At 42.9% G+C, this 107,523-nt stretch carries 94 protein-coding genes, 3 tRNA genes and 2 pseudogenes (1 of these 99 cut by a window edge); 58 read left to right on the forward strand and 41 right to left on the reverse strand.

Annotation, left to right across the window (positions count from 1 at the left end):
• Window positions 1-874: the 5' portion of a CCA tRNA nucleotidyltransferase gene (cca, locus tag EO92_RS15095; protein ID WP_048172836.1), read on the reverse strand. It extends 491 nt beyond the left edge of the window; the window shows 874 of its 1,365 coding nt (coding positions 1-874); it begins with the start codon at window positions 872-874; the stop codon falls past the left edge of the window.
• A 540-nt stretch (window positions 875-1,414) separates the two neighbouring features.
• Between cca and EO92_RS15100 the strand changes: the two genes are divergently transcribed.
• The 7 genes from EO92_RS15100 (at window position 1,415) to EO92_RS15130 (ending at window position 9,991) form a co-directional block, all read left to right on the forward strand.
• The gene (locus EO92_RS15100) at window positions 1,415-2,134 is read left to right on the forward strand and encodes a queuosine precursor transporter (protein ID WP_048172838.1); all 720 of its coding nucleotides are present in this window, start codon (window positions 1,415-1,417) and stop codon (window positions 2,132-2,134) included.
• Window positions 2,135-2,472: 338 nt separating this feature from the next.
• On the forward strand, window positions 2,473-5,079 hold the full coding sequence (locus EO92_RS15105) for an S-layer protein domain-containing protein (protein WP_048172840.1): 2,607 nt from the start codon (window positions 2,473-2,475) through the stop codon (window positions 5,077-5,079).
• 230 nt (window positions 5,080-5,309) lie between these two features.
• Entirely contained in the window at window positions 5,310-5,771 is a 462-nt protein-coding gene (locus tag EO92_RS15110) for a YqaA family protein (RefSeq protein WP_048172842.1), read from the forward strand.
• A 902-nt stretch (window positions 5,772-6,673) separates the two neighbouring features.
• The gene (locus tag EO92_RS15115; RefSeq protein ID WP_048172844.1) at window positions 6,674-7,381 is read left to right on the forward strand and encodes an energy-coupling factor ABC transporter permease; all 708 of its coding nucleotides are present in this window, start codon (window positions 6,674-6,676) and stop codon (window positions 7,379-7,381) included.
• A complete protein-coding gene (locus EO92_RS15120; protein ID WP_048132893.1) occupies window positions 7,378-7,719 on the forward strand; it encodes an energy-coupling factor ABC transporter substrate-binding protein in 342 nt (113 codons plus the stop codon). The genes EO92_RS15115 and EO92_RS15120 overlap by 4 nt, the downstream gene beginning before the upstream one ends.
• A 116-nt stretch (window positions 7,720-7,835) precedes the next feature.
• The gene (cbiQ, locus tag EO92_RS15125; protein ID WP_048172846.1) at window positions 7,836-8,618 is read left to right on the forward strand and encodes a cobalt ECF transporter T component CbiQ; all 783 of its coding nucleotides are present in this window, start codon (window positions 7,836-7,838) and stop codon (window positions 8,616-8,618) included.
• A gap of 11 nt (window positions 8,619-8,629) precedes the next feature.
• Window positions 8,630-9,991 carry an energy-coupling factor ABC transporter ATP-binding protein gene (locus EO92_RS15130; protein ID WP_048172849.1) on the forward strand — a complete coding sequence of 454 codons (1,362 nt, stop codon included), beginning with the start codon at window positions 8,630-8,632 and terminating at the stop codon, window positions 9,989-9,991.
• A 78-nt stretch (window positions 9,992-10,069) separates the two neighbouring features.
• Here the strand turns inward: EO92_RS15130 and EO92_RS15135 are convergent, their stop codons facing one another.
• The 4 genes from EO92_RS15135 to EO92_RS15150 form a co-directional block, all read right to left on the reverse strand.
• Window positions 10,070-10,903 carry a TIM barrel protein gene (locus tag EO92_RS15135; protein WP_048172850.1) on the reverse strand — a complete coding sequence of 278 codons (834 nt, stop codon included), beginning with the start codon at window positions 10,901-10,903 and terminating at the stop codon, window positions 10,070-10,072.
• Window positions 10,893-11,075: a hypothetical protein gene (locus EO92_RS15140; RefSeq protein ID WP_048172853.1), complete on the reverse strand. Its 183-nt coding sequence runs from the start codon at window positions 11,073-11,075 to the stop codon at window positions 10,893-10,895. Before EO92_RS15140 ends, EO92_RS15135 begins: the two co-directional genes overlap by 11 nt.
• Window positions 11,059-11,391, reverse strand: coding sequence for a hypothetical protein (locus EO92_RS15145; RefSeq protein ID WP_048172855.1), 333 nt, complete (start codon window positions 11,389-11,391; stop codon window positions 11,059-11,061). The genes EO92_RS15140 and EO92_RS15145 overlap by 17 nt, the downstream gene beginning before the upstream one ends.
• 75 nt (window positions 11,392-11,466) lie before the next feature.
• Window positions 11,467-11,931: a phosphopantetheine adenylyltransferase gene (locus EO92_RS15150; protein WP_048172858.1), complete on the reverse strand. Its 465-nt coding sequence runs from the start codon at window positions 11,929-11,931 to the stop codon at window positions 11,467-11,469.
• Between the two features lie 275 nt (window positions 11,932-12,206).
• On the opposite strand from EO92_RS15150, the gene radA reads away from it, so the two are divergent.
• A complete protein-coding gene (gene radA, locus EO92_RS15155) occupies window positions 12,207-13,184 on the forward strand; it encodes a DNA repair and recombination protein RadA (RefSeq protein WP_048132914.1) in 978 nt (325 codons plus the stop codon).
• 109 nt (window positions 13,185-13,293) lie between these two features.
• Window positions 13,294-13,974 carry a phosphoglycolate phosphatase gene (locus EO92_RS15160; protein ID WP_048172860.1) on the forward strand — a complete coding sequence of 227 codons (681 nt, stop codon included), beginning with the start codon at window positions 13,294-13,296 and terminating at the stop codon, window positions 13,972-13,974.
• Window positions 13,975-14,155: 181 nt separating this feature from the next.
• Here the strand turns inward: EO92_RS15160 and EO92_RS19015 are convergent.
• Window positions 14,156-14,577: pseudogene (locus EO92_RS19015) on the reverse strand (GNAT family N-acetyltransferase).
• A gap of 744 nt (window positions 14,578-15,321) precedes the next feature.
• On the opposite strand from EO92_RS19015, the gene EO92_RS15170 reads away from it, so the two are divergent.
• A complete protein-coding gene (locus EO92_RS15170; protein ID WP_048172863.1) occupies window positions 15,322-16,521 on the forward strand; it encodes a C39 family peptidase in 1,200 nt (399 codons plus the stop codon).
• Window positions 16,522-16,549: 28 nt separating this feature from the next.
• Complete coding sequence (locus tag EO92_RS17300; RefSeq protein ID WP_048172865.1) at window positions 16,550-17,578, forward strand: UPF0228 family protein; 1,029 nt, start codon at window positions 16,550-16,552, stop codon at window positions 17,576-17,578.
• Window positions 17,579-17,686: 108 nt separating this feature from the next.
• On the opposite strand, the gene EO92_RS15180 is transcribed toward EO92_RS17300, so the two are convergent.
• The 3 genes from EO92_RS15180 to EO92_RS16845 all read right to left on the reverse strand — a co-directional run bounded on the left by EO92_RS15180 (window position 17,687) and on the right by EO92_RS16845 (window position 20,530).
• Complete coding sequence (locus EO92_RS15180; RefSeq protein ID WP_048172867.1) at window positions 17,687-17,881, reverse strand: GrpB family protein; 195 nt, start codon at window positions 17,879-17,881, stop codon at window positions 17,687-17,689.
• A gap of 816 nt (window positions 17,882-18,697) precedes the next feature.
• Window positions 18,698-19,450 carry a cyclopropane-fatty-acyl-phospholipid synthase family protein gene (locus EO92_RS15185; protein ID WP_200896787.1) on the reverse strand — a complete coding sequence of 251 codons (753 nt, stop codon included), beginning with the start codon at window positions 19,448-19,450 and terminating at the stop codon, window positions 18,698-18,700.
• Between the two features lie 126 nt (window positions 19,451-19,576).
• Window positions 19,577-20,530, reverse strand: coding sequence for an HNH endonuclease (locus EO92_RS16845; protein WP_052734383.1), 954 nt, complete (start codon window positions 20,528-20,530; stop codon window positions 19,577-19,579).
• Between the two features lie 96 nt (window positions 20,531-20,626).
• Here EO92_RS16845 and EO92_RS17975 point away from each other — a divergent pair, with 96 nt between their 5' ends.
• Window positions 20,627-20,863 (forward strand): hypothetical protein, encoded by a 237-nt coding sequence (locus tag EO92_RS17975; RefSeq protein ID WP_156165856.1) that lies wholly within the window; start codon window positions 20,627-20,629, stop codon window positions 20,861-20,863.
• A gap of 352 nt (window positions 20,864-21,215) precedes the next feature.
• Here EO92_RS17975 and EO92_RS15195 read toward each other — a convergent pair whose 3' ends face one another.
• Together EO92_RS15195 and EO92_RS15200 are read right to left on the reverse strand one after the other, a co-directional pair.
• Window positions 21,216-21,470, reverse strand: coding sequence for a PRC-barrel domain-containing protein (locus EO92_RS15195; RefSeq protein WP_048172870.1), 255 nt, complete (start codon window positions 21,468-21,470; stop codon window positions 21,216-21,218).
• 260 nt (window positions 21,471-21,730) lie between these two features.
• Window positions 21,731-24,154 (reverse strand): CDC48 family AAA ATPase, encoded by a 2,424-nt coding sequence (locus tag EO92_RS15200; RefSeq protein ID WP_048172872.1) that lies wholly within the window; start codon window positions 24,152-24,154, stop codon window positions 21,731-21,733.
• Between the two features lie 633 nt (window positions 24,155-24,787).
• On the opposite strand from EO92_RS15200, the gene EO92_RS15205 reads away from it, so the two are divergent.
• On the forward strand, window positions 24,788-25,558 hold the full coding sequence (locus EO92_RS15205; protein WP_048172874.1) for an NAD+ synthase: 771 nt from the start codon (window positions 24,788-24,790) through the stop codon (window positions 25,556-25,558).
• Window positions 25,559-25,674: 116 nt separating this feature from the next.
• Here the strand turns inward: EO92_RS15205 and EO92_RS15210 are convergent, their stop codons facing one another.
• Window positions 25,675-26,961 carry a tRNA(Ile)(2)-agmatinylcytidine synthase gene (locus EO92_RS15210; protein ID WP_048172876.1) on the reverse strand — a complete coding sequence of 429 codons (1,287 nt, stop codon included), beginning with the start codon at window positions 26,959-26,961 and terminating at the stop codon, window positions 25,675-25,677.
• Between the two features lie 156 nt (window positions 26,962-27,117).
• On the opposite strand from EO92_RS15210, the gene EO92_RS15215 reads away from it, so the two are divergent.
• The 12 genes from EO92_RS15215 to EO92_RS15265 all read left to right on the forward strand — a co-directional run bounded on the left by EO92_RS15215 (window position 27,118) and on the right by EO92_RS15265 (window position 39,290).
• Window positions 27,118-28,104, forward strand: a complete 987-nt coding sequence (locus EO92_RS15215) for a transcriptional regulator (RefSeq protein ID WP_048132941.1) — start codon at window positions 27,118-27,120, stop codon at window positions 28,102-28,104.
• Between the two features lie 219 nt (window positions 28,105-28,323).
• Window positions 28,324-28,932 carry a phosphoribosylglycinamide formyltransferase gene (gene purN / locus EO92_RS15220; protein ID WP_048172880.1) on the forward strand — a complete coding sequence of 203 codons (609 nt, stop codon included), beginning with the start codon at window positions 28,324-28,326 and terminating at the stop codon, window positions 28,930-28,932.
• Between the two features lie 674 nt (window positions 28,933-29,606).
• Window positions 29,607-30,845, forward strand: coding sequence for a bifunctional serine hydroxymethyltransferase/L-allo-threonine aldolase (gene glyA / locus EO92_RS15225; protein ID WP_048172883.1), 1,239 nt, complete (start codon window positions 29,607-29,609; stop codon window positions 30,843-30,845).
• Window positions 30,846-30,870: 25 nt separating this feature from the next.
• Window positions 30,871-31,734, forward strand: coding sequence for a bifunctional methylenetetrahydrofolate dehydrogenase/methenyltetrahydrofolate cyclohydrolase (locus EO92_RS15230; RefSeq protein ID WP_048172885.1), 864 nt, complete (start codon window positions 30,871-30,873; stop codon window positions 31,732-31,734).
• Window positions 31,735-32,452: 718 nt separating this feature from the next.
• Window positions 32,453-32,662, forward strand: a complete 210-nt coding sequence (locus tag EO92_RS17980; RefSeq protein WP_156165857.1) for a hypothetical protein — start codon at window positions 32,453-32,455, stop codon at window positions 32,660-32,662.
• A gap of 79 nt (window positions 32,663-32,741) precedes the next feature.
• Complete coding sequence (gene folP, locus EO92_RS15235) at window positions 32,742-33,968, forward strand: dihydropteroate synthase (RefSeq protein WP_048172887.1); 1,227 nt, start codon at window positions 32,742-32,744, stop codon at window positions 33,966-33,968.
• A 2-nt stretch (window positions 33,969-33,970) separates the two neighbouring features.
• Window positions 33,971-34,585, forward strand: coding sequence for a methylenetetrahydrofolate reductase C-terminal domain-containing protein (locus tag EO92_RS15240; protein WP_048172888.1), 615 nt, complete (start codon window positions 33,971-33,973; stop codon window positions 34,583-34,585).
• Between the two features lie 24 nt (window positions 34,586-34,609).
• The gene (locus tag EO92_RS15245; RefSeq protein WP_048161975.1) at window positions 34,610-35,488 is read left to right on the forward strand and encodes a methylenetetrahydrofolate reductase; all 879 of its coding nucleotides are present in this window, start codon (window positions 34,610-34,612) and stop codon (window positions 35,486-35,488) included.
• A gap of 339 nt (window positions 35,489-35,827) precedes the next feature.
• Window positions 35,828-36,640 carry a DUF1638 domain-containing protein gene (locus tag EO92_RS15250; RefSeq protein WP_052733513.1) on the forward strand — a complete coding sequence of 271 codons (813 nt, stop codon included), beginning with the start codon at window positions 35,828-35,830 and terminating at the stop codon, window positions 36,638-36,640.
• A gap of 249 nt (window positions 36,641-36,889) precedes the next feature.
• Window positions 36,890-37,696 carry a coenzyme F420-0:L-glutamate ligase gene (gene cofE, locus EO92_RS15255; protein WP_200896788.1) on the forward strand — a complete coding sequence of 269 codons (807 nt, stop codon included), beginning with the start codon at window positions 36,890-36,892 and terminating at the stop codon, window positions 37,694-37,696.
• Window positions 37,697-37,969: 273 nt separating this feature from the next.
• Window positions 37,970-38,236, forward strand: a complete 267-nt coding sequence (gene trxA, locus EO92_RS15260; RefSeq protein ID WP_048132958.1) for a thioredoxin — start codon at window positions 37,970-37,972, stop codon at window positions 38,234-38,236.
• A 646-nt stretch (window positions 38,237-38,882) separates the two neighbouring features.
• Entirely contained in the window at window positions 38,883-39,290 is a 408-nt protein-coding gene (locus tag EO92_RS15265; RefSeq protein ID WP_048172891.1) for a DUF1699 family protein, read from the forward strand.
• Between the two features lie 105 nt (window positions 39,291-39,395).
• On the opposite strand, the gene EO92_RS15270 is transcribed toward EO92_RS15265, so the two are convergent.
• Window positions 39,396-40,307, reverse strand: coding sequence for a DUF1638 domain-containing protein (locus EO92_RS15270; protein WP_369793163.1), 912 nt, complete (start codon window positions 40,305-40,307; stop codon window positions 39,396-39,398).
• Between the two features lie 332 nt (window positions 40,308-40,639).
• Between EO92_RS15270 and EO92_RS15275 the strand changes: the two genes are divergently transcribed.
• From EO92_RS15275 to EO92_RS15300, 6 genes are all read left to right on the forward strand, one after another.
• On the forward strand, window positions 40,640-41,659 hold the full coding sequence (locus EO92_RS15275; protein WP_048172894.1) for an MBL fold metallo-hydrolase: 1,020 nt from the start codon (window positions 40,640-40,642) through the stop codon (window positions 41,657-41,659).
• A gap of 396 nt (window positions 41,660-42,055) precedes the next feature.
• Entirely contained in the window at window positions 42,056-42,469 is a 414-nt protein-coding gene (locus tag EO92_RS15280) for a hypothetical protein (protein ID WP_048172896.1), read from the forward strand.
• Window positions 42,470-42,837: 368 nt separating this feature from the next.
• Window positions 42,838-44,604 carry a ribosome biogenesis/translation initiation ATPase RLI gene (locus tag EO92_RS15285; RefSeq protein WP_048172898.1) on the forward strand — a complete coding sequence of 589 codons (1,767 nt, stop codon included), beginning with the start codon at window positions 42,838-42,840 and terminating at the stop codon, window positions 44,602-44,604.
• Between the two features lie 178 nt (window positions 44,605-44,782).
• Window positions 44,783-46,975, forward strand: a complete 2,193-nt coding sequence (locus EO92_RS15290; protein WP_048172900.1) for an ATP-dependent DNA helicase — start codon at window positions 44,783-44,785, stop codon at window positions 46,973-46,975.
• 655 nt (window positions 46,976-47,630) lie between these two features.
• Window positions 47,631-48,932, forward strand: a complete 1,302-nt coding sequence (hisD, locus tag EO92_RS15295; protein WP_048172902.1) for a histidinol dehydrogenase — start codon at window positions 47,631-47,633, stop codon at window positions 48,930-48,932.
• 103 nt (window positions 48,933-49,035) lie between these two features.
• Complete coding sequence (locus EO92_RS15300; RefSeq protein ID WP_048136335.1) at window positions 49,036-49,449, forward strand: DUF1699 family protein; 414 nt, start codon at window positions 49,036-49,038, stop codon at window positions 49,447-49,449.
• Here the strand turns inward: EO92_RS15300 and EO92_RS17985 are convergent.
• Window positions 49,413-49,550 (reverse strand): hypothetical protein, encoded by a 138-nt coding sequence (locus EO92_RS17985; RefSeq protein WP_156165858.1) that lies wholly within the window; start codon window positions 49,548-49,550, stop codon window positions 49,413-49,415. The two genes, EO92_RS15300 and EO92_RS17985, sit on opposite strands and share 37 nt — an antisense overlap.
• A gap of 917 nt (window positions 49,551-50,467) precedes the next feature.
• On the opposite strand from EO92_RS17985, the gene EO92_RS15310 reads away from it, so the two are divergent.
• The gene (locus tag EO92_RS15310) at window positions 50,468-50,875 is read left to right on the forward strand and encodes a DUF1699 family protein (protein ID WP_048172904.1); all 408 of its coding nucleotides are present in this window, start codon (window positions 50,468-50,470) and stop codon (window positions 50,873-50,875) included.
• 285 nt (window positions 50,876-51,160) lie between these two features.
• Here the strand turns inward: EO92_RS15310 and EO92_RS15315 are convergent, their stop codons facing one another.
• Together EO92_RS15315 and thiD are read right to left on the reverse strand one after the other, a co-directional pair.
• Window positions 51,161-52,459, reverse strand: coding sequence for a TrpB-like pyridoxal phosphate-dependent enzyme (locus EO92_RS15315; protein WP_048172906.1), 1,299 nt, complete (start codon window positions 52,457-52,459; stop codon window positions 51,161-51,163).
• Between the two features lie 200 nt (window positions 52,460-52,659).
• Complete coding sequence (gene thiD / locus EO92_RS15320; RefSeq protein WP_048172909.1) at window positions 52,660-54,003, reverse strand: bifunctional hydroxymethylpyrimidine kinase/phosphomethylpyrimidine kinase; 1,344 nt, start codon at window positions 54,001-54,003, stop codon at window positions 52,660-52,662.
• Between the two features lie 552 nt (window positions 54,004-54,555).
• On the opposite strand from thiD, the gene EO92_RS15330 reads away from it, so the two are divergent.
• From EO92_RS15330 to purF, 3 genes are all read left to right on the forward strand, one after another.
• Complete coding sequence (locus EO92_RS15330) at window positions 54,556-54,774, forward strand: LSm family protein (protein WP_011023130.1); 219 nt, start codon at window positions 54,556-54,558, stop codon at window positions 54,772-54,774.
• A gap of 146 nt (window positions 54,775-54,920) precedes the next feature.
• Window positions 54,921-55,091, forward strand: a complete 171-nt coding sequence (locus tag EO92_RS17305) for a 50S ribosomal protein L37e (RefSeq protein ID WP_082098527.1) — start codon at window positions 54,921-54,923, stop codon at window positions 55,089-55,091.
• 49 nt (window positions 55,092-55,140) lie between these two features.
• Window positions 55,141-56,598, forward strand: coding sequence for an amidophosphoribosyltransferase (gene purF, locus EO92_RS15335; protein WP_048172919.1), 1,458 nt, complete (start codon window positions 55,141-55,143; stop codon window positions 56,596-56,598).
• A 110-nt stretch (window positions 56,599-56,708) separates the two neighbouring features.
• On the opposite strand, the gene EO92_RS17310 is transcribed toward purF, so the two are convergent.
• Window positions 56,709-56,906 carry a secondary thiamine-phosphate synthase enzyme YjbQ gene (locus EO92_RS17310; RefSeq protein ID WP_255350354.1) on the reverse strand — a complete coding sequence of 66 codons (198 nt, stop codon included), beginning with the start codon at window positions 56,904-56,906 and terminating at the stop codon, window positions 56,709-56,711.
• A gap of 830 nt (window positions 56,907-57,736) precedes the next feature.
• The gene (locus EO92_RS18860) at window positions 57,737-57,871 is read right to left on the reverse strand and encodes a hypothetical protein (protein ID WP_255350210.1); all 135 of its coding nucleotides are present in this window, start codon (window positions 57,869-57,871) and stop codon (window positions 57,737-57,739) included.
• 175 nt (window positions 57,872-58,046) lie between these two features.
• Between EO92_RS18860 and EO92_RS17990 the strand changes: the two genes are divergently transcribed.
• Window positions 58,047-58,136, forward strand: coding sequence for a DUF2080 family transposase-associated protein (locus EO92_RS17990; protein WP_200896789.1), 90 nt, complete (start codon window positions 58,047-58,049; stop codon window positions 58,134-58,136).
• A gap of 274 nt (window positions 58,137-58,410) precedes the next feature.
• Here the strand turns inward: EO92_RS17990 and EO92_RS15340 are convergent, their stop codons facing one another.
• The 5 genes from EO92_RS15340 to EO92_RS15360 all read right to left on the reverse strand — a co-directional run bounded on the left by EO92_RS15340 (window position 58,411) and on the right by EO92_RS15360 (window position 64,668).
• Window positions 58,411-59,688: a PEGA domain-containing protein gene (locus EO92_RS15340; RefSeq protein WP_048172922.1), complete on the reverse strand. Its 1,278-nt coding sequence runs from the start codon at window positions 59,686-59,688 to the stop codon at window positions 58,411-58,413.
• Window positions 59,689-60,430: 742 nt separating this feature from the next.
• On the reverse strand, window positions 60,431-61,867 hold the full coding sequence (locus EO92_RS15345; RefSeq protein ID WP_048172924.1) for an MATE family efflux transporter: 1,437 nt from the start codon (window positions 61,865-61,867) through the stop codon (window positions 60,431-60,433).
• A gap of 110 nt (window positions 61,868-61,977) precedes the next feature.
• Window positions 61,978-62,307, reverse strand: coding sequence for a TrmB family transcriptional regulator (locus EO92_RS15350; protein ID WP_048161236.1), 330 nt, complete (start codon window positions 62,305-62,307; stop codon window positions 61,978-61,980).
• A 51-nt stretch (window positions 62,308-62,358) separates the two neighbouring features.
• Window positions 62,359-62,817, reverse strand: coding sequence for a MarR family winged helix-turn-helix transcriptional regulator (locus EO92_RS15355; protein WP_048161235.1), 459 nt, complete (start codon window positions 62,815-62,817; stop codon window positions 62,359-62,361).
• 378 nt (window positions 62,818-63,195) lie between these two features.
• Window positions 63,196-64,668, reverse strand: coding sequence for an MATE family efflux transporter (locus tag EO92_RS15360; protein WP_048173010.1), 1,473 nt, complete (start codon window positions 64,666-64,668; stop codon window positions 63,196-63,198).
• Window positions 64,669-65,237: 569 nt separating this feature from the next.
• Here EO92_RS15360 and EO92_RS15365 point away from each other — a divergent pair.
• Window positions 65,238-67,049, forward strand: a complete 1,812-nt coding sequence (locus EO92_RS15365; protein WP_048172926.1) for a KUP/HAK/KT family potassium transporter — start codon at window positions 65,238-65,240, stop codon at window positions 67,047-67,049.
• A 329-nt stretch (window positions 67,050-67,378) separates the two neighbouring features.
• Here EO92_RS15365 and EO92_RS15370 read toward each other — a convergent pair whose 3' ends face one another.
• Window positions 67,379-68,647: an ATP-grasp domain-containing protein gene (locus EO92_RS15370; protein WP_048172928.1), complete on the reverse strand. Its 1,269-nt coding sequence runs from the start codon at window positions 68,645-68,647 to the stop codon at window positions 67,379-67,381.
• A 294-nt stretch (window positions 68,648-68,941) separates the two neighbouring features.
• Here EO92_RS15370 and EO92_RS15375 point away from each other — a divergent pair, with 294 nt between their 5' ends.
• Entirely contained in the window at window positions 68,942-69,934 is a 993-nt protein-coding gene (locus EO92_RS15375; RefSeq protein WP_048172931.1) for a hypothetical protein, read from the forward strand.
• 110 nt (window positions 69,935-70,044) lie between these two features.
• Here EO92_RS15375 and EO92_RS15380 read toward each other — a convergent pair whose 3' ends face one another.
• Together EO92_RS15380 and EO92_RS15385 are read right to left on the reverse strand one after the other, a co-directional pair.
• On the reverse strand, window positions 70,045-70,749 hold the full coding sequence (locus tag EO92_RS15380) for an SRPBCC family protein (RefSeq protein ID WP_048172934.1): 705 nt from the start codon (window positions 70,747-70,749) through the stop codon (window positions 70,045-70,047).
• Window positions 70,750-70,996: 247 nt separating this feature from the next.
• On the reverse strand, window positions 70,997-71,947 hold the full coding sequence (locus tag EO92_RS15385) for a PGF-pre-PGF domain-containing protein (RefSeq protein WP_048172935.1): 951 nt from the start codon (window positions 71,945-71,947) through the stop codon (window positions 70,997-70,999).
• A gap of 948 nt (window positions 71,948-72,895) precedes the next feature.
• On the opposite strand from EO92_RS15385, the gene EO92_RS15390 reads away from it, so the two are divergent.
• Entirely contained in the window at window positions 72,896-74,011 is a 1,116-nt protein-coding gene (locus tag EO92_RS15390; protein WP_235283369.1) for a hypothetical protein, read from the forward strand.
• Window positions 74,012-74,290: 279 nt separating this feature from the next.
• Window positions 74,291-74,695: a DUF356 domain-containing protein gene (locus tag EO92_RS15395; protein ID WP_048135570.1), complete on the forward strand. Its 405-nt coding sequence runs from the start codon at window positions 74,291-74,293 to the stop codon at window positions 74,693-74,695.
• Between the two features lie 276 nt (window positions 74,696-74,971).
• On the opposite strand, the gene EO92_RS15400 is transcribed toward EO92_RS15395, so the two are convergent.
• Together EO92_RS15400 and EO92_RS15405 are read right to left on the reverse strand one after the other, a co-directional pair.
• On the reverse strand, window positions 74,972-75,700 hold the full coding sequence (locus EO92_RS15400) for a class I SAM-dependent methyltransferase (RefSeq protein ID WP_048172939.1): 729 nt from the start codon (window positions 75,698-75,700) through the stop codon (window positions 74,972-74,974).
• A 223-nt stretch (window positions 75,701-75,923) separates the two neighbouring features.
• Window positions 75,924-76,133, reverse strand: coding sequence for a hypothetical protein (locus EO92_RS15405; protein ID WP_156165859.1), 210 nt, complete (start codon window positions 76,131-76,133; stop codon window positions 75,924-75,926).
• 155 nt (window positions 76,134-76,288) lie between these two features.
• Between EO92_RS15405 and EO92_RS15410 the strand changes: the two genes are divergently transcribed.
• Window positions 76,289-77,422, forward strand: coding sequence for a Glu/Leu/Phe/Val dehydrogenase (locus tag EO92_RS15410; RefSeq protein WP_235283370.1), 1,134 nt, complete (start codon window positions 76,289-76,291; stop codon window positions 77,420-77,422).
• A 90-nt stretch (window positions 77,423-77,512) separates the two neighbouring features.
• Here the strand turns inward: EO92_RS15410 and EO92_RS15415 are convergent, their stop codons facing one another.
• Together EO92_RS15415 and EO92_RS15420 are read right to left on the reverse strand one after the other, a co-directional pair.
• On the reverse strand, window positions 77,513-78,880 hold the full coding sequence (locus EO92_RS15415) for an acetate--CoA ligase family protein (RefSeq protein ID WP_048172943.1): 1,368 nt from the start codon (window positions 78,878-78,880) through the stop codon (window positions 77,513-77,515).
• Between the two features lie 188 nt (window positions 78,881-79,068).
• Window positions 79,069-79,425: a helix-turn-helix domain-containing protein gene (locus EO92_RS15420; protein WP_048135565.1), complete on the reverse strand. Its 357-nt coding sequence runs from the start codon at window positions 79,423-79,425 to the stop codon at window positions 79,069-79,071.
• Window positions 79,426-79,657: 232 nt separating this feature from the next.
• Between EO92_RS15420 and EO92_RS15425 the strand changes: the two genes are divergently transcribed.
• The 13 genes from EO92_RS15425 (at window position 79,658) to EO92_RS15485 (ending at window position 93,089) form a co-directional block, all read left to right on the forward strand.
• Window positions 79,658-80,317, forward strand: a complete 660-nt coding sequence (locus tag EO92_RS15425) for an NAD(P)/FAD-dependent oxidoreductase (RefSeq protein ID WP_048135563.1) — start codon at window positions 79,658-79,660, stop codon at window positions 80,315-80,317.
• 149 nt (window positions 80,318-80,466) lie between these two features.
• Window positions 80,467-80,805 carry a cupin domain-containing protein gene (locus EO92_RS15430; RefSeq protein ID WP_048138216.1) on the forward strand — a complete coding sequence of 113 codons (339 nt, stop codon included), beginning with the start codon at window positions 80,467-80,469 and terminating at the stop codon, window positions 80,803-80,805.
• A 69-nt stretch (window positions 80,806-80,874) separates the two neighbouring features.
• Complete coding sequence (locus tag EO92_RS15435) at window positions 80,875-81,219, forward strand: CGGC domain-containing protein (RefSeq protein ID WP_048172945.1); 345 nt, start codon at window positions 80,875-80,877, stop codon at window positions 81,217-81,219.
• 199 nt (window positions 81,220-81,418) lie between these two features.
• Window positions 81,419-81,874, forward strand: a complete 456-nt coding sequence (locus EO92_RS15440) for a hypothetical protein (protein WP_048172948.1) — start codon at window positions 81,419-81,421, stop codon at window positions 81,872-81,874.
• Window positions 81,875-82,046: 172 nt separating this feature from the next.
• Window positions 82,047-82,415, forward strand: coding sequence for an ATP-binding protein (locus tag EO92_RS15445; RefSeq protein WP_048172950.1), 369 nt, complete (start codon window positions 82,047-82,049; stop codon window positions 82,413-82,415).
• Window positions 82,416-82,711: 296 nt separating this feature from the next.
• Window positions 82,712-83,059 carry a carboxymuconolactone decarboxylase family protein gene (locus tag EO92_RS15450; protein WP_048172951.1) on the forward strand — a complete coding sequence of 116 codons (348 nt, stop codon included), beginning with the start codon at window positions 82,712-82,714 and terminating at the stop codon, window positions 83,057-83,059.
• Window positions 83,060-83,213: 154 nt separating this feature from the next.
• Entirely contained in the window at window positions 83,214-84,068 is an 855-nt protein-coding gene (locus EO92_RS15455) for a TrmB family transcriptional regulator (protein ID WP_048172953.1), read from the forward strand.
• 287 nt (window positions 84,069-84,355) lie between these two features.
• Window positions 84,356-85,336, forward strand: coding sequence for a prephenate dehydratase (locus EO92_RS15460; protein ID WP_048172955.1), 981 nt, complete (start codon window positions 84,356-84,358; stop codon window positions 85,334-85,336).
• Between the two features lie 242 nt (window positions 85,337-85,578).
• Entirely contained in the window at window positions 85,579-86,475 is an 897-nt protein-coding gene (locus tag EO92_RS15465; protein WP_048172957.1) for a hypothetical protein, read from the forward strand.
• A gap of 245 nt (window positions 86,476-86,720) precedes the next feature.
• Window positions 86,721-87,695, forward strand: a complete 975-nt coding sequence (locus EO92_RS15470; RefSeq protein ID WP_048172959.1) for a MoxR family ATPase — start codon at window positions 86,721-86,723, stop codon at window positions 87,693-87,695.
• 148 nt (window positions 87,696-87,843) lie between these two features.
• Window positions 87,844-88,725, forward strand: a complete 882-nt coding sequence (locus tag EO92_RS15475; protein ID WP_048172961.1) for a DUF58 domain-containing protein — start codon at window positions 87,844-87,846, stop codon at window positions 88,723-88,725.
• 3 nt (window positions 88,726-88,728) lie between these two features.
• On the forward strand, window positions 88,729-90,606 hold the full coding sequence (locus tag EO92_RS15480; protein ID WP_048172963.1) for a VWA domain-containing protein: 1,878 nt from the start codon (window positions 88,729-88,731) through the stop codon (window positions 90,604-90,606).
• Window positions 90,603-93,089 carry a vWA domain-containing protein gene (locus tag EO92_RS15485; protein ID WP_048172965.1) on the forward strand — a complete coding sequence of 829 codons (2,487 nt, stop codon included), beginning with the start codon at window positions 90,603-90,605 and terminating at the stop codon, window positions 93,087-93,089. The genes EO92_RS15480 and EO92_RS15485 overlap by 4 nt, the downstream gene beginning before the upstream one ends.
• Before the next feature lie 162 nt (window positions 93,090-93,251).
• On the opposite strand, the gene EO92_RS15490 is transcribed toward EO92_RS15485, so the two are convergent.
• The 9 genes from EO92_RS15490 to EO92_RS15540 all read right to left on the reverse strand — a co-directional run bounded on the left by EO92_RS15490 (window position 93,252) and on the right by EO92_RS15540 (window position 101,123).
• The gene (locus EO92_RS15490; RefSeq protein ID WP_048135542.1) at window positions 93,252-93,848 is read right to left on the reverse strand and encodes a diacylglycerol/polyprenol kinase family protein; all 597 of its coding nucleotides are present in this window, start codon (window positions 93,846-93,848) and stop codon (window positions 93,252-93,254) included.
• Window positions 93,849-94,156: 308 nt separating this feature from the next.
• Window positions 94,157-95,212, reverse strand: a complete 1,056-nt coding sequence (locus EO92_RS15500; RefSeq protein ID WP_048163255.1) for a flippase-like domain-containing protein — start codon at window positions 95,210-95,212, stop codon at window positions 94,157-94,159.
• Between the two features lie 819 nt (window positions 95,213-96,031).
• The gene (locus EO92_RS15510) at window positions 96,032-97,210 is read right to left on the reverse strand and encodes a sugar phosphate nucleotidyltransferase (protein WP_048138184.1); all 1,179 of its coding nucleotides are present in this window, start codon (window positions 97,208-97,210) and stop codon (window positions 96,032-96,034) included.
• A gap of 74 nt (window positions 97,211-97,284) precedes the next feature.
• Window positions 97,285-97,683 carry a tRNA synthetase gene (locus EO92_RS15515; protein ID WP_048172972.1) on the reverse strand — a complete coding sequence of 133 codons (399 nt, stop codon included), beginning with the start codon at window positions 97,681-97,683 and terminating at the stop codon, window positions 97,285-97,287.
• A gap of 172 nt (window positions 97,684-97,855) precedes the next feature.
• The gene (locus EO92_RS15520) at window positions 97,856-98,350 is read right to left on the reverse strand and encodes a peptidylprolyl isomerase (RefSeq protein ID WP_048163252.1); all 495 of its coding nucleotides are present in this window, start codon (window positions 98,348-98,350) and stop codon (window positions 97,856-97,858) included.
• A gap of 133 nt (window positions 98,351-98,483) precedes the next feature.
• Complete coding sequence (locus tag EO92_RS15525; RefSeq protein ID WP_048172974.1) at window positions 98,484-99,032, reverse strand: peptidylprolyl isomerase; 549 nt, start codon at window positions 99,030-99,032, stop codon at window positions 98,484-98,486.
• Window positions 99,033-99,035: 3 nt separating this feature from the next.
• Window positions 99,036-99,518 carry a peptidylprolyl isomerase gene (locus EO92_RS15530; RefSeq protein WP_048135531.1) on the reverse strand — a complete coding sequence of 161 codons (483 nt, stop codon included), beginning with the start codon at window positions 99,516-99,518 and terminating at the stop codon, window positions 99,036-99,038.
• A 236-nt stretch (window positions 99,519-99,754) separates the two neighbouring features.
• Window positions 99,755-100,405: an SdpI family protein gene (locus EO92_RS15535; RefSeq protein WP_048172977.1), complete on the reverse strand. Its 651-nt coding sequence runs from the start codon at window positions 100,403-100,405 to the stop codon at window positions 99,755-99,757.
• A 148-nt stretch (window positions 100,406-100,553) separates the two neighbouring features.
• A complete protein-coding gene (locus EO92_RS15540; protein WP_048172979.1) occupies window positions 100,554-101,123 on the reverse strand; it encodes an HdeD family acid-resistance protein in 570 nt (189 codons plus the stop codon).
• Between the two features lie 638 nt (window positions 101,124-101,761).
• Here EO92_RS15540 and EO92_RS15545 point away from each other — a divergent pair.
• The gene (locus tag EO92_RS15545; protein WP_052734384.1) at window positions 101,762-104,146 is read left to right on the forward strand and encodes a PGF-pre-PGF domain-containing protein; all 2,385 of its coding nucleotides are present in this window, start codon (window positions 101,762-101,764) and stop codon (window positions 104,144-104,146) included.
• A 201-nt stretch (window positions 104,147-104,347) separates the two neighbouring features.
• Here EO92_RS15545 and EO92_RS15550 read toward each other — a convergent pair.
• A tRNA-Ala gene (locus EO92_RS15550) sits at window positions 104,348-104,419 on the reverse strand.
• 227 nt (window positions 104,420-104,646) lie between these two features.
• Between EO92_RS15550 and EO92_RS15555 the strand changes: the two genes are divergently transcribed.
• Window positions 104,647-104,723, forward strand: a tRNA-Ile gene (locus tag EO92_RS15555).
• A 76-nt stretch (window positions 104,724-104,799) separates the two neighbouring features.
• Window positions 104,800-104,876, forward strand: a tRNA-Ile gene (locus EO92_RS15560).
• 759 nt (window positions 104,877-105,635) lie between these two features.
• Here EO92_RS15560 and EO92_RS15565 read toward each other — a convergent pair.
• Window positions 105,636-106,049: a transcriptional regulator gene (locus tag EO92_RS15565; RefSeq protein WP_082098654.1), complete on the reverse strand. Its 414-nt coding sequence runs from the start codon at window positions 106,047-106,049 to the stop codon at window positions 105,636-105,638.
• 552 nt (window positions 106,050-106,601) lie between these two features.
• Between EO92_RS15565 and EO92_RS15570 the strand changes: the two are divergent.
• A pseudogene (locus tag EO92_RS15570) lies at window positions 106,602-107,413 on the forward strand (RNA-guided endonuclease TnpB family protein).
• Window positions 107,414-107,523: the final 110 nt, after the last annotated feature.

Below are 107,523 nucleotides of genomic sequence, written 5' to 3' on the forward strand. Positions count from 1 at the left end.
TTTTCCGGCTTTCCAGTTTCTCAAGAAGTTCTTTATCTTCAAGCGGCAGGAGAGGGGCAGGGAAAAATAATTCGAGTTCAGGGTTTGCCAGAAACTCCCTGCAGTGGTCTATAAACATGCAGAATTTGTCAAGGGAGAGGGCTGCTGCAACATTCCGCTTCGGGTCGGTCGGGTCTACTATAACAAGAGGTTCGTTATGTCCCATTTCCGAGTGTTGCATAATGTCTATTTTCTGTCCGGGTTTCCAGGTACAGGCTGCTTTTACAGCATTTTCGAAAGAGCCGTAGTGAATGATCAGGAGTTCGGTCAGGTAGCCTGAAAAGCCCTGCGTCCTCAACTCCGAGCCGTAGACGCCGCCTCCGCGCATGAACTGCTTCATGAGCAGAACCTCGTCTTCCCGCCCTTTTATGTGGGTTTTTACGAATTCATTGTGAAAAGGCGTCCTGTCAACTGCGGATTTGAGCTGGCATGCCGAAGCAACCCGGAAGCAGGGGACAAGGTCCACGTCAAAGCCTTTGAAAATAATGTTCAGGTAAGGATGTTCGGCATGGCGGTCTTCGGCATGTTCTGCGTGTTTTGCCACTTCCCTTGCAATTTCCATGCCACTGATTTCCAGTTCTTTTCTCTGTGTTTCTTCAGGAAAGCTGATAAAAACATCAATATCATGGGTGCCTGAGAGCCAGGTGCCTCTTGCAGCAGAACCGACCATTTTTACTAAAATATCCGATACACAAAGTTTCTCTGCTGCCGCTATTACCTCTGCGGCAAGTTCCTCCTGAACTGCTGTTAGTTTTTTTCTTTCGGCTTCCGTGGGTTTAACCTTTTCAAGTACGGCAAGCTTCAGGTCTTCTGGAATGCTGGTGTACGTTTCCATGCCCGGGACGGCTCCATATATTATTTCTTGATTTTGAAGGTAAGTTCTTGATTTCAGATTGATTCTTGATTTCAGATTGATTCTTGATTTCAGATTGATTCTTGATTTCAGATTGATTCTTGATTTCAGATTGATTCTTGATTCTGATATTAGTGATGATTCTGATATTAGTGATGATTCTGAGATTAGTGATGATTCTGCAGTTAATTTGTGATTCTACAGGTCAGAAATCTTCTCTTTTAACTTATAATTTATGGATCTCCGGGTAGAATTTTAAAAAGGATGGCTATTTCCCAGATTGGAGGGCTGAGGAACCTCTCGAGCGGGATGAATTCTCGGGTATAAAGGTATTCTCCGGAGACTCCGGGGGTACGAATATATACACACTTTAAATAAAATGGGCAGTATTTCTATTTCCCGAATCTTGCAGGTTTGCAGATTTACCTTCTCTTAATTTTTAGCTCATTTCATGTCCTTATCATTCTATTTCAAGTCTTATCGGTTCATTCCAAGCTCTATAAAACCCGGTTGTGTTAAAAAATGTTCGTCTGGCTGTACTGGATTATCACTCTAACAATTGCTACCTATGCGTCTGTTTATGTTATCAAAAAAATGCCTGAAAACGGTTTTACCGTGCTGACGGCTTTCTATGTGGTTTATCTGGCGGCTTCCCAGGTCCTTGCCACTCGCATTATTGTATTTGACCTTGGTTTTTACTCTTTCTATGCTCCCGCGGCAGTTTTCATCTATCCTTTTATTGCTCAGGTAGTGGATATGATCAATGAGGTCTATGGGGAGCGGAGAACACATATCTCTATTTTCATAGCTTTTGCGACTCAGGTATTATTCGTGCTCTTCATAGGCATGGTCTCAAATCTCAGCCCGGCTCCTTTCTTTGAGCTGGAAGATGCCTGGAAGAGCCTCTTTGGGCTGAGCATCAGGATTACAATTGCAAGCTGGGTCTCTTTTATGGTCTGTTCGAACCTTGACGCCTGGGTCTTTGCATCCCTTAAAAAACGTTTTTTTGAAAAAGAAAAGAACTTCAAGCACGATACCCTGATAAATCCTTACATCTGGCTCCGTTCAAGTGCAAGTGACATTGTAAATCTCACTCTGGATTCTCTGATCTTTGTTTTTATTGCTTTTTATGGAGTTATGCCAGTTCTCCCTCTGTTTATAGGGCAGCTTATCAGTAAGAATATAATCGGTTTTCTGGATAATCCCTGGTTTGTGCTCTACAAAAAAATGCTTGAAAAGTAAAATATACTGCTTAACGGGAAAAAATGTAATATACATTTTATATCCCTCACAATTTTACTTTTTTAATCTCTTTTAGCTCACAAATTCTCCTGCCTTTTCCATTATTTCTTATTTCGTTTTTCATTTAATGCTTACAATTACCCAAAAATCTTTATCTTATCCATACAATATCTTTAACTGTATCTAGTTAAACGTTTTAATATTTCTAAAAGTAAACGGGGGCATCCGGATCCAGGAAAACTTCCAGGGAGTGTTCAGGAAACTTTTTTGTTTCTATTTTTCTCTCGGGCTTCCGGACAGTAGCACCCTTGCTCCATTATATCAAAAGGAGGGCTAACTTGGGGATTAAAAATTATCTAAAAATGTTATGTCTACTTATAGTGCTCGGATTGCTATGCGAAACTGCAGCCGCACAGGTTTCAAGTTCAGAAGGCAACCGTATATGGGACGAAAACTCAAACCAGAACTTTACTTATACCTGGACGCCCCAGACGTACTCGGGTTTTTACTATGACCTGGATACCGGAGTAGGCTCCGAGAATATGACGATCCAGCTTACTGCAGGCAGCCGGAATGTCCCGAAAAATGAATTGCAATATGAGACAAGACCCATTAAAACGGAATTCGAATTTGGGGACTGGGACTCTTATCAGGTTATAGGGTTCATGGCTGAGAAGTATTTTGCGGGGTACACAGAAAATTCCAGCTTTATAAAGGACGATATAAGTGTTATTTCGGAAGGACAGCTTTCGAAGATCCTGACTGATAGTGATGACAGGAAATCCCTGTATACGGGCTCTTCTCTCATACTCGAAGAAGGTTATTCCCTGAACATTGTGGAAGTGGACATTAATGGGGATACCGTATGGGTACAGCTCGAAAAGGACGGAGATGTGATAGATGATGACTTCCTCTCTTCCAACAGTGACTATGTTTATGAAACCGAGCTTGGGGCTGCAGAAGATGTACCTCTCATTGCAGTCCATTTTGCTCAGATCTTCAGTGGTAGAGAAACCAATGCGGTTTTTGTAGAAGGTATTTTCCAGATCTCGGATGAATACGTCCAGATTGAGAATGGGGACAGATTCGGGAAAATGGAAATAAGTTCCACTTCGAGTTCCGGGATCACAATGAAAAACCGTGATTCTATTACCCTTAGCAAGGGAGATACTATCGACATAATGGGAAAACTTAGCTTTGTTGTGGCTGATGCCAATGAACTCCGCTTTGCTCCCATAGTCGAGACTTCCGAGCCCGGGACCTATGAATTAAGGGGGACGGTCTACGATGAAGTGTTTAAGACAACTGTCTGGACACCTTTCAACTTTGAAGGATTCTATTACAGCATCGATGAAAATGTCTCCACCGAAAGCCTGACCCTCAAAGAAGGAATCAGTGGAAGGTCAATTAATGACGAAGCGCTTGTTTATTCCACCAGCCCGGCACTTGTGAAATTTGAGCAGGAAAGCTGGGGAAGCTATGAGGTTATCGGGTTCATGGCTGAGAAGTATTTTGCGGGCTATCCTGCGAATACCTTTGGAAATTCAAAGAGCGTGAGTGTGCTTTCGGACAATATCCTCGCAAAAGTCCTGATTGATGACGATAACAAAAAGTCGATGTTTACGGGCTCTTCAATAGTTCTCGAGAACGGCTACTCACTCAAGGCTTCAGAAGTCGATATTAACGGAAAAAGTGTGCTTTTTGAGCTGTATAAAGATGGGAAGCTGCTGGATTCGGGAATAGTTTCCCAGAATGGGGACTACATCTACGAAGCCGACATCGGAGGAGCTGAAGAAGTCCCGATGATCGCAGTTCACGTAAGCACTGTCTTCCGGTCGCGGGAAACGGATGCAGTGTTCATAGAAGGGGTCTTCCAGATCTCAGATGATTACAGTGAGCTTTCCCAGGGCGATTCTTTCGACAGGATGGAAATAAGCACTATTTCCAGCTCAGGAATCACAATGAGAAACGAGGATTCTATTTCCCTTTCAAAGGGCAATACCATTGACCTGATGGGCAACGTTAAGTTCAAGGTGGCTGATTCGTCTGTCCTGCGCTTCTATCCCTTTGTTGAAGTCGAGAGCGCTGCCCAGGACCAGCTGGAAATTGAAGCTCCAGATGTCCTTGTGGTCGGGCAGGCGGCAGAAATCCAGGTCATGGCAAGAAACGTTTCAGTCAGCGATGTTGAAATCTTCCTTGAAGATGAGAGCATCGGGACCACAGGAGACGATGGAACTCTTACGTACACCCCAGGCAAGGAAGGCAAATTCACATTATCTGCAAACAAGGCAGGATATATCCCCGGAAGTAAGGATGTGGATGTTGTCGGAGCAGGTGTCCTGAAGCTGTTGCTCTCAATCTCTCCGGAAACCGTCAGGGTAGGAGACCAGATTAATATAGTGGTTACTGACTCTGTAGAAAAGAAACCTGTCTCCGAGGCAGATGTCTTCTTCGGCGGACAGAAAGTTGAAGGACAGACGGGTACAGATGGCACTGTGTCTTACTGGGTAACTGCTCCAGGTACATATACTGTAAATGCTACAAAGGCAGGTTATGAGGAAGGAGAAACGGTTATTGAGGTTTCTGAAGACAGAGCCAATTTTGAATATTCTGACTTCTCAATTGAGCCTGCTTCTGTTAAGGGCGGAGACGCAGTTGCAATCCAGGTGAAAGTTGAAAACACCGGCAATATTGCAGGAGAAACCGAAGTGGAACTGCTGGTTAACAATGAATCCGTAGATTCCAAACCCGTGAGTTTGGAAGCTGGTGCAAGTACCGTGGTCGAATTCTCCCATACCGAGGAAGAGGCAGGGACATATACGGTTGAGGTAGGAGGCCTGAGCGGAAGTTATGACGTAACGAAGTCAACTCCTTTCTTCAGCGGCACTGCAACTCTTGGAATACTCGCCACGGCATTTATACTGCTCCGGAAAAGAAGGAACTAAACAGGTTTGATACTTCTTCTGCAGCAGGGGCCGGAAATTAATTTTTGATTCCGGTCTTTTTCTTCTTTTTTCTTCGCATCTTTCAACCTGATAGCTTTCCGGATCTTCATTTGATAGTTCTCTGGATATCTTAACCGAACACTTTCCTTGATATTTTACTGGAGGCTTCCTCACGCAGGCATAAAATAATATAATAGAATAGTAAGCAGAAGTGTAAGAGAAGGAGTACTATGCTTGAAACCCTGAGTGCCTTTATTACTGACTACGGTTATCTGAACCTTTTTATCCTGAGTTTTCTGGCTTCTACAGTCTTGCCTTTCGGGTCGGAGGCTTTAGTAATCGCTCTCGTTTACCAGGGATTTAGCCCTTTTGCTGTCGTTATGGTAGCCACTACCGGCAACTTTCTCGGGTCATGCACCACTTACTACCTGGGTTTAAAAGGGCGGAATGTACTTGAAAAGTATCTATCTCCTTCCCCCGAAAAGCTCGAGAAAAGTGAAAGGCTTTTTAATAAATATGGAGTCTATACCCTTCTTTTCACCTGGGTGCCAGGTATAGGGGATGTGATTACCATGGTTGCAGGGCTTATGCAACTTTCTTTCAGGTCTTTTTCAATCCTGGTCTTTCTGGGGAAATTCGCGCGTTATTTCGTACTTGCTTATTCGGTAGTGTTTTTTAATGGCGGATTTTAAGATCTGCCAATTGGTAAAATGAATCCGGACTTATCCCAGGTAAAATGGGATTCGAGGCTTCCAAATAGTATAAGTAAAAAGAGTTTTAAGACCCATCAGCTTCAGTAGATTCTATTCACGGTTTTTGTTGCGGGCAGGTTTGATTTTTTCAAATCCGGTTTATTCAGGTTTTGCATTTTGCATTTTGTTTTTTGTTTTTTGTTTTTTGTTTTTTGTTTTTTGTTTTTTGTTTTTTGCTTTTTCGACTGTATTTTCTTTCATTTTCAAACGAATTTTCCTTATTCCGGTAGCTTCTCCTTTTAAATCTTCTTATTTTTCTTCTACAGTACACCCTTTCTGACGATCTTGTTTCAAGACTTTTTCTCTAAACGAACCAAATGGATATACTTATATATCTCAGGGTACAATACTTTTTTGCTAAAGCAATTTTAGTTGATTTTTGTTTGCTTTGCTTGCCATTCTGACCTGTCTTCCGGGTCCTCAAAACGGAGCATATGCTCGATTATAACCTCCATTTTTATTTTTTTATTTTTTTACTTTTCATTTTATTATTCATATTTATACGCAATTTTGTTTTATATTACATACTTTCCTGATTTATTGGCAATGAATTTCATCGTCTTTTTCTTCGGTTCTTTTCATGGACTCCCGCGGGTATGGATTTCCGTCGTGTTCATTATCTATTCTTTATTATGTATTTCCTTAATTATATTTTATATTGATTCAAGTTTGCTTGTTTTGTTTTTGTGTTCTCCGTTTTGAGAACATTATTACCTCTAAACTAATTTTTATAGGCTCTCACGCATCTGCTTCTCTCTCACCGTAACCTTTATGTATCCATTAACTCAATTTAACTTGTCTTATTCACAATAATATTTACTTGATATCCTTACGGTGATCCTATGCATATAATGGAAGGTTTTTTACCGAGCCCCTGGTGGCAGGCCTGGTTTGCAGTGTCAATTCCGGTGATAATGTACGGCATCTATAAAATGAATAAGCTGGTGAACGAAAAACGCGAGATCTTGCCTCTCCTTGCTGTCGCAGGTGCATTTGTTTTCGTGCTATCTTCCCTTAAACTGCCTTCGGTAACCGGGAGCTGTTCCCACCCCACAGGAACAGGGGTCGCAGCAATTATATTCGGTCCGGCAATCTCCGCAGTCCTCGGAACCATCGTGCTTCTCTATCAGGCACTTTTCCTTGCACACGGAGGACTTACAACTCTTGGAGCAAATGTCTTTTCCATGGGCATCGTTGGTCCTGTGGCGGCATACCTGGTCTATAAGGTAGGGATGAAAGCAAATCTCAATTTCTATATTGTGGTTTTCCTTGCTACAGCCTTCGGAGACTGGGCAACTTATGTGACCACCTCTGTGGAACTTGCTCTGGCATATCCTGCAGGAGGAGTACTCACCGTTGCAGGTTTTATGAGTTCATTCGGCAAATTTGCCACTGTCTTTGCAGTTACCCAGGTGCCTCTCGCAATCATGGAAGGCGCTATCAGTGCCCTGCTCTTCAAGTATGTGGTCAACGTCAAGAGCGATATCCTGATTGAAATGAAAGTCATTGAAGCTGCAGTCGTGAAAAAACTGAGAGGGATTTCCGCATGAGCAGAAAACTGGAAATTATTGTGCTTGCAATTGTTCTTATCTTCGCAGTTCAGTTCGTTCATATGTCGTCCACAACGGACGCTGAGTATGGGGGAGCTGACGGCGAAGCTGAAAATGTGATTAACGAGATCACTGGCGGAACCTACGAACCAATTGCAGAACCTTTCTGGGAGCCTCCAAGCGGGGAAATCGAAAGCCTCCTCTTTGGTCTTCAGGCAGCTATCGGTGCAGGGGTTATTGGCTACTTCCTTGGCTATTACAATGCTAAAAAAAACTATGAAAACGAGCTTGGATACAAAGGAAAGAATAAGCCTGATAGCGACAGGCAATCTTTATAATTTCTTCTTCTACTCTTTTACTTATCCTTCCCACGGGGGAGGAAAGTTTTTATCTTTTGCCTTTTATTTTTAACCCTTGATTTTTGCTTTCATCTACCTATCTGCAGGTTCCCCACATGACCAATATCCTTGATGATTATGCCCTTATGAGCCCTCTAAGGCACCGAAACAACTGGTTGAAGCTGGCAATAGTTCTCTTCGGGCTGCTTGTAGGAGTTTCATCCACGTCCCCTATAACTCCTCTTTTCATAGCCCTTTGCATGAGCTTTACAACAGTTGCTCTCGGCAGGGCTCCCCTTAAATTATACCTGAAACTCCTGCTCGCCCCTGTAGGCTTTGCATTAACAGGTGTGGTTATCATTGCTTTTTTCTCCGGATCGGGGCAGGAGCTTCTGTCCTTCAACCTTGCAGGTTATCCTCTCTCGGTAAGGGCAGATGGGCTTGAGCTTGCTCTCCTGGTGCTTTCACGGTCCTTAAGCGGGATGTGCTGCCTTTACTTCCTTTCGCTTACAACTCCTATGATAGAACTCTTTGCCGTGCTCAAGACTACCAGGCTTCCGGAATCCCTCATCGAGCTTTCCATGCTGATTTACCGTTACATCTTTGTTTTCCTGGACATGGCCCTTTCCATAAAGTATGCCCAGACTGTGAGGTTAGGCTACTCGAACTTCAGGCGCTCCCTTAATTCAATGGGCATGCTTGGAAGTACACTTTTTATAAGGTCCTGGGAGCAGGGGGATAAGCTCTTTCTTGCCATGAATTCCAGGTGTTATGACGGAAAAATGACTCTCTTTGAAGTGCACAGGCCTGTAAGGGCAATAGAACTACTGCTGACCTCTGTTTACTTCCTTTCAGCTCTTGCACTTTTTTATTTTACAAAAAACATATCCATCATTTGAGGTAACAGATCATGATCATTCTTGAGACCAGGAGCCTTAAATACACATACCCGGACGGGACTGCAGCTGTCCAGAATATAAACATCGAGATCAAAAAAGGAAAAAAGATTGCCTTTGTAGGGCAGAACGGCTCCGGGAAGTCCACGCTTTTCCTGCTTCTGAACGGGACCTTAAAGCCAGATGAAGGTGAAATCCTCTTCCATGGAGCCCCTATTAAGTACGATTCAAAGTCCCTCCGGGAAATCCGGAAATCCGTAGGAATAGTTTTTCAGAATTCCGATGACCAGATCTTTGCTCCCACAGTGTATCAGGATATAGCTTTCGGGCCTGCAAACCTGGGGTACTCAAAAGAAAGGGTCGATGCCTGCGTACAGCAAGCAATTGAACAGGTAGGGCTCTCCCGCCTGAAGGACAAGCCCCCCCATCATCTCAGCGGAGGACAGAAAAAGAGGGTTGCAATTGCAGGGGTTATGGCTATGGAGCCTGAAGTGATTATCCTTGATGAGCCTCTTTCAAATCTTGATCCGGTGGGTGCGGATGAAATAATGGATCTGCTCAACGAATTTAACCAATTCGGAAGCACTATCATCATCTCCACGCATGATGTGGACCTGGCTTACCGCTGGTCTGACTATGTGTACCTCATGTCAAACAGCAAACTTATAGGGCAGGGGACACCTGTGGAGGTCTTCAAAGAGCAGGAGCTTCTTAAAAAAACAGGTCTGCGCCAGCCCACTACCCTTGAAATTTATCATGAAATTGAGAGGAGGGGGCTTGCATACGGCAAAAACTCCCCTAAAAGCATACCTGACCTTGTCAACACTTTAAAGCCGCTTGACCTTATGTGGGTTGAGGTCCCTCCCGGAGTCCGGGAAGGCGACAACCTGAATCTCGGGGTTATGTATGGGGAATATGCGACCCATTCTCCTTATGAAGCGGTTAATGCCACGGTTCTGCACATCCACCCTGACGGCAGGGCTATTGTTGAGCTGAAGCGCAAAGGGATCAAAGCTGGTGGGGTGCTGCTTTATGATACTGATAGCTATTCCCTGCCAGAAATCAGGCAGATCCTGAAAGATGGAGAAATTGCCTTTGTGGGGGCAATGGGCAAGAAAAGCAAGACTCTTGCCGAACAGGACGGAATCCGCCTGGACGTTACCTCAGGTGTTATAGACAAGTCGATCCTGATGGCGCTCTGTGGAAAACGCTGCCTTATCCTCACAACAGGCGGAATGGTGGATCATGCTCTGAAAAGAACCCGGGAGTATGTGGAAAAAAGCGGGATAGAATTTACTGTTGGCGTGGTTAACAGGGCAGACGGATGCAAATGGACTGAAGAAACGGATAGTAACCCTGAGGCTTTTAAGGTCTGATTTTTTCCTTTTTTCGTCCTTCTTTTTCATCTTTCTTTTTCATCCTTCTTTTTCATCCTTCTTTTTTCTTCCCTTTCCTTATATTTCTTTATAAGTCGTTTTGAGTAGAAGCGCATCTTCTTCCAGGATCGGGCTTTCGCAAATGACCCTTCCCCGAACTTCGAATTCTTTTAGGGCTTTTAAAAGTTCAGGATAATTAAAGTCTGATTCTTTAAGGGTCAGATGCCTCTTTTCCCCGTTCCTGTTATATTCTATTCCCGAAACATGCATGTGCATGTTTTCAAGCCCTTCTTTTCCAAGAGTATTTTCTACTTTCGAAAGGATTGCCGTAAACTCGGGATAGGAGTTTTCCTTCCCTTCCCTTGCGTGCATGTGGGAAAAGTCCAGGCAGGGCATAACCCCTTCGATTTCTTCGCTTAAGGCAAGCACTTCTTCAAGGGTTCCAAACTGGGTACGTTTGCCCATGGTCTCAGGACGGAGGACTGCAGGTATCCCTTCATCCCGGAGCTGTTCTGTGAGTTCTCTGAGGGCTTTTGAGACATTCTCATAGACGGCTTGCTTGCTGCTCTTCTGGTAAAAGGCTGCGTGCAGTACGATTGACTCTGCTCCGCAGAGGCTGCCTATCCTTGAAGCCTTGTAAATCCTTTCCATGCTGGCTTTTAATTTCTCTTTTTCCGGGGAGTTCAGGTTGATATAATAAGGTGCATGTACGCTCAGGGCTATGTTTTCTTTTCCGGCTGTTTCCAGAACATTTCCTGCCCCTTTTTCGCTCATGCGTACTCCCTGCACGAACTCCAGTTCCATGCAGTCGAGACCCAGTTCCCTGACACGCTCAATTCCTGCAGTACTATTGCTGGCTTTTGCGCTTCTGGGAACCCCTGCAGTCCCAAATAAAAGTTTTTCAGATGACATGTTTTTCAAAATTTCCCTTTTCAGGATACTTCTTTCCAGAATATTTTTTTCCAGAATACTTTTTTCCAGAATACTTTTTTCCAGAATACTTTTTTCCAGAATACTTCTTTTCAGGATCTTTTTTCCCGAATCCCCCTTTAGAATATTTCTCCTGTTTAGAAAATTCCCACAAAGTCCTTTAACTGCTTTGCCCTTTCCGGAGATACCTTTTCCTCGACTATCGCCACCAGTTCCTCAAGGTCTTCGTCCAGGGACTGGACATCTTCCTTTCCTTCAAGGGCAAGTCCCACAAGGTAGTCAAGTTCTTCCGCGTTCAGCCTCTCGAGCCTTTCTCTGAAGTCTTCCGGAGATTCGGCAAACTTGTGTGAGACCGGGCGCAGGATGAATGGAAAATGGTGCCCTGCTTCCCTTGAGATCTGATTCCCTCCGGCTTCGGGGGCAAGCTTGTTAAAAATCTCAATGTCTTTTTGTGTAAATTCTCTGGACATGTTATCACTTTATGATTCGGTCTGGATTTATACTTTTTTAAGGGGGTATGCCTGAAAGATGCAGCTATTCAGACCTTAAGCCTCTTTTTTTAACCTGCCGTGCCTGTCAATCTCCCCTTTTGCAATCCTTGTGGATGAAATCGGGGTCCCGTCTTCAGCCATCACATATTCAACGTACACAATTTCAAGAAGTTTTTTCCCCTTTTCCTTTCTGATGCCGTTAATTTTCAGGGCAACCGGATAGGTCTCAGGGGAGACTACTATGTAGTCGAAGTCCTCCTCCAGAGTCGGGCCGTAGGGGTCGTTCAGCCTGGTTACTTCATAATTTTCTTTCGGAACCCCCATTTTTTCTATGTATTCCAGCAGCCGCCCCCTTCTGTTTTCATACATATCGACGCTGTGGTTTTTTTGTAACATTTTGTCCGAAGTGAGTCCTATGTGGACTTTTCCACCCCCGGCTATTTCAAACGCTTTTTCAATTAATCTGGCGTGTCCGTCATGAAGATACTGAAACGTACCGCCTAAGGCGACCTTTGGCATGATGGGTGATAATCTACTAAAGTAAAAAGAAGTTTTGGTTTTTTTCGGTTTTCGGGAAGATTTCTTTATTTCTCTCTTTTCTTTTGTAAGTGTAACTGTCAGAAAAAGACCTCTTATTTTCCTCCTTTTTGCCAGGTTTTGCAGTATTATAACTGTGTTTTACAGGCCCTTCTGAATACTTTCACCCCGCTTACTCTAGCTATATATACCTGCAAACCATAGTGAAACAACTGTCATGCACCTTATACAAACATGTGCATCTAGGAGAATCTGTAATGAGCGAAATAGCACTTGAAGACCTGCCCGGAGTTGGCCCTGCAACTGCAGAAAAACTCAAAGAAGCCGGATTTAACACAATTGAAGCAGTGGCCGTAGCCTCTCCTTCTGAACTTGCAACTACAGCCGAAATCGGGGAATCGACTGCCGCAAAAATCATCAATGCTGCAAGGCAGGCTGCTGATATCGGGGGATTTGAAACCGGGGATATTGTGCTTGAAAGAAGGAAACTTGTAGGCAAGCTGACTACCGGTTGTACGGAATTTGACGAAATGATGGGCGGGGGCATAGAAACCCAGGCTATTACCGAACTTTACGGAGAATTCGGTTCCGGAAAGACCCAGGTGGCTCACCAGCTCGCAGTGAATGTCCAGATGGACCGGGAACACGGAGGTCTCGGCGGGTCCGTCATTATAATCGATACTGAAAATACCTTCAGGCCGGAAAGGATCACCCAGATGGTAAAGGGGCTTTCCGAGAAGTACGGAATGGAACTGAATCCTGAAGAATTCCTGCAGAACATCCATGTTGCCAGGGCATACAATTCCAATCACCAGATACTTCTTGTAGACTCTGCAACAGACCTGGCAAACGAGCTCAAGGAAATGGGAAAACCTGTTCGTCTCATGATCGTTGACTCTCTTATGGCTCACTTCAGAGCTGAATATGTAGGAAGGGGAACCCTTGCAGACAGGCAGCAAAAGCTAAACAAGCATATGCACGGCCTACTCCGCTTCGGAGACCTGTTCAATGCCTGCGTGGTTGTTACAAATCAGGTCATGGCAAAACCCGATGCCTTCTTTGGTGACCCCACAAGGCCTGTCGGAGGACATATTGTAGGGCACACGGCAACCTTCAGACTCTACCTGCGGAAGTCCAAAGGGGAAAAGAGAATTATCCGCCTGGTAGACTCCCCTAACCTGCCCGAAGGGGAAGCTGTCGTTGCAGTCACCACAGCCGGAATTACTGACCAGTGAAAGTTAAGGTCAGTTAAGTTAAGGATAGAAACAGCCTTACACATCCGATATACATTCAAAAAAATCTGAATGGGGAAACATTTTATCTCCCCGTTCCCATCTCTTTTTAATGAAATTCAAAGCTATTGTCGTTGACATTGACGGGACAATTACCTGCGAAAACAGGGAACTCCATCTGGGAGCCGTCAAAAAAATCCGTTCCCTTAAAGTTCCGGTAGTCCTTGCCACAGGCAACATTCTCTGTTATGCCAGGACAACATCAAAGCTTATCGGCCTGGACGGGGCTGTTATCGCCGAAAACGGAGGCGCTATTACTGTCCGCTATGATCTGAATGGTACTTTTGAAGAAAGCATGGAAGAATGTGAAAAAGCCTTCTCTTTTCTTTCCGGGTATTTCAAGCTCACCAAACTTGATCCCTTCTACCGAAAAACCGAGATTGCCCTTCGCCGGGACTTTGACCTTGAAAAAGCCAGAACCCTCCTGAAAACTCAAAACTTTGATGTTGAAATGGTTGACACCAAGTACGCAGTCCACATTAAAAGTACCAGAATCAACAAAGGAGTAGGCCTCCAGAAGCTTGCAGAAATGATGGGACTTGAAGCTAAGGATTTTGTGGCAATAGGAGATTCTGCAAATGATGTTGAGCTGTTTGAGGCTGCAGGTTTTGGGATTGCTGTTGCAAACGGGGACGAAAGAATAAAAGAAGCTGCCAATTACGTGACTGAAGCCTCATTTGGGGAAGGGGCTGTAGAAGCTATTGAATTTCTTGAATCAAATGGGTGGATTTGAAAAAAACTTTTGAAAAACAATCAACCCTGCCCCGATCCCTCTTTTCCGAGATATCGGTTTCACAGTCATTGATGCGGGTGCTGAAGCAGGATAACTTTATTTTTATCTTCCATAGCTATCAGGCTAAAAAGAATATACCTTACCAATTGAGCACCTTCGCCGAACAACGACAAATACGCCACTACCTGATTAAGCACTTCTTCATCGGTATAAATATTATGCCGTCCTTTTCTTGCATGACATCAGTGGAAACGAATCCGAGCCGTTTGTAGATTTCAACTGCGTATGGCGAAGAATTAACCGTTAATCCTTTTATTGCAGGGTTTGATTCAAAGATATCCTTAACAGCCATCTCTAAAAGCTTCTTTGCAATTCCTCTTCGATGATGGCTTTTTCTTACAAATAATAAAGAGATATGTGTTTTACTTCCCTTAATGCCAGAATACCCGCAAGAATATCTCTATCAAAACAGCAATACACTTTAAAATTATTCTCCTTTATCTGGATTAGAAGTCTCTCCGGATCAATAAGCTCTTTAAATGTTTTAATACCATTCTCTGAATAATCAGATGCTTCAAATTCACAAAAAACATCCCATATCATCTCGGAAATGATATGCACCTGCTCATCTTCAAAAGGCTGATATCTCAATGTCAGGTTATCCGTAATTTTCCCTCAAGGCACTTATAATCTCCATGATTTTTAAAACGACCTGCCACACGATGTGAGATTATTCGCACTCAATTGCATATAACGTTCCCGGTTTCATGATACCTCCGGACTCAAATGCAGCCCGATGTCTATGTTTTGCTTGCAAATCCCAGTCTCCTGGCAAGTTGATCATGGCAACTCAGGCCCAAAGGTATGGTACACTTGAGATTTTAATAGTCAGTTTGAGACTTTATGTCGGAATTTTATAAAGAGTAAACTAAGATAGTTTGTGTAGTTAGAATGAGCCTTCTATGATAACTCTGAATCTAGACACTGGAAAATTCAAAGTTAGTAAGCTGATTGAAGTTTCTGTTTTATCTATTAACACGTATCAAAAGAGTTTACTTAAATTTTATGGTCAGATCATCAAACTATCAATCTAATAGTCCTATATATCTTAAAACGGCTCGAATTTGGATTTGGATCTACTCTCAGTTTGATGATCTGGTCATAAAGTACTTATGAAAGTAAGTTAATGGAAAGAATGAACATCTAAAAGATGTTTGGTGGAGTTCAAATTATCTGTGGGAAGTCTATTTGAACTCCAGGTTACCCGAAGGCAAGGAAATTATAGCTTTAAATGTAATTAAAGTTTGTCTGATCCTGCCTCCTGGGAAATGAACAGGAGTGAAATAAGTGATTAAGAACAAATTTAGAACAGGAATACTTCTTTTGGTAATGCTGCTGGCTGGTATGGTGTTAGTACCGGCTGCTAGTGCACAAGAAAATAACAATTATAGTATAACTGTAGAGGAAGCTTTTAAGCATGCAAATACGCGTATGATAAGGTTTATAGTAACCGATACACAAAAGTTCGGAAGCTGGGAAGGGGCATCTATTGATCCCAAACCACTGGAGCTTTATGATATAAATGGTCAAAAATTGTATTATCAATTTTCAGTATATAAAAATAATATAACAATAGGTAAAATAGACATCGGTGCCAATAAAACATTGGGGCAGCCAATCCAGGTCGTCGAATTTAACCCGATACCGTTTAACATGACTGAAGTTATGGAAAAGTCAATAGAAACCGCTAAAAACAATTACCCAGCTGGAGAAATTACATCAACTAAGATGGTTGTATATAGCTATCCCAAAATAGGGGCAATAACCGTAGTAAAAGACAAGACTACAGGAGATGAACATCGGATATTTGTAGATGCATATACCCTTGATGTGGTACCAGATGAACCCACAACCGAAACAAAGCCTGGAGTTTGCTCAATCTATGAACAGAAGTCTAAGAATGAAATAGACCAGAATTTAGTAGAGTGGCAAAAAAGTGATGAACTTACTAAATCTATCGAACAAGCAGCAACTAATAATGGAGTTAATATTAATTTGCCAGTCACTGAAGAAAATGTTAAAAAACTCAGTAGCGATGCAACGATAACGGGAAGATCTACAAGTAAATATCTCGATATTGATTTATGTGAGCAAGAAACAGATTATTACTGTGCTCCAGCATGTGGCCAAATGATTGCTGATTATTACTATGTATCTCATACCCAAGATTTCATATATCAAAAGATGGGTCCAGGTTATGATATTGGCGGGGGTGTTTATAATGATAACCAGGTAAATTACTATCAACCATCCACGGGATTAAATAAACCTCATTCAACACTTAGTTCGTTTTTTAGTTTTGCTGACACGATTACCGAAATTAACAATAATAGACCTTATGTAAGTATAGCATCGGAACATTCTCGAGTTTGTAGTGGATATTTAAGTAATTACCCGGAATATTTATTGGCAATCGACGATCCATTGGGTTATTCTTACATGGAAACATTCGGTTCAGAATATAGGCGTGTATATGTGAGGAGTTAAAACTCCTTATCTTTTTACGGTGACTGGTATGAGCAAATTTAATAAAGAAATTGCTGTTTTTATTTTTTTTCTAGCTCTTGTAATACTGTGGGGATTATTTGCAAACTCATCAGCTGATATGAAAACACCAGTTGACACAAAAGTGCCAGTTGATACAAAAACGCCATTCCAGGGAAAAAAAGTAGCTGGCTTTTTTATCGAATTTGAAGAGGGGACTACTGAGCTTGAAGTTAAAGACATTCTTGAAAACTACAACATGACTATAAACACCATAGATTACAATTCTGATATTATGCCAAGCAGGTACTACATGATATTAGATAGAGATAGAATAATGGATATAGAGGAATTGGTAGACGAAGTAAATTTGACTATTCCTATAAAAAAAGGAAGTAATTATATAGTGGCGGTAACGGAACAAGCTATTGAGGATAAAAATTTCCTTGCAATACTGGAAAAAAACAATCTTCCAGTGAAAAAATCCGTCTATTGTTATATTCGTTTAGAAGATGGATCTGAGAATGGTAGTATTCCGCAGAAAGACGCATACCAAATTGCAAATGAACTTGAAAAGAATGAAAAGGTGCTGGACGCATTTCCAGATACGAGAGTAAATCATTTATTAATTGAATTTGAAGATGGAACTACTGAGCCTGAAGTTAAATCCATTCTTGAAAGATATAATACGACTATGAACACCATAGAATATGACTCCAACCTTCAGCCAGAAAGATATTACCTGGTGGTAGATGCGGATAAAAGAACGGATGTAAGAAATGAATTGGGAAAAGATGAGAATTGGACTGATCCTATATACCATGATATCAAAAAAGGAAATCATTATATAATTACAGTAACGGAACAAGCTATTGAGGATGAAAATTTCCTTGCGATGCTGGAAAAATATAATCTTCAGGTGAATAATTCCGTCCTGTGTTGTATTACTCTCGGAAATGAATCTAAGAATTGGATTTGGGAGAGCGATGAAAGAAGAATAGAAAACGAGCTTAAAATGAATGAAAAGATATTGACTTTATTGCCTTCCGGTAGTACTTAATGAGAGCCCATTTTCTCTGGCTGTGCTTATACAAGACGAATTAATGTGGTGGAAGCATTTGTTTTTACCTTTTTCTTCCACGCAGATTTTTCTAAAGTAAACTTTTTCTCAAGTAAATCTTGCCGTCGCTCCGATGTGAATATATTGTGCAAGACCTTCAACTGCTGTGCTTCCTACATGCTCAACACCAATTAAAAGGTCACCAGCACAATCAACAATCATCGCTTTTATTTTCAAGAATTCGTTTTTCCACTCAGGATCGTATAGCACAACTCTTATAATGCCTTTCATTTTCGCATCCATACTTACTGTCCCTGTATCCGAATATTCACGGGAAGTGCTTCCAAAAAAATTTCTAATTTACAATTTAACAGCTGTGATTGAAACCAGATTAAAGTAATTTCCACCCTCGGCTTTCATCATTCTGATATCTCTGCGGGCAAATTCATTATTACACGAAAGCCAATCCTGCCATGCTTCTTCCAAACATTTCTATTCCTTATGAGGGACTGAAACTGATATTTCCTATAGCACTTCTTACACAAAAAAACCAATAACTTAATATAAATTGAAAAATACCGAAAATGCTAAAAAGGATGTTACTATCACCTAATATTCAATATCACGGGAAAATCAATAGGAGCAAGTAAAACGTCACCGTTAGAAGTACAAATGTCAGTAAGTGTATTATTTTTTTCGTCCATATGTGTAATAGTGTTATTCGTCGCCCACAAGGTTTTTGCCTGGCAGAGTTCAAAATATCATCAGGTGAATCCTTTTGTGAATACCTTGAAGAGGATTAAGATAATGAAGATTTCACGGTAAAGAGGGAACATGGTGAAATTTATGAGTAATATTCATGGAGGGATGAAAGAAAGGAAATAGTTTTTGGTTTTCTGGCTCAGTTAGTTAAAGCATTTGAATCACATTTGAAATATAGGTGCTTTGAGTCCATAATCAAACACTTATCTAAAAAAGTTAAAAATCGTGTTGCTCAAAATTAATAAAAACAGCAAAAATGCTGTTCACTTTAGATCCTATCCGAAAAGTGGTCACCTACTGTAACTTTTACAATATGCAATTATGTAAAACCGAAAAGGATAATCTGATATTATAGACTTATTGTGACTTTTCAACATGCATTACTGACTTTTCGGATAGGCTCTTAGTAGCTACGATTGAAACCAGATTAAAGTAATTCCCACCCTCGGCTTTCATCATTCCAATATCTCTGCGGGCATAGTCATTGTCGCACGAAAGCCAATCCTGCCAGGCCTCTTCTAAACACTTTAATTCCTTACATTCTTCTATGCGGACCGAATCTGAATTTTTCCATAACTTATACCACCAGTCGCATGAGTGTAGAGTTAAATTCATATCCTCAAACCAGTAGGGTAATAATTCTGCCGGAACTCCATCCGTAAACTCCTTTTTCAACCCCGGGACTGCAACTGCTATTTGTCCTCCTTTTTTTACAAGAGGGGCAAAATGGTTTGTTAAATAATCTTCTTCAATTCCAAAATAGTGATAGGCATCTACACTTATAGCAACATCAAAAAATTCCTGTGCAAATGGCAAATCGTGTGCCTCTGCATGTATTGGAATTATTTTGTCCTCCAGGCCCATTGATTTGATTCTTTCATAGTTCTCTGTTGCACTGATCCAGAGGTCAGTCGCAAAAACAGTAACTCCATATTCTTTTGCCAGGAAGATTGAAGTTAATCCTTTCCCGCAGCCAAGGTCAAGTACTCGCATGTCCTTTTCAAGATTTAAAGACTCTGCCAATTCCTCAATGATCTTCATTGAGTTTGGTCCCATCATATTCTCTTTAACAAAAGCAGTATCATATTTACTGGATTTTGTATATATCATCCTGAACACCTATCAAAAGTTTCATCCAATTAAACTTCTTTAATTTGTCCATGAAGGAAGTATTGTTTGGCGAGGCATCCGAAAAACTTTGAGTATATAATCTTCAAATTATTTCTACAGAACCAATTATTTTAAGAAAATTTCCTGCTTGTGGTATTCTAAATACTTAATATGTTTCTCTTCTATTTTTCTTATTCTCATTTCAGAGTGAACATCAAGTTTAATCCTGTCATCTTCACTCAGTAGATTACTGATAATTATTTTCCCTTCATCATCAAAACTGATATAACCCTTATCAAAAACGCTATCTAAGTTTGGAATAAGTAATAAACCGTTGTATAAATCAAGGCGTTCTGTATTATTTGAATGACTCCATGGCTTAATGTGGGATGCTTTCAGTATCTTAATTAACTTACATCCTGTAACAGCACATTTTTCTCCCCAGTACTTTTTTAAATCCGAACGGAATATTCCCTGACCAATACGACTTTGTACTATTGCTTCACGTTCCGTCTCAGACAACTCTTTATGAGTTATATTATAATCTTCAATTTCTTGAAGGATGTTGTCATCTTGAAGAATTATATCTTCCTGGATTCCATATTTTGGGACAGGAATACTTTGCCCAAGTTCTTTTTCTAAGTAAGTCAATAGTTCAGGAGTACTTTTTGACTGGCTTTTAATATTTAACCACTCATATTTGTTTGCAACCTTTTTTACATACTCAAAGTGAAAATCACGTATTATAGGCCAGATTTCTAAGTTCTCACTGGAAGGAGTATAATATCCATTCATCGATGGAACTGCTTTATACTCAGACCACTTGCCATCATCCCACTGCCACAGTTTATTTATTCCTAATGATTCCCGAGTATCTTTCCTTTCATTTAATAACTGTTTGTCAAGAGCTAACCAGATACCATTTTTGTGAATGGTAAAAACAATGAGACTACCAACTAGGAGCCGAATGCCATCACGACGATAATGTACACCCCACTTGTTACTACCATATGAATTTGCTTGATTAATTGACTGTAGGAATAAAGACAAGCAAACCTTTCTAAATTTTTCGTCAGGCAAAAGTGATTTTATTGTCTCTTCAACTTTATCATTTTTTGTTTCAGTCAGAGTAATTCCTCCACAATAATCAATTAGATCTTGTTTACATTTTAGAACATGGAAGCCACCATTGCCTCTGATAACTCTTCTTGGAAAAGGCCAGCCTTATACATCGGACGTAACAAGAACGATCCAGTATTACATAAGGCTCTAAAGAGCAAGAAAATATTCTACTCCCTGAAAAAGGCTTCTAAATTAACATGGTATTGGAGCCTCCGCCAGCTTGCTTGGCGGCCCTACCCAAAAAGGCAGGAGGATTTGGAAGGGGATGAAGTAGAAGGAAGAAAAAGATAGAAGCAGCTTGGAAATGAGATAAAAGCAGAAGTAGATATTATTTTATTTTTTGTTCTCTTCTTTTTTGTTATGGGAAAGCCGCTCTCCTTCGTCGAGCGTGACAAGAATGACTCGGTATAGCTGAATACTGTTATGCAGGCAGAGTTTTGTTAATTCTCTTGAGCTCAGCTCATTGGTAGAGTCGATTAATTAACCTTTATAAGAGTCCTCTTGAACGAGCGAAGCGAGCGAAAAGGACCGCGTACTCCCGAGGCGCAATTCGGGAAGAGTTCCTCTGGCTGAATTAAATGTATAATGAAAATGAAAACAGGGTCTGAAAGGAAAGGAGATTTCTTTCTTTCCCTTTTCCAATTCATGCCCTTGCTTTCATTTTGTCTATTATAATATAGTCCTTGATGGCGCTTACGGAATCGAAAGGAATCAGGATATAATTATCTTCTTTTTTGTATCTTGAAATATCAAATGTGGGATTGGGGCTAACCACAAGGTCAATGACCTTTCCTCCTTTGATTTCAACTACAATGTTGCTCAGTGTTCCTATCTCCGTTCCGTCGGTAGCCATCACTTGCTTGTTGAAGAGGAGGTTTCTTGCAAATACTTTAGACATTATTATCTTGTCTCCGTGCTCAGTGTTATGCGGAAGTTGGGTAAAGTTGGCTTTTCAGTTTAAATACTTTTACTTTAACTATTTTATTCAATTTGAAACTCTCTTCTTTATAAACTCTTCCCTTTTAAGAGTTCTTCATTAAACCTCAGAAGGAACCCCCTGAGTCTTTAGCTCAGGGGAGGAATGCATCAACTTCCCCGTCCTGCTCTGTTCAATTAGTTTTTTATTAATGTAATGTTCAGGGTAGTTGACTTAAATTCTTACCTGTATCCCACAAGTCCAGCTGTCTCGACCGGTCTCTGACCTCCCTTAAACTGCTCCTCTATCTTCTCATAGAACTGAGCAATGTTTTCGTTAATGGTGGGTTTTACTTTCTTAAGGGCTTCTCTGAAGTGTCTCATCTCAATCTCTTCGATGTTGAAGTTCTCCCTCAGGGCAATCATTACAGCTTCTCTACATACCGCTTCTATGTCAGCGCCCACATATCCCTCTGTTACACTGGCAAGGTTCTCAAGGTCCACGTCCTCTGCAAGAGGCGTATTCTTTGTGTGGATCTTAAAGATTCTCATCCTGCCCTTACGGTCAGGTGCCCCAACGTAAACCAGCCTGTCAAAACGCCCAGGTCGGATGATCGCAGGGTCAAGCAGGTTAGGGCGGTTAGTTGCGGCAATTATGACCACGTCTTTGAGAGTCTCAAGCCCGTCCATTTCTGTAAGCAGCTGGTTGAGTACCCTTTCCGAAGTCCGGCTGTCCGTATCCATACCCTGCATCGCAGCAATGGAATCGATCTCATCAAAGAAGACAACACAGGGAGCAACCTGCCTTGCTTTCTTGAAGGTTTCTCGAATTGCCTTTTCCGACTCTCCAAGCCACTTCGAAAACATCTCCGGCCCTTTGACGCTTATGAAATTGGCGTTTGACTCTTTGGCAACAGCCTGCGCTATCAGGGTCTTTCCAGTCCCGGGCGGGCCGTAAAGCAGAATTCCCTTTGGAGCTTTTATGCCCATCTGGACAAACTTTTCCGGGTTTTTAATAGGCCACTCGACAGCTTCAACAATCGAATGCTTTGCTTCATCCAGGCCTCCCACATCTTCCCAGCTAACCGAAGGCATCTCAACAAAGATCTCTCTCAGAGCTGAGGGTTCGGCTTCCATCAGGGCATCTTCGAAGTTCTTTTTAGTTACAACAATCTTTTCCAGCCTTTCAGGAGGAATTGTTTCTTTTTCGAGGTCAAGGTCAGGCAGGCTTTCCCTGAGGCAGCGCATTGCTGCTTCCTGCACGAGAGCCAGAAGATCTGCACCCACAAAGCCCTGCGTCTTATCAGCCAGGTACTTAAGGTACAGGTTTGTCTCCTCTTTCTTTTGTCTCTCTATGGCAGCTTCATCAATTTCGATTTCAGCTTCGGTTTCTGCTTCGATTCCGGTTTCTGCTTCGATTTCAGTTCCGGCCTCAATTTTGGCTTCAATTCCAGTTTCAGCTTCAATTCTGGCTTCAGCTTTGGGCTCTGTTATTCCGGATTCTTTGTCTTTCTCAATCGGCATGCCCCTTGTGTGAATCTGCAGGATCTCGTACCTGTCTTTGGTATCCGGCACTCCAATATGGATTTCCCTATCAAAGCGGCCGGGTCTCCTGAGTGCGGGGTCAATTGCATCAACACGGTTAGTAGCCCCTATAACCACGACCTGTCCTCTTTCCTCCATCCCGTCAAGAAGGGTCAGGAGCTGAGCAACTACTCGCCTTTCCACTTCCCCTGTTACGTTTTCCCTTTTAGGGGCAATGGAATCAATTTCATCAATGAAAATAACTGAAGGCGCGTCCTGGGTTGCATCTTCAAAGATCTTCCTTAACCTTTCCTCGCTTTCTCCGTAGAACTTTCCCACAATTTCGGGACCTGCAATGTAATGGAAGCTTGCTCCCGATTCGTTTGCCACGGCTTTTGCAATCAGGGTCTTTCCGGTTCCGGGTGGGCCGTAGAGGATAACTCCCTTTGGAGGCTCTATATTAAGGTGGGCAAAGAGCTCCGGGTGTTTCATCGGCATTTCTATTATTTCCCGGACGCGCATAATCTCCTGTCCCAACCCGCCTATATCTTCATAGGTGGTGACACCCCTGGTCGCTTTTTCGTAGCCCTGTACCGGCTTTTTCCGGAGCTCAATAATTGTTGCTTCCGTAATCAGGACAATGGTGTTTGCAGGGTCTGTTTCAACGGCAACCAGAGGAATTACCTGGCTTGTTGTCAGGGACTCAGTCATTGGCTGAGACATTGAGTTTATAATTGGAATTATGTCTCCCCTGAACACAGGCCTTTTCAGGATATGCCGCTTTATAATCTCATTTGCATGTTCCCCAAACTGCAGTTCAGGGCCACCCTGGGTCATGCTTTCCGGAAGTGCCAGAATAATCTTTTTTGCTTCCGGGGCTTCGACCTTTTTAATGGTCACCTTCTCCCCTATGGAAACTCCGGCGTTTTGCCGGATGAAATTATCAATGCGCACGATTCCCTGTTCCCAATCCTGCCGGTCTGCTCTCCATACCTTTGCTGTGGTCTTTTTCTTCCCCCTTATCTCCACAATGTCACCGGGAGAGAGCTGAAGTTTCAGTAGCGCTGTAGGGTCAAGCCGGATAATTCCTCTTCCAAGGTCAATAGGATATGCCTTTTCAACCTTCAACTGTATTTCTTCCATGGGTCATCCCGAAAATAGTTTCTTTTTGATTGTAATTTTATCTGGTAATGAAATAAAATGAACTGATACCGGGTTTTTCCCGAATTTTCCGGATCGTGTTATTCTGGAATATCTACTTTCTATATTAGATGCTCTTTTTATTTTAATGCCTGTCATCCGGGAAAATTTGCCCCGTATACGCATTCACTCTGGACCATTACGGGCATTTAATCAATGTCCGAAAGTTCTCGCCTGGCAATGTCCAGCTATTTTTGTTTTTGCACTCCAGGAAAATATACTTTCGCTAGCTTAAGGCACCTTTAGCACCCTGATGCCAGGATACTCAAGTAATGGGCAATTACTGAATACTTTTATTTCTGAATACTTTTAATACTCAAGTATTTCTATTATTATGTTCGGATGATAAACCTTCTATATCCTCTATTTATTAAATAAGTTTACCCTTAACTCTGTTTTCTCTGGAAGATTAATATATTTACAGCTTCTGTGTATCAAACTGTTTAATACAATCTGAATAAGCCTTTCAGATAATATATTATTCAGGCCTTCCGATGAACTAGAGTTTTAATTATATTTTTAACTTCGAGATAACCGGATTTCATATGATTCACAAAATTCCAGGAATTTAAAAGCATGGACCTTGAAAAAGCACAGAACAGGATTATTGATTTTATCCGGAATGAGACTGGCAAAGCAGGTGTAAACGGGGCAGTTGTAGGAATTAGCGGGGGAATTGACTCCGCCCTTTCCGCAACTCTTGCTGTAAAAGCTCTTGGTAAAGACCGGGTTCTTGGCATCCATATGCCCGAAAGCGGCCTCACTCCTGCTGCTGAGAGTGAAGATGCGAAAACCCTTGCCGACTGGTTAGGGATTGAGTATCGGACAATTGACATCTCAGGCATTGTCTCGGCTTTCATGGCTGCTGTTCCTGAGAGCGAATCTGCAGACAGGCTCACCAGAGGCAACCTGAAGGCAAGAACCCGGATGTCTCTTCTGTACTTCCACGCAAACCAGCTGAACCGCATGGTCCTCGGGACAGGAAACAAAACCGAGATCCTTCTTGGCTACTACACGAAATACGGGGATGGAGGCGTTGACCTTGAACCTATAGGCGGGCTTTACAAGACTGAGGTATGGGAGCTTTCCCGCAGGCTCGGAATTCCTGAACCTCTCATTACCAAAAAACCGTCTGCGGGGTTATGGGCAGGTCAGACCGATGAAGACGATCTTGGAATTTCTTACGTGAAGGCCGATGAGGTGCTCAGAATGCTTGAAGAAGGCATGGGGCCCGAAAAAATTCTGAAGACTTCCGGGGTTTCTGCTGAGCAGCTCAGCTCCGTTACCAGGCGCATTGAAAGAAACGAACATAAAAGAAAAGTTCCGCCTGTGCCGGAACTGTACTGAGTTCCTCAGGTGAGGGAAAGACAGGTACAGGCGTAAAGATCTGAACAATTTAAGTTTGTAGCATTTTAGCAATTTAAGTTGTAATACCTGAGCAATTTAAGGTTGCAGCTTTCCCTTCACCGGGCAGGATGAAGCCTTATGTCCTGGCGTTTTTCTCTTGCCAGCGGCTTTGCGAGGTGTCTTCTGGCACAGGGAGGTACTTCATAGAGCCCTGGTTCAAGGTCTCTCTCGGTCTCATATTTGACTTTTGAACGGGACAGTGTCCCGCACTTTTTGCAGCGGAATCCCTGCCCCTGACCTGCAGATTTCATGTGTTTCCCGCACTCCGGGCACTTCGGGTTCTCTTCCCTGTAAATGGGGGTAGGAGTTTTAACTTCTATTTTTTCAATGTTCAGGGTTCCGGAAGTGACACTTCCTGAAAGGATGACCTGGTCTCCGGGCACCAATTTTCGGATAAGCGACCTGAAATTCTTTGTTGGTTCGAAGGCTGCACAGTCGATTTCGTCTCCTTCCCGGTCCCGGACAGCAAAGATAACGTGTCCTCCTTCAATGGTTTTCGGGGCGGCCGAGATCGTACCTTCAAGCCTGTAAGAATGCATGTCCCTGATTTCAGCGATATTCTGTGCTGGCAGGAGGTGCATGTCCGTTCCCTGGTTTGTCCTGTACACAGCAAAGCGCTCAACAGGCTCTGCCCGGATCAGGGCTGCAGCTTTATTAACGATCTCAGGACTTTCTCCTCTGATCCCGAATAATACAGGATCTCCTGAACGAGGCACGCAGACTACGAGCCGGTTTATAAGATCTACAGTATCCCAGGTTCCGGGGTATGTCTGCCTGTCAGCCTCAAAAAAACTTTCCTTATCAACATCACGCAGAGTTCCCCATCTTGCCTTCTGCCTGTATGCCAGATGCTCGAAAGTGCAGTCCCACTCCTCAGGGTTCAGCATTGCCCCGCAGGCTGCAAGAGCACCTATAAGTCCCCTTCCGTTTTTGAAGCTTTTCGAGGCAATCCCGAGCTCCGATATAAGGTCCTTTGCTTTTTCGATTTCGATTACTTCTTTTACAGCCTCTTCCAGAAAACTCATGAGGACAGGTTTGAGGTTTTCGTAATCTTTCTCCAGAATAAATACGGTTCCGGGATTGGTTTTTTCGCACTCCAGGCGTGCAAGTTCCCCTATTCTGGATGTTACATGCGCAATTACTTTTTCAGGACAGTCAGTTTTAAGTTTCAGGGCAACTGCTGCGTTACCTCTTGTTTTATAAGGAATGGTAGGGTTCAGGCGCACAAGGAGGGGCAGGGCTTCTACAGTCCCGTATTCCTGTAGTTCTTCAAGCAGCAGGGCTCCCAGATATGTGGTGCACATACCTTCATTTGAGTCTGTATCGTCAATTCCAATGATCATTTTTTTTCCGTATCCATTTTTATCCCTTAATATTTATGCAATTCCGGAGCGGGGATGCCTTAGTTTTCGGGATTCTCCGGCTTGTTTTCTCCCTGTAAACATTCTCCATGTCGGAGAAATATATATATAGATGTTCAAACAGAGATTGATACTGGAATGACAAAAGAAGTCCTCATACATCAAATTATTGATGTATTATCACGTGCGGGTTTTGCACTCTCTGATCGATGTAATATACGTCCCAGGAGCTTTGATGTTGCCGCGCGGAAATATGAAACACTATTACTTTGCAAGGTTTTATTTAACATTGACGGCCTGAACGAAGAAACAGCCCGGGAGATGAAATATCTTGCCGAGTATCTCGGAGGTTCCGCTATCGTTGTTGGGGCCAAAACAAGGGACCAGATGCTTGAAGACAGTGTTGTCTACATGCGCTATGATATCCTTGCCCTAAATGTTCAGACCCTCCATGACTACTTTGTCGAAAATATCCCGCCTCTGGTTTCAGCAGCACCCGGAGGGCTTTATGTTGCAATAGAAGGAGATCTCCTGAGGAAGTCAAGGACGGATCAGTCCATGTCCCTGGGGACCCTGGCTTCCATGGTAGGAGTTTCAAGAAGGACTATCAGCAAATATGAAGAAGAAGGGATGGACGCGTCCATTGATGTTGTGCTCCAGCTTGAAGATATTTTCGGGATCGAACTGGCAAGGCCCATAGATATCCTGAAATCCTGCGGGAGCAGAAAGCCAAGGAAGAAGGCAGAGCCTGAAAAGGAAGAACCACAGGTAAAACATAATGTGCTTTTGCCGGAAGACCTGATCCTCAATACGATTTCAATGCTCGGATATGATGTCCTTCCTACGGCGCAGGCACCTTTCAAGGCTATCTCACGGGATAAGTCTTCAGTTATCCTTACAGGTGTCAGCGAGTTCAACACAACAGTAATCAAACGGGCTCATCTGATGAGCAGCATTTCTTGCATTACGGAAACTCAGTCCGTGTTCATCATTAACGGGCATTCCAAACTGAAGTCAGTCGAAAATACGGTACTGATCGAAAAGAAAGAACTTGACAAGATTAGTGATTCTCAGGAACTCCTTGAGTTCATAGAAGAGCGTAAGGAACCCCAGAGTGACGGGTAAACTGCTCTTGTCTTCCCTTCTGGCTAACCGGTAGACTAAAAAACGTTTTCTTTTTCCTCTGAGCCTCTTCTTCTTCTTCTTCTTCTTCTTCTTCTTCTAGCTAATGATCCCCTCTTCTTGAACTCTCTATCTATTTGATGGGTATTTGCTCTCAGTTTGTCACGGATGCCCCAAAGATGCAAAAACCTAATATATCACTGTTTCAATCTAAACGCTTCAATGACGGTAAAGATTGCAGTGCTGGTTTCCGGACGGGGTTCAAATCTCCAGGCGATCATAGACAGCATTGAAAAGGGCTACATAAAAAATGCGGCAGTTAATGTGGTTATCTCCAACAAGGCCGATGCTTATGCGCTCGAACGTGCAGGAAAACACGGAATAAGTGCTGTTTTTCTTGATCCCGAAGGGCATGACAGAGCCGGATACGATAGGGAAATCCTGAAGGTTCTCAAACAGTATGATACGGATCTTCTTCTGCTTGCAGGCTATTTCAGGATCTTAGGAAGCGAGATCATTGAGGCATACAGGCACAGGGTTCTGAACATACATCCTTCTCTTCTTCCGGCTTTCAAAGGGCTTCATGCCCAGAAACAGGCTTTTGAGTACGGAGTAAAAGTTGCAGGCTGCACCGTACATTTTGTAGATGAAGGACTCGACTCCGGGCCTATTATCCTCCAGAAGTGCGTGCCTGTGCTTCCGGAAGATACCGACGAAACTCTCACTGCCAGGATTCTCGAGCAGGAGCATATTATCTATCCCGAAGCTGTCAGGCTCTTTGTCGAGGGTAAACTTAAAGTTGAGGGTAGAAATGTAATAGCCCTTAAGTAATGGCCCTTAACTAATCAGGAACTCTGCAGAAGTCCCGGAATTGCATTACTCCGGGTTGCATTAGTTTCATCAGGCAGGTCTAAGCAGATAAGGCAGAAGTCCAGATCAAAAGATAAAGTATTAATATTGGGCAACTTCCGGTGGGATAGGTTTTGAGAACTTGCTCAAAAATCAAATGTAGTCCCAAACCGGAATAGATTTTACCCATTAGTATACTCATTAATACTCTGACGGTTATAAGTACTTGAATTATATTACTCACACGAAACTATACTGGCCAACTGAAGACCTTCCATATTCCAGAATCTCCTGAGTCCTTAAAATGCTCTGGATATTTTTCCTGGGATCTTAACCTCAGTATTATAACTCCTTTCAATTAGAGTTCTCTTCAATTAGAGTTCTCTTCAATTAGAGTTCTCTTCAATTAGAGCTACTTTCAATCCGGAAGGTTGTAAAACTGTTTGATAATTCCCGATTATCGAGGACTGTTCGGACGGTTGAGAACCTTCAGCCCTTCCGGCTTTCCAGTTTGTCAGGCAGTTCTTACAGCTTTCAACACATTGATGTAAGTAAATATCAGAATCGTAAGCATATTAACAGTTAATCAATTCACGCTAACGAGAAACCCTTGATTTCGAATAAGTTTTAAATGTATGGATTACGAGGTGACAGTAATGTCTTATATTGAAAAAATTGATCCGGAATTGTTCGAGGCTATTGAAAAGGAAGCCGAACGTCAGGAATTCAAACTGAACCTGATTGCGTCAGAAAATTATGCGAGCAAGGCTGTTATGGAAGCCCAGGGCTCAATCATGACCAATAAGTATGCCGAAGGATATTCCGGCAAGCGCTATTACGGTGGCTGTGATTTCGTTGATGTTGCCGAAAACCTCGCGATTTCCAGGGCAAAGGAAATATTCGGGGCAAAGTACGTAAATGTCCAGCCTCACTCAGGTTCAGGCTCCAACATGGCTGTCTACTTCTCTGTACTGCAGCCTGGAGACACAATCATGTCCATGGACCTCTCTCATGGCGGACACCTTTCTCACGGCAGCCCTGTAAGTTTTTCCGGGAAGCTCTATAACATCGTGCCCTATGGGGTCAGCAAAGAGACAGAAGCCCTGGACTATGACGAACTCATGAAAATGGCAAAAGAATGCAAACCGAAAATGATCGTATGCGGAGCTTCAGCCTACCCCCGCGAGATCGATTTCAAGAAGTTCAGGGAAATTGCAGATGAAGTCGGAGCTTACCTTCTTGCAGATATTGCCCACATTGCAGGGCTTGTAGTTGCAGGCGTGCATCCGAGCCCTGTGCCTTATGCAGACTTTGTCACCACCACAACCCACAAGACCCTCAGGGGACCCAGGGGCGGAATGATTATCTCCAGGACCGAAGAGCTTGCAATGGGGGTAAACAAAGCAGTTTTCCCGGGCATTCAGGGCGGTCCCCTCATGCATATCATAGCTGCAAAGGCAGTCGCCTTTAAGGAAGCCATGAGCGAACAGTTCAGGCAGGACCAGGCTCAGACCGTAAAGAATGCAAAGGTTCTTTGTTCCTGTTTGAAGCAGAAGGGTTTTGATATTGTTTCTGGCGGCACTGATAACCACCTTATGCTCGTAAATCTTAATAATATGAACATTACAGGCAAGGATGCGGAAGCTGCAATGAGCAAAGCCGGAATCATTGCCAACAAAAACACAGTTCCTTTCGAGACTCGCAGCCCCTTTGTAACCAGCGGGGTAAGGCTTGGAACCCCTGCCTGTACCACAAGGGGTATGAAAGAAAAAGAAATGGAACTGGTTGCCGACTACATCGAGACCGCAATCAAGAATGCAGGAAACGATGCTCTGCTGTCGGAAGTCAACGAGAAGGTACGGGACCTCTGTTCAAGGTTCCCTATTTACAGCTAATTGAGGAGATAGGGGGTTTTATCAGTTGTCAGATGAAAGCTATGAGTCACGGATCATAGATGGAAAAGTCCTTGCACAGCAGGTTGAAGAAGAAGTGAGGTCAGGAGTAGAGGACCTCGAGAGTAACCGGGGAGTTATCCCCGGGCTTGCTACAATCCTTGTAGGGGACGACCCTGCATCAAAGATGTACGTCCGCATGAAGCACAGAGCCTGTGAACGTGTGGGCATCAGCTCAGAAGATTACCTTCTTCCGGCAGAAGCCACTCAGAAAGAACTTCTTGCCCTGATTGATTCTCTTAATAAAAATCCGGATGTGCATGCAATTCTGCTCCAGCTTCCGTTGCCGAAGCACTTCTCTCCGCAGGAAGCAATGGAAGCCATATCTCCTGCAAAGGATGCGGATGGTTTTCACCCCTATAACATGGGAAAACTCATGATCGGGGATGAAGGCCTTGTCCCCTGCACCCCGCACGGGATAATCAGGGCACTTGAGGAGTACGATGTGCCTGTCAAGGGCAAAAATGCGGTTATTGTCGGGCACAGCAATGTTGTGGGAAAACCCATGGCAGCAATGCTTCTGAACAGAAACGCAACCGTTTCGGTCTGTCATATCTTCACCGATGACCTGAAGAAGTACACCCTTGGTGCCGATATCATAGTGGTTGCGGCAGGGGTTAAGCACCTTATCAAAGCCGACATGGTTAAAGAAGGGGTTGTAATCTTTGACGCGGGAATCACCCAGGAAGAAGGCGGAGTATTCGGAGACGTGGACTTTAAAAATGTAATCCAAAAAGCTTCTCTTATAACTCCCGTCCCCGGTGGCGTAGGCCCCATGACAATTGCCATGCTCATGAAGCATGTGCTTAAGTGTGCAGAGAAAAGCCTTTAAATCCTCTATTTTAAGGCTTTTTCTCATTTTTTTATTCTGATGCTTCTTTAATTGTGGATTAGGCACAAAATAATCTTCTCAATCTTTTCGTATCAGGACAAGTAAATTTGTTTTTTAATTGCATCCTATTTGGAGATTTTACTCTGTTTTCTTTCGCATGTCAATTTGGGCTATCACCTTTGATTCTTATATATACTTTTTATTAATCCTCAGTAAAGTTTGCCTAATTGTGGTAACAGAATTCTACACATCAATATTTTTATGTATCATTGAAGCCTATTTTATTATAATCCTGTCTGCCATCAATAAATAATAAAAATGGTTTATGAAGTCTTAATTAAATAGTCAGGTTTTCATAAAATATCCGGGCGCTAAAATGAGTTATTTGTAATCTCTAAACAAATCTACCTGATATACGTTGATGGTATTGAGTTCCAGTGATACTCCGCCCGTTTTCCATAATTGCATATATTCAGTTAGATAACACATTATCCGGAATTCTGATTGTAATTATCCATTATCGATAATTACAGTAGAAAAATCACTCCAGTTAAAAACGTATTTCCCATAACCTTAAACTCTATCCCCTTCCATATATAAGGTCTCAGGAGGCCTGACCTCCTGAAGCTCTTAAACTTAACCGGACTTGCATCCCCCAGTTCCTTTTCAAGTCCTCCAGTGTTCAGCTTCGCAGCCGGAAAAATTGTTTTGTTTTTTCTTGCCTGCAGGAAGCCTTTCAGGTGATGGGGCAGAAAAGGCTTTTTCAGGGAATGTTAGCGGATGGTTGAATGAACAGCGTTTGCAGTTACGATCCAACGAAATGCTGCTGAGGGTATTTCTTTACGGAAATAAAGGCATCTGCAGATCGGTTCCAAATTTCATGCTTCAAATTCCATTATTGTTTAAAAATACGGTAGTTGTTGTTTGAGTAAATTGTTTGCTCACTCATATTTATCAAGCGCTGTTGCGCCAACTGAGTTAAAAGCGATATAGCCTGGTTGTCAAAAATGGTAGTTAATACTGATATCTGTGGTATAAAAGTGGGAGATCAATATCCTGCACATGTAATGGGCATTATTAACGTGAGCCCTGAGTCTTTTTACAAAGGTTCGATTTCAAGCCCGGAATCTGCACTTGGTGTCGCTCGGAAAATGGTTGAGGACGGAGCAACTTTCCTGGATCTGGGTGCTCGGTCAACGTGGCTCTTTGCAGAACCTATCAGCAGAAAAGAAGAACTTGAGCGTTTAATTCCTGTACTTGAAGCACTGGAAGGCAATGTGGATGCGGTAATTTCCGTTGATACGATGTTTTCTGAAATCGCAGAAGAGGCTCTCAAAAGAGGGGCAGATGTCATAAACGATGTTTCCGGTTTTACAGCAGACCCTCGAATGATAGAAGTGGTGGCCGATCACGGCTGTCCGGCTGTGGTTATGGCTTCGAATAAAATTCCCGGAGACCCTCTGGGAATGGATTCCATTATTGAAGCACTTGACTCCATTATACAGGCTGCAGAGGCTGGAGGTATAGTGCCTGAAAGCCTTATCCTTGACCCTGCAATAGGCAGGTGGACAGAAGAAAAGCTGTCTATGTATGATTTTGAAACCCTGGATGATTTCGAGCGCCTGAATATTTTTGAAAAACCTTTGCTTGCAGCCCTTTCAAGGAAGTCCTTCATAGGAGACGTGCTTGGAAAACCTGCGGCTGAAAGGCTCTACGGCAGTCTGGCTGCAGCAGCAATTGCGGTTTACAAGGGTGCACATATTATCCGTACACATGATGTACCCGAGACTTCGGACGTTATTAAGCTTTCAGGAGCCCTGAGAAGCCGGACAAGTGTTGTAAAGGAGGGCAGGTATGAGGTTTCGGTGCTTGATGTAAAAACCCCTCAGGACGCAGGTATTGCAATGAGGAATATCGGAGCTACACGAGTCGGTTCGCAGGTAATGCAGGGAAAATGCATCCACCTTATGTTAAAGATCAGGAACCTTACAACCACGGAAGCTCTGATTATAAAACAGGAGATGCTTGCAAGGGGAGGAGATGCAGCCCTTGCAAGAGACGCAGTTTCCCATGAAACGGAAACTACTGACGTGCTTGTGATGGGTACCCTGCTGCAATTTGAACGCCTTGCCAGAAAACTGGGTGGGCAGGCCCGTTCCCTCCCAGTTATTGCAGAAATGATCCGCGAATGTATTTCAAATCGGACTAATCTGGAATACCGATATTTGAGGTAATTATGATCATAACTTCAGCAAAACCCTTTGAAGAAATCCTTGACCTGTTAAAAGATGAGGACGATATCTTTGTTGTCGGATGCAACGTATGTGCTGCAAAACTGAAGACCGGAGGAGAACCTGAAGTCCTTGAGATGTGCAGGCGGCTTGAAGAGAGCGGAAAGCACGTGGTAGGCTGGGCTCTTCCAACTGCAGCTTGCAGTATCCGGTCCTTTGAATCTCTGGCTGAGAAAAACGAGAAAATAAAGGAAGCGCGTTGCATTCTTGTTATGGGGTGTGGCAGTGGAGTTTCTGCTGTTGCCAGTGTTGTTGATTTGCCTATATACGGTTCGAACAACACTCTTTCACTTGGCGGCTCCAGTGGGGGCAAGCTTCTTTCCAACCAGTGCGTTATGTGCGGGGACTGTACCATAAGTGAATATGGTGGTCTCTGCCCGAAATCTCAATGCCCGAAAGCTCTTCTTAATGGGCCCTGCGGAGGGGCAGTAGACGGAATGTGCGAGGTCAACAGGGAGATGAATTGTGTATGGGCTCTTATCTATGAACGTTTGAAAAGGATCAACAGGCTTGACCTTCTTTACGTTATCCATGCCCCCAAGGAGCATGGTTTTAAATAATTTCATTCCTAATATTCTTATTTAATGCTTTTTAATTTTCGTGAAAAACTGAACTCCAGGAAATTTCTGGTTACTGTTGAAGTCTCTCCCCCCAAGGGGACCAGGTTTTCAGCTCCCCTGGAAGATGCCTGCCAGTTAAAAGGTGTTGCAGACGCTCTGAACGTTACTGATAATCAGTGTTCAATTATGCACATGAGTTCACTGGCTTTCAGCAAGCTTTTGCTCGATCAGGGACATGAACCTATCATGCAGCTTACCTGTCGGGACAGGAACAGAATCGGGCTTCAATCCGATCTTCTGGGAGCATACGCTCTGGGAATCCGGAACATCTGCTTGATGACCGGAGATCATCCTACCTGTGGAGACCATCCGGGCTCAAAACCCGTTTATGACCTTGACTCCGTACAGCTCATTGAACTCGTCAGGAAGCTTGATTCAGGCATTGATTTTGCAGGAAAAAGTCTGGATGGAGGCACTTCTTTTTGTGCAGGCGCAGTCTCAGGCATAGATCCTAAAAATACCTTGCAGCTAATAAAGCTTGAAAAAAAGGTCAAGTGCGGAGCCGATTTTATCCAGACGCAGGCTGTGTATGATGTGGGCATGTTCGAGGAGTTTATTGAAGCAGTAAACCATCTTGAGGTACCTGTAATTGCAGGTTTGATTCCTCTCAAATCCCTGAGTATGGCTGAATATATGAATAAAAACATCTCAGGAATTCATGTGCCTGAAGAAATCATGCTTCGGATGAAAGATGCATCTTCCCCTATAGAAGAAGGTCTTTCGATAGCTTCCGATACTATAAAAGAACTGACAAAACTTTCACGAGGGGTTCACATTATGCCAATCGGATCTCACAAAAACACTCCGAGATTGCTTTCAATGGCAGGAATTTCAGGAAAATAAAGGAATCCCAAAAATTCCCTTTAACCGGGAGGTTTCTTCTCTTTTTCTTCCAGTGCTAAGGCTTCCTATTCTGTGTATTTTGTGCCGCTGTCTTCTTTTTTTATAAAAAAATTTCTTTGTATACTTCTTTTTTGTATACTTCTTACATCGTTCTATTTACCTACTTTTAAATACTCACAGGAAATACATTATAATCGACACTGCCCTTAATTTATTGTATCTGGTGTGGGTTTTTTAGGGTGTTGGTGATGGGTTTTTTTTCTGTTTCTTTCTGGAATCTGGATTTGCGGGTGAATTTAGAGTTTTTCCAGAGCCAGGGGACCAGATAAGGAGGTCACAATGAGGATAATGGGTATCATATCATGCAAAATCTTTGAGGATGAAATTGTTCATCTCGTGGAGCATGATGAAGAGGTGGATGAAGTTCTAATATTGAAAAACGGGAGTTCGGAGGACATTGTACGGAAGTTTGGTGAAATTGGCTGTCCCTGCCGGGAATTGACTCTTAATAATGTCGAGGCGCACAGGTGCCTTAAGGATGTGAAGCATGTGGACGGCGAGGGCCTCATGCTTGTGCTCAACATCCTTGAAGTCGTTGGCATGGGAAAAAAGCGTACTATGCTGAAAACGAACGTATATGATGCGATTCTGAGGATGTCGCTCTTCTCAGACGGGATGCTTTTGTTCTATGGGCTTTGCGGTAACTTGCTCAAAGATATCGAGGACGATTTCAAGTATCTTGAATGTCCTCTCGCATTGCTCAGGGACCCCGAAGGAAACATCGTTGATGACTGCATCTGTGCGACCCTGGGGGGCAAAAGAGCTTTCGTGGAAAAAATAAAGGGTTTCGGGGGCGAAAGGGTTTTCATGATTACTCCCATGTGGGCTGCCAACTGGGAAAAAATGGTCGTAGCTAATGGGTTTGCCCGGAGCCTGGAAAATCTTGAAGAGTCAAAGCTGGTATTTCGGGCTGCCAGATATACTCAAGTAGCAAAGATTAATACCGGCTTAAACTATCAGCAGAATTTCGATTCCAGGGCAAGGGAATTTGCAGCTTTCTATGGGTTTGGAATTACAGAAATCGAAACTGATCAGGCTATCTTCGAAATGTGTTACAGTGAACTGAAGCATTCGCTTACGGCAACTGTCTGAATATAGCCCCTCTGGGAAAAGTTATTTCAGGTCCGATTTTGAGCTATCGTTAAGTCACTTTTAGTTTATCAGGTTAATTTTTCCAGGGGGGGTTTCCTCATTTCAAAGTTTTTCATCCTGCCGTAGGGGTTTTCCGGAGCCTTTGGATACATTTATCAATACCTTTCGGTATTTTACGGTTTGATTCTGTCCATATTGATTTTATGTTTCTGAATATCGAGATTAATCACAGTTTTTAAAGGCATTAAAATGAGTCCAGAAATCACTTCCATCCAGATGTTCGGGATTAAGACCCCTATCATCAGAGCAGGGGACGATATCGTGCAGACCCTTGAAGTTTCGCTGCAGGACGCTGGCATTATTCCAGTTGACGGGGATGTTATTGTGCTGGCTGAATCTGCTGTTGCCACAGCGGAAAATAGAATTGTCGAGCTTGCCAGCGTCATGCCAGGAGAAAGAGCATTATCTCTCGGGGAAAAATATGGGATAGACCCGAGGGAAATGGAGCTTGTGCTTCAGGAATGTGATGAGCTTTTCGGTGGCGTTCCCGGAGCCGCACTTACTATCACAAAAGGTATCCTCTCTCCCAATGCTGGAATAGATGCTTCAAACGCTCCTGACGGCCACGTAGTCCTGCTCCCGAAGGACCCGAGAAGAAGTTCCGAGAACATCCGGAAAAGGCTTGAGCAGCGTTACTCCTGCAGGCTGGGAGTGATTATAGGGGACAGCAGGACTCAGCCCCTGCGGTTAGGCTGCACAGGGATTGCACTCGGAGTTTCAGGTTTTGTGCCTGTGGAGGATGCAAGGGGCACTTTTGATATTTATGATAAGCCCCTCCTCCTGACTCACAAAGCAGTGGCAGACAACCTGGTTTCCGCAGCTGAACTCCTTATGGGGGAAGCCGGAGAAAGGGTCCCCTGCGTGCTTATCCGGGGCGCTCCGGTAAAAATGGTTGATGAGTCTTCGGAGATGCCAACAATCTCAATGGAAGGGTGCATGTATTTCGGCAACATTATTAAAGGCCGGAAAGAATATCCGGAAAAAAAGAATCAGTAGAAAGCTTGCCTGTACTTCCTTTTCGAAATATGTTTTAAAGCGAGCTCGCAGGACTGAGATAAGCGTTATATATCCTCGGCGATAATATATACAATAAATTGAGTCCCGATCCTGTATCTGGTAATTCCATCTTCAGGTCATTTATCGTTCTGGGTTGGGTTCTGGCATCTGTGCCGTACGGACGCATATGTACGATTCCTTTGCACGTTTACCAGAGTAGATAAACTAAAAACTGAAAAAGTCTCAGACGTTTCAAGTATTGCAGGTGATTTTATGAAACCTATGTTATTGGACTTTTCCGCAACATGGTGTGGACCTTGTAGGATGCAAAAACCTATTCTTGAAGAGCTCGAAAAAAAATACGGAGATAAGGTTGAATTCAAGGTTGTCGACGTGGATGAAAACCAGGAGCTTGCCTCAAAGTACAGCATACACGCTGTCCCGACCCTGATCATTGAGAAGGACGGGACTGAAGTAAAGCGCTATATGGGTGTAACCCAGGGCAGTGTACTGGCATCCGAACTCGATAAACTTCTCTGATCCCTGTATTTTTTCTGAAAACAGCCGCCCGGGGTTCAGGGAACCTGAGGGCGCACAACTTTTTAACCGAGTTCTTTTTAGAAGACTTCTTTTACAGCTCCCTCAGCCGGAGGTTTTTATTCCTGAAATATTTCTCTTTATATTTCCTGATATTTCTCTTTATATTTCCTGATTTCTCTTTATATTTCCTGATATTTCTCCCAATATTTATCCTGAAGTTCTTTCTTTTTGATGCACTGAACCCAACAGATTTTTACCAATTCTGATCGGAGCTTAATTTTCCTTCTTTCTATAAAATCTCAGTTAAGCTTCAAGTTGAAAAATAATATATCAGGAGCTCAAATCAGAATAATTCAAGTAGTATCCAAAAATATTTTTAGCATGAAAAATGGCAAAAACTGACGTGAAATCAAAAAATCTACCTGCAAAAAGCGGTTTTAATCTTTTTTAAGGCTTTTTAAGGCTTTTTAAGGCTATTTCCCAGGGCTTAATTTAAGTAGACAACTAATATACTATCTAAATAATGTTAGTGCAATAAGATAACTATTTATAATAAGTATAAGTACTTTCTAATATAGTAAAACATAAAACAACTTAAAACATAAAACAACTTAAAACATAAAACAACCTATAGTGGGGGAAAAACATGAGAATAAGAGTAGTTAGCTCAAGAGAAGAAATCTTTACACTTAATCCGAATGAACGTATCGTACACCTGGCTTTCAGGCCTTCTAACAAGGACATCTTTGGATTGGTTGAAACCTGCCCGAAGATTGAGGTAATACAGTTACCGAAATCTTACATGCGTACAGTCTCAAAATCCATAGAAATGTTCCTTCAGATGCAGAGAATCCAGCTTCTCGAAGGGGATGTCTGGGGGCACAGGAAGGATATAAACGAATACTACAGCATTCCAATCTCAGTGATTGAAAAGATTAAAGAAATGAAATTCGAAGGTAAATCCACTGAGGAGATTGAGAAAAAGGTTTCAAGGGAAAGCAAGCTGAACCCTGAAATGGTTGGTTATATCCTGAATAAGGAAGCTACTGCCTGATTTCCCCTGGGGCATACCCTTAAAACTTTGCTGGAGATTGGATTGTAAAGCTAATCGATTCCACATTTCGTATTTAGTATCTAATCTCCAGGTTAAATCTTCTTTTTAAGGCGAAGTGGAACATTTTTTGCAGACATTGTTCCTGGCATTCTGATAGGATTTCCTTGCAATTTCCATACTGCCTTTCTTTTCAACAACGCTCATATCAAAAGTCCGGGCAAAATTTAAGACATTTTTATCGAATTCTTCTCCTCTGGAGATTTCATTACTGATTTTGACAACTTTTTTATACAAAGGATTTTTCAAAAAACTTTCATCGACGTCAGAAGTACCGCCTGATTCATTTTTCATCTCTTTCCAGCTGGAGGCCCACATCGGGGTCAGGTAGAACATGCCTGTGCCGTTTCCACTCTGCATAAGTTCAGCATAGGCATCATTGCCTCCAAGAGCTACACTGATGCAGTCATCCACAATGTCTCCTTTTTCATCTTCGAGAAAATAGAGGGGGCAATTAAAATCTTTGAAATTAGCTTCCAGGCTCCTTAACGAGCGTCCGCAGTTCCCATAAAAAATAAGAATGCCATCTGAAAAATCTGCCATTTCCTTCATATTTCGGTAGATTTCAGACTTTAAAAGGTCACAATCTGCATGCAGGCCAAGCTTCAGAATGTTTACCACTACGGTGATTGTTTCTCTGTTTTTTGCCTTCCCTCTGTTCTTTTCCTTCATATTCTCATGTATTTCTCCAAAAAATGGAAACTTCAATAGAAAATTCGGAATTTTCATGGATGCGGGACTATGCATCTGTTTTATGAAAAAAGATATCCGGTCCGAAGGAAAAAGCCTGACCTGGCAATTTCTGGATTTAAGCTTTCGAACAAACCTGAAACATTGCCTTTTTTCAACTATGATCAACCGTACGGCATTCTGATCTTTAGAGAGAACATAAACAAGTTCATCTTCAAGCATTTCACAGGCAATTATGCTAAGTACAGGCATCGGTGAACCATCTCTCATGTTATGTTCCTTTTGATAAGTTACAAATGCGGTGCTTCCTGGTTAATTGGTTGGTATTGCACAAAAATAACCAAAATGACCTCTTCAGTTATGGTCTCTTCAGCTATGACCTCTTCAGCTATGACCTCTTTAGTTATGACCTCTTCAGCTATGACCTCTTTAGCTATGACCTCTTCAGTTATTTCTTGCCATGCTCCCGGTTCAGCTTGATCCCACCTGTATTAAAAGTGTACTTACTTCGTGAGTTTATTATAGTAAAATAATAAGTCACTAATCTACACGCCTTTTCCCTACACTTAAATACCTTAAGTATTATCTCCTCAAAGATTGGCGTGATTTCTAAAAAGTTAATTGACCTTGGTGTGCTCGCACTCAGACAGCGTAACTCCCGAGGAACCTTTAAACCCCATGTCTCAATCCGTTTCAGAGGCAGTGAGGGAGATTTACGTACCTTTTCTATTGATACTACCCGGACTCCGGGAAAGTACCCCCAGCCCGATGCCTATCTTATTACCCATGCTCATTCCGATCATCACGGAAAATCAGCTATGCTCTCTCCGCGGGCAGTTTGTACGGAAAAGACAGCAACTGCTCTTGAAATCAGGCACGACAAAAAGTACGCGGGCAGCATGTGCAGGCTCGGGGATGAAATTGACATTGAAGGGGTCAGGGTAAGGACTTGCCCTACGGAACACACTGTCGGCTCCACGGCTTTTTACTGGGAAAACGATGTAGGGACAAGAATCCTGGTCACAGGGGATGTCAAGGATGCCAGCAAGCTTCCTCCCTGCGATGTCCTTATTACTGAAGCTAACTATGGGGACCCTGAAGACCCTTCCTGTCATTTTGCGGATGACCTTGACAGCATGAAATGCGCCCTTTTTGAGAGCGGCCCTGTTGCCTTCGGGGCATATGAGTTCGGAAAAACCCAGCGTGCGGTTGAATTAATAAGAGGCTTCGGGTACGATGGCGCAATCCGTATGGAAGCAAGGACCAGGGCGCTTACGCGGAGCATGCTTGAGGATGCAGGGGAACTTGCAGGGCTTGACTCCGGGGGTGGGGATGATGTTTTCGTGGTGACTCCCTGGGACCTTAACAAGCTTCCGTGGAATGTGAAAAAGTACGTGCTGAGCTGCCGTGCTGATTATCCGTATCCTATTATTAAGATAAGTGACCACCTCGATGCGTGCGGGCTTGAGGATATGGTCAGAAAACTCAACCCGGAGGTTACTCTTGTTTACCACCCGGCAGGGCACAGGCCTTCAAAATTTTCAAAACATTTAAATTCAATAGGGATCGATTCGATATCCATAGATCAGATAGGTAATGTTTTAAGCAATGAATTTATTTAAATCCCTTAAATTCAGTCCTAATAATTTAATTCTAAAAATTTAAATATGATGATCTAAATCTGGTACTTTAATCTTATAACTCCGGTCTGACAGGTTTCAATTCAAATTTCAGACTCCAGCCTAATAATCCAGCCTAATAATCCAGTCTAATAATTTAAGTTCCAGTCTAATAATTTAAGTTCCAGTCTAATAATTTAAGTTCCAGTCTAATAATTTAAGTTCCAGTCTAATAATTTAAGTCTGCAGGATCAAATTTAACTCTAATTTAACTATTAATTAATATCACCGAATCAAATATGATTATTGAAATCTATAATTCCATTTTTAATCATTTTAAGCTTTTAATTAATACTACATTCCCAGGAAAGATAATTGCCGTTCAGGAGAGAATGCAGGTTGAGTAAACAAACCCCAAAGTCAAAGTCCAGAAAGGAACTCGTAAATGTTACCGAGGCTTCCGTAGAAAGTGTTCCAGCAAGTGTTGAGGCTCCAGAAAAAAAGATCCTTGCCAAGCAAAAGACCCCTGAAGAAAAGCAGAAAGCTCACAGGGATGGAATTATAAAAACAATTGTTTCTTCAATACTTGGAATAATCGCCGGGGTTGTAATGTTCAGCCAGTATGGAGCGGGCGAAGACCGGATCTGGTATGTCATACTCATGATCATTATCGGAATCACATATTACGTCCAGAGGCTTGTTTACCCCCTGATTAAGATAGATGTCAAGGAATTCAAGTTAAAGGACTGGTTTTATGTCGAATTTATAGTTGTAGACTTCTTCCTTGTAACCTGGACGCTGCTCCTGAATTGATAAAAATCTTTTCCTGGGCTTCAAAAAAGGCTTTTCCCTTAAAAGAGAGCCTTTTTACCCCGGCTCTTTTGCTATCGGTTTTTACCTTCATTTTTGATAATGCTCTTTACCATGATGATATTTCATGCCTGCAGCATTCCAACGGTTCATATACCAGAGCAGGCATTTCATAACCGATAAACTGCTGTATATGCTTGATTGCTTTATATGCGTTATAACCTCGATCATAATTATCGTTACTGATTTGTGTGATTACTGAGTTATTGCGACAATTAAGATGAAAACAACCGGGTTCATCCGAATGATCCCATATTACTAAATTCATTTATACTTCAACCAATCAAAAAACGGAATTTCCGGGGACTATTATGAGAATAGCTATACTTAACAAAGACAGGTGCCAGCCCAGAAGGTGCAGCAAGGAGTGCGAAAAGTACTGTCCCAGAGTCAGGACAGGAGACGAGACCATTGTTTTTGAGGCAGACGGAAAGCCGGTCATCTCCGAGGAACTCTGTGTGGGCTGCGGAATATGCATCAACAAATGTCCTTTCGATGCCATCATGATTATAGGGCTTCCTGAAGCCCTGAAAGAACCCACTCACAGGTATGGGACAAACGGTTTTGCCCTTTTCGGGCTTCCTGTGCCGAGGACAGGGAAGGTAACCGGTATTCTGGGTCCGAACGGGATAGGGAAGAGTACATCTGTCCAGATCCTTTCCGGGACCCTGATCCCCAATTTCGGGCAGGAGAAAGGAGATTGGGATACGGTACTCGAACACTATTCCGGCACGGCACTTCATGACTATTTCAAAGCCGTTGTGGACGGAAAGGTAAAGGTTTCCCAGAAGCCCCAGTACGTTGACCTGATCCCCAAAGCTTTCAAAGGCAAGACCTCCGAGCTCCTTGAAAAAACCGATGAAAGAGGGGTTATGGATGAGCTTGTCGATTATCTTGACCTGAGAAGCGTAGTCGAGCGAAAAATCTCGGAATTAAGCGGTGGGGAACTTCAGAGGGTTGCAATTGCAGCTTGTGCGGCAAGGGATGCCCAGTTCTATTTCTTTGACGAAATAAGCCCCTACCTCGATATCTACCAGAGGATTAACGTAGCCCGCCTTATTCAGGAAATTTCAAAGGATAGGGCAGTGCTCGTAGTCGAGCACGACCTTGCAGTCCTGGATATGCTCACAGACGTAATTCATATCGCCTATGGTGAACCTGCAGGGTTTGGTGTGATTACTCTTCCGAAAAGTGTGCGTGTCGGGATCAACCAGTACCTTAAAGGCTACCTTCCTGAAGAAAATATCAGGATCCGGCCGGAAGCTATCAAGTTCGAGGTCCATCCCCCAAGAGAGGACGCCCAGTTTAAGTCTGCGATCTCCTTTAACAGCTTTTCAAAGAAGTACGGCGACGGCTTCTCTCTCAAAGCAACAGGCGGAAACCTGCGTGCAGGGGAAGTGCTCGGAATAGTTGGTCCTAACGGAATAGGAAAGTCAACTTTTGTAAAAGTCCTGGCAGGAGAAATCAAGCCTGAAGAAGGGGACCCCGGAATCGAGGTCAAAATCTCCTACAAGCCCCAGTACATTAAAGCAGATACTCCTGTGAGTGTTCAGGACTTCCTGAGAGGTATTTCTAAGCGGTTCGGGACCAGTTATTATGAGGTTGAGATCTCAAACCCACTCCAGCTTGAAAGGATCTATGACAGCCTGCTTACCGATCTCAGTGGTGGAGAACTGCAGAGGGTAGCGATTGCTGCCTGCCTGTCCCAGGAAGCAGATCTCTATATCCTGGACGAGCCAAGTGCCCACCTTGATGTGGAGCAGCGTTCCATGGTCACCAGAGTCATAAACCGTTTTGCCGAAAACAACCAGAAGACAGCTATGGTCGTTGACCACGACATCTATATGATAGATCTGCTCAGCCAGCGCCTCCTTGTTTTTGAAGGCAAGCCCTCGGTCTATGGTGAGGCTCACGGCCCGTTCAGTATGGAAAGCGGCATGAACAGGTTCCTGAAAAACCTGAGCATTACCTTCCGCAGAGATGAAGAGACGAGGCGACCCCGCGTAAACAACCTTGGCTCAAGGCTTGACCGGGAGCAGAAGGAAAGCGGAAACTACTATTATTCTGCAAAAGACTGATTCTGTAAAAGACTGAGTTTTTCCAGATTTTCCACTGAATATTCTGAAAAGAATATCCTGAAAAACTCCGGGGTTCCCTTAAAAGGGGGCCTCAACCTTTTGCAGGAAAGCAGTTTTTGGCACTGGTATCGTGGTTTCAAAATAGTTTTTTATCTTATGTGTGAGTTTGTGATTTTCAATGAAGATAGAAAGTCTCGACCTGCCCGCTGAAGTAAAGCGCTTTTATGAAAACTCCGGGATTCTTGAACTATATCCTCCCCAGGCAGAGGCCGTTGAAAAGGGACTGCTTGAAGGGAAAAACCTGCTTGCTGCAATCCCTACGGCTTCGGGAAAGACTCTGCTTGCAGAGCTTGCAATGTTGAAGTCCGTGCTTGCAGGAGGAAAGGCACTCTATATCGTGCCTCTGAGAGCTCTGGCTTCCGAGAAGTTCAGGCGGTTTCAGGAGTTTTCAGAACTGGGAATCAGGGTTGGGATCTCAACAGGGGACTATGACCGGCGGGATGAAGGAATCGGCATTAACGACATCATTGTAGCCACATCGGAAAAAACCGATTCCCTGCTCAGGAACGAGACTGCCTGGATGCAGGAGATCTCGGTTGTTGTGGCAGACGAAGTCCATCTTATCGATTCTGCGGACCGGGGGCCCACCCTTGAGGTCACTCTTGCAAAACTTCGAAAAATGAACCCTTCCTGCCAGATCCTTGCACTTTCGGCAACAGTCGGGAATGCCGATGAGCTTGCAGCCTGGCTTGATTCCGAACTTGTGGTGAGCGAATGGAGGCCCACCGAACTTATGGAAGGGGTACTGTTTAACGGGACTTTTTTCTGCAGGGACAGGGAAAAACCTGTTGAGCAGCCCACAAAAGATGAAGCCATAAACCTTGTGCTTGATACCCTAAAGGAAGGCGGGCAGTGCCTTGTTTTCGAAAGCAGCAGGAAAAACTGCATGGGCTTTGCAAAGAAAGCGACTTCTGCAGTTAAAAAGACTCTTTCCGCAGAAGACAGAGAAGCTCTTGCAGGGATTGCAGATGAGGTCCTGGAAAACAGTGAAACCGATACCTCCTCAGTTCTTGCAGCCTGCATTCGTTCAGGGACGGCATTTCACCACGCAGGCCTTACCTCCCCTCTGAGGGAACTTGTAGAAACCGGTTTTCGGGAAGGGCTCATAAAGCTTATCTCAAGTACCCCAACCCTTGCAGCAGGGCTGAACCTGCCTGCCAGGCGTGTAATTATAAGGAGTTATCGGCGTTATTCTTCCGAAGCAGGCATGCAGCCTATCCCTGTGCTCGAATACAAGCAGATGGCAGGAAGAGCAGGAAGGCCGAGGCTTGATCCCTATGGAGAGGCTGTATTGCTTGCAAAATCATCCGAGGAATTGGTTTTCCTTTTTGAGAAATATATTGAAGCCGGGGCCGAAGATATCTGGTCCAAGCTTGGGACGGAAAACGCCCTCAGGACGCACGTGCTTTCAACTATCTCGAACGGATTTGCCCGGACAAGGGAAGAACTTATGGATTTTCTGGAGGCGACTTTTTTCGCTTTCCAGTACTCAAATTTCGGGCTTTCCACGGTTGTGGATGAATGCCTGAACTTTTTACGGCAGGAGGGAATGCTTGAGAAGGATTCCGATTCCCTTATTTCCACGGGTTTCGGAAAACTTGTTTCCAGGCTCTATATTGACCCCCTTTCTGCAGCCCTTATTGCAAAAGGCTTAAGAGAAGCCGGAACTCTGACCGAACTTACTCTCCTGCACCTGGTCTGCAGTACGCCTGATATGCGCCTGATGTATATGCGGAGCCAGGATTACCAGGATATCAATGATTACGTAATGGCGCATGCAGAAGAGTTCTCAAAGGTTCCAAGCCCCTTCAATGTTGTCGAATACGAGTGGTTCCTGAGCGAGGTAAAGACCGCTCTCCTGCTGATGGACTGGATCCATGAAAAGCCTGAAAATGAGCTCTGTTTAAAATTCAACATAGGGGAAGGAGACATCCGTGCAACTGCAGACATTGCCGAGTGGATCATGCACGTGGCTGCCCAGCTTGCCAGACTCCTTGACCTGAAAGGGGCAAAAGAAGCGGCAGAACTTGAAAAACGGATCCATTACGGCGCAGGCCCTGAACTGATGGGGCTGCTAGACATCAGGAGCATCGGACGTGTAAGGGCAAGGAAACTTTATGAGGCAGGCTTCAAGTCCACAGCAGACCTTGCAGAGGCCTCTCCTGAACAGGTGGCTGCTCTTGTAGGGCCGAAGATTGCTGCAAGGATCTTCAAGCAGATCGGAAGAAGAGAGGCAGTGCCTGAGGCCCTTGATGCCAGATCTCTTGAAAAAGGTTCTCCTGAAGGGCAGAAGACAATCAACGATTTTTGATCTTTTCCTTATGGTCATTGATCTTTCCTTTTTTATTTTTCACTCATTGGTGTCCTGATTAATCGGTTTGTCTCTTCCGGAATCCCGTAGGAAATCTTTCAGTTTTCTTCTTTCGCGCTGCACAGGGCTTAGGCCAGCCTGCCCGAAAGATAAAAGGTGCCCGACAAAACGTCGCTGCAGTTACGAGAAACAATACACTTGAGAAATACTCCCGGGGCTGAGAGAATACAATCCTTTTCCAAAAAACCGTTTCCAATTCACGGGTCAATATAAGCGCCTCCGCCAGCTTGGCTGGCGGCCCTGCAAAAAAAGCAGAAAAAGCAAAGGAAATCTAAGTCATCGGTTTCCCGGTCACATTACATGTTAGTTTCTTATGGGCGTTACAGTAGTTTCTACTTTCTGGCTTTTCTCTTCTTTTTTATGGGAAAGACCGCTCTCCTTCGTCGAGCGGGGAAAGAACGACCTAATATAGCTAATATGGTTGTACAGGACAGAATTCTTATTTTTTGTTCTTTTATCTCTGAGCCGGAGGTAAAATATTAAATGAGATCAGGGATTTAATGAGAGCAGATTATATCAGATTATATCATTTATACAAGGCTTATACCAAACTTATTGATCAATTTGGATCAGGTTTTACCAGGTAATCTCAGAGATGGTCACAATGTTATTCAAAAAATTGTCTGATGTTTCGGAAGCTGAAATGCAGAAATTACTTTCCCGGGGGTCCGGGCTTGCAGATGTTGGGAAAACTGTTTCCTCCGTACTTTCTGATGTGCGCACGAGGGGAGATTCTGCGCTCAGGGAATATACCGAAAAGTTTGATAAAGTTATACTTGCTGATTTTGAAGTAAGCGAGGAGGAATTTGAAGAAGCCCTGTCAGGTATCGGTCCTGAACTTATGGGACACCTTAAAACCGCAGCAGCAAATATCATGGCTTTCCATGAAGCCCAGATGCCTGAAACTACCTGGTTTATGGAACTTCAGCCCGGGGTTATCCTGGGGCAGAAGGCAACACCCCTCGAAAGTGTGGGTGCCTATGCTCCGGGGGGCAGGGCTTCCTATCCTTCAACAGTGCTGATGACAGTAATCCCTGCCAGGGTTGCGGGTGTCGGACAGGTTATCGTATGCACTCCTCCGAGGGCTGACGGTTCTGTTCACCCTCTCACGCTTGCTGCTGCGAAAGTTGCAGGGGCAGATAAGGTCTTCAAGCTTGGAGGCGTGCAGGCAATAGGGGCAATGGCTTACGGAACCGAAACTGTCCCGAAGGTGGACAAGATCGTAGGTCCCGGAAACGTTTTTGTGACAGCTGCCAAGATGCAGGTAAGGGATGTTGCCGAGATTGACTTTCCGGCGGGTCCCAGTGAAGTTCTTATTCTGGCAGACGATTCTGCCGATGCTGTCATGGTTGCCTCAGATATCATAGCCCAGGCAGAACACGACCCGAGTGCAGTTTCGGTGCTTGTAACCACTTCCGGGACTCTTGCAGAAGCTGTAAAAAAAGAGGTACTTGTTCAGGCTGAAAACACTGCAAGAATTGAGATTGTAAAAGCTTCTCTTGAAAATGCAGCAGTCCTGATTGCAGATTCTCTTGAGCAGGGTATTGACTTCAGCAATAAGTTTGCTCCTGAGCACCTGGAGATTATGGTGGAAGACTCCGATTTCGTACTTGACAGGATTAAAAATGCCGGATCGATTTTTATAGGGAACTATGCTCCTGTTCCGGTTGGAGATTATGCCTCCGGTACCAATCACGTGCTTCCCACAGCAGGATATGCCAGGATTTATTCCGGTCTGAATATCAACCACTTTCTTAAATATTCAAGTATCCAGAAAATCAGTAAGAGTGGGCTTGAAAGTCTGAAAGAAACTATAATCGCATTAGCTGAGGAAGAAGGTCTGCAGGCACATGCTGATGCTATTAGAACCCGTTTCGGGTACAAACCCTCTAAATAATATTTCTGCTAGTCGATATGTATATAAAATGTAAATGCGTAAACAAAATTTGATATTTAAATAAAAAAGATTTAATTCTTAAATAAGGAGAGTGGGGATTAATATGAAAATCAGAGTGGTTAGTTCACGGGAGGAAATTCCTACCCTAAACCCGAATGAGAAGGTTATCCACCTTGCTTTCAGGCCGTCTAACAGGGATGTATTCATGCTTGCTGAAACATGCCCTAAAATTGAAGCCATACAGCTTCCTAAATCCTACAGAAGGACTGTTTCAAAGTCAATAGAAATGTTCCTGGAAATGCAGAAGATAAACCTCCTTGAAGGGGATGTATGGGGACATCGGAAAGACATAAACGAATACTACAACGTTTCTCAGAATGTTATGGAGAAAATTCAGGAATTAAAAGCCGACCGTTTCTCCAATGAGATGATTGCCGAAAAGCTTTCGAGAGAAAGCAAGCTGAATTCGGACATGATACTTTATATCCTGAGCAAAAGAAACATGGAATTGTCCTGAAGTATGGAATTGTCCTGAAGTATGGAATTGTCCTGAAGTATGGGATTGTCCTGAAGTATGGGATTGTCCTTAAGCATGGATTCATCTGCCCTTTCAACCATAACTTTTCGGGGCAAATCGGTTTTTTCTATGTACCCGTGAAAGATAATTTAACTGAAGGGGGCAGTCAACTTTTTAAGACACTGTCTTAAAAAGTTTTCCATATATTTCCAGACTTATTCTCAGAAGGAGTTTACGGGATGGAACTCTCAGCCGTAATAAACTTTTCTCTAATTTATCTATGTTTTTCTCAATTCTTTTCCTTATTCAAATACGTGCTCTTTTTCATCGAACCCACTTTTCGCAGATGTCCTTTCAATTTTTCACAATTTTTCCTGCCATCGTTTTTTCTGAAAACCGCCCTGATTGCTCAAACATATGTTTTTGAAATATCCCACAATTTTCTACATTTTGCCTTCATTGAAAACTTCCGGCACCCATTTCCCGAAACTTCAGTTGAGATAATAACTGCCGATTTCCTCATAATTCTCCAAAAACGATAGCAAAAAAATGTTCTTTTTTTGAATAGATCTGCGGAATCTCGGATCGAAATGTAAAGGAGCTTATACTCTCCCCTTTAAATCATAAAACCTTAGCATGAAACACCTGAGTCTTTAGCTCAGGGGTAGTTGACTTTCTGTATAGCCATTATCTTTACTCTTTTTAAAACCATCTTAACAGACGGGTGAGACGGTTAAAGAGTTTCAGCTTAGGTTAATTCCATAACACATTATTTATTTCTATATTACTCTTTTTTTATATTTATATCAACAATTCAAAAAAATCAAGCTGATTTTCAGACATTAAATCCTGCATTTTAGTTTATATATTTTTATTTTTGCTTTTGCATGTAACTTTTTTTAAATATTTTCTTGAGACACAAAACCTATTTTACAAGCATAACAGAGAAAAATATTTAAATATTGCCGTATAACTTATTTCATTAATTCTTAAACTTAACTAGGGTCTGGGGAATGGTATGAAAATAAGAGTTGTTAGTTCAAGAGATGAAATTATCTCCTTAAACCCGAACGAAAAGGTAATTCACCTTGCGTTCAGGCCTTCAAATAAAGATATTTTCTTGCTTGTTGAAATCTGTCCGAGGCTTGAAATAGTCCAGCTTCCGAAATCATATCAAAAGACGATTTCGAAGTCTATGGAGATGTTTCTGGGAATGCAAAAGATCCAGCTGCTTGAAGGAGATGTCTGGGGGCACAGAAAGGATATAAACGAGTATTACATCGTCCCTCCTTCAGTAATGAGTAAAATAAGGAATATGAAAGCAGAAGGAGTTCCGGACGAAAATATTTCCGAAAAAATAACGAAGGAAAGCAAGCTCAGCCCAAAGATGGTCCTTTATATCCTGAACAGAAAGCAGTTTGAGTAACAAGCTCTATTGAAAGTGCAGCCAGAGTGTACCCGTAACACGGTGCAAGGAAATATCTGTATAAAAACATTTTTAAAAAACACATTATCTGGAAAACAGTTTCCCTCAAAAACAGAGGGCGCCTGACGGGCATCCCTGTCCGATTCTATACTCTTTAACCTTTATAGAACAAAGCGTAAAACCCCTGGGTTTTTAGCCCAGGGGAAGTTCACGTTTTAGCCTTTACATTTCAGGCTTTATTTTTTGTGTGTTTTTCAGCTTATGCTCTTTATTATCCCGGTTATTTCAGACAAGTTCCCTGCTGAAATATTTGTCATAGGAAGCCATGTCAAAGTGACCGTGCCCGCTCAGGTTAAAGAGAATGGTCTTTTCTTCCCCTGTCTGTTTGGCTGCGAGGGCTTCATCAATTGCACACCGGATAGCGTGGGACGATTCAGGTGCAGGCACTATTCCTTCTGTCCTGGCAAACTGTACGGCTGCATCAAAAACATCGTATTGATCATATGAAACAGCTTCTATAAGCCCTTCGGCATAGAGTTTACTTATGATCGGAGAGTCGCCGTGGTAGCGGAGTCCTCCGGCATGGATAGCAGGAGGCATATGCTTGTGGCCGAGGGTGTACATCTTAAGGAGCGGGGTCATCTCGGCAGTGTCTCCGAAGTCGTACCTGTACTCTCCTTTTGTTAAGGAAGGGCAGGCTGAGGGTTCGACTGCGACAACTCTTGCGCTGTGTTTTCCTTCAAGCCTGTCTTTTATGAACTCAAGCCCGATTCCTCCCAGGTTGCTTCCTCCGCCGCAGCACCCGATAACCACATCAGGGTATTCTTCGACCTGTTCGAGCTGCTTTTTGCACTCTGCACCTGTCACGGTCTGGTGGAGCACAACGTGGTTAAGCACACTTCCAAGGGAATACTTTGTGTTCTCGTGGGCTACGGCATCCTCTACAGCCTCACTGATTGCAATCCCGAGGCTTCCTGGGGTGTCAGGCTGCTCCTGCAGGATCTTTCTTCCGAACTCCGTATCCGGGCTTGGGGAAGGCACTACATTTCCTCCCCAGAGGGTCATAAGGGATTTTCTGTAAGGCTTCTGGTAGTAACTGGAACGGACCATATAGACTTTGCATTCGAGGTCGAAGTAATTGCAGGCAAGAGATAGTGCACTTCCCCACTGCCCTGCTCCCGTCTCTGTTGTGAGCCTCTCAGTGCCCTCTTTCATGTTATAGTAAGCCTGGGCAATGGAGGTATTTGTTTTGTGGCTGCCTGCAGGGCTAACTCCTTCGTACTTATAATAGATCTTTGCAGGGGTCTTGAGAACTTTCTCCAGCTGATGGGCTCTGAATAGGGGGCTTGGTCTCCAGAGCCTGTAAATATCAAGCACTTCCTCGGGAATATCAATATACCGATCGCTGCTCATTTCCTGCCTGATCAGTTCCTTTGGGAAAATTGGTTCAAGAGCATCCGGGCTTATAGGCTGCCAGGTTCTGGGGTCAAGAGGTGGATCAATTGGAGTGGGAAGGTCGGAAAGGACATTGTACCATTTCTTCGGCATCTCATTTTCATCAAGGATAATCTTTGTCTGTTCCATGAAAATCTCCTTCACATTATTTCTGTACAAAATCGTACCTTGATGTATTTAAGCGTTATCTGTTTTGCATGTATGAACTCCAAACTACACCTTTATACTTTGAGAATCTTAGCATCACCCTCGAAATTACGGAAACGAAAAAAAGAAAACGTGTGCCGGCTTTTCCGCCGGTTGTTGTTTACGGTTGTTGTTTACAGTTGTCATCTCAATCTTCTGGCAAGTTCCACTGCAAATTTTGCAACCTCTGATGCATCCGGACCGAGAAGCCTGACCATAGGTTCTTTTCCCATTCCTCCTTCATCATAGATTACTTCAGGCATTCCTCCGTATTCTTTAATTGCCTCAGAAGTGCCCCAGTCCATGGTACTGACCTCTTCAGGCTCTTTAGATCTGTCAAAAGAGGAAATCTCAAGCCCCATTTCCCTGCAGGCTTCAAGGATTTCTTCTGAATATTTTACATTCATGGCAGCTCTGATGTCAGGATTCTCGCGAAGAGCTGCAAAAACGACCCTTGCTACGTGCCTGCTGGCTCCAAAGTCAACACATCCAACAGGATTTGCCCTTCCTCTGTACCTCACTATCCTGCCGTCTACAGCCGCAATGTCCTCATAATTTCGGGCACCCGGAATTGCCTTTCCTATGTTACAGCCAACCTCAGGAATGAGCTTTGCAAACTCAGGGCTGTCTGCAAGTATTGATACCGCTTCTTTTACATCCTTCAGGGCAAGGTAGCGCTCTTTTTCCTCAAGGGTCTTTCCGAGGGGGTTTACAGGGTCTGCTCCTCTGCCCGCAGGCAGGCTCCTCTGGATTGCCTGTTCCACGAATTTCTTTGCCTTCCTGGCAGCAGTTTCCAGACTATTCCCATAGGCAAGGCAGGCAGTCATCGATGCAGAGTAGGTGCAGCCCGAGCCGTGGGTTCCTCCTCTGACAAAAGTTCCGGGAACGCGGGTAAAGGTGCCGGAAACGGATTCATAGAGAAGGTCCGTCGCATCAAGGTGCCCTCCTGTAACAATAACGGCTTCAACTCCAAGGTCTGCAATTTTTCTTGCCGCAAGTTTTGCATCTTCATGGGTTTTGACAGGAATTCCTGCAATTGCGCCTGCCTCAGAGGCGTTTGGAGTCGTAACCTTACAGAGGGGCAGCAGTTCTTCGATAAGGACTGAAAGAGCTTCTTTTCGCAGGAGGTCTCCTCCGGCTTCAGCAGCCACGACAGGGTCGATCACCAGGGAAAGCCTGTGCTTTTTTACCTGCTTTGCAACCTCCTTTACGATTTCCGATGAGGCAAGCATTCCGGTCTTTACCCATTTGATATTCATATCCGTACAGACAGCTTCGATCTGGCTTGCAACAGCTTCAGGGGCAAGGTCAAATGTCTTAAGAACTCCTGTTGTATTCTGGGCAGTTACGGAAGTTATGGCACAGGTACCGTGAACTCCAAATGCGGCAAAGGTCTTCAGGTCAGCAGCAATTCCGGCTCCACCTCCTGAATCCGAGCCTGCAATCGTCATCACAATAGGGGTTTTGGATAAGGGATTTCCTGTCATTATACTCCTCTTTTTTTATATTCTCTTTATATGTTTAATATACTGGCATATACTGACTTTTTCCAGAATGACTTTTTCCAGAGCTTGTTTTTCTGTTTCTCGGGCAAAGGAATTTTTATTTTATTCTATAGAGTGATCTGTATAATTCTGCAGAGATTTCTATACTGCAGATACTTCCGGGCAGCTGGCTTTTGAAGAAACCGTCTTTCGAAAAACTGGATTACGTAATGTTTCTGCAAGCTTATGAAGGACTGTTTTTTGCAGGTTTTATTTTCTGCAAACTTTTTAAATCATTTCTGAAAGCGTTGAGTGAATGTGTTTTAGTAATATTGTATTTTTCCCCTGAAAAGAGTATTTTTCTTATATTTTGGGTTCTTTTATATATTGGAACCTGAAAAGGATATATTGCTTCGATACATTTATATATTGTATTTGCGACTTTGATGCAAATAATCAAATACTTAAGCGCGGCGATCAGTTTAAGTCTGGATTAACTATTTATATTGATATAGATAATGAATTGATTTATAATGTTTTAAGGGGATTGTAAGGATGGCAAACCGACCTCTGGATATTTTGAACAACGCACTGGACACACCTGTAATTGTTAGATTGAAAGGCGCACGTGAGTTTAGGGGCGAGCTGAAAGGATACGATATTCACATGAACCTCGTGCTTGACAACGCTGAAGAATTAAGAGACGGAGAAGTCGTAAGTAAATTCAGCAGTGTCGTTATTCGCGGTGACAACGTGGTATACGTATCTCCGTAATCTATATCAAGCACTTCATCTATTAACGTTAAACCTCGGTGAGCAGCAGAATCTGTATGACTGAGAATTAATTCCAAAAAACAAAATTGCTTCGAATTATCGAATATTACACACTAATAAGTTGATTTTTATAAGGAGATATAGGAATGAGTAAAGGCACGGCATCAATGGGAAAAAGACAGAAGCGCACTCACGCCAAATGCAGAAGATGCGGCAGCGTTTCATTAAACATACATACAAAAGAGTGTACTTCATGCGGTTTCGGAAAAACAACCCGCATGAGATCTTACAAATGGCAGGCAAAGTGCAAGTATTAAACTTTCCTGCTCAATTTTCTTTATTTTTTACCTGCACCGGAGGTTAAGATTGAAAGAAGAATGCGGGGTTGCAGGCATAATCCTCCCTGACGACAGGCCTCAGTCAAATGCTGTCGCATTCAAGCTTTATTACGCTCTGTATGCCCTCCAGCATAGAGGACAGGAGTCCACAGGCATAATGGTGCATGACGGTACGTCTCCTAAGTCCATCAAGGGCATGGGGCTTGTGCCTGATGTGTACAACAAGGAATCCCTGGGGCGTCTTATAGGGAACGCAGGAGTCGGGCATGTCCGCTACTCCACGACTGGCGGGTCAAAGATTGAAAACTGTCAGCCTTTTATCCTGAACTTCAAGGGTGGAACAGTTGCCATTGCCCATAATGGGAATCTGGTAAATGCCAGAGAACTTAAGGATGAGCTGGAAAACGAAGGCCGGATTTTTATAAGCGACTCCGATACTGAGGTTATCGGTCACCTGCTTGTGAAAGAACTGATAAAACATGACCCTGTCGAGTCTATCAGGACCGTAATGCGCAAGCTTGTTGGCTCTTATTCCCTTGTTATCTTCATTAACGGCATTGTGTATGCTGTCAGGGACTCCTTCGGTTTCAAACCTCTCTGTTTTGGAGAAGTTGACGGCGGATACGGAGTTTTTTCGGAGAGCGTGGCCATCGACACTCTGAACGGTACTCTTATTAGAGACGTCAGACCAGGCGAGGTTATGGTCTTCACGGGTTCGGGCTTTGAGAGCCACCAGCTCACAAGCGAGCCCCATCCTGCACATTGCGTTTTCGAGTTCATTTACTTTGCAAGGCCCGATTCCGTCATAGATGGCAAACTCGTCTACAAGGTCCGGGAAAGAATCGGAAGGGAGCTTGCCCGCGAGCATCATGTCGATGCTGATATCATTTCTCCTGTCCCTGACTCGGGAATCACGTCTGCAATCGGCTATGCAAGGGAATCCAAAATCATGTACCTGGAAGGTCTTATGAAGAACCGCTACATAGGGCGCACATTTATTCTTCCGGGACAGGACCTGCGTGAAACTGCAGTCAGGCTCAAGATGAACGCCATTCAGGATAACATCAAAGGCAAGCGTGTAGTCCTGGTTGACGACAGTATTGTCCGCGGCACGACTTCCAGGCGTATCATAGATATGGTCAGGAAGGCGGGAGCTTCAGAAGTCCATGCAAGGGTCGGAAGTCCGGCAATTATTGCCCCCTGCTATCTAGGGATCGATATGGCAACCAGGCAGGAACTGATCGCCTCGTACAAGACTACAAAAGAGGTTGAAGGGCTTATAAACGCTGATTCTCTCGGTTATCTCAGCATTGAAGGGCTTATGAGAGCTCTTGAATGCGATAGGAACGACATGTGTGTCGGCTGCCTTACAGGTGAATATCCTGTAGAAATCCCGGGTGAGATCTGCAGAAAAAAACAGACCCGTCTGGACGATTTCAGTAAGGCTAAAAACTCTTCTCAGTCAGTCTCTTCAGGCAGCCCTTAAGGGACTTTCTTTTTCTTTTATTATTTTATTGTTCTCATTTTTTTTCTTTGGCTGTTCTGCGCTACTTTTCGGTTCGATCCTGTATTTTAACTCGTCCTGGTCCCCTATCCTTATTCTATCTTTAAAATCGTCATATTTACTGTCCTGTGCCTCGGCCCGTCCATCTCGGCAAAAAAGATGCTCTGCCAGGTGCCGAGTTCCAGTTTTCCCTGTACAATTGGCAGGGCTTCGCTTACTCCGAGCAGCACGGCTTTGAGATGGGCATCAGCATTATTGTCTATGCGGTCTGCTGTATTTTTTGCCTGAATCTCTTGATTTTTCCGCTTTTCAGGTTTATATCATGTGCTTATTTTAAGTTGTTTCTCTAAATAGAGGACAACTTCTTTCTTAATAGGGTGATTGAAAACAGAGTAGAACAGAATGGATAAAACAGAATGGAAAAATGGGGAAATTGACTTCAGTTTAACGGTGAATTCTAGAGAGCCCTTAACAGAATAGAGTAGAAGAAAATAATTCGAAGTGGTTACGTTTTTTGGAAAGAACTGGATACAGTTTCCAGTTCTCTCCGTTTTCCCTTTCCCGATTATTGAACGTTTTTTGGGTGGGATTCATACTTTTAAGCTTTCCGTTTTTTAGATGTTATTTATCTCAAGGGATGGAGTTGTTGGTGTCTCGCATTTGTTTTCTTCAAATTATTCTGGCTTCATTTGTTGGGTGTTGCTTTGAAATATATTTTTTGAAGGCAGCATTGAAGACGTTTTTGGGAAGACTTGTTTATCTGAAATGCTCCTGAATATTCTCGTTTTTGGAACCCGTTTTTTGATTCCTTTTTTTTGATTCCTTTTTTTAGATTCCGTTCGTTTTTTAGAGATTTTTATCAGGTCGTTTTTTATTTCAGTGTATTTATCGGGAGATTTTTTCAGAAAATAATACTTTTTTCTATTGTCAAAGGTTTAACTCTGGGCAATTTTAGACTGCTGGGTTTTGTTCTGCCAATTGGTTAAGGTAGATTCTGCGTTTTTCTGTGGAGGAAATTTTAGCTTTGTCTGTAAAGGGATCCGCCTTCCGAATAATTTTTAATTTCAGCTTTTGGTCATAGCTGGTTAGCCCTTCCTGTACTTCAGGGAAGTTTTTAGATTTATGCTTCCTGTCTCGAAATAAGCCCGAAGAGCTTCTGAATTATTATCTTCGAGGATGGGACAAACTTGCGGTTTCTGAGCAGGAACCCGTGCAGGACTGGTTCCAGAGGCTTTTGCGGAACTGTTTCTTTCATTCTGGCTCACCTTTTGAACATATTTCTGTTTTTTTTTTCTTCAGCAGGAAAACGGCAACTCATTACCGATTAATAATATATAAATATTTGTTACGTGATCCAGACAGGACACTTCCAGCCTATTTTAGTCCTAATAATGCAGATACTTTACAATACAATGAAAACAGAGTGCATAATGAAAATCGAAGTTGAAGGGTTTGAAGTAATTGAGAAACTCGTAAAAGAGGCAGATAATTCCGGTAGAATATACGTTCCTAAAGACTGAATAGAGAAGCGAGTAAGAATAGTACTACTAGAGCCAGTAGAAAGCGAGTAAGAAAAAGTTGAGTGATATAAATAGAAATTAAATTGTAAATTATCTTAATCGACAGAAATACTCAATAATAGTAAACATCAGGCAATACCAATTATCAAGATCTCTTATCAAATTCATCAAACTTACAATATATATCATTCAAGATCTTTGCCAAATTACATCAATAAAATTCTCCGAACCCTGAGAATTTTGGTTCATTAGCTATTGATTTAAATCATACTTTTCATACAGATAAATTCATTTTGTAAATCGTCACTTTATCACAAATGCTACCTGCTTCTTCTTTAGTAATTCCATACTTTTCGGCAACTTTCTGCATCAATAAATCTTCGTCTGGAGCTGCTGTTGGATCATTCAAATCGACATTTATCCATGCATCATCGTAGCATTTCTCGTAATAATCATAGATTTCATACTCTCTTTCTGTAGGGATATCTGAAGCATCTATATTTCCAACTTTATCCTTAATATCAAACACATACTGATAAGAAGATCGATCATTACCAGATGCAATTTCTGGAGTCATAGAGCCCCAATCACCATTTGGACACCATTCAACTTTGCCTAAAGTGAAAGCATCATCTACATCCTCTTTTCTATCATAGGCAAAAACAACAACTTCATCAATATCATTGTTTTCAGATGTTTTATCCATTACCACTCGAATTAATGTAGATTTTAGTTCTTCTTTTGAAATATCAGGAGAAATTACAACTCTGTAATCTATTCTCATGTTAAGTGGCACGGACTCAAGTTCCTCTGATGTGTATGCAGATAAAGGCTTAGTTAAAGCTTTTATGCTTATATCGTTCTCTTGTATAACATCGTAATTCCTCACCAATGAACTATCATAATCATGTGTTGGTGTTGATTCAGTGGTTGGTGTTTCTGTCGGTGTTGGACTAGGATCTACATATGGGGTAAAAGTCCAGTCTATTGTTTTTGGATCTGAATTCGTTATGGATACTGTCAATGTTTTGGGATTATATCCCGAGAGATATAAGTCTACAATATGATTCCCTTCATCCACAGACAAACCTTTTACAGGAGAGAAACCCTGTGGAACTCCATCGACTGTAACAGTAGCACCTGCTGGACTTGTTACTATATCCACTGTTCCTTTATTGTCAGGTGTTTCTGCTGATGCCGGCATTGCTATTGTGGTAGTACCATTAGCAGATGTAAGAGGTGCAGCTACTGCATCAGTACTATTATTGATTGCTGTAGTTGAATCTACATCAGGTAATGAGTTGGAAGCTACAATCACTAAAAAGAATACTACAAAAAATCTTACGGTGCCGGACATTGAAATATTTAATTTTTTTTCCAATAGATATGCTGTTGGTGGAAGCGCTACAATACCTGCCAAAAGAAAAAGTAATCCGGCAATAATATGAAACTCAACAATTGCACTAAAGAACATAATTAAAAAGAGAACTCCAAAAACCCAACGGATACCAATGTTTCGGATTCTCTTATTTTCTGTTTTTATTTTTCCCACTAGCTCACCTCAGATTAATAGCTATTCATTTAATATCCGATTATGAAACTGACATGCCATAGTTATAAAATATTTAAATAAGTTCTCCTTTTAAAGACGCTTATGAATCCATATAGACAAAATAGAATACACAGAAACAAATAGTAATTTACAAAGAAGATTCTAATATACTTGAAATATAATAATTATCTTCATTTGTTCTACTATCACCCTAAACTTTCTTATCTACGGCATGATTGCAGATCGAGATATTTTAATAAGTTAGAATCAGCGGAATGAGAATAATCTCATCAAATTTAATAATTGTGGTTTAATAAATGAATATTTATCTTTCAACCCACTTTCCGCAGATGTCTTCAAAAAAAATAACCGTTTTCCTGGCATCGTTTTTGAAGAATTATTCGAAAATCTGCAGTTATTATCTCAACTGAAATTTCTGGAAATAGCTGCTGGAAGTTTTCAATGAAGACAAAAGGCGAGAATTTTGGAAAATTTCAAAAATACGTGTTTGAGTAACGAGGACGGTTTTCAGATAAAAACGATAGCATGAAAACTGGTGAAAATTGAAAGGACATCTGCGGAAAGTGGGTTTCAGGGATTAAACACAATAACTTTGAAACCACGATTTTCATCAACCGAATTTTGACAGCTTACGATCACCCACCAACTGAAGACTTGACATAACCGCACACATGTTTAAAATTTTTTGAAGAATTCCCTCAAAAGATTCGCCAAAAAATTTTTAAACTCCCTGTTCCAGAGGTTTGTTCAAAGATCCTGTTTTCAGAATTGTGTTGAGGTAGAGTCTTGCCCAGACAAAGGTTATTCCGGCTCCGATTCCGTTCCCTACGACAATCCCCCACCAGGCACCTACCTGGCCCATATCCAGATTGAAGGCGAAAAAGGCTGCAAAGATCGGGGTAAATACTATGGTTCTCAGGAGGTTTGCGGTAAGCGCGCTCATGCCTTTTCCTGCACCCTGGAAGAAAGATGTCGAGAGCATTCCGAGAGAAACTGACGGGTAGAAGATACAGATCACACGCAGGAAGTGGGTGAGGTCTGGTGCTATATGGGCGGCTTCTGCTGTCTGCGTGAAAATTGCTGCAATCTGCGGGGCAAAAATAAAAGTAAATACAGCAACCACACTTTCTATGAGGAGGCCCAGTTTTATTGCATAGGTATGGGCAATTTCTGCTTTTTCAAAGTCCTTTGCTCCGAAAGCGGCTCCTGAAACCGAAACTACAGCTGTTGCAATCCCTATAAGGGGGGCAATTGCAATTGTTGCAATCCGCCAGCCAGTGGAGTAGACAGCAACTCCGTCGGTATTGCTTACGTTTACAATAATAAGGTTGAGTACAAGCATGGATAATGACATAGAAAGCTGCTGGGCAGAGGCGGGGATTGTAATCCTGAAGATGTCATTTACAATATTTCTTTCAAAGCTGAAGTCTTTAAAATCGAAGGAAACGAAAGTATCCTTCCTGAAAAAGAGCCAGTTCAGCATCATAACCGAAGAGACTGCAAGAGACAGCAGGGTCGCCCAGGCAGCGCCCGCAATTCCCATTTTAAAGGTGTATATGAAAATAGGGTCAAGGATAATATTCAGGACTGCGCCAAAGATCATTGCCTGCATTGCGCGCTTTGAATCCCCCTCGGCTCTCAGGATGGAGTTAGCTACATTCGTGAAAAAAACTACTAAGCTCCCGAGGAATATCACCCTTGCGTAAGCTACTGCAAGATCGGTTGTTTGTCCTGCTCCTGCCAGAGTGAAGATCTGGGGGGCAAAAACATAGAAGGGTATGGTAAATATCAGAACGAGAAGCAGCATCATTATAATCGTATGTACGGCTACGTTGTCTGCTCCTGCTTTATCCCGTGCTCCTATCTTTCGGGAGATGGCTGCTCCTCCCCCTATGCCCAGCCCGTTGGATAAAGCCATGCTTATGAAAAAGAAAGGAAATACGAAGCCCATTGCAGCAAGCGCATCCGCTCCAAGCCCTGAAACCCAGAAAGTATCTACCAGCTGGTAAATGGTCTGGACGGACATCGCAACAATCATCGGGACCGCAAGTTTGATTATGGCTTTTTTTGGGTCTCCTTCAAGGATCTTTACGCCGCGTGTTTCCGGACTTTTTTCAGGATTGACGGAATTTGAATTTACAACTGCTCTGGTTTTCATTTATTGATCTTCCTTTTAATACGTCTTTTTCCCTTTTCCTCTTTTTTCAGGAATGAATCTTTTTCAGGAATGTAATCCTTTTCAGGAGCTCAGGGAACTCAGACCAAACATTAAATGAACCTGTTTTTTATCCCGTAACCTGCAGAATTAAGTTCCTTCAATGTTTCATTCAGGGAGAAAAGAAATTCGTTTCTAAGCCTTTCGGTCAGCTGCTCCGGACCAATGCACCTGAAATATGCTGGAGGTCCTTCGATGACTTCCACATACTTCTTTTTTGACATTCTCTCCAGCGTAGCATAAATCTTTGGCCTGGGAACGTGCGTAAATTCATGGATTTCCCTTGCTGTCGCCTCGCCCATGCTGAGGAGTCCCAAATAGATCTTCGCCTCGTTTTCTGTGAATCCGAGTTTCTTGAGTTTGCCTATGAGCTCCGTGTACATTGCAGATCTCAGTATCCAGTATCGTTTCCCAGGGCCCGGGGCTTTTCCCTTTCAGGTACTTCCATCCAGTTTCTTCAGTGTGCCAAGCATTGTCTTCAGGCTTTCCTGGTAGGCTGCAATATCTTCTTCAGCAAGCCTGTTAAGGACCTCAGATACACTTTTTTCAAGTTCCTCTGTGAACCAGTCCCTGTAGGCCTTTCCTTTTTCCGTAAGTGAAACCAGGGTCTTTCTCCGGTCCCCGGGGTCTCCCTTCCTGAAGACAAGCTCTTCTCTTTCCAGAGCATCGATCATGCTGGTCAGGCTCCCTTTCTGAAGGTCCAGGCATTTTCCAAGAGTCGTAGGCATTATCTCACCTACTGAACCTATAATCAGGATAGCCTTATTCTGATTCTTGTTAAGACTGTATGGGCTATTTCCTGCCTGGTGAAAAGTTTTGGCAAAATTTTTATGGAAGAGATGGATCATCTCAAACTGAAGTTTTACCGTCTCTTTTATTATTTCTTCTTTCATTGGTTATCACAGTGAGGCGCTTTTTTCCAGTCCTGATCCGGATGATAAAGCCAGGGATAGTCGCCAGGGATCTGTTTGTGAGGCGTTTTTGATCCAGAAGATCTGTTTTGCGAGGCGTGCTTGATTCAATCTTCTGACTGGTTTCTGGCGGGTGTTTTCCCGATCTTATCGGGTTTGACTTTTTTGTTGGGTTTACCGAAGCTTATCGGGTTTGACTGGGTTTTAATTTCTATCTTATCATCCGAATCATGACTGTATTAAATCTTACTATTTACTTTTCGTACTGTTCGATTTCAAACTAAATACCAAATAGGTTTTATTTATATTTTATGATCTGATAATCGAAGATATCTGCGAGTATCAGGCATTCTGACGTAATCAACATTTTTCCCCGGGTTTTGTAGCATGGATCATACGTCTCAGGTAGAACTGAGCCCACACAAAAGTGATCACAGACCCGATAACCGTACCCGCAACCAGCCCCCACCACACACCAAGCAGCCCCCAGCCGAATTCATAGGCAAAGAGCAAGGCAAAGAGGGGAGTCATTATAAGGCTCCGGAGAAGAGTTGCAATAAGGGCGCTTGTGCCTTTTCCTGCCCCCTGGAAAAGAGATGCAGAGAGTATTCCGAAGGCAACCGCCGGATAGAATACGGTCATAATTTTCAGGAGCCTTGTTAGTTCAGGGGCGATACGGGCGGCAGTTTCGGCCTGGGTAAAAATGGCTGCAATCTGCGGGGCAAATGCGAATACAGCAATGCCTATGGCGGCTTCTACCAGAAAGCCTATTTCTGTTGCATAAATAAGGGCTTGCCGGGCTTTTTTAAAGTTAAGTTCTCCAAAGGCAGCCCCGCTAATCGAGACCACGGAGATTGAAATTCCTATCAAGGGAGCAACCGCAATGCTTGCGACTCTCCAGCCCGTGGCGTAGATTGCAACCCCATCGGTGCTGCTGACATTGACAATTATAAGGTTCATGAGGAGGGCGGTCATTGCCAGAGCTACCTGCTCGAACGATGACGGTATCCCTACCCTGAAGATGTCCCGGACAATGGCTCTGTCGAATTTGAAGGAATGGAACCTGAAAGTCACATAGGTGTCCTTTTTAACAAAAAACCAGTAGAACATCAGCAGGCCCGAGCTGGCAAAAGAAATCACAGTCGCAAGAGCAGCCCCTGCAACCCCAAGCCCCAGAGTGTATATGAAAATTGGGTCAAGCACTATGTTCAGGACAGACCCCAGGATCATGGACTGCATGGCTCGCTTTGAGTCCCCTTCACTCCTGAGAATGGAGTTTGCAACGTTCGTAAAAAAGAACACAAAACTGCCTGCAAAGATAACCCGGGCATATGAAACCCCTAATCCGGTTGTATCCCCGGCTCCGCTGTACATAAAGAGGTCTTTTACAAAGGCAAGTGCGAGCACGGTAAGGGCAACTGTGAGGATGAACATTATCACGAAGGTATGCACTGCAACGTTATCCACGCCTGCCTTGTCCCTTGCACCTATCCGCCGGGAAACCGCAGCTCCTCCCCCAACTCCAAGCCCGCTTGTAAGCGCCATCTGAATAACGAAAAAAGGAAAGGCAAACCCCACCGCAGCAAGGGCATCTGCACCAAGACCTGCAACCCAGAAAGTATCGGTCAGGCTGTAGATGGTCTGTACGGACATTGCAACTATAATAGGAATTGAGAGCTTGACCACGGCTTTTTTAGGGTCTCCGAGGAGGACATCCACCCCTTCCGTAACTTTTTGAGTTGGGAGGACTTCTGTTTTTTCCTTCTCATCCCTGCTTTCCTTTGCCTCTTTCTCTCCGGTGTTCCCTTTTTCTTCTACCGTTTCCCTGCTCATTTTTCCCGCCGTTTTTGGACTCACACATTTTTCATAAAACCTCAACAGGAAGCCCCTGAGTCTTTAGCTCGGGGGTAGTTGACTCTATCACATATTTTTTATCCTATTCTTCTTTGATCTCTCTGCCTTTAACATTTTCTTATTTGCGGTGAAAAGTTTTTTATTTACTTCCCAGATGCAGAGATTAATTTATAACCTGAGGACAGAATTTTGTGGATCAGAAGAATTAAAATCAATTAATTGGCTTGATAACTGTTTAATATAGATTTCCCGGGATAATGGGTCAAGATCTTTATATATGAAAAAGTAATTTTCAGCACCATGCATTATTATAAAATAATATTTACTTTAGATTAATTTAATAAAAAGCTGAAAATCAAAAGATAGAGACGAATTTTAAATGAAAACGGGAAATTGGCGAGTTAAAAATTCTGCAAATTCAATTCCTTTTCACTCTTTTTGGGCAAAGTAAAATCATGATTTGTTGCCACAGGATTCAGGTACCTGTAACTTTTCATCCTAAATAATACTTTTTGCCTAAAATTCCCGGAATAAATAGGAGATAGATTATGTTTTCAAAACCCGATTTCAGGGGAATAGTAAACTCTATGGGTCTTGTCTTTGGAGATATCGGGACAAGTCCCATCTATACCCTTACAGTTATATTTCTTCTCACAAGACCTACGGAAATTCACGTAATAGGAGTTTTATCTTTAATCATCTGGACACTTATTATACTGGTGACTATGGAATATGCCTGGCTTGCTATGAGCTTGGGAAAAAAAGGAGAAGGAGGCACTATAGTCTTAAAAGAGATCCTTCTTCCCCTGCTGAAATCAAGTAGAAATGTTTCTTTAATTACGATATTGGCCTATATTGGGACTTCGTTCCTTCTCGGAGACGGAGTAATTACGCCTGCAATAAGCATACTGAGTGCTGTCGAAGGGATACGCATTATTTCCGGATTTGAAAATACAGGACAGGGAACTCTTATGTTAATTGCCAGCTTGATTGCAATAGGCCTTTTTTCCTTCCAGAATAAAGGATCTGAAAAAATTGCATGGGCATTTGGACCAATAATGGTTGTCTGGTTTTTAGCTCTTGCAGTTTCAGGCATTGCCTCAATATTTTATACCCCGGCTGTATTAAAGGCTATAAATCCGTATTATGCTATTGACTTTCTCTCACATAACGGACTTGTAGGCTTCTTTGTATTATCTGAAGTTACTCTTTGTTGTACCGGTGGAGAGGCATTATATGCCGATATGGGCCATCTTGGGAGAGAGCCTATCTTAAAAGCCTGGAAGTTGATATTTTTCGCATTGGTTTTCAATTATCTTGGGCAGGGAGCATTCCTTATTAGAAATCCTGATTCTAAAAATGTTTTATTTGAGATGATCAATCATCAGGCACATATTATATTTATTCCATTCCTTATCCTGAGCATCATAGCTACGATTATTGCCTCTCAGGCTATGATTAGCGGCGTGTTCTCAATAGTTTATCAGGGAATAACGACCCGAATAATGCCAATGTTAAAAATAGATTATACATCCGGGGAATTAAAGTCACAGATATATATAAGTGCGATAAATTGGATGCTCCTTATTTCCGTATTATGCATGATATTTGTGTTTAAAGAATCGAGCAAACTTGCGGCTGCATATGGACTGGCAGTTACCGGGACCATGACGATTACGGGTATGTTGATGACTTCGATATTTTATCACAAAAAACAGACGTCGAAGGTTATTATTTCGCTATTTATAACATTCATCGACATAGTATTCCTCCTCTCAAATACCTATAAAATACCGCATGGAGGTTACTGGTCCGTTATTATAGCAGCTGTTGTCTTTGCTCTTATAGTTATATACACTTCCGGGCAAAAAAGGCTTTATGAACTGATGAAGCCCGCTAAATTTGAGGATTTCCTTGAAAAATATAATAAGGTATATACCACCGAAAATAAAATCAGTGGAACTGCCCTTTTCTTTTCACGAGACATAAACAGAATCCCTCAATACATTTCCCACGTAATGTTCAGGAATAACATTATTTATGAAAATAACATTTTTATTTCAATTATTAAGTCAGACAGTCCATTTGGAGTCGAGAGCTCGTTCACAAAAGAATTGGCAAAAGGATTGAGGTTATTTGAAATAAAGATGGGTTACATGGAAATTGTTGATGTGGAACAAATTCTGAAAGACAATGGCGTTACTGAAAAAACAATTTTTTACGGAATCGAAGACATATTTACCAGTAATTTAATATGGAGAACCTTTTCCGTAATAAAGAAACTATCCCCTTCGTTTGTCCAGTTCTACAGGCTTCCTGCTGATGAGCTTCATGGAGTTATGACAAGGTTTGAAATGTGAACCTAAGAAGGTAGCTTAAGAAGACAGCTTAAGAATATAGCTTAAGAATATGGCTTAAGAAGACAGCTTAAGAATATAGCTTAAGAATATAGCTTAAGAATATAGCTTAAGAAGACAGCTTAAGAAGACAGCTTAAGAAGACAGCTTAAGAAGGTGGCTTCACTGAAGCCCCTTAATTATTGGATTTGAGCATAATCAGGATATACAGGCCGGAAAGGAATTTCATGGTCTGAATTCTTTTTATGCCATTCTTTACGTGGTTTAAATATTCATTATTCTCTGGTTCTGTATTTTTCGTTTTCTCCTTTATAGGCTTTGGGATCTGGTTCTCAACTACAATTCTTAGTTTTTACCCTTATATACTCCTTCAAATCTGCCCTTAAATACCTGTCAATCTCCTCCCACTTGTTGTTCCTTGTTTCAGTAAAGAGGAACGCAAAAACCGGATACTGCCTGTAATCAAGCTTCCGCAGTTCCAGGGGCTTTTCAAAGCGAGAAACAAAACCTTCGTAATTAAATGCTTCAATATCTTCCGTTTCAATCTCATCCGGCTTTTTGGCAATCAAGAGGCAGTAGGTACTGTTATCTTTCCCCCTCTCCTGAGCTTCATCCTTATCCTTCAGGATCTCCTTCCAGTCCGGCTCCAGCCCCTCTAAAAAATACCTGTGGACATTGATTCCGTAAGCATAATACGCGATATCGGCAGTGCACCACCCCGCAAACCTGATCGGGTTCACCTCTATAGGTATTAACCTGTTGTTTTTGTCCACCCGCAGCTCAATATGCAGCGGGAAATCCCGTAGTCCTGGTCCCTGCAGTCCCGCGTCCGGCAACTCAGAACCTTGCACCTCATAATCCCACAGCTTTGCAGCTTCATTTATTTGCTGTAGAAGTTTCAGGGCTGCTTCCAGATAGGTCTCAATGGTCTTTTTTGAAGTCACATAGACCTTATCTTCAACATCATTTTCCGCCGGAAACAGGTGCTTCAGGATATTCAGGACCACCGGCTTTCCCTCGTCGTTGTAGTAAGCATCCACAGCCAGCTCCGGCCCTTCGATGTAATCTTCAAGCACAAATTTCCCTGAACTGAACACCTGAGCCGGGAACAACCCTTTGATTGCTTCCATTTCCTGCTTTAAGGCTGGCAGGATCTTTTCCCATTCTTCCATGGTACTGACCTTATAAACTCCTGCACTGAAGAACCCAACTGCCGGTTTGATTATGAAAGGCTTTTTAACGGCTCCGATATCCAGTTCGTCCAGGTTTTCAAATTTCACTCCCTGATAGGAAAAGTCAGGATAGATGTGCTCAATCAGCTGCCTGAATCTGAACTTATCCTTAAAGAGCCCTATTTTTTCAGGAATTCCGGTGAATCTGAGGTTGTTTGCTATCCAGACGAGGGAGATTTCAGAATTGCTGTATAGTTTGCAGGTTTTCTGGCTTTTGAGGAGGTCTATGAATTCAGTGTCTTCAAGAAGTTTTACGTCTTTGTTGAAACCCAGGCGTTCAGAGGTTTTGTTTTTCAGGACAGGTAATTTCATCTCTGTGATGATGTCCTTCAGAATTTGAGAAACGTATGGCTCTTCAAGTATGATCAACTATCCCACCCCTCTTATATGAATTCTCAGTTATCCTACTTCCCTTTTATGAATTTTGTTTTTCAGCTTATATTGGTCCGGCAGTTTTGCCTGAAACACCAGGTTTTATTTGCTGATTCGGAAGAATCTCAGTTTTTTATATTCTTTCATATTGTAATACAAAAATGCAATTTCGTATGAATAATTATTTATCTTTAGAATACCTCTATTATTTATTACTATTATTCTCAAATATTTTATTACAAATTAACTTGATAATATGGGGAAACAGGGTCAATTGTGAGGGGTGGCTTTATGAAGCAGGGAACAGGAGCAAAAAAGGCTTCACAAAAGGAAAAAGTCGATTTGCACGTACATAGTATACGGGGAAAATTGTCATCTGCAGCTTCACCGTTCCCCTATCTTGTCCCGGCGTTTGCTCCTGTTTCGTTTCCTGCTTCTGAGTACCTGTTTTTTTCTCCCGGGCTTCTCCAGCTTGATCTGAACATTTACCGGGAGCCCATGATAAAAATGCTTATTAAAGAACAAAGTGAGGACCTTTACCGGCTGATAAAAAAGGTTCACTTTGATGGAAAATACTACCGGGTAAAAAGTGTGCATTCCGGAGGATGGGAACACTGCTGGGAACTGGCGGTCAGGATACAGTTTTTCGGAAAGCTGCAGGGGTTAGCCTTCGAGCCGAAGAGGGTCGTTTCCGGAAAAGATAAGAAAATAATCTACAGGTCCCTCATTCTGGTAAATCCTCATGAACTGTGGGACGAGGAGCTGGTCGAAAGGTTATGGAACCTTCAGGAGAGAATCGAGTTTCTGATTGCAAAAATCCTCTTTCACGAATGCATCCATGTCCTCATCTTCCTCGGAAAAACTCTGCCTTCAGGTTTCGGGCAGACGGATATTTTCCTTGAATTCAGGGAGATTCTTGATTTTGCAAACTCGAAAAAACTGTGCCCCGAAAGTTGTGGTGTCAAGTCCCACCTTCAGAATCTGGCTGACCTTTCCCCGGACTTTCCCGAAAGCTCCGGAGAAAAGCTGGATAAGGTCCCTGAACTCTATGAGTTCCTGATCCACGAAAAATACAGCATCAAAAAAACCGATCAGGCGTTCGGCCTTTCCTGGAGCAACAGGAAAGTTTCCCGCAACTACGCGAAGATGGCAGCTTTAAAGATGGGCTCCTGCCCGGGGTCCAGTAAAAAGGATTGGGAAAAGGAAGTCATCAGATTGCACAGGGATTTGAAAGAGCTGTATGATAGGATTGATGACAAGCAGGGCTCTGCGGAGGGCTGTTAAAAAATTCCTTGAGATACTTGAATCACAAAAAACTGGTTAATATAAGAGCAAGAGCTGAAAACCCCGGGAAATTAAAGCTGTCAGGACATTTTGTCATTCTTCATAGGTACTTACATTTTTTCTCCATTTTCCAATAACATTTTCAGGTTCTCCCCTTCTTCTTTCATGTGCCCCCTGATATCTTCAACCCTCTTCCCCGCAACCTTTGAAAGTAACCCTCCAAACCGAAATGAAAGCGCAGCAGTAAAAACACTTCCACCATTTGAAGGCTTTATGGAAAACGAGCCGCCGGAACAAATAAGAGACTCCGGAAAAAGCACTTTATACTCGATCAATTCATTCCGTACACAGCTGGTAATCTCAAAGCTTAATTTTTCCAGTTTGCCCCCGAGGTATTCCTCGGCATAAAGCACAGAGCCTTTTTCAAAATTCTGTCCTTTAACCCACTTAGCAAGTACGTGGTCTTTGTGCCAGGCTCTGTAGTTTTCCGTAAAATGAGCAAACCATTCAAAAACAGCTTCAGGTGATCTGTTTATTACTACGGAATCTTTCAGCGTTGCCATGGTTTGAGTCCCCATTCTCTCTTTGCTTATATTGGTGGCTAAAATACATGTTTTTATCTCTAAATTTGCTGCTTCGAACCCGGGCATGGTTTTCTCCGGGAGATATGACTCTGTTTTTACCTGGATTGGAAGGTTAAGCGTGTAGTCTTCTGCATTCTCAATATCTTCCCCGAAATAGTAAACGACTCTGCCTTGAACATTGAAGTTCCATAAATCACTGGGATAAGGAAGTTTTTTAGAGCGTTTTGACATTAAAGAATAAGCCGGAAATAAGGATTATTTAAATTTAAGACAGCCTCTAAGAGGATGCTAAATGACATCAAATGGAATACTATGAAATTTATTTAAATAAATTAAAATCAAAATTAACCCATAAACAAATATATTAATTGAGGTATTGTGCCAACCACAAAATAAATTTAGAATACAAGTGAAAAGAAAAAGTCATGCTAATTTTATATGTTTACGCATGATACCTCATCAAAAAAAATAAGGGAAATTAGTTTCCCTTAAGATATGCGAGAATCATTTCAAGTATATGTATTATCTCACTTCTTTTTAGACCGTTTGTTTCTTCTGTATTATTATCCGAAGATGTTGATGTAAGAGTATTATTTACAGTTATTGTTTTGCTTGTAATTGCAAATGTGGAATATTCAGATACTTCAGCTGTAAAGTACACATACGTTGAATCCTGTCCTGTTATTGTAATTGGTACTGCTACCCATTTACTATTATCATACATATTCAGGACAATGGATGATTTATCAAGACCATTTGCTTGAAGCCATGTCTTTTCAACTTTAAAATTAACAGCTGCATCTTCAATATCATTTACATTATCACTGTCGATCCATATGTTAAATGACTTGTAAATATCACCTGTTGGTTTTTCAACTAAAGATGTATCATCTTTCAGATCTTCGATAACAACTTTTGCCTTGCCTGAATCTGTTGTTGATTCAAAATATATATTGTTGACAACTGAATTGTCATTCTTAACATCAACAGTTACCTTCTGGCTATTATCCATGTTTACCTGTGTTGTTTCTACATACTGGATATTAGTCTGTGATGAATCACCTATAATTGTGACATCACCATTATATACAGAAGAATTGTTAGCTGTGATGTAATCCTCGTCTGTGTTTACAGATGTAATAATATCATCATCTGAAGACTCATAATTATAGTCATCGTCAGAATTGTAAATATCGTTATCTGTTGATATTACAGTAGTATCAACTACAACAGAATCATCTGCAACAATAGTATCTTCTTTTTCAACAGAATTTTCATTAGTGTCATCAGAAACATCAACAACAGTAGTTTCATCTTCAATAGTCGAATTGTCTCCTGATGAATTTACCTTCGCCCCTGCAGTAGCGCATGGGAGTACAGCCCCAAAAATAAGGACTGTAACTAATAGTATTGACAGATATTTTTTCATCCTCTATACCTCTTCCAGGGGATTACCTGTAGAATTATTTTGCAAAATATGTTTTTCAAAATTTTTACTTTTGATCTCACCAGGAACTATTTTTCTCCAATAAGTACGTCCTGGGTTTATCGAGCCTATGGTTTAATTCACTTTCGGCTGGCTTACTGCAGTAAAATTATGTGAATTTTGTCTTCCAATTGCGATATTGTTGAAATCAGGATATAGCTTCTGTATTTCTCCCGTCTTTTCCTTTGTATCATTTGTGAAAACTCACTAAAAAAATGGATTTTAGGGATGGCAATATAAATGGCAGTTTATTAAGAGTTGAGAAACACTACTTTTCTTGACTCTTTTTCAGGTCTCCCGCTTACCTTAAAAGTATTTTATGTATAGAATTATTCATAACACTATAAAAAAATCAAACTTAAAATTAAAATCGCAATTCTTATCTGTAAAAATTATATTTATTTGAGAAGTAGTGTTTTGAGGGCATAAGGAGCACAGGAATATAATCGGTGAGATAACTTTTCCAGTGAGAAAGCCTTTTCGTCAGCTATCCCCAAGGCTAATCTTAAAAAGCCGGCTGGAGCTTTATCCGTCCTTGTGCTGCGACTTTTAGCTATCTGGCTTATTCTTATTGTCTTACACTGCTCTCTTTGACGTTAAAACGGGAATAACAGGTCTTCTTTTAAAACGCATGATTCTCAAGTCCGTACCTTCGTTTTATACTCTTAAAAAGGTGAGCTCATGAAAATGCGAATTTTTCTAATAACTGTCTTATTTGTTCTATTAGCAGTTTCTTCTCCGGCTTCAGACGTTGTTCCTGATTTACAAATAGATAATATTTACAATCAAGCGAGTAGTCCCGAAACCTCGTACACTTCTTCTCAGTCCACTGTTTCAAAACCAGATTTGTCTCTAACTGAAAGCAGTAGACTAGGACTTGTTTCTGGGGATGTGGCAGAGTATAAAATCAAGTTATACGTTGGGCCCGGAGAATATGACAGTATCACTCTTACCAACTATGTGCAGGAGAAAAGTCCCTGGAATACAAAAGCGGATAAAAATCTGGTGATTCTGCCAGGGCATGCTTTGACTGAGAAATTCTATTCCGACATGGCGATATACTATGCTCAGCAGGGGTACAGTGCATATATCCTGGATAGGAGAGAGACAAATATTCCAGTGGATGAAACTGATTTCAGTTTTATGCAGGACTGGACTTTTGAGGAATACCTTCAGGACACATACAAAGGTATCAATGTCTCAAGAAGCCATACAGCTCTCTTAAACGGAAAATCTGCAGAAAGCATAGAGGTTACAGCAATCGGCCACAGTCATGGAGCACTGCTTCTAACGGCTTATGAGGCAAGTGAGTATGACGATCTCCCTGCAGGCTCTGTTGACAGAGTAGTGCCTGTTGATATTATTATCAAATATAATCCAAAAAATTTGGAATTAATACAGAATCAGGCGCAGGAATTTGCTTCTATTTCCGAAAGTATCGAAAAAGGAGGTTATAATGATAGTAGTATGGCAGGTATGATGTACAGAGGCTACAAGGCTTCTACAGAGCCTGAAGGGCACGATTTCAATCTTACATTCACAAACAGGCAGTTTTTCAGGCTCATGGCAAGCCAGACATATAGTTTTTCCGAATATCCCTATACTCCGGACTATCACTACTGGAGCGGGGATCTTAGCGGCCTCTATCATGTTGACGAAAACCGGCTGCTCAATTTGACTTTAACCGGGGGAGCTGTCCCTTATACGCCAAAGTATCTGGACCAGTATATGGCCGGCCTGATGGGCAATGTGGAGGGATATGAGATAAATTCTTCCAGAATAGACTCTCCGGTACTTTATGTAGGACTCGGAGGAGGCTTTGGCGATTACGGCGCATGGTGGTACGAAGATGAGGTAGGAGAAACGAACAGCAGGGTTACTACTATAAGCTGGAATAACCAGGGGCATGGTAGCCTGTTGATCGATCGCAATTCCTCTGAGTTATGGGCACTCATAGATGATTGGGTGGATGGAAAACAACCAATAAAAAGATCACATGAAATCTGAAAACAATCCTGTGTTAAATCAATAAGGCAGTGCACCGCAAAAAAGGATTATTGATTCGCACCGCCTTTTGATTGATGAGTTTACCTTTTCTTTTCCAGAAAATATACTGAACTCTACTAATATTTAAATTGAAGGTGGTTATGCAGATAGCGTCCGGTATGAGGCGACCTGTTGAACATTCTAAACTCATTTTTCACTGAAAATCTGCTTTTTTGAGTAAAAATTGGAAAACAGTTATATGGTTTGGGAGTGACTTAAAAGCTTGTTGGTGTGTTAAAAATGAAATCTTTTGCATTAGTCCGGGCAGACGACCCGGCAAAAGTAAGAATCGCATTACACGACCTGGAAATATATGGAGACATTCAGTTTTCAACGAATCCCAGATGTGTTGAAAACGATTATGCCGATGCGCTTCTTGTTAGTGTAATGGGGGTGCCTCTCAGGTCAAAATGTAACTCTGCTGCACTTGTGGAACTGAGTAATAATGCAGGGACAGCGATTAGCAGGTTGAAGAAAATTCATCCTCCGGCACATGTAGTCATCATCAGTCCGAAACATCAGGTATTTGAAGAGATTACAGGCGAGTTCCAGAAGTATCCTGAATTTGATCGGTTGTTCAGTCAGGAAGGCCTGAATAAGGCTCATGGAAAATTGGAAGCAGGCAAAAAAATGATGAATGAATAAATAACCTGGTTTGTAGAAGTCCTGGCAGTCCCTGATTTACCTGCTTAACTTTCCAGAGTAAAACCTGAATTGCATTCTTATCCGATGTACATTATAGACTCCAGGACTTCTGCAATACCAAAAATAAACAAATTTTATTCCGGACTTAACTCCAATTTGGCATATTCCTTACAAAAAAGCGGATTTAAGGTTATGCTCAAAAAAAGTTATCCGTAAAATTGTAGACCAGAGCCTTGAGCCCTCCCCTAAAGTTTCATTCATGGGACCCGGAAGGTCTTATGACATCTTCGATAATATCACATGATACCTGTACTCATAGTACATGGACTTTACATATTCCATTTTGAATCCATGCATATTGGCAATTTTTTCAATCAGGTAGGGGTTGTGAGTATCCCCAATTATATCTCCGGGACGGTTTTTCAAAATACCCGACACTTGCCTTAAGCACCCCATACCAACTTTGGACAAACTCTTCCATAATCTAAAGTTCTCTGAAAACCATCCGAGTTTCCATAAAGAATACAGCCTGGGATCAATTATATCAAAAAATACTATTTTTCCTTCCTCATTGAGATATTCGGATGCGTTACGGATAAAAGCATCTATTTGCTCAGGTGTCAGATACTGGATCACTGCGGTTGCAGTAATTCGATCAAACGATAAGCTTAATTTATCCCAAACAGTGTTGTCATCTGCAAGGATTAAGTCTACGTTTTTGTATTTCTGCTGCCAGATTTTCTTTTCAGCTTCAAAAAGCATGGAGCTTGAAAAGTCAGCCCCTACTACTCTCTCATATTTTGGAATATAATATATCAGAAGTTCTCCTGCACCGCACCCAAAATCGAGGAGAGTTTTACCTCCACCTAAATGAAACAATTTTTCCTGAGCTTCTTTAGCAAGAAACTCTTCAGTTGAAAACCGGTGTCCCCCTTTCTTTTTATCTGAAAAATACTCTTTCCAGGAAAATTCTGATTTATTTAATACTGTTTCCATGTTACTCATCCTGTTCTTTACCCATCCTTCCGATTTCCGGGTTCTATTCTGGAGAAAACACGAAAGTAAGGCTAAGGCTGGAAATGATTACAAACGATTACTTTTTTAAGAGACTTACTCAGAAAAATATATTTGATACTATAAATCTCCTGGATTATTATATAGTTTTTGAAATAATTTTCCTAAAATAAATTACTGTCCTCTCTTTCATAGGCTTCCTGCATCCCGCTAATTACATCTGTGTGGGAACTTGCTGCCCTTGCGCCCGGCTCCCTGTTTCCAGCTTTATAGAGCTATCACAGGTTTCTGTTCCATACATCTCTAAGAAACGTTGAGGAATCTGAACCCGTTTTTTTGGAAATACGAAGAATAGATAAAAACGACAAAAAGATAGGAACTCAAAGTTTTGCAGCACAAAATTCTTTTTATTTGCTTTTTTCATGTATCTCAGGTGCTTCAACTTCCACAAAAAAGTGCCCTCTTTTAGGGCGAAGGGGACATAAAACATTTCAAGGTGCAGGATCATAATTAATACAGTTCTGAAATTATCTGAAAATCATAAAATGAAACTCAGGTACAAAGAGGGGGATTAAGTTAATGGAGGACATGTTCAGATTTGCGGATGAGCTTGGGCCATTTAAGATCATTCATGTTTACGAACCGTCAGTTGACCTGAAAGCGATTCTTGTGGTGGACAACATCGCGCGGGGACCTGCTATTGGTGGGGTAAGGATGGCCTCTGATGTGAGTACTGAAGAATGTTTCAGGCTGGCAAGAGCCATGACCCTTAAGAATGCAGCTGCAGATTTGCCTTATGGAGGTGGGAAGATTGTCATGTACGGGGACCCGAAAATGCCTCTGGAAAAGAAAAGACAGATGCTGCGGGCTCTTGCCAGTGCCCTCAGATATACGGAGGAGTACATCTTCGCCCCTGACATGGGGACGGACGAGGTCTGCATGGCCTGCATAAAAGACGAGATCGGAAGAGTGGTGGGTTTGCCATGCGAGGTGGGGGGCATCCCTCTTGATGAAGTAGGGGCCACAGGCTGGAGGGTTGCACAAGCTACCGAGGTAGCGTTGCAATACTGTGATTTCGAGCTGAAAGGGGCTCGTGTGGTTGTTCAGGGCTTTGGGGCTGTTGGGAAGCATACTGCCCGTTTCCTTACCCGGAGGGGCGCGGTTCTCGTAGGGGTCGCTGACTCCCGGGGCGCGGTCCACGATCCGGAAGGGCTTGATGTGGATACCCTGATCAGGCTTAAAAAAGAGGGAAAAAGTGTGCTTGATTATCCTGGCGGGAAAAAGCTTGACAGTGATGCAGTTATCGTCATTCCTTGCGACATATGGATCCCGGCAGCCCGTCCAGATGTGATCAACGAGAGTAATGTCCATCTTCTTAACACTAAACTGATTATTGAGGGAGCAAACATTCCGATCACAGAGGGTGCGGAAAAAATCCTCTATGAGGCGGGTATTCTTTACGTCCCGGATTTTATTGCAAACGCAGGCGGCGTGATCTGTGCGGCATCAGAGTATCAGGGAGCCACCCAGTGCACAGCTTTCGGGTCAATTGAAGAAAAGGTAAAAAACAACACGTTTCAGGTACTGGAAGCTGCAAAAACGAAAGGAATCCTGCCAAGGGAAGCTGCAGTCCAGCTTGCCGTAAAAAGAGTTAAGCGAGCCATGGGGTACAGGCGCTGGTCAATCTTTTCTTCGGCGCCGGGCTTTGTGTAACCTTTCTATGATTCCCTAATTTCATCCTTTTCTTTTATTTATTCCCGGAGATTCAGGGTTCTTCTTCACTCAAATCGAATTTCAGTTTGTTTACCCTTTCCTTCCGCAAAGCACGGCTGCCGCCCGGACCACGCTTTCAGGGGTGAAAAAGACCGGCATTCCGGTGTCTGTAAAAGCTGAAGCCATTTCCCGGCTGAACTTTCCCCCCGGAGAGCTGATCAGGATAGGTTTCCCGCAGCTTTCAGCAAAATCCCTGATTTTTTCCGCAACTCCTTCGGTAAGAAGAGGCGGACCCCAGAGCAGGCTGACAATTGCAAGGTCATATTCTCCCGCGGGAGCCTCCTGCAGGGCAGCAATATAATGTTCATCCCGCACACTACCTGTCAGGTCTATAGGGTTTTTTACGGAAGCAAAAGCCGGAAGTTTCTCCTTCAGCTTCCTGACCGCAGCTTCGGAAAGTTCAGGGACTTTGAGCCCTACTTCCTCACAGGAGTCGGCAATGGAAATGCCTATCCCTCCCCCGTCAGTTATTATCAGGACCCTTTTTCCTTCTACAGGGGAATACCGGTTGAGGACTTTGCAGGCATCTTTCAGTTCTTCATAACTGGCGACCTCTATTATGCCCGTTTTCCTAAAAGCGGCTTCATAGGCTTCATACATCCCGCTAATGGCACCTGTATGGGAACTTGCTGCCCTTGCGCCCGGCTCCCGCTTTCCAACCTTGAGAGCCACCACAGGTTTCCTTTTTACACAACTTGAAGCAACTTCAAGGAATCTCCGCCCGTTTCCTACGGATTCAATGTAAAGGGCAACGGCCTTTGTGGCGTCGTCCTGTGCAAGAAATTCAAGGCAGTCGCTTTCGTCAACATCGACCTTGTTTCCATAGCTCACGACCCTTGCAACGCCTGCCCCCTCATTTGCCAGTTCGTCCATAATCATAGCGGCAAAAGATCCGCTTTGCGTAAGCACGGAAACCCCGTTTCTTACAGGTCTTTCTATTTTTTCCCGCTCTATAAAAAAGGTATCCACGTTTGAGATGGTGTCATATATTCCAAGGCAGTTGGGGCCCATAGCCCTGATACCTTTCTCTATTAAAAGAGCTCTCAGCTCGTCTTCCATTTTCTTTCCGCCAGCCCCCGTTTCCCTAAAGCCGGAGCTGACAATTATGGCTCCTTTTATGTTTTCCACAGGCCCTTTCAGAATTTCAAGAACAGCTTTAGCCGGGACTGCAAAAATAGCAATATCAATCCTGTCTTCAATCTCTCCGGGAGCCGAATAACATTTAAGCCCCTCAACTTCCCTGTAGCCAGGGTTTACAGGATAGATCTTTCCTTTAAAACCCATTTCCAGGAGGCTTTTCAGAACCGTATGGGAGAGTTTCTCAGGGTTCGGAGACGCTCCTATCAAGGCTATGCTCTCAGGCTTGAAGAAAAAATCGATAGATTCTTCGAGATTCATTACTGCCTCCGGGGTTATGCAGATTAATTGAGACCGTTTTTAATGCCTTGAGACTGTTTTTTATGTCCTTTTGCCTTTTCCCCTGCTTTATATAAGCTAGGACTCGTTAGTATAAAACAATTTCAATGCCGGGAAACCATAGTTTTCAGCCGTAATTTACAGTATTTTTTTGGGACTTCTTTGGGCGCTCAGTGGTCACAGTACATGCAGATGGCTTTCTCGCATTCTTCATTCTGGAATTTCCACTTTAGCCCCCAGCGTTTTATTGCCTGTATTATCTTTATAAAATCTATTCCGCTCTCAGTGAGGTAATACTCGGATCTTGGGGGATTTGTAGAGTCATCGACCTTTTTTGTGATCAGGCCTTCATTCTCAAGCTCTGTAAGCCTTTCCGAAAGGATCTTCGGGGTTATGTACCCCAGCTTTCTTTTCAGCTCGTTGAAACGTTTCTCTTTCTTTTCACCCTTGTGCAGTTCCAGGAGGATGTGGATTGTCCATCTTTTCCCGATGATGTTCATCGTCTTGTAGACGGTGCAGTCTTTCATAGTATAAACATAGAAACTGTCTGATATATAAATTAGTATATGTAATATACTGGTATCAAAAGGATACTATTATAAAATTCAATATTATAAAAATACTTTTAAATGATATATCCCTGTACAATGTACAGCCCAAGCACAGTGTAATAAAATTACACAATATGTTATGCTGCTGCCTGGCAGTTTGAGCATGCTTTAAAACTCTAATAATAAAGATGAGGAGAAAGGATCAACCGTGAAAGACAATTTACCGGAAAAAGGTGCAATCGTTCAGAGAGACCGTGAGACATACGCAATAGCCCCCCATCTTCCAGGCGGACTCGTGGACCCGGCAACTCTCCGAAACATCGCTAACGTTGCAGAAAAGTATGGGGCAGCTGCCCTGAAGATGACTTCTGCACAGAGAATTGCAATCGTGGGTCTGAAAGAAGAAGACCTTGATAATGTCTGGGCTGACCTTGGCATAAAACCCGGTGCGGCCATAGGGCTCTGCGTAAGAAGCGTTAAGTTCTGTCCGGGGACAACCTTCTGTAAGCAGGGTAAGCAGGACGCAGTGAGCCTGGGCCTCAAACTGGACGAGAAATATCATGGGATGCCCATGCCTTCAAAACTGAAAATGGGCGTTTGCGGATGCCCAAACTCATGCGCTGAGCCTGCTATCAAGGATATAGGGATAATGGGCACGGCAAAAGGCTATAATCTTATGGTTGGAGGCTCTGCAGCTGCAACTCCCAGGCTTGCCGAGGTCGTGGCAAAGGCACTTTCTGAAGATGAGGTTCTCGATGCCGTGGACAGAATCATAACTTTCTACAAAAACTCGGGCACAAAAAAGAGGCTCGGAAAATTCATTGAGGACACGGGTCTTGAAGAGTTCAAAAATAAGGTCGGACTCTAAGCCCTCACTGCTGTATAGTTTCGGAGATGCCCTCCTTCAAGACTGATTGAGTAGATTGGTACTGATCAGGCATATATAAAAACAGAACAAAAACAGAACAAAAACGCATGGCAAAAACGCAGAAAAATGGTCAAAAAGGGGAGAACGATATGAAAGTTGTTGAGATGAAATCTTCGCCGGAAAAGCCGAACCCTCATAACGTGAGCGTAAGGATGCTCTATGATACGGAAAATGCCCAGGCAGTGCACATCGAACTCAAACCAGGGGAAGCTTTAAAAAAGCACGTCACCCCCACGGACGTCTTTTTCTACATTCTTGAAGGAAAGGGTGTCGTTGAAATCGGGGACGAACAGGAAGAAGTCAGCAGGGACATGTTAATCGAAAGTCCTGCAAAAATTCCACACCGCCTCCTGAACCCCGGAGACGGCATCTTCAGGGTGCTTGTTGTAAAAGCCCCAAGACAGAAAGAGTCTACTCGCCTGCTGTAAAACGTACAGCAAGTGTAAAAACAGTTATAACAATGGTTATAAAAACGGGTGTAAAAACAGGTGTCATACATGGAAGAAAAAACAAAACCAACAAAAATCGCGGTCGTCCGCTGTGACATCGTTTCGGAAGCCTGTCCCGGAGTGGGTTGCTTCAAAGCCTTCAATGAGAGGAAGTCCCACTTTGAGGCATATGATGGGGAAGCGCAGATTATTGCTTTCTTTACGTGTGGAGGCTGCTCGGGCAGGAGGGTTTACCGCCTGATAAATGCTTTGAAAAAGCATGACTTCGATGTCGTACACCTCAGTTCCTGCATGCTCATGGAGGACAGCTATCCGAAATGCCCCAATATAGATACCATCAGAAAGACAATTCAGGATGCGGGTATAAAAGTGGTGGAAGGAACACACCACTGAAACCCCACTCATGTAAGCAAAACTCAGTGAACAAAATTTACTTCCGATTGGTAAAAAACAGCCTCCTGATGTAATAAAAAAATCAGGTTCTTTTCGAAAATACAGGTTGCGGATAATATAAGTTGAGAATACAAATTGCAAATTGAAAATACAAGTTGCAAGTTGAGAACACAAGTTGCAGATATACCAGGTTGATAAAATGGACTACGATACAACTCGGGACAAAAATATAGACGAAAACGAATCCTATGAGGGTGCACATCCTGAGCTTCAGGACCTTCCTCTCCCTCAAACCGATAATATGCTATACTCAATTTTGAATTCTTTAAATCAGAACATTGCGAACTTTCATGCTTATCTAAAATTCAAGGACTATATCTCTGAAGATACCTTAAATAAAGAGCTCTTGAAAAGAAGCATGGTCATTCACAGGGATTTTTCTGCTCTTTTTTTGCACACCAAAGAAGAGCTGGTGTTTATCTATCCGGACCTTCTGGAGAAAGCAGAAAAAATACTATTTAAAGGGGAAACAGGTACGGATTTCATAAAGTATACCTGTAAAATGAGTAAGATAATAAACGATTATAAAGGAATGTTATACAGGGAAGGGTATTTGCCGGATTTCAAGTGGCAGTTCATGTTAGCAGATGTTTGATCTCTTCGGTAAATCAGATACTTCGATAAATCAGATACTTCGATAAATCAGATACTTCGATAAATCAGATACTTCGATAAATCAGATACTTCGATAAATCAGATAGTTTGACAAATCAGATAATATCTCTTCATAAAAGGAATTGATCTAAAGGGAAAGGGGGTTAATCTTCATGGTAAAACGAACAATTATAAAAATCGACGAGGAAAAATGCACAGGCTGCGGAAAATGTGTTGCACCCTGCGCTGAAGGCGCTATTCAAATCATTAACGGGAAAGCAAAAGTAGTATCCGAAGAACTTTGCGATGGCATGGGTTTCTGTATCGGGGTCTGTCCCGAAGGCGCCCTCTCTATTGAAGAAAGGTACACAGTTGAATTTAACAGGGAAAAAGCTGAAGCCCAGCCGAAAAAGAAAGACATCTCAATCCACTGCTTCGAATGCGGAGCCGGAGAAGACACCCACTACCTCATGCCCCTCAGGCACAACATGGAAAGTATCTGGGTCTGTACTCGCTGCCTTCCCAGGTTAATCCACGGTTGATCTACGTTTTATTCTTGGTTGATCCATTAAATATCTTTACCCAAAATAGTCCGCTTGAGCGGAGCGGAATGGCCCTCGTGCTGTTGCAATTACATCGCAACTCCCCGAAAATCTCCGATTCTCTGTGATCCCGAAGCGCAATTCGGGTGCCGAAGCGAAACCCGGGCGGCGCAACTCGGACGTCTGATCCACGGGTCACTCATTTATTATTCTCCTACAGTATACATCCCAAGCTTTAATATTAATAATATCCAATTTACTAAATAATAACCATACCAAAACTGGGGGTTCATTATATGGGAGAACATGAAAAGTTAATTGAAGACATGAGTGAGAAACTGGGTTTTACCCCGGAGATCCTGAAAACCCTGGGGGAGCTGGACCCGGAGTTCCTGCACAAATACAAAAGATGTAACCATAAACTGCTGTCCGACGGAGCCCTGCCTGCAAAGGTCAAGATTATGATAGCTCTTGCAGTTGTCGCATCCAAGCAGTGTGAAAGATGTACTGTTGTACAGATGCAGAGTGCCCTTAAGAACGGTGCTACCAAAGAGGAAATAATGGAAGTTATGGATGTCATATTCATAACCTCAGGCGCGCCTGCCGTAGCAGCCTGCAGGGATGCACTGAAACTGCTCAAATAAAATTGAAATATAGGTTAAATTCTCAGGCAAGGCGTATTTTTTCTGGTATCCGAAATCAGAAACTGTTTTCGCATCAGATGTCGGTATTTTTCGGCATCTTATGCCCAGGTCTTTTTTCGAAACTGTTTTAAGATATTAAACCTCAAATTCCTGTATGCAAAATGAAAAGCTTCTTCAGGACATCGGCCTCAATGCCTATGAAGCAGCTGCCTATCTGTCTTTGTTGAAACTGGGCGTTTCAGAAGCAAGAGCCATCTACAGGGATTCGGAAGTGCCCTATGGAAAGATCTATACAGTCCTTGAAGCTCTGGCAGGAAAGGGGTTTGTGGAAGTCCAGGCCTCAAGGCCCAAAAAGTTTCGGGCGGTTGACCCTGAGCTTGCTCTTGATGTTTTTTTTGAGAAGCGAAAAAGCGAAATTGAAAGAGAAATGGCGGTTTTGAAAGGGATTGTTGAAGAGGCAAAGCAGGCCCTGAAAGCTGTCCAGGTCCAGAAGCGAAAAGATGAGGTCTTCTGGACAACAGCCATCACCGAGTCCGAAATCAAAAAATTTGCCACTTCCATATATGGAGAAGTAAAAACATCTATCTGTGTCATTCCTCCCATTTTCGGGATGCCTGTCATTGCCTGCCTGATTCCTGAAATCACAAGGGCTATTGACAGGGGAGTTAAAATCAGGCTGATGGTTTCTCCGCGTTTCAGGGCTCTCACTTCTCTCCTTTCCAGGCAGGAGGATGAAACCCTCGGAAAACTTAAAAAAGGCCTGGACGTCAGGCTCTTCCAGACTTTTAATTCCTGTTTTGGAGTCGTTGATGACAGCATTGTCGTCCTTTTTCAACCCCACCCGAAAGACAGGGACCGGGTCCTTTCGGTTGTGAAAATCCGGGACATCGGGCTTGCAAAAAATCTCAAAGAGGAGTTTGAAATTCTGTGGAATGAAGGAGAGAAGCTTGACCTTCAAGAAGAACTGGAAAAAACAGACAACCCGGGAAAAAAGGACTCTGAAAACTAAAAAATTCAGGTCTTTCAGACTGATCTTTCTTTACCTGCTCCTCAATACCTTTCCCTCTTGCCTTCATCCATATTTCATTTGTGTGATTTTCACCCATCAGGACAAAGTCCTCTTGAGCGCAGCGAAAAGGACGCGTACTGTTGCGATTACATCGCAACTCCCAGGAAATCTCCGATTTCATGTGATCCCGGGGCGCAATTCGGGCGGTGCAACTCTGCTGGCTCAACTAAGATGATTCAACATCGCCATCAAAAATTATTATTACCATTCCCCCAATTAACCTTCAGATGATCATAGGTGTAATGGGGCCTGAAGGCTCGTATTCGGAAAGGGCTGCAAAATTGTGGGCTCTGAAAAATAGCCTGATGGATGCAGAGTTTCGGTACTTCGCAGACATCGAGGATGCGTTTCTGGCTGCAGTTGAAGGAAAAGCAGACATCTCCGTAGTCCCTGTAGAAAACTCCATCGAAGGTTCCGTAGGAGTCACTCTCGATCTCCTCCTTGAAAACGAGGCTGTTATAATTGGGGAAATAGTTGTCAAAATCGAGCACTGCCTGCTCTCTAAAGGCGGGCCCGAGAAGATCAGGGTAATCCTTTCCCATCCCCAGGGGCTCGCACAGTGCAGGCATTTCCTGAAAAAGCATTTTCCTGAAGCGGAACTCAGGAGCACGGGCAGCACTTCCCATGCAGCCAGGCTGGCAGGGGAATTTGAGGAAATGGCAGCAATAGCATCCCCTGAGGCTGCAGAGCGGTACGGGCTGAAAATCCTGCTCTCAAATATCCAGGACAGAAAGGAAAACCACACCCGTTTTATTGTTATCCGGGCTGAGAAGCATATTTCATCGAATCAGACCCTGAGAGCTGCAGGCGTTGATGCAGGCGTTGAAGGGGAATTGAGCCCGGAGCCCTGCCGAAATGCAGAGCATGAGCTCCAGGCTGAACAAGAAACCTGGAGAGAAAAGGTCAGTCTTTCGTCCTGCAAAACATCTCTTATCGTATCCCTGGAAAAAGACCGGCCAGGGGCATTATACGAACTTCTGGGGGCTTTTGCGAAAAGAGGAATTAACCTTACAAAAATCGAATCAAGACCCTCAAAAAAGGAACTCGGAGACTATTACTTCTACATCGATTTTGAAGGTCATACAAGCGATGCACTTATAAAAGATGCCTTTGAAGATATAAAATCAAAAGCTGGTACAAAGTCAAAAACTAAAACTAATACATTAAAAGTACTGGGTTCTTATCCGGCCTTCAAGATTTCCGAATAATCAGGGGCCTTCAGGTTCAAAAAAGAAACCTGATATGGGTATAAACATGGACATGTATAATACGGCAGGAACTTGCAGGTGGGACGTGTACCTTTAGCTGGAACGTGTACCTTTATATAATACCTTTATATAGTATATTTCTGTAATATCTTTCTATAGTATGTTACTATGTCTTTGTGCCTCTTTATATACTACTCTTAAATATAATAACACCCGGGTCTCCGGTTGCAGAAGGGAGCGAAATGGCTCTAGAGATTGAAAATATCATCAACAAACACGAATCGGCTCTGAAGAAATATAGAGGATTCTATGTTTTCGCAGACCTTCTTGCAACGTTTCTGGTTCTCTATGCCCTTTTTGTTCTCTTTAACATAAGGGATATTTTTCTAATGATTGACGCATTCGAACCCTATACCGGTACAAAATACAGTATTCCTGGTTCTGAAATTGTCTTTGAGACCCTGGGACTGATTATTCTTGCCTTTACCTTCTCTCTTATACTCACAGCATTCAGGTATTACAGGGCTAAAAAGAAAGATGCGATTTCCCTTATTGAAGAAAAATACCCTGTACTCAGGGAGAGGATGAGGACTGCTTATGACAACCGGAATACGGATAACATTATTGTCCGTGACCTTATAGGCGGCGTCATAATCGATTCGAAGCCTGTGAAGTCCTCTGTCTTCCTTAACAGAAAAAAGCTTGCAAAGGATCTTCTGATAACTGTGTTTGCTGTCACGGTTCTGGCATACGTTGCCAACACCGGATATCAGACAACTGTCGGCCCACTCGACTTTGAGGAAGTAATCGAAACTATTCCCTTCCCTGGTTCGGGTTCGGATCTTATTTCCGTAGAGGAAAATGGTGGGACTTCAGGAGACCCGCAGAACAATGAAGAACTTTTTGGAGAACCTGCCGTTATCATAATTGAGGGCAAGGAAGTAGACTTAAAGATCCCTCCGGGTGGAGGGGAGGGCTTTACGATCCAGGAGGACGGAGAACAGAGAGACAACGAATCCTTTATTCAGTCGGATGTCTACAACCCGGAAGCCGTTGCTTCTCAGGCTTACTACGAGAACCTTCCTGAAGGGTACAGGAGTGTTATCCAGAGTTACTTTGAACAACTTGCAGAAGAATGATATAATAAATTTATATTAAGTCAAATTTACCTGTATTCAGTTTGATCGAGAATTATTGAAAAACAGCTATTGGAAAGCAGTTTTTGAATAACAGGCTGTGTTTTGAATAACAGGCTGATACTGACAGGCTGTATTTGGAGTAACAGGCTGTTTTTGAATGGCATTCTGTTGCAGGAACGGATAAGGTTCAGCAGGAGCGGGCATCGGGACCCGCGAAAAACAGCAGTTTAAAGGGTGAAGCAGATATGAATGAGAATAATATCGATTCAGGGCAGGCCTCCGCGACCTACCAGAACGCAGGCAGGATTTTTAAAAATTTCTTTGAAGAGATAGGGACTGTCATAGTGGGTCAGGACAGGGTAGTGGAACAGATTATAATCTCAATCCTCTGTGAAGGGCATGCCCTTGTGGAAAGCAATCCCGGACTTGGAAAAACCCTGATGATCTCTACGATCGCAAAGGCAATGAACCTGAAGTTCAGCAGAATTCAGTGTACCCCTGACCTGATGCCTTCTGATATCACAGGGACCAATATGATTGAGGAGAAAGATAATAAAAAAGAATTCAGGTTTGAACCAGGCCCTGTCTTTGCAAACATCGTGCTTGCAGACGAGGTCAACCGTGCTTCCCCCAAAACCCAGTCAGCCCTGCTCGAAGCCATGCAGGAAAAACAGGTAACAGTCGGAAACGATACCTTCCTTCTTGACCGCCCCTTCTTTATCCTTGCCACCCAGAACCCCATAGAAATGGAGGGCACATACCCCCTTCCCGAAGCCCAGTTAGACCGTTTTCTCTTAAAGATCCTTGTAGACTATCCATCTTTTGAAGAGGAGATGGAGATCATAAACCGTTATACGAAGTCCGAAACCCCTAAGATCACCAGGGGGCTGGACAAGTCTACACTTCTCGATTTGCAGAAGCTTACCCGGCAGATTCCTATCTCCGAAGAACTCAAGCAGCGCGTCCTTTCTATTGTGTCAATGACCCGCAAAGACAAAGAGCACATCGAGTACGGGGCTTCTCCCCGCGCATCCATTGGCATGATCCTTGCAGCAAAGGCAAGAGCCCTTATACAGGGCAGAAACTTCGTGAGCAAAGAGGATATTGATTACATGGCTTATCCGGTTCTCCGCCACAGGCTGATCCTTACCTTCGAAGCTGAAAGAAGCGGGATGACTCCTGATGAAGCCATTGAGGAAATTCTCAAGAAAGTTAAATGAAACAGGTAAGCCAAGCAGATAAATGAACTCTTACAGACCTGTAATCGAGCAGGTTCTGAGAATCGAACTGCATAAAATGCGTATCAAAGTTCCCCTCAGGGGTTTTCCAGGTCCGGGCAGAACCGGGCTTTTCGGTTGACGATCCAGAATGACTCGCACAAAACAAAAAATCGAAACGGATTTTTTCAGGCAGCTTGACAGCTTTACCTTTTCGGTCCGGAAGAGAGTATCGACGGTCTATGCCGGAAACCGCCCCTCAACCCGCAGCGGACACGGCATCGATACTATCGGGTTCAGGGAGTATGACTCAAGCGACGCTTTGAAAGATATAGACTGGAAGGCTTATGCGAGGACTGAAAAGCTTTATGTGCGGCAGTTTGAGGAAGAAAAGACCCTTACAACCCATATCCTTCTGGACGCCAGCAAAAGCATGGACTACCCTGAAAAGGGGACCTCGAAGTTCGAGTATTCTGCCATGCTTGCTACAGGTTTTGCTTACATGGTAACCAAATATAATGATAGGTTTGCCATATCCACTTTTACGGACGAAATTGATATCAATAAACCCCGCAGGGGCAGGAAGAACCTCATGCGGACAATCGACCGGCTTAGCGAACTTGAACTTTCGGGCGGGACCTCCATTAGTGAAGCCGTTATGAAATACAGCCGGGAAATCAAGTCCAGATCCCTTGTAATCCTGATTTCGGACTTTATGCAGGACCCGGAGGCAATAGAAACAGCTCTGTACAGGCTCTCCGACCACGACCTTATCGTTATACAGGTGCTTGACCCCACGGAAAAAGAACTTCCTCTTCAGGGAAACAGCAAGCTTGTAGACCTTGAAACAGGTGAAGAGATAAGGACATATATCAGTGAAAAGTTCAAGGAACGCTATACCCGAAAGCTGGACGACCACACTGCAAGGATTAAAAAAACCTGCATGAAGGTCGGAGCCGAGTTCCACACCTATACAACCGACACTCCTATCTTTGATGCTTTCTACCATACGATCAGGAGAAGGAGACGCTAAAAAATGCCGTTTCAAACCCCCCTTGCTCTTGCTGCCCTCCTGAGTGTCATCCCACTTATAATCATTTACATGCTCCGCCCAAAACCAGCGGTGCTTTCGATTCCCTCCTTAATGTTTATCCTCAAGCTTGAAAGGGAACGAAAAAGGGTTTATGCCTCAATCACGAAAATCGTGCAGGACCCTCTTTTCCTGATTCAACTCCTTATGCTGATCCTTCTTTCCATTGGGGCTGCGGGCTATTATTACACTTCAAATGAGCCCCTCAGCGGAGAGCATACGGTGATCATCCTTGATACTTCGGCAAGCATGCAGGTCGAGTCTCGTTTTGAAGACGCGGTTGGAATTGCCGACGGTTATGTGAGCAAGAAAAACAGCATAATCCTTGCTTCCAATATTCCCCTGCTCGCCCTTGAAGGCGGGAGCGCTTCGGCTGCCGGGGATATATTCAATAAGGTCAAGCCCGGAGCCGGCACTGCCGACCTGTCTGCAGCCATTTCTACAGGTATGCGCCTTCTATCAAAAGAAGGAGGTAGGATCATTGTCATTTCAGACTTTACAAACTGGGGAGGAGATGACCCCGTAGCTTCCAAGAACCTGGCCGAATCCTACGGGCTTGAGGTCAATTTCGTAAAGGTCGGAAAGCCTGCAGACAACATAGGAATCATTAATGGCTGGATTGAAGCCATGGATGGGGAATACGGCTACACCGGTGTGGTCAAAAACTACAAAGGCGAGAGTGAAACCGTTAAAATAGAGGCCGGAAGAGGAACTTCGGGAAATGTTTCAAAGTCTTTTACTCTTGATGTCCCTGCAGGTGGCACAAACCAGTTCACACTTGCAAATCTGGGGCCCGGACTCACCACAATAAGCCTCAATGTTAAAGATGACCTGTCTGTTGACAACAAAGCTTACATCTCCATTCCGGATACCTCCGGGCAGCAGATCCTCTATGTCACAGATAATGGGAAACAGCCTTCAAAAACCGCACTTTCCCTACTTCCCAATAGCGACCTGAAAATCCAGAAATCCGTTCCTTCTTCCCTTGATACTTACTCCCTTGTAGTGCTTGCCCAGAAAGAAACCCCGATTGCCAACGGCTCGGTGGACATTATCGAAAATTACGTGCGGAACGGAGGGAATGCGGTTTTCATTGCAAGCGAAGCCCTTGCCCCTGAGAAAACCGAGGTTGGCCTTGTTAAGCTCCTGCCTGTAAAACCTATCGGAGTTGAAGAAGCAGAAAACGGGCTTGAGGTTGAAGAAACCCTTAAGAGCAGCATTACACAGGACATAAACCCCGAAGAAATCTCGGTCCGCAAATACATGAATGCAACTGAGAGGACAGGTTCTACAACGCTTGTAGCCACGGAGAACGGTATTCCTGTGCTGAGCTACTGGCAGGTAGGTAAAGGGACTATCTTCTATATGGGGCTTAGTGACGAGCTCGGGGATGGAGCCTGGAACAATTTCCATAACCTGCCTGAGTATCCTGTGTTCTGGATAAAGCTGGTTGAGTGGCTTGGCGGCACAGGGGAAATTTCAGAATACAACCTTGAAACCGGCACCGTGACCTCCCTTTCAAAGACCGGGGAAATCCGCACGCCTTCAAAGACCCTGACAGCAAACCGTTTGCTCTTTGACGAGGTGGGGATATACGAGATTTCGGACAAGAAGATTGCAGTCAACCTCTATGATGACCGGGAATCAAATACTACAGTAGACGCCTCGGAACTTATCAGTCGGGCAGTTGCAAAAGATGAGACCAGGCTCGTCCGGGCTGACACCTATATTGCAAAAAACGATATTACCAATTATCTTATAGGAGTCCTGTTCCTGCTTATGCTGCTTGAAATCCTGATCGTCCGCGGGAGGGGTGAACTGTGAACGTAGCCCTTGAGAGCCCCGAGATGCTCTTACTTATAATTCCCGTGATTGTTGCGGGTTTCTATCTCCTGCGGAAGACAAAAACAAAACTTGTGGAATGGAGAATGCTTGTTGCCCTTCTCCTTGTACTGGCCCTGGCTGCACCCTATACAACGGTTACCCAGACTATCAGTGAAGAAGACCCTTCACTTGTGTTTGTTCAGGACCAGACAGCAAGTATGGGAATTTTCCCTGAAGAAACAGGTACCGGCCTGTATGAAGCCCTTACGGCAAATACCCCTACCACCCTGGTGCAGCTAACCGGGGATAAGACCTCTCTAGGGGATGCTGTGACCCAGTACTCCGGGCTTGGCAACCAGATTGTTCTTGTCACCGATGGAAACAATAACGCAGGAAAGGACCTTACGGAAGCTCTGAGATTTGCAAAGGACGCAGACACTCCTGTCTATCTTGTCCAGCCCGACCTTGAGACAAATGACCTCAGCGTCGAGGTGCTCGGGGACAAAACAGTTGTTGTTAACAACCAGAACGAGTTTGAGATAGTTGTCCGCCAGGCTTCGGAACAGAGTGTCAGTTATTTCCTTGAAATTTTTGTGGACGAAGCGCTTATCCAGAGCAGGACGTTTACACAGAATGCCCGGAATAATACGATTCCGATTAATCAGGCTTTTACCACTCTCGGTGCCCATAATATAAGGGTAAAGATCAGTGATGTGTCCGGAGGGGATTTAAACGAGGTTAACAATGAGTTCTACAAGTCCCTTTATGTAATCCCCAAACCAAAACTCACGCTTATTACCGGTGAGACCGGTTCTCCTCTCGCCAGTATCCTGAGTAACCTTTACGAAGTTTCGGTTGTAAACGGTTATCCCGGAGCAGGGAATTTTACAGACAGTAAGGTCCTTGTGCTTGACAACCAGTTCATAGACACTTTTTCCGAGGCTGAGATAAAGGAAATCAAAAATTATGTCAGCAACGGGGGCGGGCTTATTGTTGTCGGAGGAGATAAGGCTTATAATTACGGAAAATACCTTAATTCTTCCCTCGAGGAAATCCTGCCTGTACTATCAAAACCTTCCGAGTTTAAAGGAGGGAGAAACCTGGTCCTGATTCTCGATGTCTCTCCAAGTACAGCTGCCCACGGTACTCAGGGAGATATCCTGTCAAATGCCATCTATATCCTCAGGAATGAAAACCTGAAAGATGCAAATGTTGGCGTTATAGCATTCGGGAGCGTGGGATACGATGTTTCCGGTGGGTTTGTGTTCATGGGGCTTCCGCAGAACCTTGCTCTTCTGGAAGATAAAATCTCGCAGCTGACCCCCAGTGATCAGACTGAGACCTCTTTGGATCAGGGGCTTGATGTCACAAAAGATATGCTTGAAGGCGAGGACGGCGAGCTTGATGCTATTATAATCTCTGACGGAGGGATTGAGGACTCGTATGACCAGAGCCTTCAGACTGCACGAGAGCTGAAGGATATGGGTGTAAACCTTTACTTTATCCATATCCGCTCTACTGCTCCCTCTCAGACTGACAAGACCAGAAACTTCTATGCTGAGAAGCTAATGCAGGACCTGGGGCTTGAAAATAACTATAAACATATCGAAATGGGTGAGAGGGCAAATATAGGGTTTGAAGATCTCGATACGACTCCTGAAGACGAAACTAAAAGCGAGGAGCTTGATTCCTATCTGCTTCTTGAGTACTCTCCGGATCATTTCATTACGAAGGGTGTGAACCTCACTAACGCCAGTATCACAGGATATAATCAGGTTACGCCAAAAGCAGGGGCTGAACGCCTTGTCATTACGGTTACGGGGCAGCCCGTGCTCACCACATGGCGCTTCGGGCTCGGGCGTGTTGCAGCCTTTACCACGGATAATGGGGGAGGCAAAGCTACTCGCTGGTCTTCTGCTCTTTACAACGGGTCAAACAGCAGACTTATTTCTGGTATGACCAACTGGGCAATCGGGAACCCTCAGGCAGAAGAAGGAGCTGTCGTTGAAGCTCCGGATACCTGGCTGGGCACCCCTTCCGACCTCACCCTGATAATGTACGACGAAGGAGTCCCGCAGCTTAAACTGGACGGAGCTCCGCTTGACCTTGCCCTTACAGGCAGGAATACCTACGAGGCAAGTGTAAACCCGGTAAATGTCGGGATTCACGATATTTCAGGCTATCCGCTTGCGGTAAACTACCCGCGTGAGTACCTTGAAGTCGGGCTCAATAAAGATATCGAGTCCCTTATCCTTGCAACCGGAGGGAAGATTTATACTGAAAAGGAGGCAAGAGCCCTTCTCCTGAAGGATGCCAGGCAGAACTCCGAAAGGGAGTCAAACGAGCCCGTAAGCCTGAAAGTGTATGTGCTTCTTGCAGCCCTTGTCCTTTACCTTGGAGAAATCCTGGTCCGGCGTATAAGGGAGATGAGAAGGCTTAAACAAGCCCAGGGTGAATCAGGAGCAGAAGAAGCAGCAGTTTGATTTCTCCCTGCCCGCTTCCCGAGTTGCGCTGCCCGAATTGCGATTCGGGAGCCCGCAGTCCTTTTCGCTGCGCTCAAGAGGACTAAGTTATAAAATCACAGCTTTTCCTTCCCGAATTGCGTTTAGGGGGTATGCTGCCCTTTTTTTCGCTTAAGAGGCTTATCATAAATACATCAGTAGAAGCAGGGTCATCTGCCCGAAGAAGCCGGAAAAAACTGGTATCACAAGGTTATCGTCTATCTGGTTTACTGCGGTTTCCGTAAGGGTTGCAAAAAAAGCCATGACGAGGGACACTAAGGGGTCTCCAACTATAACGAGTCCGATCAACAGATCAATTATGAATTCGGAAGTTGAACCTTCAAGAGATTTATCGTTTTTAAAGATTTTTTTGAAAATTCTTTTTTTTCCGTAGAATTTTCCTATAAGGGCTGCAGCCAGGTCTCCGAAGGTGGTCATGAGGACTGCAGCATAAGCGATTTCCTTGCTGAAGAGGGAGATTGCCGCAATTGCACCCAGGGCGAAGAAGATGTGCCCTCCGCAGCTATCGGCTTCATGCTCCCTGTACATCGTATGGAAAATGGGAATTTTCATGCCCTGTTCGAGCCGGAGGTATTCCAGGAAAAGGACAATTATCAGGAAAAGCATGAGCACCCAGAGAATTGTCTCTTTCCCGAAAAATTCGTAGATGAGCACTATCAGGACTGAGACCATATGTACACTTTTTCTCAGGACTTCAAAGATGATTTCTCTGGAGGGCATGGCATAAAGTTTTGTGAGAATAAAATATAAATCTATACTGGTCGGTGGGCTTGGAGAAACCCGGATTTCTTTGCAGTCGGATTTCTTGAAATTAAATATCTTTCAAAAAAGAGTTTTGAAAACCGGATTTGAGGATTTATTTCTCCAGTATTTCTCTGGCTTTTCTCTAACATTTCCTCTGACATTTCCCCCGGCTTTCCTCTGGTATTTCCCCCGGCTTTCCTCTGGTATTTTTTCCCCAGCTTTCCTCTGACATTTTCCCCGGCTTTCCTCTGCTGTACAGCGATTTTCCGGTTCAAAATACTTTTTCAGGCGCTATGTGGAGGTTCGGGAGAGTCTCCGATTAGTTTTTTAATCATATTCATGTCTTTAATTATTTTCAGACTCATTAGCCCTCCTATTAAAAGGTTCATATGGTATGTCAGGGTTCTCCAGGCAAGTACGGTAATTCCCAGAATGGATGAATCTACAAAAATAGAGAAGATGGACGCTGCTCCTAATTCAGCAACTCCGCTTGCTCCGGGAGTTGCGGGTATTACCATTATAACAGCCAGGAGCACCTGAGCTGCAAAGACGGTGATAATTGAAGGTGTCCGCGAAAGGCCCATCAGGATCAGGACGAGCAGTGAAAATTCTACGGTCCAGAAAATAACAGTGTAGGCAATTCCCCAGAGCAGCCCTCTTTTTCCTTCTGAAAAAAAGACCCTTACACTGTCATGAAAATGGTCTATTTCCCTGTCAATCTGTTCCATTAAGTGTGAAACTGCAGCATCGGTCTTTTTTCCAAAAAAAGGAGCAAGCCTGCCTGTTAGCCTGTGAGTTACGTATTTTACTTTTTCGGGTTTCCAGACGCCGTAAACAAAAAAGACGAGAAGTACAAAGACAAGGAAATTTACTGTTAAGAAAGCTGCATCAAATTCATAATTTGAAAGAATGTCCCCAAGAACGTAAAAGGCAAAAGGCAGACAGGAAAATATGAAAATGGCATCAAGAAGGCGTTCCCCTACAACGATTGCAGTAGCCTTGCCGAGAGGAATTTTGTTCCTGGTCAGGCCGTGGACTCTCAGTATCTCTCCGCCTGCAGAAGAAGGAGTAATTCCAGCCACAAAAGTACCTGAGATAACTATCTCTGTCACTTTCAGGACACTTATCCTGTATCCCAGGGCTTTGCAGAGAGCCCGGGTCCGCAGCCCCCAGATAAAGTATGAGCTAATATGAAGGAGGGCAGCTGCCAGGATGTACTCCAGCTTGATCCTTTTCAGGGCTTCAATAGTCTCCGAGTTAAAAGTCAAGCATGTAACCAGGGCAATTGATACAGCGCTGATAACCAGCGACCCAATAAGCCATTTTTTATACCTGGTCATTGAAATCTCTTAATTTTATTCTTTAGTATAGGTATTATCTTATTTAAGGAAACTTCTTTCTCCAATATATAATGAACGGCACAAGAGAAGTTCGATATGTCAGAGTGAACTGTTTTCTTTAATCTGGAATCCAATTTTAAAAGGTCTGCACCGTTCTTATAAGATCCTTACTTATTCTTAACAGATTTATGTCTACTAAGCGATTGTATTTCTTAAAAGTTCCTGTTTCTTAAGAAATCTGTACTAAAAAATAAGAAAATGAAAATTATCTGTGTATCAGAAAGAAATTATCTGTATCAGAAATGATGGTTGTCCCCAGGTACACGGTTGAGATTTGGCATAAGGTTTCCAGCCCGTCTAATACTTTTGTTTTTCTCTACTACTGTACGCAGGTGGGCTCAAGCCTTGAGCGGCGAATTGAAAAAAGGCTTAAGACGTCATATACGGGCATTTCTGAATAAACACCAACCAATTAAAAAGGGAGTATCGAAAGATAATAATCGGACAAAAATCCGGCAGAGAGCCTGTGAAAGATTACAAAAGCAAAAATTCGGATCAATATTGAAAACTCAATTTGAATTTGCAAGAAACCCGTATTCTCAGGCTATGAATACTTTTAATTAGAGTCCAGATAAATCAGGAACATACCTTTTGACCTGGAATTATGCGTTTAACCTGGAATATGGGTTTCGATTTCGATTCTCAATGCAGATTCTCGATTATACTCACTCTTAATTTTGGGTATCCTCTTTTGATTTTAGATTCTCTTATATACTCTTGATTTTTGATCGGTTTTAACCTTTCTTTAAATCCTGTATTTCAGGAGCCTTCATATGTAGTATCATAGTCCGAATTGATGACAATTTCCTTTATGCTGGAATTCTTCTCGATCACAACTTCAGGCCAGATCTTTACTCCCGAATGTATGGTCGAATTGTTTCCTATAACGACTTTATGCCCGATTACTGTCCCATTCTCCAGGCTGCACTCATCTCCTACAGCAGTTTCATCTGCAACTACAGCTCCGGAGATATTGGAGTTTTTACCTATGCATACATCATCAAAAAGGTACGAAGAAAGAATCTTTGCATTATTATCGATAGTGCAGTTTGCACCTATCACGCTGTAAGGTCCGATAAGGACATTATCGCCAATTACAGTGTTTTCCCCTATGACAATGGGCCCAACGAGTGAAGAATTCGAACCGATCGAGACATTGTTTCCTATGGATAAGGGGCCTCGTATTCTTGCGTTTCTTGTTGTGAAGTTTCCTTCTATTGTGGTCCCTGGAAGGGCATCCAGCATCCAGCGCTGGGCCTGCCTGTAGGCTGCCGAACTCCCTACATCAGTCCATTTTCCCCTGACAAGCATGCCGTTAATTCTCTTATCTGCCGCAAGCAGGGCAGGGAAAAGGTCTTTTGCAAAATCATACTTTTTATTTTCAGGTATCCAGTCAAAAATTTCAGGGTCACAGATGTAAATGCCTGTACTTGCAAGGTTGCTGAATATCTGGCCGGATTTGGGTTTTTCCAGGAAGCGGTGGATCCGGTTGTTTATATCCATATCAGCAATCCCGAATTCCCTCGGGTCATCAATGGAAAGGAGTCCTATAGTTACCAGAGCATCGTTTGTTTCATGGAAGCGGTACATCTCCCTCAGGTCGAGGTTAAGGACGTGATCTCCCCCAAGCACGATGAAAGGCTCATTTTTCAGGTACTTTTCAGCATTTTTTACCCCGCCTGCTGTCCCCATCTTCTCTTTCTCATACACATAATCGATGTGTACTCCGAACATGTGCCCGTCTCCGAGTTGTTCCTCTATGCGTTCTCCCATATATCCCAGGGTCATGACTATTTCATTGAACCCTTCCCTCGAAAGGTGCTCTATCAGGTGCAGGACTGATGGTTTATTGAGAATCGGTATGCTAGGTTTCGGGTGTTTGAAGGTCAGTGGCCTGAGCCTTGTCCCTGTGCCTCCGCACATGATACATGCTTTCATATTTTCTCAAATGTTACTCTATAGATATATTGTTAACGATCTGTTCTTTCCGTTTCAAAGCTTATTGATGACGATTATTTTAGAGTAATATCCTCTTTTCGTTCGACCCTTATCTCTTTCTTCCCCTTATACTCAGAAATAATGCCTGTTATGCTTATGAAGTTTCCTTCCTTGATTGATCCGTCCAGGGCTTCGGCCCCTGCTGTCTTCGGGATAAATACGCTAAGGACTTCTGAGTCAAAGTTCACTTCTAAAAGCAGGTGATCTCCGGTATAAGTAAATCGTTTACTCAAAACCTCAGCATCAAGAGACACTTTTTCCCCAACTTCGGATTCGTGGGTGTACTTCAGGGCTTTTCCTCCTGACTGTTGTCCAGCTCCTGCAAGGTCCTGCCCGAAGAGCAGGTACGCTGTCGAAAGAGAGAACAATGCCATCACGAGCAGCACTACCACGACTTTCTCTTCCTTTTCCATCTTCCACCACTTTCCAGTTTGTGGGTCCTAAAATTATCTTATAGTGAATTATCTTGAATAAATTTATCTCAAGGATCAACGATATGAATTTATTTCAAGGGTCAACTATATGAATTTATTTCAGGGATCAACTATATAAATTTATTTCAAGGATCGACGATATAAATTTATTTTAAGACCAGCTTACATTTCCAGATCCGTTCACAATGGAGACAAGTTTTATTTCAAGGATCAGGGTTTTGCCTGCAAGTTCATGGTTGAAGTCAAGGGTTGCGTAAGTTTCCGTGGAATCGAGCACTTTAACTTCACTTCCCCCAGGCGTTATTATTTTTTTTCCTGCCTCCGGAGGGTCCTTTAGTTCAAGTCTTGAAAGAGGAATTTTCTGAACGAGATAACTTTTAGATTCTCCGTAGGCGTCTTCAGGCACGATTTCAAGGGTTTTTTCTTCTCCTTCTCGCATTCCAAGAACCCCGTCATCGATACCTTTTATCACCTGACCGGTGTATGTCCTGAAAAATAAAGGTGTGTATTCTTTTTCTTCATCATATATCCCAGCTTCAAGAGCTTTTTCTTTTAAGGTGGTATCGAATACTGTTCCATTCTCAAGCTTTCCGGTATAATCAATAAGGAGATAATCTCCCTTTTCCACAGTACGAGAGTTCTCCATTTTTCCTTCTCCTGTTATTTTTTTTTCTTTACAGCTTTTTCGGTAATCCTGATTTTTTTCCTGGTTACCAGAGGGGTGCATCTTTTTTAAAGAAATATAAGCCGGTTTTAAATCGGTTTAACTGACGTAAGCTTCATTCTATTGAAATAAGCTTTATATCGAAAATAAGAGTCTTGCCTGCGAGTTTGTGGTTAGAGTCAAAAGTAACATGCGTTTCATTTACATCAATGACTCTGAACTGGTCCCCGTACATACTGCTGAATATCTGTCCGATTTCAGGTTTCACTGATAGGTTCAGATCCTCAAGGGAGACTGCCTGAATTTTTGCGTCATCATATTCTCCGTAAGCTTTTTCGGGGGGAATTGTCAGAGTCTTTTCTTCTCCTTTTTTCATCCCGATTACGCCTTCGTCAAAACCCTGGATCAACTGGCCCGAACCAACCTTAACGGTCAGGGGGACATAGGTTCTCTGTTCTGTGTATATGCCTGCCTCTTTTGCGATTTCTTCTACGGAGGTATCAAAAACAGTACCGTTTTCGAACTTTCCAGTGTAGTCCACCTGAATAGTGTTTCCGACTTTTACAATGCTACTATTTCCACTGTCAGTGCATCCGCTTCCGAAAAGGATACTCCCAAGGAGTAGAATGGATATTATAAAAGTTTCCCCCCTCCCCGCCCTCATTTTTTATGCCTCCATCGAAACAACTTTTATTTTGAATATCAGGGTCTTGCCTGCGAGCTCATGGTTGAAGTCCACAATGAAGTTTTCCTCGCTTACCTCTGTGATAGTGCCCCGGAGTCCGGTTTCCGTGGCCAGCTGCATCCCTACTTCCGGAGTAAAATCTACAGCATTACGTGGCAGTTCCCTTGCGTACTCTTTCATATATTCTCCGTACGCTTCCTCGGGAGGAATTGTAATGGTTTTTTCTTCTCCCACTTTCATTCCGACCACACCCTCGTCAAAGCCTTTAATCATCTGCCCCGCTCCCACGGTGAATGTCAGAGGATTGTAGTCTCTCATTTCGTTGTATATCCCTGCCTCAGCGGCAGCTTCCTTTTCCGATGTATCGAAAACTGTGCCATCTTCCAGTTTTCCCACATAATCAACGGAAATACTATCTCCGTTTTCGACTGGTTTGTTTAAATTTTTACTTATCTCTTCAGTCATAATAATCAATATGACAAAATGAGAGCATGTTAGATAAACATAATGATAAATAAGGTGTCAGAAACCGGTTAAAATGATTCCCGGAAATATGAAACACAGGAAGCTTTAAACCTTATTTTTTAAGTTTTGATTTCGAATTTCGATTTCTGTTAGTTCTTTCTTTTAGCCCTGTTCATTTTCTTTCATTCCTTTTTCCAGTCCTTTTAGCTTTTTTCACCTACTTCTTTAATCTTCTTTCATTTTCTTTCATTTTCTTTAAGTTCCTTTTGATATTCAATATATGAGTAAACAACAGTAATCCCGGCTACAAAAATTACGGGCACAAGGATGAAGTATATTGCAAGTTCCGGAAAAAAAGCCCCGAAGATTGCTGCTATTCCTGCTATCTTGAATAGTTTCCCTCCAAGCCGGTTAGTTCTTTTCCACACCCTCTCGCTGCTGAGAGTCCAGGGTGTCCTGATTCCGATGAACCAGTTCTGCTCTGCATTTTCCGTAAGTATCCCTATATAATAAAACAGAAGCCCTATCCCTACAGGAATTACGGCATTGGGGCTGATCTGAATTCCTGTGTTCCAGAGCAGTATCTGGAGATGGACAGCGACCATAAACAAAACCATTATCGCTATAAACCCGTCATAATATTTCCTGAATTTTGCTATATTTTCTTTCAGCGGGTCAATTTTCGGAATTACCAGGAACATAATTACAAGACCCGTTATCACTAACGGCATGAAAAAGAGCCCCCAGAGTTTCGACATATAGCCGTCTACTTCTCCCTCTGAGTTCCAGTGAGTTGCCATCTGTTCAGGTACCTGCGGGTAAAAATAGATTGATAGGATAAAAGAAAGAAGAACCAGTCCTGTTATTGCTATTGTAGCTTTTCGCATGTAAATTCTTTAGATGTTTCAAATATTTAAAAATGTGGAGTACTTATAGGTCTGCCAACGCTAATGGACTGGCTACGGACCCGACACTGCATCTGGCACCGCATATATGAGTGGAAATGCTTATCGACCTTCAAGTTTTCTGAAAACCTTAACCTGAATATGAGACATTTTTCCCGGACTTCATTCTAAACCCGCCAATCAGTGCTGCAATCCCACCTATTACAAGGGAAATTCCATATATCCAGGGCAGGACAACGGCACCTGCCAGGGGGTTAACCAGCAGGAGTAGCCCGAGGGCAATTGTCAGGAGCCCGAGGATCGCCATTCCCAGTCCACCTCCTTTGAGCGCCCAGACAAGTCTGATTACGCCGTATATAATACTCCAGATTCCTATTATGATTACAAGAAGTGCCAGAATTACAAAAGGACTGTACGGGTATACAAATACCACAATCCCGATAAGAATGCCCATAACACCGGAGAGCAATTTCCATCCCATGTTCTCTCTGTCCATCAGCAGTGAAACGATTGAAATAACTCCGCCCAGAAACCAGAAGATTCCGAGTATCTGGACTAAGGTTATGGTGGTTACTACAGGTGAAAACAACAGAAATAAGCCTATGATTACGGCAAAAATTCCTTCCAGTACAACCAGCCACCAGGGGACCTGCATTACTTCATATTCTACAGTGCGGTATTCTGCAGCTGTTTGTTCCATATACTTACCTCCAGAGTTGCTTTACGTAGAAAATTTGATGCTGTCGGCTACCCCAATAAAATGTACAGGTATCAAAAACACACCTCTTACCTGAAGTACGAAGTTTCCCGATTCTTCTGTGCACTGTGACTCAGTCAGGTAAAAAGGTTAATCTCCGCTATCTATTATATATTGGAGATTATATAAATCAATGAGTATTTATTTTTCTTCTAATGTTCTGTGCTGTGTTCAGTCACACATGCCATGCATCATAGCCGCTTAATATTCGTTTTTGAACGCCCAGCGATCTTTATTTTTAATCTTCCCTGTACACAGAAAACCGGGACGTACGCAACTCAAAAGACAATCTCAATAACTGTATGTGAATATTCTAAAACAATCTCACCTTCCTATTAACAAGCTGCCTAAAAAATGACGCGTCCTCATTAAAAATTAGGATAATTTAGTTAATTTGATATAACATTGCCAATTTCGTAAAATAAATTCATTTTAAAACTCAATAAGTGTGACTTAAGACGTTTTTATGTCCTTTTAAGACAACGCCTCAGCCATACCAGTGTATCCTGTACAGTCAAAAATGGGGATTTGAGGTAACTATTGATATTGAGATTCTAAAATAGTTTGTAGGGGTTTTTCTTGTGTGGCAAATAAAAAGAGTATTATCGATTTTATTTACAGTGGCTCTCACACTTCAGGTTATTGCCGGGTGCGCAGCTGCGACTACGTTTTATGTTGATGACGATGGGCCTGGTAATTATACTACAATCCAGGCTGCCCTGAACGATGCGGTTGATGGAGATGTAATTCTGGTTAGCCCTGGTACGTACCCTGATGAAACCATATTCGTAAATAAATCAGTGACTATCAAAGGAGCAGCTGGAGCTGGATACCCTTCTGTCGGTGGTTTTGCTCTTCTCAGTCACTCTAGAATAGAGGGGCTCACAATCACAAAAGGCGTTGACTTCTCCGAGGGTGGGGTTTCCTGCACAATTCAAAACAACCGGTTCAACGGCTGCGGTGTCAGTATGGGCACCAGTTACATGTACGGGAACCAAACCATAATGAATAACCTCTTTACGGGCAGCCCGGCTGGTGTATCTACATATGACAGTATTGACAACAAAATAACAGGAAACACTTTCAGAGAATGTGATGTCGGTATCACACTCACATACGGTGCGGGTGGTCATATTGTAACTGGTAACATTTTCAAAAACTGTGATATCGGTCTTTATATCATCAGGGACTCTGCGTCGGTATATAATAACTATTTTTTGAATGACGTTAACCTGATGATTGAGGACGGAAACCCCGGAGGGTCGTTCAGCGTCCTAAAGACGCCTGGCCTGAACATAATAGACGGGCCTTATATCGGAGGTAACTTCTGGGGATCTCCTGCAGAAGATGGATTCTCCCAGATTCATTTGGATGCTAACGGTGACGGGTTTGCGGAGGAACCTTACTCTCTAAACGAACAGAATATTGATTATCTGCCTCTGGTAACCCCCAGGATGGAGCCTGTACCTGTACCCCCTGTCGCAGATTTCAAGGCAAATATCACCCAGGGCCCTGCTCCTCTTTTTGTTCTCTTTACTGACCTTTCACAAAATGCGATATCGAGAAGCTGGGACTTTGATAATGATGGAAATATTGATTCTACAGCTAAAAGCGAAGTTCATGTGTATGAAGTTCCAGGGAAGTATACCGTTAAGCTGACCGCAGTAAACACAAATGGTACAGTCTCAAAAACTGCTGTTATAACTGTGCTGGAAAAAGAAATTGAGATACTTCCGACAGCGGACTTCAGCACAAATGTCACCAGCGGCTATGCTCCCCTCGCCGTTCTCTTTAATGACCTTTCACAAAATGCGATATCGAGAAGCTGGGACTTTGATAATGATGGAAATATTGATTCTACAGCTAAAAGCGAAGTTCATGTGTATGAAGTTCCAGGGAAGTATACCGTTAAGCTGACTGCAGTAAACACAAATGATACAGTCTCAAAAACTGCTGTTATAACTGTGCTGAAAAAAGAAATTGAGATACTTCCGACAGCAGATTTCAGCACAAATATCACCAGCGGCTATGCTCCCCTCGCCGTTCTCTTTACTGATCTTTCACAAAACGCAACATCGAGGAGCTGGGACGTTAACAATGATGGAGTCGAGGATTCAAACGCTGCAAGCTTTGTTTATGTGTATCCTGCCACAGGAACCTATACCGCTAAACTGACTGCGATCAATACAAAAGGCACTGATACAAAAACTACTCTGATGGCTGTAGAGAGAAAGAGCAGCGGCGGAAGCAGCAGCGGTGGTGGAGGCGGAGGTGGAGGTGGAGGATCTCCTGAGCCTGCAAAGAATGTAGAGGTCAAGGAGCTTGCCCAGGTCTTCATTACAAACGGTAAGGTTGTAAAGTTCGAGTTCACGAAGAACGCCACCTGTGTTGTGTCTGTGGGCTTCGATGCGATCAAGAATGTAGGCAAGACCACAACCATTGTTGAGCAGTTAAAGAAAAAGTCAGCCCTTGTCTCGAAGATGCCTGCAGGTGAGGTTTACAAGTCTTTCAATGTCTGGGTAGGAAATGCCGGATATGCAACCTCAAAAAACATCGAAAACCCCGCCCTGAGCTTCAAAGTTGAAAAGGCCTGGATTCAGGATAGGCTAATTGAACAGGACTCGATCACCCTGAACAGGTATGATGAAAAAGTCTGGACGCAGCTACCAGTCAGCCTGTCAGGTGAAGATAAAAAATACCTGTATTTCACAGCTGAAACCCCGGGATTTGCCTCTTTTGCGATAACAGGTGAGGCACAGGGTACTCCTGAAAAAGTAACCGAAAAAGGGACTTCGCTTGAAACCCGGTCTCTGCAAGGAGAAGGTAATGAAAGTACAGGGTTGGACACGGATTCAGAACAGAGTGAGAGCACAAAATTCTCTGGCATCCCTCCGGTCTATGGCATAATAGGGCTACTCTTTTTAGGCCTGATATGTGCGATCATTTATAGACAGATCCCAAAATGAAAACATGAAAATGGAACGCTTCATAGCGTTTCATTTTTTACCTTTTTTTGCGAGGAAAGGTTGATCCTCAAATAAGCCAGTAAATCGGTTTTGTCATAAAATCCTCATATCCAGGAATCAAGCTCTTAAATCTTAAGAGAGATCGTGGGATTAAAAATTATAAAGGTTTCTGCTTAATTACCATTTAATTAAAAAAGAGAATGGACCGGTCGGGAATTGAACCCGAGGCCTCTACCATGCCAAGGTAGCGATCTACCCCTGATCTACCGGCCCATGTTGCGTTTTGCTTTGTCAGCACTCCCACATACACTCAGTATCGTATATATAACTGTCGGCATACATGCTCCGCTTCCTGTAAATAAAATTTAGGATCTGGAAAATTCCTACTATCCGAGCAAAAGGTATAAGTAGTAATTCGAGTATTAGAAGTGTTGTCGGATTGGGATGCTTTCCCTAAAAAAGCCTTTCAACTCTGATAATTATAGAAAAACCTGACATCTGGGCCCGTAGCTTAGCTTGGTGGAGCGCACGGCTGATAACCGTGAGGTCCTGCGTTCGAATCGCAGCGGGCCCACCACAATCCAACAATATCTTCTCAGAGAACTTTCTTCTCAGGGAACTTTCAGGTTTTCTAAACTGAATACTTTCATTGAGGGCCCGTAGCTTAGCTTGGTGGAGCGCACGGCTGATAACCGTGAGGTCCTGCGTTCGAATCGCAGCGGGCCCACCATGCTTTCTCTTAACTTTATGATATTCTACTCTTTTTTGTTTATCTTTTGTTTGTTTTCCCTACATCTTCTTTCAGACATCTTCTTTCAGACATCTTCTTTCAGACATCTTCTTTCAGACATCTTCTTTCAATCAATAACTCTATTCCAATTCCATTTTTTCAATTTTATGTGAGCTTTACCAACCTGATTACCTTTTTTTCAATCTTCTGGAATATCCAAAAATAGAATCCTCTTTCATGTATTATTTATAATCAATTTCCCCAATTCTCTCACTCATTCCCAACAAGGTATGAAATACGGAAGGTATGAAATACGGAATGCGCGGAAAAAGGAAAAGCTCTGGCCCATATTTGTAATTTAGTCCCCTTGATAGAAGATCACTGTGATAAACTATAAATTAGTCTGCTTGAGCGAGCTGAGCTCACTGCTAAAACCCATAGATTAGCCCTCTTGAGCGCAGCGAAAAGGGCAGCGTACTGCAGAGTCGCAACTCTGCTGAAACGGACTGCGTACTGTTGCACTTGCAGTGCAACTCCATGAAAATCTGCGATATCCTGAGATCCCGAAGCGCAATTCGGGTGGCGCAACTAGGGGTTAGTAAGAATAATTGTAATAGAAAAGTTGTTGGTAATAAAAAAAGTTAGGGTGGGGGTAATCCCCTTTAAGACAGAACGGCTTCTGGATAGTAGAAGTCCAGGCAATTTACGGTATGAAATCCTGCCCCTGACTTCAGGTCATTCTGTTCCCTATCATAAATTTCAGGCAATGTGCTTCAGGCGTTCAATATTCCTCAGCACAAGTCTGCTTTCGGCTATGATTTCGTCTTCGATCTTGCTAACAATGCGGTCCATTGGAACCGTTAGCCTGTACAGCTTGATCGGTCTGCCTTTGCCTTTTGATTTCTTTTCTTCCCGGATGTTAATCCAGTCGTTTTCGCGGAGGTACCGCATTGCAACACTGACTTCCGGCTGTCTAAGACCAGATACCATTTCGATGCTCTGGGAAGAGATTTCCCTTCCTTTTGCAAGGCAGGCAAGGGTAAGAGCAATTGGCCTGCTGATATTGATCTTTCTAAATAATTCTATCATTTCATATTCGCTTGATCCCATGGATAAGGGAATCTCATTCGTTATGTCAGTAGTTTCTATAGCTAAACCACTTTCATCTACCATTTAATCACCCGAAGAAGCATTATAGAGTGAATTAATATAAATATTTACTTATGTTTTAATTTTAATATATGTTAATTTATATTTATATTTTAAAATGTTACTCTGGTTAACATTCTCCTTAATACGGCTAATGATCACGTTTTACTTATTTTGCTGCGGTTAACTTTTTTGGGGCATTCTTCTTAATAAACGATATGAAGTGCCCTGACTTGCCTCTTATTTAAATAATTGTGGCTCTTCGCTATTTCAAGGGGTAATTTTATAGTCACTTCCTGAATAGAAATGCAATAAATATAATATTTTAATCAATTTATTGTGGCAGCTGATTCAAGCAAAAGAAAAGAGAAAAGCAAAAAGAGAATAAGAAATCTTTAATTTAACTGCTCAGGTTGTGGAGAGTTATCCCCGGATATATATATTCAGGTTTTTAACTCTAAGGCGGGAAGTTCCCTTCCTCGGAGCGAAGCGACAGGTGGGGGATGAAAGCCGTCAACCTCACCATAATAAGTTTAACAAACCCTCTATATCTCTTTAAAACATATAATCTCTAGTATGTTAAAAGCCTACAAATACCGAATCTACCCTAACCAAAAACAAAAGGAAATGATAAAAATTCATTTTGGCGCGTGTAGATTTGTCTATAACTGGGCTTTAGAACAGAAAATAAAAACTTATGAACAAACCAAGAAATCAATCTCAAGGTTTGATTTACAGCACATTTTAGTCCATGAAGTAAAACCTTCTAACGAATGGTTGAAAGAAGCTAATTCACAGGCTCTACTTGCCTCTCTAGTAAATGTAGAATCAGCATTTACGAAATTCTTTAGAGAGAAATCTGGATTTCCCAATTTCAAATCTAAGAAAAATCCAGTCCAGTCTTATCAAATGCCTCAACATTACTCGGTAGATTTCGAGACGCAGATAATTAAGCTTCCAAAAATAGGTGAAGTCAAAACCATACAAAAATCCATGAAACTATTAGCAATCAGAGAAATAATTTCCAACATCAACTCTCTTTTAGACTGATTAGCGAGAACCAAGCTGTAGCACTGGAAACTCTGAATGTTAAAGGTATGGTAAAAAATCATTGTCTGGCTCAATCTATTTCCGATGCTTCGTGGAGTAGTTTTGTAACCAAATTAGAGTATAAAGCTCAATGGTTCGGAAAAACCATCTTACGAATAGGAAGATTTGAGCCATCTTCTAAATTATGCAATGTTTGTGGATATTATAATTCAAATCTAACTCTTTATGTTAGAGAGTGGACGTGTCCTGATTGCAAAACAAAGCATGACAGAGACATAAATGCTGCAATCAATATCAAAAAATTCTCTCTTCAAGATCAAAATCTTATAGTTATCTGACACCTGCGGAACGCAGGGGATGGGCTTGTGGACTTGCGAACAGTAGTTCGAGGGATGAAGCAAGAAGCCCCTTCCTCGCTTTCATCAGAAAGCAGGGAGGGGTAGTTCAC

This window comes from Methanosarcina sp. 2.H.A.1B.4, from assembly GCF_000979385.1.
GTDB lineage: Archaea > Halobacteriota > Methanosarcinia > Methanosarcinales > Methanosarcinaceae > Methanosarcina.

What these genes read in the sequence shown, in the direction of transcription:
- EO92_RS17985 (WP_156165858.1), bottom strand. Translation starts at nt 49,550, where the DNA reads ATGGTTGAAAGGGCAGATGAATCCATGCTTAAGGACAATCCCATACTT.
- folP (WP_048172887.1), top strand. Translation starts at nt 32,742, where the DNA reads ATGGTAGTTAATACTGATATCTGTGGTATAAAAGTGGGAGATCAATAT.
- EO92_RS15160 (WP_048172860.1), top strand. Translation starts at nt 13,294, where the DNA reads ATGAAATTCAAAGCTATTGTCGTTGACATTGACGGGACAATTACCTGC.
- EO92_RS15435 (WP_048172945.1), top strand. Translation starts at nt 80,875, where the DNA reads ATGGAAGAAAAAACAAAACCAACAAAAATCGCGGTCGTCCGCTGTGAC.
- EO92_RS15420 (WP_048135565.1), bottom strand. Translation starts at nt 79,425, where the DNA reads ATGAAAGACTGCACCGTCTACAAGACGATGAACATCATCGGGAAAAGA.
- EO92_RS15385 (WP_048172935.1), bottom strand. Translation starts at nt 71,947, where the DNA reads ATGAAAAAATATCTGTCAATACTATTAGTTACAGTCCTTATTTTTGGG.
- EO92_RS15265 (WP_048172891.1), top strand. Translation starts at nt 38,883, where the DNA reads ATGAGAATAAGAGTAGTTAGCTCAAGAGAAGAAATCTTTACACTTAAT.
- EO92_RS15365 (WP_048172926.1), top strand. Translation starts at nt 65,238, where the DNA reads ATGTTTTCAAAACCCGATTTCAGGGGAATAGTAAACTCTATGGGTCTT.
- EO92_RS15470 (WP_048172959.1), top strand. Translation starts at nt 86,721, where the DNA reads ATGAATGAGAATAATATCGATTCAGGGCAGGCCTCCGCGACCTACCAG.
- purN (WP_048172880.1), top strand. Translation starts at nt 28,324, where the DNA reads ATGACGGTAAAGATTGCAGTGCTGGTTTCCGGACGGGGTTCAAATCTC.
- EO92_RS15520 (WP_048163252.1), bottom strand. Translation starts at nt 98,350, where the DNA reads ATGGAGAACTCTCGTACTGTGGAAAAGGGAGATTATCTCCTTATTGAT.
- EO92_RS15405 (WP_156165859.1), bottom strand. Translation starts at nt 76,133, where the DNA reads ATGAAAAAAGCAAATAAAAAGAATTTTGTGCTGCAAAACTTTGAGTTC.
- EO92_RS15315 (WP_048172906.1), bottom strand. Translation starts at nt 52,459, where the DNA reads ATGGAACAGACAAAGATTATCCTTGATGAAAATGAGATGCCGAAGAAA.
- EO92_RS17975 (WP_156165856.1), top strand. Translation starts at nt 20,627, where the DNA reads ATGGAAGCCACCATTGCCTCTGATAACTCTTCTTGGAAAAGGCCAGCC.
- EO92_RS15490 (WP_048135542.1), bottom strand. Translation starts at nt 93,848, where the DNA reads ATGCCCTCCAGAGAAATCATCTTTGAAGTCCTGAGAAAAAGTGTACAT.
- EO92_RS15395 (WP_048135570.1), top strand. Translation starts at nt 74,291, where the DNA reads ATGAAATCTTTTGCATTAGTCCGGGCAGACGACCCGGCAAAAGTAAGA.
- cofE (WP_200896788.1), top strand. Translation starts at nt 36,890, where the DNA reads ATGAGTCCAGAAATCACTTCCATCCAGATGTTCGGGATTAAGACCCCT.
- EO92_RS15250 (WP_052733513.1), top strand. Translation starts at nt 35,828, where the DNA reads ATGAGGATAATGGGTATCATATCATGCAAAATCTTTGAGGATGAAATT.
- EO92_RS18860 (WP_255350210.1), bottom strand. Translation starts at nt 57,871, where the DNA reads ATGAAAGAAACAGTTCCGCAAAAGCCTCTGGAACCAGTCCTGCACGGG.
- EO92_RS15130 (WP_048172849.1), top strand. Translation starts at nt 8,630, where the DNA reads ATGATCATTCTTGAGACCAGGAGCCTTAAATACACATACCCGGACGGG.
- EO92_RS15120 (WP_048132893.1), top strand. Translation starts at nt 7,378, where the DNA reads ATGAGCAGAAAACTGGAAATTATTGTGCTTGCAATTGTTCTTATCTTC.
- EO92_RS15540 (WP_048172979.1), bottom strand. Translation starts at nt 101,123, where the DNA reads ATGGAACAAACAGCTGCAGAATACCGCACTGTAGAATATGAAGTAATG.
- EO92_RS15475 (WP_048172961.1), top strand. Translation starts at nt 87,844, where the DNA reads ATGACTCGCACAAAACAAAAAATCGAAACGGATTTTTTCAGGCAGCTT.
- EO92_RS17990 (WP_200896789.1), top strand. Translation starts at nt 58,047, where the DNA reads ATGAAAATCGAAGTTGAAGGGTTTGAAGTAATTGAGAAACTCGTAAAA.
- EO92_RS15240 (WP_048172888.1), top strand. Translation starts at nt 33,971, where the DNA reads ATGATCATAACTTCAGCAAAACCCTTTGAAGAAATCCTTGACCTGTTA.
- EO92_RS15375 (WP_048172931.1), top strand. Translation starts at nt 68,942, where the DNA reads ATGAAGCAGGGAACAGGAGCAAAAAAGGCTTCACAAAAGGAAAAAGTC.
- EO92_RS15445 (WP_048172950.1), top strand. Translation starts at nt 82,047, where the DNA reads ATGGTAAAACGAACAATTATAAAAATCGACGAGGAAAAATGCACAGGC.
- cbiQ (WP_048172846.1), top strand. Translation starts at nt 7,836, where the DNA reads ATGACCAATATCCTTGATGATTATGCCCTTATGAGCCCTCTAAGGCAC.
- EO92_RS15400 (WP_048172939.1), bottom strand. Translation starts at nt 75,700, where the DNA reads ATGAGTAACATGGAAACAGTATTAAATAAATCAGAATTTTCCTGGAAA.
- trxA (WP_048132958.1), top strand. Translation starts at nt 37,970, where the DNA reads ATGAAACCTATGTTATTGGACTTTTCCGCAACATGGTGTGGACCTTGT.
- EO92_RS15135 (WP_048172850.1), bottom strand. Translation starts at nt 10,903, where the DNA reads ATGTCATCTGAAAAACTTTTATTTGGGACTGCAGGGGTTCCCAGAAGC.
- EO92_RS15450 (WP_048172951.1), top strand. Translation starts at nt 82,712, where the DNA reads ATGGGAGAACATGAAAAGTTAATTGAAGACATGAGTGAGAAACTGGGT.
- EO92_RS15150 (WP_048172858.1), bottom strand. Translation starts at nt 11,931, where the DNA reads ATGCCAAAGGTCGCCTTAGGCGGTACGTTTCAGTATCTTCATGACGGA.
- EO92_RS15245 (WP_048161975.1), top strand. Translation starts at nt 34,610, where the DNA reads ATGCTTTTTAATTTTCGTGAAAAACTGAACTCCAGGAAATTTCTGGTT.
- EO92_RS15455 (WP_048172953.1), top strand. Translation starts at nt 83,214, where the DNA reads ATGCAAAATGAAAAGCTTCTTCAGGACATCGGCCTCAATGCCTATGAA.
- EO92_RS15535 (WP_048172977.1), bottom strand. Translation starts at nt 100,405, where the DNA reads ATGCGAAAAGCTACAATAGCAATAACAGGACTGGTTCTTCTTTCTTTT.
- EO92_RS15210 (WP_048172876.1), bottom strand. Translation starts at nt 26,961, where the DNA reads ATGATCATTGGAATTGACGATACAGACTCAAATGAAGGTATGTGCACC.
- EO92_RS15300 (WP_048136335.1), top strand. Translation starts at nt 49,036, where the DNA reads ATGAAAATCAGAGTGGTTAGTTCACGGGAGGAAATTCCTACCCTAAAC.
- hisD (WP_048172902.1), top strand. Translation starts at nt 47,631, where the DNA reads ATGGTCACAATGTTATTCAAAAAATTGTCTGATGTTTCGGAAGCTGAA.
- EO92_RS15285 (WP_048172898.1), top strand. Translation starts at nt 42,838, where the DNA reads ATGAGAATAGCTATACTTAACAAAGACAGGTGCCAGCCCAGAAGGTGC.
- EO92_RS15460 (WP_048172955.1), top strand. Translation starts at nt 84,356, where the DNA reads ATGATCATAGGTGTAATGGGGCCTGAAGGCTCGTATTCGGAAAGGGCT.
- EO92_RS15440 (WP_048172948.1), top strand. Translation starts at nt 81,419, where the DNA reads ATGGACTACGATACAACTCGGGACAAAAATATAGACGAAAACGAATCC.
- EO92_RS15270 (WP_369793163.1), bottom strand. Translation starts at nt 40,307, where the DNA reads ATGAGAGATGGTTCACCGATGCCTGTACTTAGCATAATTGCCTGTGAA.
- EO92_RS15500 (WP_048163255.1), bottom strand. Translation starts at nt 95,212, where the DNA reads ATGACCAGGTATAAAAAATGGCTTATTGGGTCGCTGGTTATCAGCGCT.
- EO92_RS15515 (WP_048172972.1), bottom strand. Translation starts at nt 97,683, where the DNA reads ATGGAAAAGGAAGAGAAAGTCGTGGTAGTGCTGCTCGTGATGGCATTG.
- radA (WP_048132914.1), top strand. Translation starts at nt 12,207, where the DNA reads ATGAGCGAAATAGCACTTGAAGACCTGCCCGGAGTTGGCCCTGCAACT.
- EO92_RS15100 (WP_048172838.1), top strand. Translation starts at nt 1,415, where the DNA reads ATGTTCGTCTGGCTGTACTGGATTATCACTCTAACAATTGCTACCTAT.
- EO92_RS15410 (WP_235283370.1), top strand. Translation starts at nt 76,289, where the DNA reads ATGGAGGACATGTTCAGATTTGCGGATGAGCTTGGGCCATTTAAGATC.
- EO92_RS15110 (WP_048172842.1), top strand. Translation starts at nt 5,310, where the DNA reads ATGCTTGAAACCCTGAGTGCCTTTATTACTGACTACGGTTATCTGAAC.
- glyA (WP_048172883.1), top strand. Translation starts at nt 29,607, where the DNA reads ATGTCTTATATTGAAAAAATTGATCCGGAATTGTTCGAGGCTATTGAA.
- thiD (WP_048172909.1), bottom strand. Translation starts at nt 54,003, where the DNA reads ATGACAGGAAATCCCTTATCCAAAACCCCTATTGTGATGACGATTGCA.
- EO92_RS15565 (WP_082098654.1), bottom strand. Translation starts at nt 106,049, where the DNA reads ATGGTAGATGAAAGTGGTTTAGCTATAGAAACTACTGACATAACGAAT.
- EO92_RS15290 (WP_048172900.1), top strand. Translation starts at nt 44,783, where the DNA reads ATGAAGATAGAAAGTCTCGACCTGCCCGCTGAAGTAAAGCGCTTTTAT.
- EO92_RS15360 (WP_048173010.1), bottom strand. Translation starts at nt 64,668, where the DNA reads ATGAGCAGGGAAACGGTAGAAGAAAAAGGGAACACCGGAGAGAAAGAG.
- EO92_RS15215 (WP_048132941.1), top strand. Translation starts at nt 27,118, where the DNA reads ATGACAAAAGAAGTCCTCATACATCAAATTATTGATGTATTATCACGT.
- EO92_RS15195 (WP_048172870.1), bottom strand. Translation starts at nt 21,470, where the DNA reads ATGTCTAAAGTATTTGCAAGAAACCTCCTCTTCAACAAGCAAGTGATG.
- EO92_RS15355 (WP_048161235.1), bottom strand. Translation starts at nt 62,817, where the DNA reads ATGAAAGAAGAAATAATAAAAGAGACGGTAAAACTTCAGTTTGAGATG.
- EO92_RS15330 (WP_011023130.1), top strand. Translation starts at nt 54,556, where the DNA reads ATGGCAAACCGACCTCTGGATATTTTGAACAACGCACTGGACACACCT.
- EO92_RS15200 (WP_048172872.1), bottom strand. Translation starts at nt 24,154, where the DNA reads ATGGAAGAAATACAGTTGAAGGTTGAAAAGGCATATCCTATTGACCTT.
- EO92_RS15115 (WP_048172844.1), top strand. Translation starts at nt 6,674, where the DNA reads ATGCATATAATGGAAGGTTTTTTACCGAGCCCCTGGTGGCAGGCCTGG.
- EO92_RS15345 (WP_048172924.1), bottom strand. Translation starts at nt 61,867, where the DNA reads ATGAAAACCAGAGCAGTTGTAAATTCAAATTCCGTCAATCCTGAAAAA.
- EO92_RS15525 (WP_048172974.1), bottom strand. Translation starts at nt 99,032, where the DNA reads ATGAGGGCGGGGAGGGGGGAAACTTTTATAATATCCATTCTACTCCTT.
- EO92_RS15180 (WP_048172867.1), bottom strand. Translation starts at nt 17,881, where the DNA reads ATGGATGCGAAAATGAAAGGCATTATAAGAGTTGTGCTATACGATCCT.
- EO92_RS15350 (WP_048161236.1), bottom strand. Translation starts at nt 62,307, where the DNA reads ATGTACACGGAGCTCATAGGCAAACTCAAGAAACTCGGATTCACAGAA.
- EO92_RS15430 (WP_048138216.1), top strand. Translation starts at nt 80,467, where the DNA reads ATGAAAGTTGTTGAGATGAAATCTTCGCCGGAAAAGCCGAACCCTCAT.
- EO92_RS15480 (WP_048172963.1), top strand. Translation starts at nt 88,729, where the DNA reads ATGCCGTTTCAAACCCCCCTTGCTCTTGCTGCCCTCCTGAGTGTCATC.
- EO92_RS15145 (WP_048172855.1), bottom strand. Translation starts at nt 11,391, where the DNA reads ATGTCCAGAGAATTTACACAAAAAGACATTGAGATTTTTAACAAGCTT.
- EO92_RS15465 (WP_048172957.1), top strand. Translation starts at nt 85,579, where the DNA reads ATGGCTCTAGAGATTGAAAATATCATCAACAAACACGAATCGGCTCTG.
- EO92_RS15205 (WP_048172874.1), top strand. Translation starts at nt 24,788, where the DNA reads ATGGACCTTGAAAAAGCACAGAACAGGATTATTGATTTTATCCGGAAT.
- EO92_RS15530 (WP_048135531.1), bottom strand. Translation starts at nt 99,518, where the DNA reads ATGACTGAAGAGATAAGTAAAAATTTAAACAAACCAGTCGAAAACGGA.
- EO92_RS17300 (WP_048172865.1), top strand. Translation starts at nt 16,550, where the DNA reads ATGAGCAAATTTAATAAAGAAATTGCTGTTTTTATTTTTTTTCTAGCT.
- EO92_RS15415 (WP_048172943.1), bottom strand. Translation starts at nt 78,880, where the DNA reads ATGAATCTCGAAGAATCTATCGATTTTTTCTTCAAGCCTGAGAGCATA.
- EO92_RS15185 (WP_200896787.1), bottom strand. Translation starts at nt 19,450, where the DNA reads ATGATATATACAAAATCCAGTAAATATGATACTGCTTTTGTTAAAGAG.
- EO92_RS17305 (WP_082098527.1), top strand. Translation starts at nt 54,921, where the DNA reads ATGAGTAAAGGCACGGCATCAATGGGAAAAAGACAGAAGCGCACTCAC.
- EO92_RS15380 (WP_048172934.1), bottom strand. Translation starts at nt 70,749, where the DNA reads ATGTCAAAACGCTCTAAAAAACTTCCTTATCCCAGTGATTTATGGAAC.
- EO92_RS15510 (WP_048138184.1), bottom strand. Translation starts at nt 97,210, where the DNA reads ATGAAAGCATGTATCATGTGCGGAGGCACAGGGACAAGGCTCAGGCCA.
- EO92_RS15310 (WP_048172904.1), top strand. Translation starts at nt 50,468, where the DNA reads ATGAAAATAAGAGTTGTTAGTTCAAGAGATGAAATTATCTCCTTAAAC.